This is a genomic window from Achromobacter sp. HNDS-1, assembly GCF_040084795.1.
GTDB classification, from domain to species: domain Bacteria; phylum Pseudomonadota; class Gammaproteobacteria; order Burkholderiales; family Burkholderiaceae_B; genus Achromobacter; species Achromobacter ruhlandii.
On record NZ_CP157584.1, the window covers coordinates 5,805,087 to 5,917,698 of the forward strand.

100 protein-coding genes and 1 pseudogene (2 of these 101 only partly in view) are annotated in these 112,612 nt (G+C 69.3%); 47 read left to right on the forward strand and 54 right to left on the reverse strand.

The genetic code is table 11. From position 1 onward, the window contains the following. From ABFG95_RS26830 to ABFG95_RS26860, 7 genes are all read left to right on the forward strand, one after another. Positions 1–184, forward strand: partial view of a type II toxin-antitoxin system RatA family toxin gene (locus ABFG95_RS26830; RefSeq protein WP_059270151.1) — the 3' portion only. 251 nt of this gene lie to the left of the window's left edge; only the last 184 of its 435 coding nucleotides appear in the window; its start codon lies off the left edge, out of view; its stop codon occupies positions 182–184. Beyond that, positions 174–521 carry an RnfH family protein gene (locus ABFG95_RS26835; RefSeq protein WP_049074214.1) on the forward strand — a complete coding sequence of 116 codons (348 nt, stop codon included), beginning with the start codon at positions 174–176 and terminating at the stop codon, positions 519–521. Before ABFG95_RS26830 ends, ABFG95_RS26835 begins: the two co-directional genes overlap by 11 nt. Positions 522–728: 207 nt before the next feature. Then, on the forward strand, positions 729–1,883 hold the full coding sequence (locus ABFG95_RS26840; protein WP_049074213.1) for an acyl-CoA dehydrogenase family protein: 1,155 nt from the start codon (positions 729–731) through the stop codon (positions 1,881–1,883). Continuing rightward, positions 1,880–3,055, forward strand: a complete 1,176-nt coding sequence (locus ABFG95_RS26845; RefSeq protein WP_049074207.1) for an enoyl-CoA hydratase/isomerase family protein — start codon at positions 1,880–1,882, stop codon at positions 3,053–3,055. The genes ABFG95_RS26840 and ABFG95_RS26845 overlap by 4 nt, the downstream gene beginning before the upstream one ends. Before the next feature lie 80 nt (positions 3,056–3,135). Then, positions 3,136–4,026, forward strand: coding sequence for a 3-hydroxyisobutyrate dehydrogenase (mmsB, locus tag ABFG95_RS26850; protein WP_049074205.1), 891 nt, complete (start codon positions 3,136–3,138; stop codon positions 4,024–4,026). 1 nt (position 4,027) lies between these two features. Next, the gene (locus ABFG95_RS26855; protein WP_049074202.1) at positions 4,028–4,465 is read left to right on the forward strand and encodes a PaaI family thioesterase; all 438 of its coding nucleotides are present in this window, start codon (positions 4,028–4,030) and stop codon (positions 4,463–4,465) included. 58 nt (positions 4,466–4,523) lie between these two features. Beyond that, entirely contained in the window at positions 4,524–5,213 is a 690-nt protein-coding gene (locus tag ABFG95_RS26860) for a VIT1/CCC1 transporter family protein (protein ID WP_054416184.1), read from the forward strand. 62 nt (positions 5,214–5,275) lie between these two features. Here ABFG95_RS26860 and ABFG95_RS26865 read toward each other — a convergent pair whose 3' ends face one another. Further along, positions 5,276–6,274: a folate-binding protein gene (locus ABFG95_RS26865; RefSeq protein ID WP_278992101.1), complete on the reverse strand. Its 999-nt coding sequence runs from the start codon at positions 6,272–6,274 to the stop codon at positions 5,276–5,278. 157 nt (positions 6,275–6,431) lie between these two features. Here ABFG95_RS26865 and mltG point away from each other — a divergent pair, with 157 nt between their 5' ends. From mltG to hutG, 10 genes are all read left to right on the forward strand, one after another. Then, entirely contained in the window at positions 6,432–7,577 is a 1,146-nt protein-coding gene (gene mltG, locus ABFG95_RS26870) for an endolytic transglycosylase MltG (RefSeq protein ID WP_059270157.1), read from the forward strand. Further along, complete coding sequence (gene tmk / locus ABFG95_RS26875) at positions 7,574–8,197, forward strand: dTMP kinase (protein WP_049074197.1); 624 nt, start codon at positions 7,574–7,576, stop codon at positions 8,195–8,197. The genes mltG and tmk overlap by 4 nt, the downstream gene beginning before the upstream one ends. Next, a complete protein-coding gene (gene holB, locus ABFG95_RS26880) occupies positions 8,194–9,243 on the forward strand; it encodes a DNA polymerase III subunit delta' (protein WP_059270159.1) in 1,050 nt (349 codons plus the stop codon). The genes tmk and holB overlap by 4 nt, the downstream gene beginning before the upstream one ends. A 72-nt stretch (positions 9,244–9,315) precedes the next feature. Continuing rightward, on the forward strand, positions 9,316–10,086 hold the full coding sequence (locus ABFG95_RS26885; RefSeq protein ID WP_348995106.1) for a TatD family hydrolase: 771 nt from the start codon (positions 9,316–9,318) through the stop codon (positions 10,084–10,086). 39 nt (positions 10,087–10,125) lie between these two features. Beyond that, positions 10,126–11,034 (forward strand): ankyrin repeat domain-containing protein, encoded by a 909-nt coding sequence (locus ABFG95_RS26890; RefSeq protein ID WP_313658891.1) that lies wholly within the window; start codon positions 10,126–10,128, stop codon positions 11,032–11,034. Between the two features lie 166 nt (positions 11,035–11,200). Next, positions 11,201–11,941: an IclR family transcriptional regulator gene (locus tag ABFG95_RS26895; protein WP_348995107.1), complete on the forward strand. Its 741-nt coding sequence runs from the start codon at positions 11,201–11,203 to the stop codon at positions 11,939–11,941. Positions 11,942–12,057: 116 nt separating this feature from the next. After that, positions 12,058–12,801 (forward strand): transporter substrate-binding domain-containing protein, encoded by a 744-nt coding sequence (locus tag ABFG95_RS26900; protein WP_049074185.1) that lies wholly within the window; start codon positions 12,058–12,060, stop codon positions 12,799–12,801. Beyond that, positions 12,798–13,466: an amino acid ABC transporter permease gene (locus ABFG95_RS26905; RefSeq protein WP_049074183.1), complete on the forward strand. Its 669-nt coding sequence runs from the start codon at positions 12,798–12,800 to the stop codon at positions 13,464–13,466. The genes ABFG95_RS26900 and ABFG95_RS26905 overlap by 4 nt, the downstream gene beginning before the upstream one ends. Then, positions 13,463–14,245: an amino acid ABC transporter ATP-binding protein gene (locus tag ABFG95_RS26910; protein ID WP_049074181.1), complete on the forward strand. Its 783-nt coding sequence runs from the start codon at positions 13,463–13,465 to the stop codon at positions 14,243–14,245. The genes ABFG95_RS26905 and ABFG95_RS26910 overlap by 4 nt, the downstream gene beginning before the upstream one ends. Then, positions 14,242–15,192: a formimidoylglutamase gene (gene hutG, locus ABFG95_RS26915; protein ID WP_059270165.1), complete on the forward strand. Its 951-nt coding sequence runs from the start codon at positions 14,242–14,244 to the stop codon at positions 15,190–15,192. The genes ABFG95_RS26910 and hutG overlap by 4 nt, the downstream gene beginning before the upstream one ends. An 81-nt stretch (positions 15,193–15,273) precedes the next feature. Here the strand turns inward: hutG and ABFG95_RS26920 are convergent, their stop codons facing one another. After that, on the reverse strand, positions 15,274–16,947 hold the full coding sequence (locus ABFG95_RS26920) for a BBE domain-containing protein (RefSeq protein WP_348995108.1): 1,674 nt from the start codon (positions 16,945–16,947) through the stop codon (positions 15,274–15,276). 482 nt (positions 16,948–17,429) lie between these two features. On the opposite strand from ABFG95_RS26920, the gene ABFG95_RS26925 reads away from it, so the two are divergent. Beyond that, positions 17,430–18,719: a Glu/Leu/Phe/Val dehydrogenase gene (locus ABFG95_RS26925; RefSeq protein WP_049074175.1), complete on the forward strand. Its 1,290-nt coding sequence runs from the start codon at positions 17,430–17,432 to the stop codon at positions 18,717–18,719. Positions 18,720–18,883: 164 nt separating this feature from the next. Here the strand turns inward: ABFG95_RS26925 and ABFG95_RS26930 are convergent, their stop codons facing one another. The 6 genes from ABFG95_RS26930 to ABFG95_RS26955 form a co-directional block, all read right to left on the reverse strand. Next, on the reverse strand, positions 18,884–19,702 hold the full coding sequence (locus ABFG95_RS26930) for an RsiV family protein (protein WP_059270173.1): 819 nt from the start codon (positions 19,700–19,702) through the stop codon (positions 18,884–18,886). A 66-nt stretch (positions 19,703–19,768) separates the two neighbouring features. Further along, positions 19,769–20,545, reverse strand: a complete 777-nt coding sequence (locus ABFG95_RS26935) for a biotin/lipoate A/B protein ligase family protein (RefSeq protein WP_049074166.1) — start codon at positions 20,543–20,545, stop codon at positions 19,769–19,771. Continuing rightward, the gene (locus ABFG95_RS26940) at positions 20,542–20,817 is read right to left on the reverse strand and encodes a lipoate protein ligase C-terminal domain-containing protein (RefSeq protein WP_006385315.1); all 276 of its coding nucleotides are present in this window, start codon (positions 20,815–20,817) and stop codon (positions 20,542–20,544) included. The genes ABFG95_RS26935 and ABFG95_RS26940 overlap by 4 nt, the downstream gene beginning before the upstream one ends. 41 nt (positions 20,818–20,858) lie before the next feature. Continuing rightward, positions 20,859–21,323: a GNAT family N-acetyltransferase gene (locus tag ABFG95_RS26945; RefSeq protein ID WP_054416173.1), complete on the reverse strand. Its 465-nt coding sequence runs from the start codon at positions 21,321–21,323 to the stop codon at positions 20,859–20,861. Between the two features lie 11 nt (positions 21,324–21,334). After that, complete coding sequence (locus tag ABFG95_RS26950; RefSeq protein ID WP_054504306.1) at positions 21,335–22,033, reverse strand: glutathione S-transferase N-terminal domain-containing protein; 699 nt, start codon at positions 22,031–22,033, stop codon at positions 21,335–21,337. A gap of 125 nt (positions 22,034–22,158) precedes the next feature. After that, positions 22,159–23,058 (reverse strand): DMT family transporter, encoded by a 900-nt coding sequence (locus tag ABFG95_RS26955; protein WP_054416171.1) that lies wholly within the window; start codon positions 23,056–23,058, stop codon positions 22,159–22,161. 122 nt (positions 23,059–23,180) lie between these two features. Here ABFG95_RS26955 and ABFG95_RS26960 point away from each other — a divergent pair, with 122 nt between their 5' ends. After that, a complete protein-coding gene (locus ABFG95_RS26960) occupies positions 23,181–23,648 on the forward strand; it encodes an Lrp/AsnC family transcriptional regulator (RefSeq protein ID WP_049074160.1) in 468 nt (155 codons plus the stop codon). A gap of 101 nt (positions 23,649–23,749) precedes the next feature. Here the strand turns inward: ABFG95_RS26960 and ABFG95_RS26965 are convergent, their stop codons facing one another. The 4 genes from ABFG95_RS26965 to ABFG95_RS26980 all read right to left on the reverse strand — a co-directional run bounded on the left by ABFG95_RS26965 (position 23,750) and on the right by ABFG95_RS26980 (position 28,418). Continuing rightward, entirely contained in the window at positions 23,750–24,244 is a 495-nt protein-coding gene (locus ABFG95_RS26965; protein ID WP_049074158.1) for a glutathione peroxidase, read from the reverse strand. 14 nt (positions 24,245–24,258) lie between these two features. Continuing rightward, entirely contained in the window at positions 24,259–25,461 is a 1,203-nt protein-coding gene (locus ABFG95_RS26970) for an MFS transporter (protein WP_059270179.1), read from the reverse strand. A 130-nt stretch (positions 25,462–25,591) separates the two neighbouring features. Continuing rightward, positions 25,592–26,794 (reverse strand): DUF1501 domain-containing protein, encoded by a 1,203-nt coding sequence (locus tag ABFG95_RS26975; RefSeq protein WP_348995109.1) that lies wholly within the window; start codon positions 26,792–26,794, stop codon positions 25,592–25,594. Between the two features lie 22 nt (positions 26,795–26,816). Then, the gene (locus ABFG95_RS26980; protein WP_348995110.1) at positions 26,817–28,418 is read right to left on the reverse strand and encodes a DUF1800 domain-containing protein; all 1,602 of its coding nucleotides are present in this window, start codon (positions 28,416–28,418) and stop codon (positions 26,817–26,819) included. A gap of 273 nt (positions 28,419–28,691) precedes the next feature. Between ABFG95_RS26980 and ABFG95_RS26985 the strand changes: the two genes are divergently transcribed. Beyond that, positions 28,692–29,024, forward strand: coding sequence for a hypothetical protein (locus tag ABFG95_RS26985; protein ID WP_080977441.1), 333 nt, complete (start codon positions 28,692–28,694; stop codon positions 29,022–29,024). Between the two features lie 24 nt (positions 29,025–29,048). Here ABFG95_RS26985 and ABFG95_RS26990 read toward each other — a convergent pair whose 3' ends face one another. After that, positions 29,049–29,921, reverse strand: a complete 873-nt coding sequence (locus ABFG95_RS26990) for a LysR substrate-binding domain-containing protein (RefSeq protein ID WP_054416168.1) — start codon at positions 29,919–29,921, stop codon at positions 29,049–29,051. A gap of 76 nt (positions 29,922–29,997) precedes the next feature. Between ABFG95_RS26990 and ABFG95_RS26995 the strand changes: the two genes are divergently transcribed. Genes ABFG95_RS26995 through ABFG95_RS27005 form a run of 3 tightly spaced genes read left to right on the forward strand, consistent with a single transcriptional unit; the run spans position 29,998 to position 32,862 of the window. Beyond that, a complete protein-coding gene (locus tag ABFG95_RS26995; RefSeq protein ID WP_175146781.1) occupies positions 29,998–31,143 on the forward strand; it encodes a four-carbon acid sugar kinase family protein in 1,146 nt (381 codons plus the stop codon). Next, positions 31,140–32,165: a 4-hydroxythreonine-4-phosphate dehydrogenase PdxA gene (gene pdxA / locus ABFG95_RS27000; protein WP_348995111.1), complete on the forward strand. Its 1,026-nt coding sequence runs from the start codon at positions 31,140–31,142 to the stop codon at positions 32,163–32,165. Before ABFG95_RS26995 ends, pdxA begins: the two co-directional genes overlap by 4 nt. Then, a complete protein-coding gene (locus ABFG95_RS27005; protein WP_100508905.1) occupies positions 32,149–32,862 on the forward strand; it encodes a 4-hydroxythreonine-4-phosphate dehydrogenase in 714 nt (237 codons plus the stop codon). Before pdxA ends, ABFG95_RS27005 begins: the two co-directional genes overlap by 17 nt. Before the next feature lie 49 nt (positions 32,863–32,911). Here the strand turns inward: ABFG95_RS27005 and ABFG95_RS27010 are convergent, their stop codons facing one another. Beyond that, entirely contained in the window at positions 32,912–34,597 is a 1,686-nt protein-coding gene (locus tag ABFG95_RS27010) for a methyl-accepting chemotaxis protein (RefSeq protein WP_348995112.1), read from the reverse strand. A 165-nt stretch (positions 34,598–34,762) separates the two neighbouring features. Next, entirely contained in the window at positions 34,763–36,181 is a 1,419-nt protein-coding gene (phrB, locus tag ABFG95_RS27015) for a deoxyribodipyrimidine photo-lyase (protein ID WP_063583566.1), read from the reverse strand. Between the two features lie 285 nt (positions 36,182–36,466). On the opposite strand from phrB, the gene ABFG95_RS27020 reads away from it, so the two are divergent. Next, the gene (locus ABFG95_RS27020) at positions 36,467–37,915 is read left to right on the forward strand and encodes a CoA transferase (protein WP_348995113.1); all 1,449 of its coding nucleotides are present in this window, start codon (positions 36,467–36,469) and stop codon (positions 37,913–37,915) included. 108 nt (positions 37,916–38,023) lie between these two features. Here the strand turns inward: ABFG95_RS27020 and ABFG95_RS27025 are convergent, their stop codons facing one another. The 6 genes from ABFG95_RS27025 to ABFG95_RS27050 all read right to left on the reverse strand — a co-directional run bounded on the left by ABFG95_RS27025 (position 38,024) and on the right by ABFG95_RS27050 (position 43,654). Further along, positions 38,024–38,563: a peroxiredoxin gene (locus tag ABFG95_RS27025; RefSeq protein ID WP_054416163.1), complete on the reverse strand. Its 540-nt coding sequence runs from the start codon at positions 38,561–38,563 to the stop codon at positions 38,024–38,026. A gap of 122 nt (positions 38,564–38,685) precedes the next feature. Continuing rightward, positions 38,686–40,095: an adenylate cyclase gene (locus ABFG95_RS27030; RefSeq protein WP_348995114.1), complete on the reverse strand. Its 1,410-nt coding sequence runs from the start codon at positions 40,093–40,095 to the stop codon at positions 38,686–38,688. 32 nt (positions 40,096–40,127) lie between these two features. Continuing rightward, entirely contained in the window at positions 40,128–40,286 is a 159-nt protein-coding gene (locus tag ABFG95_RS27035) for a hypothetical protein (protein WP_006385045.1), read from the reverse strand. 503 nt (positions 40,287–40,789) lie between these two features. Then, positions 40,790–41,197, reverse strand: coding sequence for a DoxX family protein (locus tag ABFG95_RS27040; protein WP_049074147.1), 408 nt, complete (start codon positions 41,195–41,197; stop codon positions 40,790–40,792). Positions 41,198–41,371: 174 nt separating this feature from the next. Then, positions 41,372–42,760, reverse strand: coding sequence for an ATP-dependent RNA helicase DbpA (gene dbpA, locus ABFG95_RS27045; protein WP_175146785.1), 1,389 nt, complete (start codon positions 42,758–42,760; stop codon positions 41,372–41,374). A gap of 135 nt (positions 42,761–42,895) precedes the next feature. Beyond that, the gene (locus tag ABFG95_RS27050) at positions 42,896–43,654 is read right to left on the reverse strand and encodes an IclR family transcriptional regulator (RefSeq protein ID WP_241060850.1); all 759 of its coding nucleotides are present in this window, start codon (positions 43,652–43,654) and stop codon (positions 42,896–42,898) included. A gap of 160 nt (positions 43,655–43,814) precedes the next feature. Here ABFG95_RS27050 and xsc point away from each other — a divergent pair, with 160 nt between their 5' ends. The 10 genes from xsc to ABFG95_RS27100 all read left to right on the forward strand — a co-directional run bounded on the left by xsc (position 43,815) and on the right by ABFG95_RS27100 (position 56,449). Beyond that, positions 43,815–45,626: a sulfoacetaldehyde acetyltransferase gene (xsc, locus tag ABFG95_RS27055; RefSeq protein ID WP_238909237.1), complete on the forward strand. Its 1,812-nt coding sequence runs from the start codon at positions 43,815–43,817 to the stop codon at positions 45,624–45,626. Positions 45,627–45,630: 4 nt separating this feature from the next. Then, a complete protein-coding gene (locus ABFG95_RS27060; RefSeq protein ID WP_348995115.1) occupies positions 45,631–46,560 on the forward strand; it encodes a bifunctional enoyl-CoA hydratase/phosphate acetyltransferase in 930 nt (309 codons plus the stop codon). A gap of 179 nt (positions 46,561–46,739) precedes the next feature. Continuing rightward, positions 46,740–48,278: an ABC transporter substrate-binding protein gene (locus ABFG95_RS27065; protein ID WP_348995116.1), complete on the forward strand. Its 1,539-nt coding sequence runs from the start codon at positions 46,740–46,742 to the stop codon at positions 48,276–48,278. A 10-nt stretch (positions 48,279–48,288) separates the two neighbouring features. Further along, positions 48,289–49,257 (forward strand): ABC transporter permease, encoded by a 969-nt coding sequence (locus ABFG95_RS27070; RefSeq protein ID WP_348995117.1) that lies wholly within the window; start codon positions 48,289–48,291, stop codon positions 49,255–49,257. Beyond that, the gene (locus ABFG95_RS27075) at positions 49,254–50,156 is read left to right on the forward strand and encodes an ABC transporter permease (RefSeq protein ID WP_263900305.1); all 903 of its coding nucleotides are present in this window, start codon (positions 49,254–49,256) and stop codon (positions 50,154–50,156) included. The genes ABFG95_RS27070 and ABFG95_RS27075 overlap by 4 nt, the downstream gene beginning before the upstream one ends. Further along, positions 50,156–51,787 (forward strand): ABC transporter ATP-binding protein, encoded by a 1,632-nt coding sequence (locus tag ABFG95_RS27080; protein WP_343718937.1) that lies wholly within the window; start codon positions 50,156–50,158, stop codon positions 51,785–51,787. Before ABFG95_RS27075 ends, ABFG95_RS27080 begins: the two co-directional genes overlap by 1 nt. Next, the gene (locus tag ABFG95_RS27085; RefSeq protein WP_348995118.1) at positions 51,780–53,456 is read left to right on the forward strand and encodes an amidohydrolase; all 1,677 of its coding nucleotides are present in this window, start codon (positions 51,780–51,782) and stop codon (positions 53,454–53,456) included. Before ABFG95_RS27080 ends, ABFG95_RS27085 begins: the two co-directional genes overlap by 8 nt. A gap of 1 nt (position 53,457) precedes the next feature. Beyond that, a complete protein-coding gene (locus ABFG95_RS27090) occupies positions 53,458–54,444 on the forward strand; it encodes a CobW family GTP-binding protein (RefSeq protein WP_348995119.1) in 987 nt (328 codons plus the stop codon). Positions 54,445–54,586: 142 nt separating this feature from the next. After that, positions 54,587–54,979 carry a nuclear transport factor 2 family protein gene (locus tag ABFG95_RS27095; RefSeq protein WP_059270213.1) on the forward strand — a complete coding sequence of 131 codons (393 nt, stop codon included), beginning with the start codon at positions 54,587–54,589 and terminating at the stop codon, positions 54,977–54,979. A 39-nt stretch (positions 54,980–55,018) separates the two neighbouring features. Beyond that, a complete protein-coding gene (locus ABFG95_RS27100) occupies positions 55,019–56,449 on the forward strand; it encodes an FAD-dependent oxidoreductase (protein WP_238909243.1) in 1,431 nt (476 codons plus the stop codon). A gap of 74 nt (positions 56,450–56,523) precedes the next feature. On the opposite strand, the gene ABFG95_RS27105 is transcribed toward ABFG95_RS27100, so the two are convergent. The 3 genes from ABFG95_RS27105 to ABFG95_RS27115 all read right to left on the reverse strand — a co-directional run bounded on the left by ABFG95_RS27105 (position 56,524) and on the right by ABFG95_RS27115 (position 65,419). Next, on the reverse strand, positions 56,524–62,274 hold the full coding sequence (locus ABFG95_RS27105; RefSeq protein ID WP_348995120.1) for a S6 family peptidase: 5,751 nt from the start codon (positions 62,272–62,274) through the stop codon (positions 56,524–56,526). 266 nt (positions 62,275–62,540) lie between these two features. Continuing rightward, positions 62,541–64,064 carry a PLP-dependent aminotransferase family protein gene (locus tag ABFG95_RS27110; protein ID WP_348995121.1) on the reverse strand — a complete coding sequence of 508 codons (1,524 nt, stop codon included), beginning with the start codon at positions 64,062–64,064 and terminating at the stop codon, positions 62,541–62,543. 281 nt (positions 64,065–64,345) lie between these two features. Then, positions 64,346–65,419 (reverse strand): extracellular solute-binding protein, encoded by a 1,074-nt coding sequence (locus tag ABFG95_RS27115; RefSeq protein WP_348995122.1) that lies wholly within the window; start codon positions 65,417–65,419, stop codon positions 64,346–64,348. A 289-nt stretch (positions 65,420–65,708) separates the two neighbouring features. On the opposite strand from ABFG95_RS27115, the gene ABFG95_RS27120 reads away from it, so the two are divergent. Continuing rightward, positions 65,709–68,312, forward strand: a complete 2,604-nt coding sequence (locus ABFG95_RS27120) for an autotransporter outer membrane beta-barrel domain-containing protein (RefSeq protein WP_348995123.1) — start codon at positions 65,709–65,711, stop codon at positions 68,310–68,312. A 35-nt stretch (positions 68,313–68,347) separates the two neighbouring features. On the opposite strand, the gene ABFG95_RS27125 is transcribed toward ABFG95_RS27120, so the two are convergent. The 6 genes from ABFG95_RS27125 to ABFG95_RS27150 form a co-directional block, all read right to left on the reverse strand. Then, entirely contained in the window at positions 68,348–69,175 is an 828-nt protein-coding gene (locus tag ABFG95_RS27125) for an ABC transporter permease subunit (RefSeq protein ID WP_348995124.1), read from the reverse strand. Beyond that, complete coding sequence (locus tag ABFG95_RS27130; protein ID WP_175146796.1) at positions 69,168–70,004, reverse strand: taurine ABC transporter ATP-binding protein; 837 nt, start codon at positions 70,002–70,004, stop codon at positions 69,168–69,170. Before ABFG95_RS27130 ends, ABFG95_RS27125 begins: the two co-directional genes overlap by 8 nt. An 89-nt stretch (positions 70,005–70,093) precedes the next feature. Continuing rightward, positions 70,094–71,122 carry a taurine ABC transporter substrate-binding protein gene (gene tauA, locus ABFG95_RS27135; protein ID WP_175146797.1) on the reverse strand — a complete coding sequence of 343 codons (1,029 nt, stop codon included), beginning with the start codon at positions 71,120–71,122 and terminating at the stop codon, positions 70,094–70,096. A 220-nt stretch (positions 71,123–71,342) separates the two neighbouring features. Next, positions 71,343–71,888 (reverse strand): GTP cyclohydrolase I FolE, encoded by a 546-nt coding sequence (folE, locus tag ABFG95_RS27140; RefSeq protein WP_049074114.1) that lies wholly within the window; start codon positions 71,886–71,888, stop codon positions 71,343–71,345. A 99-nt stretch (positions 71,889–71,987) separates the two neighbouring features. Next, positions 71,988–72,644, reverse strand: coding sequence for a response regulator transcription factor (locus ABFG95_RS27145; RefSeq protein ID WP_049074112.1), 657 nt, complete (start codon positions 72,642–72,644; stop codon positions 71,988–71,990). Next, positions 72,641–74,068 (reverse strand): cache domain-containing protein, encoded by a 1,428-nt coding sequence (locus tag ABFG95_RS27150; protein WP_348995125.1) that lies wholly within the window; start codon positions 74,066–74,068, stop codon positions 72,641–72,643. The genes ABFG95_RS27145 and ABFG95_RS27150 overlap by 4 nt, the downstream gene beginning before the upstream one ends. 316 nt (positions 74,069–74,384) lie before the next feature. Between ABFG95_RS27150 and ABFG95_RS27155 the strand changes: the two genes are divergently transcribed. Beyond that, positions 74,385–76,469, forward strand: a complete 2,085-nt coding sequence (locus ABFG95_RS27155) for a carbon starvation CstA family protein (RefSeq protein WP_348995126.1) — start codon at positions 74,385–74,387, stop codon at positions 76,467–76,469. A 17-nt stretch (positions 76,470–76,486) separates the two neighbouring features. Further along, entirely contained in the window at positions 76,487–76,699 is a 213-nt protein-coding gene (locus ABFG95_RS27160; RefSeq protein WP_100504858.1) for a YbdD/YjiX family protein, read from the forward strand. 70 nt (positions 76,700–76,769) lie between these two features. Here ABFG95_RS27160 and ABFG95_RS27165 read toward each other — a convergent pair whose 3' ends face one another. Further along, positions 76,770–77,633: a DMT family transporter gene (locus tag ABFG95_RS27165; RefSeq protein ID WP_348995127.1), complete on the reverse strand. Its 864-nt coding sequence runs from the start codon at positions 77,631–77,633 to the stop codon at positions 76,770–76,772. A gap of 151 nt (positions 77,634–77,784) precedes the next feature. Between ABFG95_RS27165 and ABFG95_RS27170 the strand changes: the two genes are divergently transcribed. Further along, positions 77,785–79,146 (forward strand): PLP-dependent aminotransferase family protein, encoded by a 1,362-nt coding sequence (locus ABFG95_RS27170; RefSeq protein WP_348996064.1) that lies wholly within the window; start codon positions 77,785–77,787, stop codon positions 79,144–79,146. Positions 79,147–79,171: 25 nt separating this feature from the next. On the opposite strand, the gene ABFG95_RS27175 is transcribed toward ABFG95_RS27170, so the two are convergent. Then, positions 79,172–80,362, reverse strand: coding sequence for an MFS transporter (locus tag ABFG95_RS27175; RefSeq protein WP_238909252.1), 1,191 nt, complete (start codon positions 80,360–80,362; stop codon positions 79,172–79,174). Positions 80,363–80,575: 213 nt separating this feature from the next. Next, on the reverse strand, positions 80,576–81,235 hold the full coding sequence (locus tag ABFG95_RS27180) for a hydrolase (protein WP_100504878.1): 660 nt from the start codon (positions 81,233–81,235) through the stop codon (positions 80,576–80,578). 169 nt (positions 81,236–81,404) lie between these two features. Here ABFG95_RS27180 and ABFG95_RS27185 point away from each other — a divergent pair, with 169 nt between their 5' ends. Further along, on the forward strand, positions 81,405–82,070 hold the full coding sequence (locus ABFG95_RS27185) for a TetR/AcrR family transcriptional regulator (RefSeq protein WP_054416899.1): 666 nt from the start codon (positions 81,405–81,407) through the stop codon (positions 82,068–82,070). Positions 82,071–82,227: 157 nt separating this feature from the next. After that, positions 82,228–82,779 (forward strand): DNA starvation/stationary phase protection protein, encoded by a 552-nt coding sequence (locus tag ABFG95_RS27190; protein ID WP_049074093.1) that lies wholly within the window; start codon positions 82,228–82,230, stop codon positions 82,777–82,779. An 84-nt stretch (positions 82,780–82,863) separates the two neighbouring features. On the opposite strand, the gene ABFG95_RS27195 is transcribed toward ABFG95_RS27190, so the two are convergent. From ABFG95_RS27195 to ABFG95_RS27225, 7 genes are all read right to left on the reverse strand, one after another. Next, positions 82,864–83,349: a hypothetical protein gene (locus tag ABFG95_RS27195; protein WP_336729649.1), complete on the reverse strand. Its 486-nt coding sequence runs from the start codon at positions 83,347–83,349 to the stop codon at positions 82,864–82,866. 214 nt (positions 83,350–83,563) lie between these two features. Continuing rightward, positions 83,564–86,371, reverse strand: coding sequence for an autotransporter domain-containing protein (locus ABFG95_RS27200; protein ID WP_348995128.1), 2,808 nt, complete (start codon positions 86,369–86,371; stop codon positions 83,564–83,566). 532 nt (positions 86,372–86,903) lie between these two features. Continuing rightward, positions 86,904–87,605, reverse strand: coding sequence for a peptide-methionine (S)-S-oxide reductase MsrA (gene msrA, locus ABFG95_RS27205; RefSeq protein WP_175147266.1), 702 nt, complete (start codon positions 87,603–87,605; stop codon positions 86,904–86,906). Between the two features lie 35 nt (positions 87,606–87,640). Then, positions 87,641–88,141 carry a peptide-methionine (R)-S-oxide reductase MsrB gene (gene msrB / locus ABFG95_RS27210; RefSeq protein ID WP_100508925.1) on the reverse strand — a complete coding sequence of 167 codons (501 nt, stop codon included), beginning with the start codon at positions 88,139–88,141 and terminating at the stop codon, positions 87,641–87,643. Positions 88,142–88,215: 74 nt separating this feature from the next. Beyond that, on the reverse strand, positions 88,216–88,545 hold the full coding sequence (locus ABFG95_RS27215; RefSeq protein ID WP_049074086.1) for a pentapeptide MXKDX repeat protein: 330 nt from the start codon (positions 88,543–88,545) through the stop codon (positions 88,216–88,218). Between the two features lie 47 nt (positions 88,546–88,592). Then, positions 88,593–89,384, reverse strand: coding sequence for a molybdopterin-dependent oxidoreductase (locus ABFG95_RS27220; RefSeq protein WP_059270250.1), 792 nt, complete (start codon positions 89,382–89,384; stop codon positions 88,593–88,595). A gap of 10 nt (positions 89,385–89,394) precedes the next feature. Continuing rightward, entirely contained in the window at positions 89,395–90,033 is a 639-nt protein-coding gene (locus ABFG95_RS27225; RefSeq protein WP_024068997.1) for a cytochrome b/b6 domain-containing protein, read from the reverse strand. Positions 90,034–90,244: 211 nt separating this feature from the next. Here ABFG95_RS27225 and ABFG95_RS27230 point away from each other — a divergent pair, with 211 nt between their 5' ends. Next, the gene (locus tag ABFG95_RS27230) at positions 90,245–90,976 is read left to right on the forward strand and encodes a response regulator transcription factor (RefSeq protein ID WP_175146943.1); all 732 of its coding nucleotides are present in this window, start codon (positions 90,245–90,247) and stop codon (positions 90,974–90,976) included. Continuing rightward, complete coding sequence (locus ABFG95_RS27235) at positions 90,973–92,445, forward strand: HAMP domain-containing sensor histidine kinase (RefSeq protein WP_068979860.1); 1,473 nt, start codon at positions 90,973–90,975, stop codon at positions 92,443–92,445. Before ABFG95_RS27230 ends, ABFG95_RS27235 begins: the two co-directional genes overlap by 4 nt. Before the next feature lie 52 nt (positions 92,446–92,497). On the opposite strand, the gene ABFG95_RS27240 is transcribed toward ABFG95_RS27235, so the two are convergent. From ABFG95_RS27240 to ABFG95_RS27255, 4 genes are all read right to left on the reverse strand, one after another. Then, positions 92,498–93,655, reverse strand: a complete 1,158-nt coding sequence (locus ABFG95_RS27240; RefSeq protein ID WP_348995129.1) for a nitronate monooxygenase family protein — start codon at positions 93,653–93,655, stop codon at positions 92,498–92,500. Between the two features lie 184 nt (positions 93,656–93,839). Next, positions 93,840–95,228 (reverse strand): tripartite tricarboxylate transporter permease, encoded by a 1,389-nt coding sequence (locus ABFG95_RS27245; protein ID WP_020927869.1) that lies wholly within the window; start codon positions 95,226–95,228, stop codon positions 93,840–93,842. Beyond that, positions 95,225–95,698 carry a hypothetical protein gene (locus ABFG95_RS27250; RefSeq protein ID WP_047990889.1) on the reverse strand — a complete coding sequence of 158 codons (474 nt, stop codon included), beginning with the start codon at positions 95,696–95,698 and terminating at the stop codon, positions 95,225–95,227. Before ABFG95_RS27250 ends, ABFG95_RS27245 begins: the two co-directional genes overlap by 4 nt. A gap of 94 nt (positions 95,699–95,792) precedes the next feature. Continuing rightward, positions 95,793–97,082 carry a hydroxymethylglutaryl-CoA reductase, degradative gene (locus ABFG95_RS27255; RefSeq protein WP_336729651.1) on the reverse strand — a complete coding sequence of 430 codons (1,290 nt, stop codon included), beginning with the start codon at positions 97,080–97,082 and terminating at the stop codon, positions 95,793–95,795. A 141-nt stretch (positions 97,083–97,223) separates the two neighbouring features. Here ABFG95_RS27255 and ABFG95_RS27260 point away from each other — a divergent pair, with 141 nt between their 5' ends. Then, positions 97,224–98,654 (forward strand): PLP-dependent aminotransferase family protein, encoded by a 1,431-nt coding sequence (locus ABFG95_RS27260; protein WP_348995130.1) that lies wholly within the window; start codon positions 97,224–97,226, stop codon positions 98,652–98,654. Here ABFG95_RS27260 and ABFG95_RS27265 read toward each other — a convergent pair. The 7 genes from ABFG95_RS27265 to ABFG95_RS27295 form a co-directional block, all read right to left on the reverse strand. Then, positions 98,645–99,436: an anaerobic ribonucleoside-triphosphate reductase activating protein gene (locus ABFG95_RS27265; RefSeq protein ID WP_348995131.1), complete on the reverse strand. Its 792-nt coding sequence runs from the start codon at positions 99,434–99,436 to the stop codon at positions 98,645–98,647. The genes ABFG95_RS27260 and ABFG95_RS27265 overlap by 10 nt on opposite strands. Then, positions 99,402–99,584 (reverse strand): anaerobic ribonucleoside-triphosphate reductase, encoded by a 183-nt coding sequence (gene nrdD, locus ABFG95_RS27270; RefSeq protein ID WP_049074065.1) that lies wholly within the window; start codon positions 99,582–99,584, stop codon positions 99,402–99,404. Before nrdD ends, ABFG95_RS27265 begins: the two co-directional genes overlap by 35 nt. A 64-nt stretch (positions 99,585–99,648) precedes the next feature. Next, the gene (locus ABFG95_RS27275) at positions 99,649–101,649 is read right to left on the reverse strand and encodes a ribonucleoside triphosphate reductase (protein ID WP_348995132.1); all 2,001 of its coding nucleotides are present in this window, start codon (positions 101,647–101,649) and stop codon (positions 99,649–99,651) included. A gap of 139 nt (positions 101,650–101,788) precedes the next feature. Continuing rightward, positions 101,789–102,139 (reverse strand): DUF3325 domain-containing protein, encoded by a 351-nt coding sequence (locus ABFG95_RS27280; protein ID WP_049074062.1) that lies wholly within the window; start codon positions 102,137–102,139, stop codon positions 101,789–101,791. Continuing rightward, on the reverse strand, positions 102,136–103,749 hold the full coding sequence (locus ABFG95_RS27285) for a PepSY-associated TM helix domain-containing protein (protein ID WP_348995133.1): 1,614 nt from the start codon (positions 103,747–103,749) through the stop codon (positions 102,136–102,138). The genes ABFG95_RS27280 and ABFG95_RS27285 overlap by 4 nt, the downstream gene beginning before the upstream one ends. Positions 103,750–103,915: 166 nt before the next feature. Continuing rightward, positions 103,916–104,908, reverse strand: a complete 993-nt coding sequence (locus ABFG95_RS27290; protein WP_348995134.1) for a tripartite tricarboxylate transporter substrate binding protein — start codon at positions 104,906–104,908, stop codon at positions 103,916–103,918. Positions 104,909–104,920: 12 nt separating this feature from the next. Beyond that, entirely contained in the window at positions 104,921–106,345 is a 1,425-nt protein-coding gene (locus ABFG95_RS27295) for a M20 family metallopeptidase (RefSeq protein WP_348995135.1), read from the reverse strand. Between the two features lie 143 nt (positions 106,346–106,488). On the opposite strand from ABFG95_RS27295, the gene ABFG95_RS27300 reads away from it, so the two are divergent. Then, complete coding sequence (locus ABFG95_RS27300; protein WP_278993116.1) at positions 106,489–107,415, forward strand: LysR family transcriptional regulator; 927 nt, start codon at positions 106,489–106,491, stop codon at positions 107,413–107,415. A gap of 28 nt (positions 107,416–107,443) precedes the next feature. On the opposite strand, the pseudogene ABFG95_RS27305 reads toward ABFG95_RS27300, so the two are convergent. Together ABFG95_RS27305 and ABFG95_RS27310 are read right to left on the reverse strand one after the other, a co-directional pair. Beyond that, positions 107,444–107,737: pseudogene (locus tag ABFG95_RS27305) on the reverse strand (efflux RND transporter permease subunit); the annotation flags it as partial. Continuing rightward, positions 107,704–108,672: a LysR substrate-binding domain-containing protein gene (locus tag ABFG95_RS27310; protein ID WP_348995136.1), complete on the reverse strand. Its 969-nt coding sequence runs from the start codon at positions 108,670–108,672 to the stop codon at positions 107,704–107,706. The gene ABFG95_RS27310 and the pseudogene ABFG95_RS27305, both read right to left, overlap by 34 nt. A 128-nt stretch (positions 108,673–108,800) precedes the next feature. Here ABFG95_RS27310 and ABFG95_RS27315 point away from each other — a divergent pair, with 128 nt between their 5' ends. Further along, positions 108,801–109,955, forward strand: a complete 1,155-nt coding sequence (locus tag ABFG95_RS27315) for an FAD-dependent monooxygenase (RefSeq protein WP_348995137.1) — start codon at positions 108,801–108,803, stop codon at positions 109,953–109,955. Between the two features lie 70 nt (positions 109,956–110,025). After that, positions 110,026–110,841: a hypothetical protein gene (locus tag ABFG95_RS27320; protein ID WP_348995138.1), complete on the forward strand. Its 816-nt coding sequence runs from the start codon at positions 110,026–110,028 to the stop codon at positions 110,839–110,841. A gap of 23 nt (positions 110,842–110,864) precedes the next feature. Here the strand turns inward: ABFG95_RS27320 and ABFG95_RS27325 are convergent, their stop codons facing one another. Beyond that, positions 110,865–112,115 carry an NnrS family protein gene (locus ABFG95_RS27325; RefSeq protein WP_348995139.1) on the reverse strand — a complete coding sequence of 417 codons (1,251 nt, stop codon included), beginning with the start codon at positions 112,113–112,115 and terminating at the stop codon, positions 110,865–110,867. Between the two features lie 240 nt (positions 112,116–112,355). On the opposite strand from ABFG95_RS27325, the gene ABFG95_RS27330 reads away from it, so the two are divergent. Continuing rightward, on the forward strand, positions 112,356–112,612 hold the start of the coding sequence (locus ABFG95_RS27330; protein WP_054416918.1) for a nitrate/nitrite transporter. 1,003 nt of this gene lie beyond the right edge of the window; the window shows 257 of its 1,260 coding nt (coding positions 1–257); it begins with the start codon at positions 112,356–112,358; its stop codon lies beyond the right edge, outside the window.

Below are 112,612 nucleotides of genomic sequence, written 5' to 3' on the forward strand. Positions count from 1 at the left end.
CAGCCTGGTGGGGCACTGGGAGTTCCAGCCGTTGGCCGAGGACGCCTGCAAGGTGCTGTTCACCATGGAATACGCGTTTTCCAACCGGGCGCTGGAAATGGTGGTGGGGCCGGTGTTCAACCGCATCGCCACCAGCTTCATCGATTCCTTCACCAAGCGCGCGCAGGCCAAGTATGGGGAATGAGGCGCCCGCGGACGGGCGGATCGCCGTGTCGGTCTGCTATGCCTTGTCGGCCCAGGTCTGGTTGCGCGAGCTGCGGCTGCCGGCGGGCGCGACCGTGGCCGACGCCCTGCACGCCAGCGGCTTTGCCCAGGCTTTCCCGGTGGTCCAGCCCTGGGAGCGGGGCGTGGGCGTGTTCGGACGCGCGGTGGAGGCGGATACGCCGCTGCGCGACGGCGATCGCGTCGAGATCTACCGGGGCCTGAGTTTCGATCCCAAGGAGTCGCGCCGCCGCCGCGCCGAGCATCGGCGCGCCAAGACCGCCCGCAACGGGCGGGTGCGCCCGGCCGGGCTGCTCTAGCGGCTTGCCGCGGGGCGCGCTGCCCGGGCAGCGCGGCCAGCCCTCACATTGTCGTCATCGGGACAAATCGCGTCGCGTCTTCCGGCGTAACATTGACGGCGCCGTACCCTTACGTTTACGTCAACGTCATGTCAAAATGGCCTGGCTGGCGTTCACGAGACGGCAGCAACGCCAACAGACAATACCGATGACATCAGGAGACAGGCTGTGGACTTGGAACTGACCGACGAGCAGCGCGCGTTCGCGCAGGCCGCGCGCGACTATGCCGAGGGCGAACTGGCGCCCCATGCGGCGCGGTGGGATGCCGAGGGCATCTTTCCCAAGGAGGCGTTCGCGCGCGCCGGCGAGATGGGCTTCTGCGCCATCTATGCCAGCGAGGATATCGGCGGCCTGGGGCTGCCACGCCTGGACGCCACCCTGGTGTTCGAGGAAATGGCCGCCGTCGATCCGTCGACCACCGCGTTCCTGACGATCCACAACATGGCCACCTGGATGGTCGGCAAGTGGGGCCAGCCGGCCCTGCGCGAGGCCTGGGGGCCGCTGCTGGCCAGCGGCCAGAAGCTGGCCTCGTACTGCCTGACCGAACCGGGCGCCGGCTCCGACGCCGCCTCGCTGTCGACCCGGGCGCAGCGCCAGGGCGACCACTATGTGCTCAATGGCGCCAAGGCCTTCATCTCGGGCGGTGGCGACACCGACCTGCTGGTGGTGATGGCGCGCAGCGGCGGCGAGGGCGCGGGCGGCATCAGCGCCTTTGCCGTGCCCGCCGACAGCGAGGGCATCAGCTACGGCCGCAAGGAAGAGAAGATGGGCTGGAACAGCCAGTCCACCCGTCCGATTGTGTTCGAGAACGTGCGTGTGCCCGCCGGCAACCTGCTGGGCGAGGAGGGCGAGGGCTTCAAGATCGCCATGAAGGGCCTGGACGGCGGCCGCATCAACATCGGCACCTGCTCGGTGGGCGCGGCCCAGGGCGCGCTGGACGCGGCCCGCCGCTACATGGACGAGCGGCGCCAGTTCAACCGCCGCCTGGCGGAATTCCAGGCGCTGCAATTCAAGCTGGCGGACATGGCCACCCACCTGGTGGCGGCGCGTCAGATGGTGCGGCTGGCGGCCTGCAAGCTGGACGCCGGCGCGCCCGACGCCGCCACCTACTGCGCGATGGCCAAGCGCTTTGCCACCGACATGGGCTTCCAGATCTGCCTGGACGCCCAGCAGATCCACGGCGGCTATGGCTACTTGCGGGACTATCCCTTGGAGCGTCTGGTGCGCGATACTCGCGTACATCAGATTCTGGAGGGGACAAACGAGATCATGCGCGTGATCATCGCCCGCCAATTGTTGGAAAAAGGAGCCGACATAAGATGAATGCACCGGTGCTGTTCGAAGAAAGGGCCGCCGCCAATGGAATGCGCTTCGGGATCGCGACGCTGAATTCGCCGCAGACCCTGAACGGGCTGTCGCTGGAGATGGTCGACCTGCTGGCCGAGCGCCTGGACGCCTGGGCGCGCGATCCGGCGGTGGCGCTGGTGGTGCTTCAGGGCGCGGGCGAGAAGGCCTTCTGCGCCGGCGGCGACTTGCACGGCCTGTACCGCAGCATGACCGAGAACGCCGGCAAGGGCGCCTGGGGCAATGCCTACGCACGCCGTTTTTTCGAGCATGAATACCGCCTGGACTACCGCATCCACAGCTACCCCAAGCCGGTGCTGTGCTGGGGCCACGGCATCGTCATGGGCGGCGGCATCGGCCTGATGATGGGCGCCAGCCATCGCGTGGTCAGCGAGACCTCGCGCCTGGCGATGCCGGAAGTGTCCATCGGCCTGTTCCCGGATGTGGGCGGCAGCTGGCTGCTGAACCGCATGCCGGGCCGCATCGGGGTGTTCCTGGCGCTGACCGGCGCCCAGATCAATACCGCCGACGCGTTCTTCGCCGGCCTGGCGGATTTCCGCCTGAACCACGAAGACTGGCCCAAGCTGCTGGCTTCGCTGGAGGAGCAGCCCTGGGCCGGCCAGGCCGCCGGCGGCGCGGAGGATGCGATTCCGCCGCGCTCGATCAACGACGGCCTGTTGCGCCGGGCGCTGACGGCGCTCGAGCCGCAGACGCCGCTGGAGGGCGGTCACCTGCGCCAGCACTCGTTCATGATCAACAGCCTGTGCAGCGGCAACCGCCTGGACGAGATCTACGAGGAACTGGCCGGATTGAAGGACCATGCCGACCCGTGGCTGGCGCGCGCCGCCGCCACCATGTTGGCCGGTTCGCCCGGCTCGCTGCGGCTGTCGTTCGCGCTGCAACAGCGCATGCGGCTGCGGTCGCTGGACGATGTGTTCCGCGCGGAGTACATCGCCGCGCTGCATTGCACCGCGCATGGCGATTTCGCCGAAGGCATCCGCGCGCTGCTGATCGACAAGGACAAGACGCCGCGCTGGAACCCCGCGGTGCTGGACATGGCCACCGAGGCCTGGGTGCAGAAGTTCTTCGACGAGCCCTGGCCCGAGGGCCAGCCGCATCCGCTGGACGACCTGGGCAAGGAAGGCCGCTGACGTCCGCCGCGGAGCGGGCCGGCATCGCGTCGCAACACTGATTTCATACCTACAGCAATAGCAACAGGAGACAGGACATCATGAGCAGTATCGCGTTTATCGGTTTGGGCAACATGGGCTCGCCCATGGCATTGAATCTGGTCAAGGCCGGTCACAGCCTGACGGTGTTCGACCTGGTGCCGGCGGCGGTCAAGGTGCTGACCGATGCGGGCGCCAAGGCGGCGGCCTCGGCCGCCGAAGCGGTCAAGGGCGCCGAGGTGGTGATCTCGATGCTGCCGGCCAGCAAGCACGTCGAAGGCCTGTACCTGGACCAGGACCTGCTGGGCAAGATCCCGTCCAGCGCGCTCGTGATCGAGTGCAGCACCATCGCGCCGGACTCGGCCCGCAAGGTGGCGCAGGCCGCCGAGGTGCGCGGCATCGCCATGATCGACGCGCCGGTCTCGGGCGGCACCGGCGGCGCGGCCGCGGGCACGCTGACCTTCATCGTCGGCGGCCAGACCGCCGCGCTGGAGCGCGCCCGTCCGGTGCTGGAAAAGATGGGCAAGAACATCTTCCACGCCGGGCCCGCGGGCGCCGGCCAGGTCGCCAAGATCTGCAACAACATGCTGCTCGGCATCCTCATGGCCGGCACCTCCGAGGCGCTGGCGCTGGGCGTGGCCAACGGCCTCGATCCCAAGGTGCTGTCGGACATCATCGCCAAGAGCTCGGGCCGCAACTGGGCCACCGAGCTGTACAACCCGTGGCCCGGCGTGATGGAACACGCCCCGGCCTCCAAGGGCTACGCCGGCGGCTTCGGCGTCGACCTGATGCTCAAGGACCTGGGCCTGGCGGCCGAGGCGGCGCTGTCGGCGCGCGCCTCGATCCCGCTGGGCGAGCTGGCGCGCAACCTGTACTCGTTGCACAGCGCGGGCGGTTCGGGCCGGCTGGACTTCTCCAGCATCGTCAATCTGGTCAAGCGCGACCAGGACTGACATGGCCGCGCCCGCGACTTGCGTCGATCCGGCCGGGCGGGTCCAGGCGAGCTTCGAGCGGCAGAGCATCATGCGGCTGCTCGGCGCCAGCCTGGACGTGGTCGAGCCGGGCAGGGTGGACATCGCGCTGCCGTACCGCGCCGACCTGTGCCAGCAGAACGGCTTCCTGCACGCCGGCATCTCCACCACCATCGCCGATTCGGCCGGCGGCTATGCCGCCTTCAGCCTGTTCCAGCCTGGCGAGGACGTGCTGACCTCGGAGTTCAAGATGAACTTCCTGGCGCCCGCCAAGGGCGAGCGCTACGTGGCCAGCGGCCGCGTGGTCAAGCCGGGCAAGCGCCTGTCGATCTGCCAGGTCGAAGTGCATGCCTACGAGGGCGAACAGGCCACGCTTTGCGTGATAGGCTTGCTCACCGCGGTGCGCGTGACGCCGCGTTGAGCCGCTGGCGGCGGCCGTCCGCCGCCAGCCTTGTCGCGCCTTGAACGGGTCCACGGCAATGCCTTCCAAAGAACATCACCGGATATTCCGCAGCAACTGGCTGCGCGCGGCCGTGCTGGGCGCCAACGACGGCATCGTCTCGACCGCCAGCCTCATCACCGGCGTCGCCGCGGCCCAGGCCTCGCACGAGGCGGTGCTGACCTCGGGCCTGGCCGGCCTGGTGGCCGGGGCGCTGTCGATGGCGGCGGGTGAATACGTCTCGGTGCGGTCGCAATCCGATATCGAGGCCGCCGACCTGCGCATGGAGCAGCGTTCGCTCAAGCGCAATTCTGGCGAAGAGCTGGAAGAACTCATCGAGATCTATGTCGAGCGCGGCCTGTCGCGCGACCTGGCCGAGCAGGTGGCGCGGCAATTGACGCGCCATGACGCGCTCGACGCCCATGCGCGCGATGAGTTGGGCATTTCCCTGCACAATCGTGCCCGTCCGGTGCAGGCGGCGGTGGCGTCGGCGGCCTCGTTCGCCGGCGGCGCGGCTTTGCCGCTGGCCGTTGCCGCGGTTGCGCCGCTGCCGCATCTGATCAGCTGGGTGATCGTGGCGTCAGTCGCCTGTCTGGCCTGTCTGGGGGCCCTGGCGGCAGGCGCCGGGGGCGCGCCCAAGGGGCCGGCGGCATTGCGGGTGACCGTGCTGGGCGCGCTGGCGATGGCGGTGACGGCGGGCGTGGGCGCCATGTTCGGCGCCGTTGTCTGAGGGGCGCTGGCGGCGACGGCCGCGCGGATCGGGTCCGCGGGCCGGCAACCGGGCGGCGTGCGTCAGGGGGTGAGGGAGTACGGCAGCGGGGCGGCCGCGATGCGCGGGCCGTCCGCCGAGGCCAGCCGCAGATCGCCTTCCGGCAGGGCGGCCAGGGTGGTTTCGAACAGCACCGACACGGTGTCGTGCGCGCGCGAAGCATCGACGATGCGGCCGATGGGCTCGCCCGGCTGGGTGGCGTCGAATACGTCCTGGCCCGCCAGGCTTTCAGTGGAGAGGTCGGCGCCGGCAATGGTGCCAAAGGCCATGCGGCGCTTGACCGTGCCGCGGTAGTGGCTGCGCGCCACCACTTCCTGGCCCGGATAACAGCCCTTGGTGAAGCTGACACCCTGGATCAGGTCCAGGTTGACCGTTTGCGGAATGAAGACGTCCTGGGTGGCCGTGGTGATCCAGGGAATGCCGGCGGCCAGGTCGGCGGCGTGCCACTGGGCGGGCGGGACCTGGCCGAGCACGGGCGCCAGCGGCGCCGCGGCCTCCAGCTGGGCGTCGGAAGCGACCCACCACCAGCGCAACGTGGCGTCGGCCGAGGGCGCGGCGATCCAGGTGCCGGAGGGCAGTTCGGCGCGTTGCCACGGCGTGCGCGGCAGCGCGCCGGCGCCGGCTTCCAGCGCGGCCAGTTGCGCCGGCGCGGCCTGCACGCCGGTCACATGGAGGGAGGCGGCGGCCAGCTTGACCTTGGCGCGCAGCACGAACATGGACAGACGCTTGATCAGGGCCGCGGCCAGGTCCTGGCGCACCAGGCCGTACAGGCGCGGCGCGTCTTCGGCCGGATCGGCGCCGCGCCACATCACCAGCGTGGCCAGCAGGCGGCCCTTGGCGGTGCAGTAGCCGGCCAGGCGGGCGGCGTCGGCGGGCAGGCCGGTGACGTCCTGCGTCAGCTGGCCGTGCAGGAAGGTCAGCGCGTCGGCGCCGCTGGCGCTGAAAACGGCGAAATCATCCAGGGGAGCGCATTGCGCGCAACCTTCGGCGCGCGCCGGGATCGAAGAAAAGAAAGCATGCATGGCTGCGTGGGCCCGTGACTGATCATCAAAGGCTTGATGATAGCTGTGTTCTCCTCCTGGCAGGCCCATGCCCGCGCGGGGCAAAGGGGCGCGCGGCGCGCTCCGGCCCTCGTTTTGCCCCGCCAGGTTCGCGCGATCCATTAAACTTCCCGGACTTATGAAGAAGCGACTCCGTTTTTACGTCTTGTGGTCATTCCTGCTCATCGTGCTGGCCGCCGCCGCGGCTGCCGGCGCCGCCTGGCATTGGATGCACCGGCCTATCCACCTGTCGGCCGACAGGATCGATTTCGTGGTGGACCCGGGCAGTAGCCCGCGCACGGTCGCGCGCGCGCTCAATGCGGCCGGCGTGCCGGTGTGGGAGCCGGGCTTCGTATGGATGGCGCGCCTGTCCGAGCAGGACAAGCTGATCAAGGCGGGCGGCTACCAGGCCATCAACGGCGACACGCCCTGGCTGCTGCTGCAGCGCATGGCGCGCGGCGACATGACCCAGCGCCAGATCACCTTCCTGGAGGGCTGGACCTTCCGCCAGATCCGTCAGGCGCTGCGCGAGAATCCCGACGTCAAGCAGACGCTGGGGGACATCAGCGACGAGGCCCTGATGGAACGCCTGGGCTCGGACATCAAGCACCCGGAAGGCCTGTTCTTCCCCGACACCTACATCTTCACGCCGGGCAGCACCGACTTTGACCTGCTGCGCCGCGCCTATCAGGAAGGCCAGCGCATCCTGGACGACACCTGGGCCAAGCGCCAGTCCGACCTGCCGCTGTCCACGCCCTACGAGGCGCTGGTGCTGGCGTCCATCATCGAGAAGGAAACCGGTCATGGCCCGGACCGCCGCCGGGTCGCGGGCGTGTTCGCCAACCGCCTGAAGATCGGCATGCTGCTGCAGACCGATCCCACCGTCATCTATGGCATGGGCGACGCCTACCAGGGCCGCATCCGCAAGCGCGACCTGCAGACCGACACGCCCTGGAACACCTACACGCGCCCGGGCCTGCCGCCCACGCCGATCGCGGCCGCCGGCCGCGCGGCGCTGTTGGCGGCGGTGCAGCCCGAGCAGCACAAGTTCCTGTTTTTCGTGTCGCGCGGCAACGGCACCAGCGAGTTCTCGGTAAACCTGTCCGAGCACAACCGCAACGTTTCCCGCTACATCCTGGGCCAGACCCCGGCGGCCCGCCCGGCGCCGGCCGGCAGGCCGCCCGCGCCCGCCGCGCCCACCCCCGCCGGCGCACCGGCCCAGGAGGCGGCACCCACCCCCGCGCCGGACAGCGATCCGGCGCCAGCACAAGGACAAGAGCAATGACCTCACGCGGACGCTTCATCACGCTGGAGGGCGTGGACGGCGCCGGCAAGAGCACGCACACGCAATGGATCGCCGAATTCCTGCGCGGCCAGGGCCTGGAAGTGGTGTCGACGCGCGAACCCGGCGGCACGCCGCTGGGCGAAAAGCTGCGCGCGCTGGTGCTGACCGATCCGATGGGCCTGGATACCGAAACACTGTTGATGTTCGCGGCCCGCTGCGAGCACCTGCACCAGGTGATCGAGCCGGCGCTGGCGCGCGGCGCCTGGGTGGTGTGCGACCGCTACACCGACGCCACCTATGCCTATCAGGGCGGGGGCCGCGGGCTGGGCGCCGCGCGCGTGGCCGCGCTGGAAACCTGGATGCAGGCGGGCCGGCCCGATCGCACCTGGCTGTTTGACGTGCCGCTGGAAGTGGCGCGCGCCCGCCTGGCCGACGCCCGCGAGCCGGATCGCTTCGAGCGCGAAGGCGCCGCTTTCTTTGAACGTACCCGCGCGGCCTACCAGGCCCGCGCCGCGGCCGAACCCGACCGCATCCGCGTGATCGATTCGACCCGGGCGATTGCCGAGATCCGGCTGGAGCTCGAAGCCGGGCTGCGCGAGCTGGTGGCGGACCGTCCATGAGCGCGCCCCAGTTCCTGCCCTGGCAGATGGAAACGGCGCGGGCCTGGCTCGGCAATCGCGAGCGTTTCGCCCATGCCTGGCTGGTGCATGGCCTGGCCGGCATCGGCAAGCTCGATTTCGCGGTGGCGGCCGCCGCCAGCCTGCTGTGCGAGACGCCGCAGGACGGCCTGGCCTGCGGGCATTGCGCCGCCTGCGCCTGGTTCGCCAGCGGCAACCACCCCGATCTGCGCCGCATCCGGCCCGAGGCCGTGGCGGTCGAGGAGGGCGCCGACGCCGCCGAGTCCCCGGAAGACGCCGAGCCGGCCGCCGGCGCCGCCAAGAAGGCGCCGTCCAAGGAAATCCGCATCGACCAGATCCGTTCGCTGGAATCCTGGTTCAACACCGCCACCCATCGTGGCGGCTGGCGCGTGGCGCTGTTGTATCCGGCGCACGCGCTGAATGTGGTGTCGGCCAACGCCTTGCTCAAGGTGCTGGAAGAGCCGCCGCCGCACACGGTGTTCCTGCTGGTGGCGGACGCGCCCGATCGCCTGCTGCCGACGCTGGTGTCGCGCTGCCGGCGGTTGCCGTTGCCGGCGCCGGACCCCGATACCGCGCTGCAATGGCTGCGCGACCAGAACGTGGAGCCCGCGCGCGAATGGCTGGCCGCCGCCGGGGGCGCGCCGCTGGCGGCGCTGCGCCTGGCGCAGCATGCGGAAACCGCATGCCCGCCCTGGCTGACGCAGTTGGTCGGCCCCTTGGCCAAGGGCCAGACGCCTGACGTGGGCACCTTGGCCGAGGCCTTGGAAAAGGCCGCGCCCGCTGAGTGGATCGACGCCCTGCAGCGCCTGTACACCGACCTGATGCTGGCCGCTGCGGGCGCGCCGGTGCGTTATTTCCCGTCGCTGGCGGCGGCCGTGGCCGAGGTGGCCGGACGCATGAACACCGCGCGCGCCGCCGAAGCCGCGCGCTGGCTCACGCGTCAGCGCGCGCTGGCCACGCATCCCCTGAACGGCAAGCTTTTCGCCCACGCGACGTTGCAGCGCGTGGTGCTATCCTGCCAGGCATAACCCGCCGCGACGCCGTCGCCCGCCCGGCCTGTCCGGCGGCGGGGGCGTCGCGGCCTCCCTGATCCAAGCCTCATGTACGTCGATTCACACTGCCATTTGAACTTTCCCGAGCTGGCGGCCGACCTGCCCGCGATTCTCGAGCGGATGGCCGCCAACCAGGTGACCCACGCGCTGGTGGTCAGCGTCAACCTGCCCGAGTGGCCGGGCCTGATGTCGCTGGTCGAGCCGCAGGCCAACCTGTGGGCCTCGGTCGGGGTGCATCCCGACTACGAAGACACCCCCGATCCCGAATCCGAGGAATTGGCGCGCCTGTCGGCCCACCCAAAGGTCGTGGCGATCGGCGAGACCGGGCTGGACTATTACCGCCTGTCCGAGCCGCTGGACTGGCAGCGTGAACGTTTCCGCCGCCACATCCGCGCCGCGCGCGATACCGGGCTGCCGCTGATCGTGCACACGCGTTCGTCGGCCGAAGACACCGTGCGCATGCTGCGCGAGGAACGCGCGGCCGAGGTCGGCGGGGTGATGCACTGTTTCACCGAGACCTGGGAAGTGGCCCAGGCCGCGCTCGACCAGAATTTCCATATCTCGCTGTCCGGCATCGTGACGTTCAAGAACGCGCATGTGGTGCACGAGGTGGCCGCCAAGGTGCCGCTGGACCGCCTGCTGATCGAGACCGATTCGCCCTACCTGGCGCCGGTGCCGTACCGGGGCAAGCTCAATGATCCGTCCAAGGTGATCCACGTGGCCGAGAAGATCGCCGAACTGAAGGGGATCAGCGTGGCCGAGGTGGCACGGGCCTCCACGAATAATTTCTTTAATCTTTTCAGTAAGATAAAGAAATAATCTAAAGTCAAATATCTAAAGTAAATTATCAGGATTGCCATGGTTGCCAGCACTGTGTTCTCCCGCCGCCGACTCGCCTCGCACTGCCGTGGCGCGCTGCTGGCGCTGTGCGTCGCCGTGTCGGCGCCGGCCCTCGCCCAGGCGGCCAATCCGTCGGACTGGTGGGTCTATGTCGCCAACGACTACACCGACGAGATCAAGGACCTGCTGGCGCAGGGCGCCGACCCGAACGTGCGCTATCGCAACGGCCAGCCGGCCATCATGCGGGCGGTGGCGGACGGCGCGTGGAAGGTCTTCGACGTGTTGGCGGCTCATCCTCGCACGGACGTGAACATCGAGAATCCGGCCGGCGAAACGCCCTTGATGTACCTGGCCATCGCGGGCCAGGTGGAGCGCGCCCGCGCGCTCATGGCGCGCGGCGCACAGGTCAACCGCCTGGGATGGACACCGCTGCACTACGCGGCGTCGAAGGGGCAGTTGGCCATGGCGCAATTGCTGTTGCAGAACAAGGCGATGGTGAACGCGCCGGCCCCCAATGGCGAGACGCCGCTCATGATGGCGGCGCTGTCGGGCAACAAGCCGATGGTGGACCTGCTGCTCAAGGCGGGGGCCGACGTCACCACGCTCGACACCAAGGGCCAGGACGCGGCCGACTGGGCGACGACCGGCAAGTCCACCAAGCTGGCCGCCGAACTCAAGACCCTGATCGCACAGCAGGAAGCGGCCAAGCGGGCCCGCCGCGCGAGCGGGCCGGCCGAGCCGGAGCCTGACGCGGTCGACGCCGCGGCGGCGCCGCCAGCCGATGCGCCCGCGCCGCTGGACGCGCCGCCGCCCGCCGCGCCGCCGCCCCTGGCGCCGGCGCCGGAAGCCAGCCCCAAGTCTTCGTCCAGCGTCGGCGGGGTGTCCGGCGTGCGCCTGAACAACTACGACAAGCCTGCCACGCCCTGAGGCCCCTGCCTGGCTTGTCCCGAAACCCGCCTCGTGGCGGGTTTTTTATTGGCCGTTGCCGGCGGCGGGTTCGGGGTTTTCCCTGTGAATTCTCATTGGGTGGGAAAAATTTCAACGTTTAACACCATAAGTTGATAATCTGCGGCCATCAAACCTGGAGTGCTTGTTGATGGATCAGTCGGTAGGGGCGGGCGCGGACCGCGTGCTGTACGTGTTGGCCACGCTGGCCCGGCACGACGGTCCCCTGAGCATCGCCGCGTTGGCGGAAAAGACCGGCCTGGCCCAGAGCACGCTGTATCGCCAGGTCGCGCTGCTCAAGCGCTGGGGTTTCGTCGCCGAACATGAGGGTGAATACGGCCCCGGTCCGCTGTGCGTGCAACTGGCCTGGGGTTTCGACCAGTCTTCGTTCCTGATCCATGAGGCGCAGCCGGACATGGCGGCGCTGGCCGCCGCGTCGGGCGAGACCATCGGCTTGCTGGTGGCGGTCAAGGACCAGGCCGTGTGCCTGGACATGGTCGAGAGCCAGCACCCGTTGCGCTGTTCCTTCACCAAGGGGCGCGGCCTGCCGCTGGCGCGCGGCGCTTCCGCCAAATCGCTGCTGGCCTTCATGCCGGCGGCGCGCCTGCAGGCGGCGCTGGCCGTGCTGGCGCGCGAATCGGGCGTCGACCCGGCGCGCCTGGCCGACGAACTGGAAGCCATCCGTGCCCAGGGTTATGCCGTGACCGACAGTGAGGTCGATGCCGGCGTCTGGGGCGTGAGCGTGCCGATCTTCCAGCGCGCCAACCAGGCGGTGGCCTCGATCACCCTGATGGCGCCGTCGACCCGCGCGGCCCAGCGGCCCCAGGCCTTCATCGACTTGACCGTCGCCGCCGCCCGCCGCATCTCGGGCAAGTTGCAGGCGCACTGACCCCGCGCCTATCCGGATTCCTCGCTGTCCCCGCCATTGCCGCCTCATCTCTAGATCACCCGTTACGCCGCATCGATCGCCGTATCCGCATCCACCTTCTTCTTTCAGGATTTGCCATGACCACTCGCCGCACCCTGTTGACCGCCGCCCTGACCCTGGGCCTGGCCTGGAGCATGGGCACCGCCCACGCCCAGGAAACCATCCGCGCCGTGACCGACGCCACCTTCCCGCCCATGGAGTTCGTCAAGGACGGCAAGCGCACCGGCTTTGACATCGAACTGGTCGAGGCCCTGGCCGCCGCCATGGGCAAGAAGGTCGAATGGATCGACATCGACTTCAAGGGCCTGATTCCCGCCCTGCAGGCCGGCCGCGCCGACATCGCCGTGTCCGCCATCTACATCACGCCCGAGCGCAGCAAGGTGGTGGATTTCACCGACCCGTACTACGCCGGCGGCCTGGTCGTGCTGACCAAGAAGGACGGCCCGGTCAAGACCCTGAAGGACCTGGACGGCCGCAAGGTGTCGGTGCAGGTGGGCACCAAGTCGGTCAACTACCTGAAGGAACACTATCCGTCGGTACAGCGCGTCGAGGTCGAGAAGAACCAGGAGATGTTCAACCTGGTGCAGATCGGCCGCGCCGATGCCGCCGTGACCGGCAAGCCGGCCGCCAAGCTGTTCGCCCAGAGCACCACCGACCTGACCGTGCTGGCCGACCAGGTCACCACCGAGGACTACGGCATCGCCGTGCCCAAGAACAAGCCGGAACTGACCCGCGGCCTGAATGAAGCGCTGCAGAAGATCAAGGCCGATGGCAGCTACCAGGCCATCGTCAACAAGTGGTTCGAGGCGCCCGCGAAATGAACCTGGATTTTGCTCCCGTCTTCGCCGATTTCGACGCGTTGCTGCGCGGCGCGGTGGTCACCATCGAGGTGACCGCCGGCGCCTTGCTGCTGGGCTGTGTCATCGGCCTGCTGGTCGGCGTCGGCCGGCTCAACCCGCAGCGCAGCATCATCTACAACCTGTGCAGCGTCTACCTGCTGTTCTTTCGCGGCACGCCGCTGCTGGTGCAGTTGTTCATCTGGTTCTTCGGCCTGCCGCAGTTCGGCGTGACGCTGCCGGCGTTCGCCTGCGGCGTGCTGGGCCTGGGCATGTATTCCGGCGCCTACGTGTCGGAAATCGTGCGCGGCGCGATCCAGTCGGTCGACCGCGGCCAGACCGAGGCGGCCCGTTCGCTGGGCATGTCGTCGGGCCAGGCCATGCGCATCATCATCCTGCCGCAGGCGGTGGTGCGCATGATCCCGCCGCTGGGCAACGAGTTCATCGCGCTGATCAAGAATTCGGCGCTGGTGTCGCTGTTGACCATCCATGACCTGATGCACGAAGGGCAGAAGATCATCAGCGTGTCGTACCGCTCGCTGGAAACCTATCTGGTGGTGGCGCTGATCTATCTGGTCCTGACCACGGCCGCCATGTTGATACTGCGCAGGATCGAGCAACGCCTGCGCGCGGGGGGGATGGTGCAATGAACGCCGCGAATCCGAAAGAAATGATCCGCATCCGCGGCCTGCAGAAATCCTATGGCGACCACGCCGTGCTGCGCGGCATCGACTTCGATGTGCTGCCGTCGCAGGTGGTGGTGGTGATCGGCCCCAGCGGCTCGGGCAAGAGCACCTTGCTGCGTTGCTGCAACGGGCTGGAAGTGGCCCAGGGCGGCACCGTCGAGATCTGCGGCCAGATGCTGCAGAACGAGGGCGAGCAGTTGCCCGAGGCGGCGCTGAACCGCCTGCGCATGCAGGTCGGCATGGTGTTCCAGGGCTTCAACCTGTTCCCGCACCTGTCGGTGCTGGACAACGTCACCGTCGGGCCGCGCACGCTGCGCGGCATGGGCCGCGACGAGGCCAACGCGCTGGCCGAAGACCTGCTGCGCAAGGTCGGCCTGGCGCAGAAGATGGCGGCCATGCCGGCCAGCCTGTCGGGCGGCCAGAAGCAGCGCGTGGCGATCGCCCGCGCGCTGGCGATGCAGCCCAAGGTCATGCTGTTCGACGAACCGACCTCGGCGCTGGACCCGGAGCTGGTGGGCGAAGTGCTGCAGGTCATGAAGCTGCTGGCGCGCGAAGGCATGACCATGATGGTCGTGACCCACGAAATGGGCTTTGCCCGCGACGTGGCCGACGTGGTCGCGGTGATGGACGGCGGCGTGATCCTGGAATCGGGCGCGCCCGAGGTCATCTTCAGCCAGCCGCGCGAGGCCCGCACCCGCGAGTTCCTGCAGGCCGTGCTGAGCACGGGGCAGGGGGCGGCATGACGGCGGCGCAACTCGACCGGAGCCTGTGGACCGCGCGCGACGACAGCGCCGAGCGCGGCGACACGCGCCGCCTGGCGCACATCGTCGAGCCGGCCGCCGGCCAGGCGCCGGCGGCGGGCGAGCCGGTGCTGCTGGGATTCGCCTGCGATGCGGGCGTGGCTCGCAACCAGGGCCGCGTCGGCGCGGCCGCCGGCCCGGCCGGCATCCGCAAGTACATGGCCGGCCTGCCGGCGCATGGCCTGACGCGCCTGCTGGACGCGGGCGACGTGGCCTGCGAAGGCGACCAGCTGGAAGACGCGCAGGAGCGGCTGGGCCTGGCGGTGGCCGACCTGTTGCGCCAGGGCGCCCGCCCGGTGGTGCTGGGCGGCGGTCATGAGATCGCCTGGGGCAGCTTCCAGGGCCTGGCGCGCTGGCTGGCGGACCGCGGCGATGAGGGCCCGGTGCTGGTGCTGAACCTGGACGCGCATTTCGATCTGCGCACCGGCCGGCCGGGCAGTTCCGGCACGCCGTTCGACCAGATCGCGCATTACTGCGAGGCACAGGGGCTGGCGCTGCAATACGCCTGCCTGGGCGTGTCGCGGCTGGCCAATACGCCGGCGCTGTACGCGCGGGCGGCCGAAGTGGGCGCGGTGTGGGTCGAGGACCGCGACATGCAGGAACGCCACCTGGCGGCGCGCCTGGCGAACGTCGACGCCTTGCTGGCGCGGGCCCGCCACGTCTACCTGACCATCGACCTGGACGTGCTGCCGGCGGCGGTGATGCCGGGCGTGTCGGCGCCGGCGCCCTATGGCGTGCCGATGGCGGTGATCGAGGAGATCGTGCTGCGCGTCAAGGCCAGCGGCAAGCTGCGCCTGGCCGACATGGCCGAGTACAGTCCGCGCTTCGACATCGACGGCCATGGCGCCCGCGCGGCGGCGCGCCTGGCCTGGCAACTGCTGTCCGCCTGACACGGTCCGCGGCGCGAGATCCGCCGCGGACTTCCGGCCCGCCGTCATGGCCGCTCGCGCGGCGCATGGCGGCGGGCTTTTTCACGCCTGCGGCGCGGCCAGCGGGATCGACATCTCGTGGTGGAAGAGATTGTCGGGATCGACGCTGCGCTTGGTGGCGATCAGCGCGGCGGTCTTGTTGCCGTAGTACAGGTCGAGCCACTGCGGATCGACGTGGCTGTGGCTGGCGTCGGTGTACTTCATGTCGGTGTCGGGGTAATTGATGTAGCACCCCTCGAACGGCGAGCCCGGCTGGTTGCTGGGCTTGCCGCCGTACTGCGCGAAGTACTCGTCGTACAGGTCGGCGATCCACTTGATGTGGAAGGCGTCCTGGGCCGGATCGGTCCAGTACACCTGGAACTGCGACTTCAGCAGCGACGAGCGCTGGCATACGCTGGTCGGGTTGGTCGTCTCGTCGTTGCGGTTGATGCGGCCGCCGTACGAGTCGATCTGCACCAGCGCCTGATTCAGGCGCGGGTCGTCCGAGCCGTTCAGGTATTCCCAAAGGGCCATGATCTCGACGTCGCTGAAATTGGCCTTGTGATAGGCGGACTTGTACTTGCCGCGCTGGTTGCTGCCCGAGCCGTTGATGCTCTGCGTCAGCCACAGCCAGTCCATCTTCTGCGCATCGTTGACCGCATGGGCCAGCAGCCGCGGCGCCGGATGGACCACGCGGTGCGACGGGCCGTACCAATGCGTGGACAGGTTGACGGCGGGCGCGGCGCTGGCCGCCGCGTTCATGGTGGCGACGAAGTCCAGGAACGGCTGGTCGCGCGCGCCGCCGACCTTGCCGTCCTTGCCGGTGTACTGGATGCTCAGCACCACGTCGCCGGTCGAGCGGTGCTGCACCTTCAGCAACGTGAACAGGCCGCCGTTGGCCTTGGCCGGGTCGGGGCTGTTCCAGTCGGCGTCGTGGTCGGCGAACCACTGCCAGTAGGCGCGCATGAAGCGCGCGAAGTTGGCGCGGCCCGTGGCGCCGGCGCCGAAGCTGGCCCAGGGGTAGGACAGCGACAGCCAGTAGGCTTCCTGCGGCGCGGCGGGCAGGTCGGCGTAGTAGTAGGTCAGGATGATGCCGTAGTTGCCGCCGCCGCCGCCGCGGCAGGCGATGAAGAGGTCGCGGTCGGCGCCGGCGCTGTGCAGGTTGACGTGCTTGGCGACCAGCTTGCGCGAACCCGGGCCCTGCGGCACCAGGATGTCCACGCCCGAGAGCCAGTCCACCGTCAGCCCGTGCAGGCGCGACAGCAGGCCGTAGCCGCCGCCGACGATGTGCCCGCCCGAACCGACCGAATAGCACGAGCCGCCGGGCAGGGTGCGGTTGGCGGTCTTGTACAGGTCCAGGTAGCCGTCCCAGTTCTGGTTGCCGGACGCGGCCGCGAAGCGGTAGCGCGCGGCGGGGTTCCAGGGCGAGGGGATGTCGCCGGCCTCGCGGTAGCGCAGGCCGGTCATCAGGCTCAGGTCGATGATGGCCAGCGGCTGGCCGTGGTCCTCGGGCAGTTTGTTGGCCACGAAGCCCTCGTAGCAGTGGCCGCCGCTGCGTACCGTGATGCGGCAGCCCTGGGCCAGCGCGGCGTTGGCCGCGTCGAGCACGTCCTGCGGGGTCTTGCAGACGTAGATGGCGTTGGCGCCCTGGCCCGTGGCGGGGAAGCGCAGGTTGAAACCCTTTTGCAGGGTCGCGTAACGCGGGTCATTGCTGTCAATCAGGGAAAAATCCGACATGCGCACCTCTATGGTTGATTTTCATGAGTGCAGTGATGCAAGCGGGGGGCGCCCGCCGGCAACGCGGGATGACAAGCTTTGGAACGCCGCCGGTGCCGGGTACCGCTGAAACCGGGGCCGGTTGATTCTGGGTCAAGTGGATGACGGTTTCAAGCAAGGTGCGACAGCGTTCCGGCGGCGGCTGACACACGGATGCGATGGAGCGGCGGCGCGGGAAGGGGACGGGCGGGGCCAGGGCGTGTCGCAAGTCACGCGGCGGAAAGTTGTCCGGCCTGGTGGTCCCCCGGTGGATGTCGGCCGGGCCGTGCGGGCTGGACGCTGCTGGCGCGCGGGGCTAGGATAGGCGCAGCGTTTCGGCAGGCTCGGCAACGCTCGCGGTCTCCGTTTTCATATTGTGTCCCCAATTAATATTTTTTCATAAAATACGGGGACGCAATAAGGATATGGATAAAATGGCGCAACTTTGTCAGGAGAGCATGTCCATGTCTCAAACTCCCACCCATGCCTTGCCGTCTTATCTGAATGCCGACGATCTCGGCCCCTGGGGTAATTACCTGCAACAAGTCGACCGGGTCACCCCGTACCTCGGTTCGCTGGCGCGCTGGGTCGAGACCCTGAAGCGCCCGAAGCGCTCGCTGATCGTCGACGTGCCGATCGAGCTGGACAATGGCAGCGTGGCCCACTTCGAGGGCTACCGCGTGCAGCACAACACCTCGCGCGGCCCGGGCAAGGGCGGCGTGCGTTTCCACCAGGACGTGACCCTGTCGGAAGTGATGGCGCTGGCCGCCTGGATGTCGGTCAAGAACGCCGCGGTCAACCTGCCGTACGGCGGCGCCAAGGGCGGCATCCGCGTCGACCCGCGCAAGCTGTCGCAATCCGAACTCGAGCGCATGACGCGCCGCTACACCTCGGAAATCGGCGTCATCATCGGCCCGTCCAAGGACATTCCCGCCCCTGACGTGAACACCAACGCCCAGACCATGGCCTGGATGATGGACACGTACTCCATGAACGAAGGCTCGACCGCCACCGGCGTCGTGACCGGCAAGCCGATCGCGCTGGGCGGCAGCCTGGGCCGTGTCGAGGCCACCGGCCGCGGCGTGTTCGTGGTCGGTTGCGAAGCCGCGCGCGACCTGGGCATCGACGTGTCCAAGGCGCGCGTGGTGGTGCAGGGCTTCGGCAACGTGGGCGGCACCGCCGCCCGCCTGTTCCATGAAGCCGGCGCCAAGGTCATCGCGGCGCAGGACCACACCGGCACGGTGCACAACGCCGCCGGCCTGGACGTCCACAAGCTGCTGTCGCACGTGTCGCAGCATGGCGGCGTGGGCGGCTTCTCCGGCGGCCAGGCCCTGGACAAGAACGAGTTCTGGACGCTCGAAACCGAATTCCTGATCCCGGCGGCCCTGGAAAGCCAGATCACCGCCGACAACGCCGCCAAGGTGCGCGCCAAGATCGTGGTGGAAGGCGCCAACGGCCCGACCACGCCGGAAGCGGACGACATCCTGGCCGAGAACGGCGTGTACGTGGTGCCGGACGTGCTGGCCAACGCCGGCGGCGTGACGGTGTCGTACTTCGAATGGGTGCAGGACTTCTCCAGCTTCTTCTGGAGCGAGGACGAAATCAACCAGCGCCTGGAACGCATCATGCGCGAGGCCTACGCCTCGATCGCGCAGGTGGCCAGGGAGCACAAGGTGACGCTGCGCACCGCCGCCTTCATCGTGGCTTGCACGCGCATCCTGCAGGCCCGCCAGGTGCGCGGCCTGTACCCGTAAGTCCTGCTGGCGCCGGGCCAGGCCCGGCGCGCGGAGGAGCCAGAGGAAGACAGGAAAACCGCCCCGACAGGGGCGGTTTCCATTTTGGGCCGCGGAGTGGGCGGGGCGCGTCGCTTACGGCGGGATGGCGGCCACCGGCGCCGCCGGCCGGAACGCGCGGGTCCTCACGACTTGGGCAGCAGTTCCGGCTTGAGGATGCCGCGCAGGTCCGAGTACGGAATGCTCAGTTCCGGTTCGCCATGCGAGTAGGGGGCGATCGAGTAGGCGTCGTACTTGACCACGATGCCGTCGCGCGTGAGCGCGAAGTTGTCGCTTTCCTGGAACGGCCACATCTTGTTATAGGCCGCCGGGTCGCGCTTGGCGTCGCTGTTGCCGGCCAGCCACTTGGCGTGGGCCTGCCGCAACGCGGCGACGTATTCGGCGCGGCGCCCGGGAATCAGCGCTTCGTCCAGCGCCATGACGCGGCCGCGGCTGCGTTCCCAGTTCAGGTACTGGGTGGCGGGAATGCCGTGCGCGGCGCCGGTCAGGAACTGCTCGGTGTGCAGCTCGATCGAGACGATGTCGCCCACGGTGTCCTTGACGCTGGCCTTGAAGTAGGTGGCGTCGCGCGGCCGCGCGGTGGACCAGAAATATTGCGTGTATTCCGACAGCGTCTCGTACGGGCCGCGGCGATTGGCGTCGGTGCCGGTCATGTAGGCCAGTACGTGGTCGACCAGCGCGCTCAACTTGGGGATGCCGGGAAAGGCCACGCTGTCGATCTCGATGCGCGGGCAGTCGCCCTTGCAATCGGGCTTGTTGGACGCCCACTTGATGCGCTCGGTGGCCAGGTCGCCGATCTTCTCGGGCGTGGCCGTGCTGGCGGCCGCCGTCGGCGAGTCCAGGGTGATGTTGGCGGGGGGCGAACTGCCGCAGCCGGCCAGGGCCAGCAGGACGGCTCCCAAACCCGCGGCGGACAGGCCGCGCGGCTTGCGGGGAAGACGCATTGAACTACCTCCAGAAAACCCGGCCGCGCCCGCGGGCGCGACCGTCCGACTTAAACCCGTGGCGCCTCAGGGAACGACCGCGGTCCATTCGGGCGTGGAGAACTTTTCGGCGGCCTGGGCCTCGGCCTGGGCCAGCGTGGCCGCGCCCACTTGGCCCGGCGTCAGCCGGTGCAGGCTGGCGAAGGTGTCCACCATGCGCTGGATGATGACCTCGCGCGCCAGCCCGGTCTGGGTGCGCAGCGGGTCCACGCGCTTCTTGGCGCTGGTGGTGCCCTTGTCCGACAGTTTCTCGCGCCCGATGCGCAAGACTTCCACCATTTTATCGGCGTCGATGTCGTAGGACATAGTGACGTGGTGCAGCACGGCCCCTGCGCGGCGCGCCTGGGCGGCGCCGCCGATCTTGCCGATGTCCGAGGCGATGTCGTTGAGCGGCTGGTACCAGGCCTTGATGCCCAGGCCCTGCAGCGCCTGCAGTACCCAGGCGTCCAGGAAGGCATAGCTTTCCTGGAAACTCATGCCGTGCACCAGCGCCTGCGGCGCGCTCAGCGAATAGGTGATGCTGTTGCCGGGCTCGATGAACATGGCGCCGCCGCCGCTGACGCGGCGCACGACCTCGATGCCGTGGCGCCGGGCGCCCTCGGGGTCGACCTCGTTCTTGAGCGATTGGAAGCGGCCGATCACGACCGCGGGCGCCGACCATTCCCAGATGCGCAGCGTGGGCGGGCGGGTGCCGGCGCCGACTTCGTCGGTGATGACGGCATCCAGCGCCATGTGCAGCGCGGGGCGTTGCGGCGCTTCGTGGATCAGCTGCCAGTCGTAGTCGTTCCAGTCGGTGCGCGTCATGCCAGCGCCCTCCGCAGCACCACCGCCACGGCCTCGGCCGAGAAGCCGAACATTTCGGTGTCGGGCGGTAGCGCCGACTGCACGGCCAGCGCCAGTTCCAGTTCGCCGGCGTCGGCGGGCAGGCCGTTCAGGCCGCGGTTGATGGCTTCCAGCGCCTCGGGCGGTTCGAGGAAGAAATCACCGCTGATGCGGACATCGGCCAGGCGGCCGTCGCGGACTTCCAGGTCCGCGACCACCAGCTTGCCGCCGGGGACTTTGTATTCGCCGTGCATGGGCGCTCCTTTGTGTATCAGGCCTGGCGCCGGGGGCGGCGCTACAGGCTCAGTTTCATGCCGTCATGGCTGGCCACGAAGCCCAGGCTTTCGTAGAAGCGGCGGGCGTCGGGCCGGGCGCGGTCGGTGGTCAGCTGCACCATGGCGCATCCCTGCGCGCGGCACTGCTCGATGGCCCACTCGAACATGGCGCGTCCCAGGCCCTGGCCGCGCGCCGACGAGGCGATGCGCACGCTCTCGATCTGTCCGCGCCATTGGCCCAGCCGCGACAGGCCGGGTATGAACGATAACTGCAAACAGCCGATCAGGCGCGCGTCGCGCTCGACCACCGCGAAGAACTGGTTCGGGTCCTGCTCGATGGCGGCAAAAGCCGCAGTGTAGCGGGGGTTGAGCGGAACCGAGGGGTCTTCGCGCCTGGCGCCGAGTTCGTCGTCGGCCAGCATGGCGACGATGGCGGGCAGGTCGCCCGCGCGCGCGCGGCGGAACCGTAGCGGGGAATCGGTCATGGCGGCCTCGCTCAGCGCACGTTCTGGGCGGTCTGGCCGAACAGGATGCGGCGCGACTCGTCGTCGCTGACCGACGGCGCGGTGTTGACCTTGTCGGCCAGCGCGTAGGCGCGCTGCACGGCCGGACGCGCGGCGATGGCGTCGAACCAGCGCTTCAGGTGCGGGAAATCGTTCAGGTCCTGGCCCTGCTTGGCGTGCGGCACGATCCAGGGGTAGGACGCCATGTCGGCGATGGAGTAGTCGCCGGCGACGAACTCGCGGTCGGCCAGGCGCTTGTTCAGCACGCCGTAGAGGCGGTTGGTTTCCTTGACGTAGCGCTCGATGGCGTAGGGGATGCGCTCGGGCGCGTAACCCGAGAAGTGGTGGTTCTGGCCGGCCATGGGGCCCAGGCCGCCCATCTGCCAGAACAGCCATTGCGAGACCTCGGCGCGGCCGCGCAGGTCGGCGGGCAGGAAGCGGCCGGTCTTTTCGGCCAGGTACTGCAGGATGGCGCCGGACTCGAACAGCGACAGCGGCGCGCCGCCGTCGGCGGGCTGCTGGTCGACGATGGCCGGAATGCGGTTGTTGGGTGCGATGGCCAGGAATTCGGGCTTGAACTGGTCGCCCTTGCTGATGTTGACCGGGTGGATCTCGTACGGCAGTCCGGCTTCTTCCAGGAAAATCGTGATCTTGTGGCCGTTCGGGGTGGTCCAGTAATAGAGATCGATCATGGGGATTCCTCAGCGTCTTGGCGCCGCCGGCCACTGCCGGCGGATTGGAAGGTCCATGATAGCGGCGCCCCGGGCGGGCGGCCGAATACCCGGGGGCGCGGTGCGGGTTTGGCGCCCGGCCCCGTTCAGGCCGCGCCGGGCCGGGCGCCGCCGCGCAGGCGCCACTGCCAGTTCAGGCTGACGCCGGCGGCCGCCAGGAAGATCATGGCCACGCCCAGCACCTGGGTGGCGTCCATGCGGTGGCCGTACACCACCAGGTCCAGCAGGATCGCCACGGCCGGATAGATGAAGCTGAGCGCGGCGGTCGAGGTGGTCGGCAGCTTCTGGATCGCCGAATACATCAGGATGTACATCAGGCAGGTGTGGATCAGGCCCAGCGCCACCAGGTAGCCCCATTGCAGCGGGGCCGAGGGCAGCGCCTGGAAGTCGGCCATCGGCAGCAGCATCACCGCGCCCAGCGTCACCTGCACCAGCGCCAGCACCTGCGGCGGGATGCCCTTCAGGCGCTTGACGATGACGGCGGTGACGCCGTAGAGCGCCGCCGCGCCCAGCCCCAGCAGCAGGCCCGACAGATAGGCGTCGCCGCCGCTGTGGTCGGTGAGCTTGAGCACCAGCAGCAGGCCGGCGAAGGCGATCACCGACCAGGCCAGCTTGCCGCGCGTGGGCCGTTCGCCCAGGAACAGCGCGCCCAGGCCGATCAGGAAGAAGGGCTGCACGTTGTAGACGGCGGTGGCCAGCGAGATCGACGCCAGCCGGTAGGCCGAGAACAGCAGCACCCAGTTCAGCACCAGCGCGGCGCCCGCGGCCAGGGCCAGCGCCAGGGTGCGGGCCGTGAACAGGCCGGGCTTGAGCAGGCCGCGCGCCCAGCAATACAGGAACAGCGACAGGGCGCCGAAGACGCAGCGGAAGAACACCACGTTCCAGGCGCTCTGGCCGGATTCCAGGACGAACACGCCCAGGGTGCCGGACAGGGTCATGGCGGCGGCCATCTGGGCCAGGCCAACGCGATCGGATGAGGGGGACATGGAAGGCTCCAGGGGACCATGCGGTCCGTGATTCGATGGAGAAATTATCCCAGGCCGATCGGGCCGGTTATATGATGTTGCTGCGGCAGTTTTGTGTTTGAACCTTCGTTCGGGTGGAATTTATGCAGAATGACCTAAAGAATGAAAATCCAGTCCTGGACGGCATCGACCGCCGCCTGGTGGAGATGCTGACGGCCAATGCGCGCACCACCACCGCCGACCTGGCGCGCCAGGTCGGGATGTCCGCGCCGAGCGTGGCCGACCGCCTGCGGCGGCTGGAGGAATCGGGGGTGATCCGCGCCTACACGCTGGACGTCGATCCGGTGGCGCTGGGCTACACGCTGGAGGCCATCGTGCGCATCCGGCCGCTGCCCGGACAGTTGCGGCGCGTCGAGGGGCTGATCCAGGAAATTCCGGAATTCGTCGGATGCGACAAGGTCACGGGCGATGACTGCTTCATCGCGCGGGTGGTGCTGCGTTCGATCACGCATCTGGACGGCATCCTGGAACGCGTGACCGAGTTCGCCGAGACCAACACCGCTATCGTCAAGGCGCACACCGTGCGCCGCCGGCTGCCGCCGTTGCGTTGAACGGGCGCGGCGGAATCGGGCGCGTCGCCGGCGCGAGGGCCAGCGCGGCACGTCCTGCGGCGGCGCCAGGATCCGGGCGCGGCTGGCGGGCTTGGCAGCCGTCAGGCGGCCGGCGCGGCCAACGCGCGGACGATGTCGTCCTTCAGCCCGGCCGGCGTGTCGGTGGGGGCGTAGCGCTTGATCACCTGGCCGTCGCGGCCCACCAGGAACTTGGTGAAGTTCCACTTGATGCCCTCGGTGCCGAAGACGCCGGGCTTTTCGCCCTTGAGCCAGCGGTACAGCGGGTCGGCGTTGGCGCCGTTGACGTCGATCTTGGCGAACAGCGGGAAGGTGATGTCGTACTGCGTGGTGCAGAAGTCGAGGATCTCGGCCTCGTTGCCCGGCTCCTGGCGGCCGAACTGGTCGCAGGGAAAGCCCAGCACCGTCAGGCCGTCGTCGCGCAGGGCGCGGTACAGTTCTTCCAGGCCCGAATACTGCGGCGTGAAGCCGCATTTCGAGGCCACGTTCACCACCAGCAGCACCCGGCCGCGGTAGGCGGCCAGCGGCTGGTCGGCGCCGTGGATGTCGCGGGCCGAGAAATCGTAGATCGTGCTCATGCGGGCTCCTTGGGTCAGGCGTCGGAACGGGACGAGGCCAGCGCGCCGGTTTGCGGCGGCCGCGCCATCCCGGCGTGGCGCCCATAGTAGCGCGTGCCCCACAGGGTCAGCAGCAACACCGCCGCGGTGATGGCCGCCGACATCCACGGCAGGTCGGTCAGCGGCAGGCCGTGGCCCAGCGCCAGGCTGCCGAGCCAGGCGCCGCCGGCGTTGCCCAGGTTGAAGGCGCCCTGGTTCAGGGTCGAGGCCAGGTTGGGGGCCTCGGCCGCCTGGTCGACGATCAGGGTCTGCAGCAGCGGCACCACGGCAAAGCCGAGCGTGCCCCAGATGAAGGTCATCACCAGCATCGGCGCCAGCGCGTGGATGGCCTGGCTGAGCGCCAGGAACACCAGCAGCAGGCCCAGGAAGATGCGGCGCAGCGACACTTCCAGGTTGCGGTCGCCCAGCTTGCCGCCGAGCGTGCTGCCCACCGTGAGGGCCACGCCGAACAGCAGCAGCACGCCGGTCACGCCGCGTTCTGACACGCCGGTGATGTCGCGCAGGATCGGCGCGATGTAGGTCAGCACGCAGAACAGCGCGGCCGAGGCCAGCACGCTGGCGAGCAGCGGCCACAGCACGCGCACGTCGCGCAGCACGCGGAATTCACGCAGGATGTTGCCGGGCTGCATCGGGATGCGGCCGGGCAGCCACGCCGCCAGCGCCGCCACCGCGACCAGCCCGATGCCGCTGACCACCCAGAAGGTCGAGCGCCAGCCCGCCACCTGGCCCAGCGCGGTGCCCAGCGGCACGCCCAGCACGTTGGCCAGCGTCAGGCCGGTGAACATCAGCGCGATGGCGCTGGAGCGCTGGTGGCGCGGCACCAGGTCGGCCGCCACCACCGCGCCGATGCCGAAAAAGGCGCCGTGGCAGAAGGCGGTGAAGACGCGCGCGGCCATCAGCGTGCCGTAGCCGGGCGCGAGCGCACAGAGCAGGTTGCCCAGCACGAAGGTGCTGGCCAGGCCGATCAGCGTGGCCTTGCGCGGCAGACGCGCGGTGATGATGGCCATGATGGGCGCGCCGATCACCACGCCCATGGCGTAGCCCGTGATGAGCAGGCCGGCGATGTCGATGCTGACATCCAGGTCGGCGGCCACGTTGGGCAGCAGGCCCATGATGACGAATTCGCTGGTGCCGATGCCGAAGGCGGCGGCGGCCAGCGCGATGAGATGCAGGGGCATGGAAAACCGGGGAGAAAACCGGGCGCTGGGGGCCGCGGCGGCAGGGAAGGGAGCGTGGATTTTAGAGCAGCGGCCCGCGCGCGCCGGCGCAAATCCCTGATGCCGATACGGGTATACCCTTGGTCTGGATTCAGGCCAGTTTCAGGTCCAGCGGCGTGATGCCCGGGAACACCTGCGCCAGCCGCGCCGGACTCAGGCCGTACAGGCGCGAGAACAGGCCGGCGAATAACGCGCGGTATTCATTGAGCACCGGATAGTCGCGGTCCTGGAACAGGGTCTCGCGCCTGACCGCGACCTGGCGGCCGGCAATGCGGCCGCCGCGCACGTGGCCGCCCAGCACCCAGTAGACCGTGCCGTGGCCGTGGTCGGTGCCCTTGTTGCCGTTCTCGCGGAAGGTGCGGCCGAATTCGCTGATGACCACCACTGTGGTTTGCTGCCAGGCCGGGCCCATGGCATCGGCGTAGCCGGCCAGCGCCCGCCCCAGCTGGCCGAGCCGGTTGGCCAGCAAGCCGCTGGCGCCGCCCTGGCCGACGTGCGTATCCCAGCCGCCGACGTCGACGAAGCCGAGGTTGTAGCGGTCGCGCATGAAGCGGCCGATACGGCGCGCTTCCTGTTCCAGCCTGTCGGCCGATACGGCGTTGCCGCTGGCGGCCTCCATCTCGGCGTCGAGTTCGGCGCGCGTGGCGCCCATGATGCGCTGGCCCTCGGCGACCGAGGCGCCCAGGTCGGTGTGCTGGTACATGGCGGCGATGGCGCGGTTGTCGGCCTCGGACAGGCGCGACTTGCGGGCCGCGCCGCCCAGGTCGATGTTGGGCACGCGCTCGGCGCCGCGGAAGATCTGCGGCACTTCGGAGGTGAAAGCGGCCGCCTGTTCCTCCTTGCCGCCAAGCGTCGCGGCCAGGCGGTTCAGGAAGCCCGAGCGGAAGTCGCCATTCGTGTCGCGGGCCGCGCCTTGGCCGAGTTCGATGCGGTTCTGCGTCTCGAAGTGGCTGCGGCTGGTGTCGTCGGTGCCGGCGAACGGCACGAAGGCCAGCTGGCGCTTCTGGTAGAACGGCATCAGGCTGTCGGCCAGCGCCGGGTGCAGGGCCCAACCGTCGGCCAGGGGCAGCGCGGCGCCGGCGCCGCTGCCGGGCCTGGCGATGGCGATGCTCGGGCGCGACTCGTAATAGAAGTCGCTGCCGGCCGGCACCAGCAGGCTGGCGGCGTCGTAGGCGCCGCGCATGAAGACGACCAGCAGCTTGTTGCCGGCGGCGGCCGGCGCGGCGTACAGGCGGTTGGCGCCGAAGACGAGCGGCGCCGAGGCCAGGAGTTGCAGGATGCGGCGGCGGTCCATGATGGGTTTCTCCCGCGGCGCCTCAGCGCCGCATGAATTCGGGCGAGGCCAGCAGATAGGTGTTGGCGTCCCTGGGGTTCTGCGCCTGGGCGATGGCGTCGCGGGTGGCGGGCGACAGGCGCGCGAACAGGCCGTCGCCGGCGTTCTCGCGCACCAGCTCGGGCAGGCGCGGCAGTTCCACCGGCTCCTTGTCATCGCCTTCGCGATAGAAGGCCTGCGGCGCGGCGGCGATGGCGCGCGCCACTTCGAAGCGCGCGGTCATCTGGCCGGAGCCGGCCCAGTCCGACTGCGCCTGCGGGTAGCCGTCGGGCGTCAGGCGCTGGTTCAACGGCTGACCCAGTTGCCGCAGCATGGCCAGGCCCGGCCGCGGGTTGACGATGGGCGGCAGGTCGGCATAGGTCAGGCGCAGGGCCGAGTAGACGTAATGCACCGGGTCCTTGAACACGCCCGTCTTGAGCGACTGCGTGAATTCCGGCGAGCCATACAGCGTCTGCAAGGTGGCGGCGATGTCGCCGTCGCTGGCCTGGAAGGTCTTGGCCATCTTGTCGACCACGGAGGCCGGCGGCGCGTCGCCCATGAAGTAGGCGGCCAGCTTGGCGCTGATGAAGCGCGCGGTGGCGGGATGGCGCGCCAGCAGGTCCACGGCCTCGTCGACTTCCGCCAGCCCGGCGCCGCGGATGGTGTGCCCCAGGAAGCGCTTGTCGCCGTAGTCGTGGCGCGCCGGGTTGAACAGGAACAGGCCGTCCAGCACCACCTGGTCGCGCAGCGCCGGCCGGACCTTGGGCGGCCCGTCCTGGTTGTGGATGCCCAGGCCGGTGAGGATGCGCGCCAGTTCCTGCACGTCGGCCTGCGTGTAGCCGCCCTTGACGCCCAGCGTGTGCAGCTCCATCAGTTCGCGCGCGTAGTTTTCATTGATGTGTCCGGCGGCGTTCTGGGTGTTGTCCAGGTACGCCAGCATCGCCGGCGAACGCAGTGTGGCCGCCAGCAGGTCGCGGAACTTGCCAAGCGCGTGCGGGCGGATGGCGCGTTCCTCGTACTGGTCGATGTAGGTGCCGATGTCGTTCTTGGCCGCGTAGACGTTGAAGTGGTTCATCCAGAACCAGGTCATCTGTTCCTGCAACTGGTTGGGCGAGTACAGCGCGCGGTAGAACGCGCGGCTGGCGGTGTCGTCGGCGCGCTGGCGCGAGATGGCGCGGGCGTCGCGCTGGGCCTGCTGCTTCGGATCGGGGCCGGCATCCTTGGCGTCCTGGCGCAGGCGGCGCTGCTCGGCGTGCGCGTCCTCGGCGCTCTGGCGCGAGATCGACAGCGCGTCGATGCGCTGTTGCACCGCGGCGGGCAGGGGCGCCTTCGGATCGGGGTGCAGTTGCGCCTGCAGGTAGCGCTGCGGGCCCATTGCGCGCATGCGCGCCAATTCGGCCGGGGTCGCGCCCCAGGTGATGCGGTTGACCAGCGCGGCGTCGAGCGCCCGGGCTTCGGCTTCGTGGCCGGTGGCGGCGGGCTTGGGCGCGGCGGGCGGCGGGGCCGTGCCGGGGGGCGCGGCCAGCAGGGGCGCGGCGAGCGCCAGGGCCGCCAGCGGCGGCAGCCGGGGCGCCAGGCGGCGCAGGAAGAGGCGCATGTTCGGCATGAAGCGGGCACCTTGCGGGTTGACGGTTGCGGCCTGCCGTCAGCAGGCGGTCAGGGCTGGCCGGCGGCGGGGGACGCGGCAGGCCCTGAGCGTGTGACAGGATAGTCGCACCGCGATTCCCGTCGCGACGCCGCTTGAAACGCAAGGAAACCGATGCTTGTGCCATGCGCCGCCGCTTTCCCTGCGCGGCGCGGGGCCATTGCGGCCGACGCGGCGGCAGCGGCCTATCATGTGCCATCGCAGTCAGCGCAAGCGGCGCAAAGGAGGGCGGCCATGCGGGAAATGATCGATCGTCTGGAAACCATGTTGGCCAAGGGCACCGACAACATGTTGTTGCGATTCTCGCTGGGCAAGGCCTACGCCGAGCAGGAGTGCTACGGCGACGCCGAGACGCACCTGCGCGCCTCGCTGGTGTTCGATCCGGCCTACTCGGTGGCCTGGAAATGGCTGGGCAAGGCCTGCCTCGGCCGCGGCGACAAGGCCGGCGCCCGCGCCGCCTGGGAGTCGGGCCTGAAGGCTGCGCAGGCGCGCGGCGACAAACAGGTCGAAAAGGAATTGCTGGTGTTCATCAAGCGGCTCGACAAGGACGCCGCCGTGCCGCAATAACGGCGCCGGCAAACGTCCTTTTTTTCAGGCCTCGGCCGCCGCTTCGGCCAGCCACTGCTTCAACGCCGCCAGCGCCGGCGCCGCGCCCGCCGGGGCGCCGCGCGACTCGATCAATCCGTAGTGCGAGCCATCCGGGGCGAATCCGGCCGGCGCGACCAGGCGTCCGCTGCGCAGGTCGTCCAGCGCCAGCAGGCGCGGACTGAGCGCCACGCCCAGGCCGGCGGCGGCCGCTTCCACCATCAGGAAATGATGATCCAGGCTGCGCGTGGCGCGAGGGGCGGGAAGCCCCGCCTGGCGCAGCCAGTCGTCCCAGGCGCGCGGCCGGGTGCGCGAAGACAGCGCCACGTAGTCGCCGGCCTCGAACGCGGGCAGCAGCGACGGGGCCATCACCGGCCCCATGCGCTCCGCCATCAGCGGGGTGACGATCCAGTCGGGATGCACCGGAAAATCCAGCCGCCGCAGCGCCAGCGTGACCTGGTCGCGGGCGAAGTCCAGCGGCCCGCCGCCGACCGACAGATGCAGCTCGATGTCCGGGTGCCGGTCCTGGAACCGCGACAGGCGCGGAATCAGCCAGCGCATGGCGATCGACCGTTCACACGACAGCACCACGGGGCGCTGCGCGTCGCGCGCCTGCAAGGTGTCGATGGCGTCGTGGATCAACGCCAGCGCCCGGCCCATGGACGAGGCCAGCAAGCGGCCGCCGTCGGTGATGCGCAGACCGCGTCCGGCCGGTTCCACCAGCGTCAGGCCCAAGTCGTCGGCCAGCTTTGTCACGCGGCGGCTGACCGCCCCATGGGTCAGCGACAGTTCGTCGGCGGCGGCGCGCACGGAACCCAGGCGCGCCACCGCCTCGAAGGCGCGCAGGTCGTTCAACGAGGGGCGGCGGGTAGCGGGCATTGGTGATAATAGATCACGAATAAACGTCAGAAATGATGGATTTTCCTGGTGGGTGATCTGCATTTTAATCACCGGTATGGACACACCGGAATCGTTATCCCGACAAGTCGGCATCATTGCCGACGACCTGACCAGCGCCGCCGATGGCGCCGGCCCGTTCCTGCCCTGGGCCGGTTCGGCGCGGGTGCATCGGGGCGCCGCCGCGCCAGCCGGGGAGCGCGTGTTGTCGGTCGACACCGGCAGCCGCGGGCAGGCCGAAGCCGGCGCCGTGGACGCGGTGGAGCGGGCCGCCGCCGGGTTGGCCGGGCGCGGCGTTCTCTACAAGACCCTGGATTCGACGCTGCGCGGCCACGTCCGGGCGGAGCTGGCCACGGCCCTGCGCGCCAGCGGCCGGCGCCTGCTGGTGGTGGCGCCGGCCTTTCCCGCGGCTGGGCGGGTGACGCGCGGCGGGATCCAGTACGTGCACGGCGAGCGGGTCGACGCCAGTGTCTATGCCGCCGATCCGGTACATCCGGCGCGCACCGCGCGCCTGCTCGACCTGATCGATCCGGCCATCGGGCCGGCCCGGGTGGTGCCCGAGGACGCGGACGCGGCGCAATTGCGCGATGCCGCGCGGCAAGCCCGGACGCTGGTGCTGGACGCCACCACGCAGGCGGCGCTGGACGAACGGGTCGCGCAATTGTGGACGCACGGGTCCTGCCTGTGGGCCGGCTCTCCCGGCATGGCCCGGGCGCTGGCGGCGCGCTGCGGCGAGGCGGTCGCCGGTCCGGCGCGGCCGCCGCGCGCGTGCCGGGTGCTGGTGGTGATCGGCAGCGCCAACCCGGCCAGCCGGGCGCAAGGCGAGACCCTGCGGGCCGCTGGCGCGCAGGTGGCGCATCGTGCCGACGAGATCGCCGCGGACGCCGGGCTGGTCTGCCTGATGGCGCCCGGCTCGCCCCAGGCCGATCCGGCCGCGGTGCTGGCGGCGCTGGCGCGGCAGGCGACGCTGGCGCTGGCGCGGCACCGCTTCGACGGCCTGATCGCGACCGGCGGCGACACCCTGGCGGCGCTGCTCGACGCGCTGGCCATCGACACATTTACCTTGACCTGCGAACTGGCGCCCGGCTTTCCCGCCGGGACGGCCGCGTGCGCGGGTCGGCAACTGGCGATCGCCATGAAGGCGGGCGGCTTCGGCGGCCCAGAGGCCTTGCGCGACGCCGCCTGGAGACTGCTGTGCCGATGAATCCTTCGCGCGCGGTCGCCGACCTGCCCGCGCCCGCCTTGCCCCTGGCCATCACCCTGGGCGACCCCGCCGGCATCGGGCCGGAGATCGTCGCCAAGACGCTGCTGTTGCCGGGTTACGCCGAGCGCTGCGTGGCGGTGGGCGATCCCGCCGTCATGGCGCGCGCGCTGGCGCCGCTGGGCGCGGCCGAACGGCTGCGGGTGGTGGCCGACGTGGCCGACGCCGAGCTGCGGCCGGACCGCGTCTGCCTGGTGCCGTCGTCCGCGCTGCCGCTGCCGCCGCCGTTCGGCCGGGTCGACGCGGCCTGTGGCCGTGCGGCGTACCAGGCGATCTGCCTGGCCATCGACCTGGCGCGCCAGGGGCGGGTGGCCGGGATGGTCACCGCGCCGATCCACAAGGAAGCGCTGGCCGCGGCCGGCGTGCCGTATCCCGGCCATACCGAGATCCTGGCCGAGCGCGGCGGCGCGCGGCGCGTGGCGATGATGCTGGCCAACGACGCCATCGCCACGGTGCTGGTCACCATTCATTGTTCGCTGCGCCAGGCCATCGAGCGCGCCGACTTCGAGGCGCAGTTGTCGGCGATCCGGCTGGCCCACCAGGGCGGCCGCGCGCGCGGCGCGCCGGCGCCGCGCGTGGCGGTGGCCGGCCTGAATCCGCATGCCGGCGAGGGCGGCCTGTTCGGCGACGAGGAACAGCGCATCATCCGGCCGGCGATCGAGGCCGCGCGCCGCGAGGGCATCGACGCCAGCGGCTCGTGGCCCGGCGACACGGTCTTCATGCAGGCGCGCCAGGGACGCTTCGACGTGGTGGTGGCGCAGTACCACGACCAGGGCCTGATCCCGGTGAAGTACCTGGGCCTGGAGCAGGGCGTGAACATCACCCTGGGGCTGCCGTTCGTGCGCACCAGCCCCGATCACGGCACCGCGTTCGACATCGCCGGGCAGGGCATCGCCGATCCCGCCAGCCTGCGGACCGCCATCGACCACGCCTTCCGGCTCGCCGCCCATGCGGCATCCCTTTGAACCTCCTATCATCCTGGACATCATGCCCGCCGACTTCATCTTCATGCTGACCCGCAACGACCGCACCGTGGCGGACGCCGACGCCCACCTGGACACGGCGCTCGCGTGCGGGGTGCGCCATATCGGTTTCAAGGACATCGGCCAGCCGCCAGCGGTCCTGCGGCGGCTCAACGCCACCATCCGCGCGGCGGGCGCACGCAGCTACCTGGAAGTGGTGTCGCAGGACCGGGACAGCGAGTTGGCGTCGGTGCGCGCCGCGCGCGAACTGGAGGTCGACTGTCTGCTGGGCGGCACGCACGCGGCCGACGCGCTGCCGCTGCTGGCCGGCTCGCCCATCCGCTATTACCCGTTTCCCGGCCGGGTCCATGGGCATCCCAGCATCCTCGGCGGCACGCGCGAGGAGATCGCGCGCAGCGCCGCGCAACTGGCCGGCCTGCCCGGCGTGCATGGGCTGGACCTGCTGGCCTACCGCGCCGACGTCGATGTGCCGGCGCTGATGGCGCAGGTATGCGCGGCGGGCGCGCCGGTGATCGTGGCCGGCTCGCTCGACACGCCCGAGCGCATCCGGGCGGCGTGCCGCGCCGGGGCGGCGGGGTTCACGGTGGGCACGGCGGCGCTGGATGGCCGCTTTTCCGCCGCGCGCGCCGGACTGGCGGGCCAGTTGGCGGCGATCCAGGCGGCCGCGGCCGGCGCCTGAACCGGGGGCCGATCCGGCGCCTGCGCCCGGATCCGCGTCGCCGCGGGCGTCACGAGGCGCGCTGTTCCAGCAACGGCTGCCCCTGGCGCGGCGCGGGTATCAACGCCGCCGGCGCCGCGGCGCGCTTGGGCAGCACGGTCTGGGCGCCGGCGATGCGGAACACTTCGATGGCGTGGCGCAGTTGCGCGCCGCGGGTGCGCAGGTTGTCCACCGCGCGGCTGGCCTGCTCCACGCGCGCGGCGTTGCTCTGCGCGGCGCTGTCGGTTTCCGAGATGGTGCGGCTGACGTTGTCGATGCCGGTGTGCTGCTCGTTGGACGTGGCGGCGATCTCGTTGACGATCTCGGTCACCTGCCGCACCGACCCGACGATGTCGAGCATGGCCTCGCCGGCGCGCTCGACATGACGCACGCCGTCCTCGACCTTGTGGTTCGACGCCTCGATCAGTTCCTTGATCTCGCGCGCCGCCGTGGCGCTTTTCTGCGCCAGGGCGCGCACTTCGGCGGCCACCACCGCGAAACCCTTGCCGGCCTCGCCAGCGCGGGCCGCTTCCACCGCGGCGTTGAGCGCCAGGATATTGGTCTGGAACGCGATGCCGTCGATGATGCCGACGATCTCGCTGATGCGCGCGGTGCTCTGCACGATGCCCTGCATCGCCCGCACCGCGTCATCGACCACCTGGCCGCCGCGCCGCGCCACGTCCGAGGCCTGATTGGCCATCTGGTCGGCGCCGTGCGCGTTGGTGGCGGTCTGTTTCACGGTGGAGGCCAGCTGTTCCATGCTGGCCGCGGCTTCCTCCAGCGAGGCCGCCTGGCGCTGCGTGTGGGCCGACAGGTCGGCGTTGCCGTCGGCGATCTCGGCGGCTGATGTCAGCGCGCTTTCGATGCCGTTGTGCACGTCGCGGGTGATGCTGACCAGGCTCTTGCGCATCACTTCCAGCGAGAACTTCAGCGCGCCGATCTCGTCGCGGATGCTGGCCGGCGGCAGGGGCGTGCTGAGGTTGCCGGCGGCGATCTGGCGGGTGAAGTCGGTGGCGGTGACGAGCAGGCCGGTGATCGAGCGGGCGAAGCCCCAGCCCGAGGCGAAGATCAGGATCACGCCCGCGGCCAGCATGGCGGCCGCCAGCGCGATTTCCTCGGCGCTCATGCGGTCGAGCATGCCGTACAGCGCCACGCCGGCCGCGCCCAGGAACAGGCTGGACGCCAGCATGGCCCAGGCCAGCATGCGCGAGCGCACGCCGGTCAGGCGCCACAGTTTCAGGCGCGCCAGCACGCCGCGCAGCCCGGTGGGCTGGACCTGGCCGCGGCTGAGCCTGAAGCCGCGCGCGCGGCCTTCGCGCAGGCGGCGGTAGGCGGCGTCGGCGGCCTCGATCTGGGCGCGGGTCGGCTTGACCCGCACCGAGGCATAACAGACGGTCTCGCCGCGTTCGATGATGGGCGTGACGTTGGCCAGCACCCAATAATAGCCGCCGTCCTTGCGGCGGTTCTTGACCACGCCGGTCCAGGACTCGCCGCGTTGAATGGTGTGCCACAGGTCCTCGAACGCCTCTTGCGGCATATCGGGATGGCGCACGATGTTGTGGGCCGCGCCCACCAGTTCCTCGCGGGTGAAGCCGCTGACCTCCACGAACGCCGGGTTGGCGTAGATGATGCGACCGCGGGCGTCGGTGCGGGAGATCAGGTACTGCTCGTCGTGCAGCGTGTATTCCTTGTCGTAGACCGGCTGGTTGTTGCGCATGCGTCTTTCGTCCTGTGATGGGCGGCGGGGGCGTGTTGCTGCCGGATCATCGGGGACGCGCGGTATCGCCGGGTTGATCTACGTCAAAACATTCTGAAACCATACGAAACATAAACGGCCGCGATCAGGCGCGGCCGTGATGTGATGGACGATTTTGGTCGGCGTTCAGGCCTTGGGCAGGTTGCCGAAGGCCTCCAGCGCGCGCAGCCGGCTTTGCGGCAGGTCGACGATGGGCGCGGGGTAACCGGCCGCCGCCCGTTCCATCGGGCTGGGATCGTGGATGGCGCTGTCGTCCAGATGCGCCAGCTCGGGCAGCCATTCACGCAGGAACACGCCGCGCGGATCGAACTTGCGCGATTGCGACAGCGGATTGAAGACGCGGAAGTAGGGCACCGAGTCGGCGCCGGTGGAGGCGCTCCATTGCCAGCCGCCGTTGTTGGCGGCCAGGTCGCCGTCCACCAGGTGCGCCATGAACCAGGCTTCGCCCAGGCGCCAGTCGATCAGCAGGTTCTTGCTCAGGAACATGGCGGTGACCATGCGCAGCCGGTTGTGCATCCAGCCCAGCGCCAGGAGCTGGCGCATGGCGGCGTCGACGATGGGGATGCCGGTGCGGCCTTCCTGCCAGGCGCGCAGGTCATCAGGCGCATCGCGCCAGGGCACCGCGGCGGTCTCGGGTTTCATCGGCTGGTGCATCGACAGTGCCGGGCAGGCGGCCAGCAGGTGCTGGTAGAACTCGCGCCACAGCAGTTCATTGATCCATGTGGCCGCGCCGGCGTTGCCGCTTTCCAGCTCGCCGTGGTTGGCCGCCTGCGCCGCGCGCAGGGCCTGGCCGGGCGAGAGCACGCCGGCCGCCAGGTAGGGCGACAGGCAGCTGGTGGCCGGCAGGCTGGGGAAGTCGCGTTCGTCGCGGTAGGCGTCGATGACCCCGTCGGCAAAGGCGTCGAGCCGGTCGCCGGCCGCGGCCTCGCCGGCCGGCCATAGGGCGCGGATGGCATCGCTGGCGGGCGCGTAGCCGTCGAAGGCGGGCGGCAGCGGATCGGCCTGCCAGGCGGGCGCCGCCTGCGGCTTGGGCGCGGCGATCGCGCGCGGCGGCGCGCTGCGCAGGCGCTCGCGGCAGGCGCGCGCATACGGCGTGTAGACGCGGTAGCAGTCGCCCTTGCCGGTCACCACCGTGCCCGGGCGCAGCAGCGAGGCGCCGTGGTGCAGCGTCCAGTCGATGCCGGCCTCGGCCAGGCGGCAGGCCACCGCATCGTCGCGGCGCCGTTCGTTGACGGCCCATTCGGTGTTGGCGTGGACCGCCGCGATGTCGTGCTCGCGGCAAAAGCGCAGCAGGGCGTCGGGGACCTGCTTCCAGGTTTCGACGGTCAACAGTTTCAGCGGAATGCCGAGCTGGCCCAGGTCGCGCGACAGTGTGTGCAGGTTGCGCAACCAGAAGTCCACCTTGGCGGGCGCATCGCCATGCCGCCGCCATTGTCCGGGCGCGGCGATGAACAGCGCGGTGACGGTGCCGTCCGCGGCCGCGGCCGCCAGGGCGGGGTTGTCGTGCAGGCGCAGGTCGGTGCGCAGCCAGATCAGGGTGTGCATTGGGGTAAATCCGGTGGAATAGGGCGGGACGCGCGGCAAGGCTGGCATTCTAGCGTGCGGCCCCGGGGGCGCGGCCGCGCCGCGCACACCTTGTAAAAACTACGAGTAGATGTGACGGATCGTGGCGCGGCCGGCGGGCCGACGGACGGGGCGCGCCACAGCCAAAGGCCCCCTGGCCGGCCGCGCCACGCCGTCAAACCATGAAACACGCTGGCGCTTTCCCTGTATTGACGCGGCCCTCGCCGCCGCCATGTAATTCATTCAACAGATAAAGAAGACGACGATATGGGACACCTGATGGATCTGCGCCCGTCCTTTCTCAAAGGACGCACACCCGCCGCCAAGACGTCGCGCGACGTCCTGCAACAACTGTGGCGCTCGTTCGATCTGCCCGACGAGGCGCTCGAGCATCTGGTGTTGACCGGCGCGGATCCGGTGTTGCCGTCCTCGTTCGCGGTGGGCACCGCTGCCCAGGCCAGCATGGCGGCCGCGGCGCTGGCGGCGGCGGAAATCTGGCACCTGCGCGGCGGCGAACGCCAGCAGGTCGGTGTCGACCTGCGGCACGCCGCGCAGGAATGCCGCAGCCATTTCACCATCAACGGTGTCGCGCCCGATCCGCGCGATCCGATCACCGGCGCCTATCGCTGCGGCGATGGCGGCTGGGTCCGCATCCACGCCAATTTCCCGCACCATCGCGACGGCGCCCTGGCGCTGTTGGGCTGTCCCACCGGGGACGGCGCCACCCGCGAGGCGGTGGGGCAGGCGCTGGGGCGTTGGCGCGCGCTGGATTTCGAACAGGTGGCGGCCGATGCCGGCATGGTGGTGGCCGCCATGCGCAGTTTCGACGAATGGGACCGCCACCCGCAGGGCCAGGCAATCGCGGCGCAGCCGCTGCTGACGATCGAGCGCATCGGCGAGGCCGATCCGCGGCCGCTGCCCAAGTACGGCCACGATGCGCGTCCCCTCAAGGACATCCGCGTGCTCGACCTGACCCGCATCATTGCCGGCCCGGTCTGCGGCCGCGCGCTGGCGGCCTACGGCGCCGACGTGATGCTGGTCAATTCCCCGCATCTGCCGAACATCGCCAACCTCATCGACACCAGCCGCGGCAAGCTGTCGGTTCATGCCGACCTGGATACCGCCGACGGCCGCATCGCGCTGGCCAATCTGTTGCGCAGCGCGCATGTGTTCGTGCAGGGCTACCGGCCGGGCGGCATGGCGGCGCTGGGCTTCGGGCCGGAGGACGCGGCCCGGCTGCGGCCCGGCATCGTGTATGTGTCGTTGTCGGCCTACGGCGCCACCGGCCCCTGGGCCACCCGCCGCGGCTTCGATTCGCTGGTGCAGACCGCCGCCGGTTTCAACCATGCCGAAGCGGCCGCCGCCGGGCAGGACGCGCCCAAGCCGTTGCCGATGCAGATCCTGGACCACGCCTCGGGCTACCTGATGGCGTTCGGCGCGCAGGTGGCGCTGGCGCGGCAGGCCACCGAGGGCGGCAGTTGGCACGTGCGCGTATCGCTGGCGCAGACCGCGCATTGGCTGCGCACGCTGGGCCGCGTCGACGGCGGCCTGGCCTGTCCGACGCCGGGCTTCGCGGGGCTGCTGGAAACGGAGCCCTCGGGCTTCGGCGAACTGACGGCGGTGCGCCACGCGGCGCAGTTCTCGCTGACGCCGGCGCGCTGGACGCGGCCGTCGAGCCCGCCGGGCACGCATCCGACGGTGTGGCCGTTCAACTAGCGGATCGCGCCACGCCCTGACGCCAAGGGGGGCTCGTCACGCGGATGGATCCCGACGGCTTAGCGCGCCCGCCGATCAAGCCGCGTTTCCACGTCCGGCCGCCACGGCCTATTTCTGGCCGGCCTTCCAGTCGCGCAGCGCGCGCATGGTGTTGCTGACGTGGGCCTCGGGATTCATGTTGGTGTATTCGTACAGGATCTTGCCATCGGGCGTGATCACGTAAGACACGCGTTGCGCGCGCTCGGGGCGCGCGTCCAGCACCGCGTCGTAGGCCTTCATGATCTTGCCGTCGCCATCGGCGGCCACCGCGAACTTGCTGCGGCATGCACTGACCGAGAATTTGTTCAGGGTATCAATGTCGTCGGCCGAGACGCCGATGACGGTGGCGCCCAGCGACTTGTATTCGTCGGTGGCCTCGGCGAAATCATGGGCCTCGATGGTGCAGCCCGCCGTGAACGCGGCGGGGTAGAAATACAGGACCACCGGACCCTTCTTGAGCGCCTCGGCCAGCTTGAAGGTGAACACGTTGCCGCCGAGCGAGGCCTGGGCGCTGAAGTCGGGCGCGGGCGCGCCGACGTTGAGGGCGGCCTGCGCGGCGGGGCCGGCCAGCAGGCCGCAGGCGAGGAACAGGGGGGCAAGGCGCTTCATAGGGGTCTCCGCGAATCGGGGGGCCGTGGGCCGCGTGGACATCGACGGGGCCGGGCCTGACCACTGTAGCCGCGTCGTCCGCAGGAATCCAGCCCGGTGGACAACGCGGCCGCGCTGCGAGGTCAGTCGCGGCCGCCCCGTTCATGCGGCGCGCCGCGCTCGCCGCCACCGCCGCGTTGCGGTTCCTGGCCGCCGGATGGCCGCCCGCCGCCGTGCTGCGGATTGCCCTGCGGCCGGGCCTCGGGACGGTTGGCGGGGGCCGCGTGCGACTCGCGCGGCGCGCGGGGCGCCAGGTTGTCCGGGGCCGGGCCGGGGCGCGGCCCTTGCTGCGGCCGCGCCTGGGGCTGGGCTTGCGGCGGTCGAGCTTGCGGCTGATTCTGCGGCTGGGCTTGCGGCGGTCGCGATTGGGCTTGACTGGGCGGCTGGGCCTGTGGCGGCCGCGATTGCAATGGACTCGGCGGTTGGGCCTGTGGCGCGTTTTGCGGCTGCCGCGCTTGCGGCTGGCCGGGCGTCTGTGCTTGCGGCGGCCGGGCCTGCTGCCCCGGCGTCTGTGCCGCCGGCGGGCCGCCCGCACCGCCACGGTTGAAATCCGGGCGCGGGCCGCCGGGCGCTGCGGTGCCCGGTCCACGGTCCGGGCCATTGCCCGGTCGATTCTGCGCGCCGCTTCCCGGTCCGTTTCCTGGCCCATTGCCTGGTCCGTTGCCTGGTCCATTTCCCGGCCCGTTGCCAGGGCCCGCGCCGGGGCGCATCCCCGCGGCCGGGCCGCCGCGGCCCGGCGCATGGTCCACGAACGCCTGCGGCGGACGGCCCTGGTTGTGGTCGAAGAACTGGGCGCGGTTGCCGCCGGCGTCGCGCACGAAGGCGCGTTGCACGTCGGTGGGTGGATGATGCGGTTCGTTGCGCGCGGCGACTTCGCGCGGATCGGCCCGGCGCTGGATACCGGCGGGACCGCCGTTGTAGCTGATGCGGCGGTTGTCGATGTTGTTGACCACTACCGTGTGGTTGTAGACGTTGGTGACGCGGGTGACGTTCACGTTGGTCACGGCGCGGTTGTAGAAGAAGCGGTCGTGATCCCAGTAACCGCCGACGTAGCCGATGCCGATGTAGCCGAAGCCATAGTTGATGCCGCCATAGAAGCCGATGTGCGGCCCCCAGTAGCCGGCGTGCCACAGATAGACGCCGTCGACGAAGCCCCAGTAGCCGGGGGTCCACAACGCGCCGGTATAAGGCGCCAGCACCCAGGCGCCCGGGACCCAGAAGAAGCCGTAGCGGTTCAGGCTCCAGTATCCAGGCACCCACATGTAGCCGTCGCCGGGCGCGGGCGGCTGGGTGTAGACGGGCAGGGGCGGCGGCGGTTGCGGGCTGCGGTCGACCGGCGCCAGGTTGGCGTTGGCCGGATCGCCATTGTCATAGGCGGGCGCGGCCGGGGCTGGCGGCGGCGCGTACGTCTGCGCCAGGGCGCCGGCGCAGACCGTCATCAATGCAGCGGCGGCCAGGGGGCGCAGGCGGGGAACCGAAGCGAGGGCGTTCATGGCGTTTCCTTTGCGCGGCGGGGGCGCGCGGATCAATAGCCGTGGTAGTAGCCACCGTGATAGTAATAGTGCGGCGCGGGGTAGTAGTAATAAGCGGGCGCCGGCCGGTAATAAGCCGGGCGCGCCGGCACCACCACACAGCCGGTCAGGGCGCTGGCCATCGCCAGCATCAGCAATATCGTCTTCTTCATGGTCAATCTCCTGCCGAGCGCCTGGCGCGTATCGCGCCGTTTCCTGGCTCGTAGGGATTAGGCCATGGCCAGGGGGCCGAGTTCGAGGCCTGTAATGGTTCCGAAACAGCTTTCAGGTGACGGATGTTTGCGCCGGCGTGACCGTTGATGTCGTTCGTAGCAATTGTTCGGGTCAGAAGGGCCGCTTTCCTCTTGAGGCGGCTCGGCGAGGAAAAAGGGCCCCCCACGCCGCGCCTTCGGCTTGCTGCCCCCCAAGGGGGCGCTTTCCTCTTGAGGCGGCTCGGCGAGGAAAGGGCCCCCCACGCCGCGCCTTCGGCTTGCTGCCCCCCCAAGGGGGGCGCTTTCCTCTTGAGGCGGCTCGGCGAGGAAAGGGCCCCCACGCCGCGCCTTCGGCTTGCTGCCCCCCAAGGGGGGCGCTTTCCTCTTGAGGCGGCTCGGCGAGGAAAAAGAAAAGGCCGCCTCGCGGCGGCCTGGGTGCAGGGGTACAGGAGCTCCCGGCGGGATCAGTTCCAGCGGCCGCCGTTGCCGGCCAGGCTGAAGCGGCCGGCGCCCATGAAGGCGATGGCCAGGGCCGTGAACAGGAACATGCCTTGCAGTTCCAGCGCCCAGCCGCCGTTGTTGGTCAGGCTGCCGATCTGGCCGGTATGGGCCAGCAGGATCGCGACCACCATGTTGATGGCGATGATCAGGCCGCCCAGGCGGGTGTAGACGCCGATGATCAGCAGCACCGGCGCGATGATTTCGCCGATGTACACGCCATACGCCAGGAAGCCGGGCAGGCCGTGCGAGGACAGCATGCCGGCGATGCCGCCGACGCCGCCGCCGGTGATCTTGAACAGGCCATGGAGCAGAATCAGAATGCCGAGGGTCAGGCGCAGGATCAGCTTGCCGGTGTCGTCGGATTTGATCATGGTGGATTTCTCTTTATGGTGGTTAAGGGGGATGCGATGCGCCGGTTTGAGCGCACGCCGAGCCTTTGGTTCCCGCTCCCGCGCCGGCCGGCGCGGGGTGGGCCATTATTACAAATCCGGAATGTGACCAGCAAGCGTCTTGCCGCGCGCCGGCGGGCCGGCGCTGACGAATGCTTACAGTTCCTCGAGGTAACGCATGCGGAAGCGTCGGCCCTTGATATTGCTGTTGGACAGGCGCGAGAAGGCCTGCTTGGCGATCTTGCGGTCCAGCGCCACGTAGGCGTTGAACTCGGTGATGTTGATCTTGCCGACCTGCTCGAAGGCCAGGCCGCCGTCGCCGGTCAGGGCGCCCAGCAGGTCACCGGGGCGCAGCTTGTCCTTCTTGCCGCCCTGGATGCACAGGGTCACCATGGGCGCGCGAAGCGGCCGGTCGGCCTTGGGGCGCAGCGATTTCAGGTCGCCCCAGGTCAGCGGCGCGCCCTGGTATTGCTCGATCAGGTTGGCCCAGCGCATTTCGTCGGGCGAGCACAGGCTCAGGGCCAGGCCCTTCTGCTCGCCGCGGCCGCTGCGGCCGATGCGGTGCACGTGGACCTCGGTGTCCTTGGTGACGTCGACGTTGATGACCGCGCCCAGGTTCTGGATGTCCAGGCCGCGCGCGGCCACGTCGGTGGCCACCAGCACGGCGCAGCTCTGGTTGGCGAACTGGATCAGGATCTCGTCGCGCTCGCGCTGTTCCAGGTCGCCGTTCAGCGCCAGGGCGCTGATGCCGTCGGCCTGCAAGCGTTCGACCAGATCGTGGCTGCGGATCTTGGTGTTGCAGAAGGCCAGCGTCGAGACCGGGCGGAAATGTGCCAGCAGCCTGGCCACGGCGTCCAGGCGCTCGTCGGGGTCGATCTCGTAGAAGATCTGTTCGATGCGGCTGGCGTCGTGCTGGGCCTCGACCTTGACCTCGGCCGGGTTGCGCAGGAAGCGCGCGCTCAGCTTGCGGATGTTGTCGGGGTAGGTGGCCGAGAACAGCAGGGTCTGGCGCTTGGCGGGGCAATGCGAGGCGATCGCCACGATATCGTCGTAGAAGCCCATGTCGACCATGCGGTCGGCCTCGTCCAGCACCAGCGTGGTCAGGCCGGACAGGTCCAGGCTGCCGCGTTCCAGGTGGTCCTGGATGCGGCCGGGCGTGCCCACCACGATGTGGGTGCCGCGCGCCAGCGATTCGGCTTGCGGGCGGGCCGCGGCGCCGCCGCACAGCGTCAGGATCTTGACGTTGGCGATCTGGCGCGCCAGCCGGCGCAGTTCCTGCGCCACCTGGTCGGCCAGCTCGCGGGTCGGACAGAGCAGCAGCGCCTGCGGCGTCAGGCGGGTGGGATCGAGCTTTTGCAGCACGCCCAGGCCAAAGGCCGCGGTCTTGCCGCTGCCGGTCTTGGCCTGCGCGATCAGGTCGCGGCCTTCCAGGATCAGCGGCAGGCTTTGCGCCTGGATCGGCGTCATCTGCTCGAACCCCAGGCTTTGCAGGTTATCGAGCAGGGCGGGCAAAAGGGGCAGGGAAGTAAAGGGCGTCTGGGTCACGGCAGGGGCTCTCGCAGGAACTGCGATAAATACGGATTCGGCCGACAGTGTAAGGCCTGCGGGTTCCCCGGGGCGCGGGGACTGGCGCGCGCCCCGGCCGCCGGGCGCGCGCCAATTCGGGGGCGCGTGGCGCAATCAGGCCGACGGTTCGTAGGTGCCCGCCAGCGCTCGCGCCGCTTCCTGCATGCGCGGCAGCCAGGCGCGCGCGCCGTCGATCGACAGCCGCGCCATCGGCGCGTGCAGCGCCACCGCGGCGATGGCGCGGCGCCCGCGCATGATCGGCACCGCCATGCAGACAATGCCGAGCAGGAATTCCTCGCGGTCGAAACTGGCGCCTTCCTTGCGGATCGCCAGTAGCTCGCGTTCCAGCGCCGCCGCGTCGCACAGCGTGTTGGGCGTGTAGCGCGGCAGCGGCGCCGCCGCCAGCAGCCGCGCGCGCGCCTCGCGCCGCATGTGCGCCAGGAACAGCTTGCCGCTGGCGCTGCAATGCAGCGGCACGCGCGAGCCGGGCTGCAGGTTGACGCGCAGCGGCCAGGCGGTCTCGACCCGGTCCAGATAGATGACCTCGTCGCCGTCCAGCATGGTGCAGTTGCAGGTTTCGCCGATCTCGTCGACCAGGCTGTCGAGGATGCGGTGGCGCTCGGCCCGCAGGGGCGAATTGAGCAGGGTGTCGCGCGCCAGCAGCGCCAGCCGCGGGCCGGTGATGTAGCGCTTGCCGGCCGGCTCGCGCAGCAGCATGCCGGCGTCCACCAGCCGCGACAGGATGCGCAGCACTGACGGCTTGGGCAGGCCGGTGGCCTCGGTCAGCGCCGCCAGCGATACCGGCGCCTCGGAACCGGCGACCTGTTCCAGCAGGGTCAGCGCGCGCAGCGCCGCGGAGGATTCGTCTTTCATCTTTCAATATTTGAAGATTTGGCGAAAGGCCGCCAGGTTGGTGCGGATTCTGCAGAAAATGGAACGCCGCAGGGTGGGAAATGCGGGAGTTCTGCTGCAGTATCGGTTCACCCCGGCCAATATGCAATCCAAGCCGCGCCGGTCCGCCAGGAGAGAGACCATGAGCAGCAAACAACACATGACCCCCAGCGAAGCGTTCGTCGAGACGCTGGTGGCGCAGGGCGTCAAGGACGTATTCGGCATCGTCGGTTCGGCCTTCATGGACGCGCTGGACCTGTTCCCGGCCGCCGGCATCCGCTTCGTGCCGACGGTGCACGAGCAGGGCGCCGCCCACATGGCCGACGGCTATTCGCGCGTCACCGGCCGCCACGGCGTCTGCATCGCGCAGAACGGCCCGGGCATCACCAACTTCGTCACCGGCGTGGCCGCGGCCTACTGGGCTCACAGCCCGGTGGTGGCGATCACGCCCGAGACCGGCACTTCCGGCATGGGCCTGGGCGGCTTCCAGGAAACCGAGCAGCTGCCGATCTTCTCGCGCATCACCAAGTACCAGGCGCACGTCAACCGCCCCGACCGCATGGCCGAATTCACCGCCAAGGCCTTCGACAACGCGCTGGCCGAGCGCGGCCCGACCCAGCTGAACATCCCGCGCGATTATTTCTATGGCGAGATCGACGTGGCCATTCCGGAGCCGCGCCGCATCCGCCGCGGCCCGGGGTCCGAAGAAGACCTGGAAGCGGCCGCGCGTCTTTTGGCCAGCGCCAGATTCCCGGTGATCGTCGCCGGCGGCGGCGTGCTGTTCTCGGCCGGCCAGGCCGAATGCGTGGCGCTGGCCGAGCTGTTGGGCGCGCCGGTGGTCACCAGCTACCTGCACAACGACGCCTTCCCGGCCAGCCATCCGCTGTGGTGCGGGCCGCTGGGCTACCAGGGCTCCAAGGCCGGCATGAAGCTGCTGTCGCAGGCCGACGTGGTGCTGGCGCTGGGCACGCGCCTGGGACCCTTCGGCACCTTGCCGCAGCACGGGCTGGACTACTGGCCGCAGAACGCGCGCATCATCCAGGTCGACGCCGACCACCGCATGCTGGGCCTGGTGCGGCCGGTGTCGGTGGGCATCTGCGGCGACGCCAAGCCGGCGGCGGCGGCGCTGGCCGCGAAATTGCGCGATCGCGAGGTCGCCTGCGTGGCCACCAAGGCGGCGCGCGGCGAAGAGATCGCGGCGCAGAAAAGCGCCTGGGAAAAGGAACTGGACGGCTGGTCGCACGAGCGCGACGACTGGAGCCTGGACATCATCGAGCACGGCGGCGGCCGCATGCATCCGCGCCGCATGCTGCGCGAGCTGGAGCGCGCCATGCCCAGGCACGTGATGGTGTCCACCGACATCGGCAACATCTGCTCGGTGTCCAACAGCTACCTGCGCTTCGACGAGCCGGATTCGATGCTGGCGGCCATGAGCTTCGGCAACTGCGGCTACGCGCTGCCCGCGCTGATCGGCGCCAAGCTTGGGCGCCCGGACCGGCCGGCGGTGGCCTACGTTGGCGATGGCGCCTGGTGCATGAGCTTCCAGGAATTGCTGACCTGCGTGCGCGAGCGCATCCCGGTCACGGCGGTGGTGTTCCACAACGGCCAGTGGGGCGCGGAAAAGAAGAACCAGGTGGACTTCTACGGCCGCCGCTTCGTCGGCAGCAACCTGCAGAATCCCAACTTCGCGGAACTGGCGCGGGCCATGGGCGCCGAGGGCATCCGGGTCGAGCATGCCGACCAGGTCGGCGCGGCGCTGCAGGCCGCGTGCAAGGCGCAGTCCGAGGGCAAGACCACGGTGCTGGAGATGATGGTGAGCCAGGAGCTGGGCGATCCGTTCCGCCGCGATGCGCTCAAGCAGCCGCTGCGCCTGCTGGACAAGTACAAGCGCTACGTCAACCAGCCGTTCCAGCCGGGCGAGGTGCCGCTGCCGATCGACCCGGTGCGCGGCTGACGCCATGGCCAGCGACCGCTTGTTCGAGCCGCTGCGGGCCGCGGCGCTGTCGGCCGGGCGGGTGCGCACGGCGGTGGCCTATCCACTGTGCGCGTCCAGCCTGGGGGCGGCGGTGCAGGCGCGCGAGGCCGGCTACATCGAGCCGCTGCTGGTCGGGCCGGCGGCCCGGTTGGCCGGCTTGATGGCCGAGCTGGGCCTGCGCGCCGGCTCGCTGGAGATCGTCGACACGCCCGATGACGAGGCGCTGGCCGCGCGCGCCGCCGCCGGCCTGGCGCGCGACGGCGCCGTCGGCATGCTGATGAAGGGCAGCCTGCACACCGACCATTTCATGTCGGCGGTGGTGGCGCGCGAATCGGGCCTGCGCACCGGCCGGCGCATCAGCCATGCCTTCGTGATGGCGGTGGCCGCGTATCCCAAGCTGTTCATCCTGACGGACGCCGCCGTCAACATCGCCCCGACCCTGCAGGAGAAGGCCGACATCGCGCAGAACGCCATCGACCTGGCGCGCGCGCTGGGCGTGGCGCGGCCCAAGGTGGCGGTGCTGTGCGCCACCGAATCGGTCAACCCGGCGATGCCGGCCACGCTGGATGCGGCGGCCCTGTCGAAGATGGCCGACCGCCAGCAGATCCGCGGCGGCCAGATCGACGGTCCGCTGGCATTCGACAACGCCATCTCGCGCCAGGCGGCCGAGCAGAAGGGCATCGTCTCGCCGGTGGCGGGCGACGCGGACATCCTGCTGGTGCCCGACATCGAGGCCGGCAACATGCTCTACAAGGAGCTGACCTGGCTGGCCGGCGCGGCCACCGCCGGGCTGGTGCTGGGCACGCGCGTGCCGGTGCTGCTGACCAGCCGTTCGGACGCGGTGCAGGCGCGGGTCGACAGCTGCGCGGTGGCGGCGCTGTATGCGCGGGCCCTGGCGGCCGGCGCGCGTTGAAGCGGGGCGCGCGCCGGCCTGGCACCATCAAGTCCGGCGGTTTGGTACTAAGCGGGGGCCCCCGGGTTGACTAGGCTAGCGTCATAGCCATCGTGTGAATGGCTCATGCCAACAATGCCAAGGGGTGGATGATGCGCAGCGCGACACGCGGCTTTGCCGCAATACTGACAGCATGGGCAATGGCGGCCGGTGCGCCGGCTGCGCGGGCCGCCGATGCGCCCAAGCCGGGCGGCACGCTGGTGATCGGCTCGACCCAGGTGCCGCGGCACCTGAATGGCGCGGTGCAATCGGGCATTGCCACGGCGCTGCCCAGCGCCCAGCTGTTCGCCAGCCCGCTGCGCTACGACGCCAACTGGAAGCCGCAGCCCTACCTGGCGCAATCGTGGGAGCTGGCGCCCGACGCCAAATCGCTGACCCTGCACCTGCGCCACGACGCGCTGTTTCACGACGGCCAGCCGGTCACGTCCGAGGACGTGGCGTTCTCGGTGATGGCGGTCAAGCAGAATCATCCGTTCCAAAGCATGCTGGCGCCCGTCGAACGCGTCGACACGCCCGATCCCTACACCGCCGTGCTGCGCATGAGCAAGCCGCACCCGGCGATCCTGCTGGCGCTGTCGCCGGCGCTGATGCCGGTGCTGCCCAAGCACATCTATGGCGACGGCCAGGACCTGAAGAACCATCCGCGCAATTCCGCCAACGTGGTCGGCTCGGGCCCGTTCACGCTCAAGGACTTCAAGCCGGGCCAGGAGATCGTGCTGGAGCGCTTCGACAAGTTCTTCGAAAAGGGCAAGCCCTACCTGGACCGGGTGGTGGTGAAGATCAATCCCGACGCCACCAACCTGCTGATCGGGCTGGAGCGCGGCGACATCGGCGTGCTGCCGTACATGACCGAGCCGACCATCCTGCGCCGCGCCAAGGACAACCCGCAGATCGTCATGACCGATCGTGGCTACGAGGGCATCGGCGCGCTTGGCTGGCTGGCGTTCAATACCGCGCGCAAGCCGCTGGACGACGTGCGCGTGCGGCAGGCCATCGCCTACGCCACCGACAAGGGGTTCATCACCAAGGCGCTGAACGCCGGCTTCGCCAAGCCGGCGGACGGGCCGATCGTGGCCTCCAGTCCCTACGCGACCCAGGACCTGAAAAAGTATCCGCTGGACCTGAAGAAGGCCGAGCAGCTGCTGGATGAAGCCGGCTTCAAGAAGGACGGCAAGGGCGAGCGCATGGCGCTGACGGTCGACTACATGCCGGGCAGCGACGTGCAGGGCAAGAACGTCGCCGAATACCTGCGCAGCCAGCTGAAGAAGATCGGCATCGCGGTGCAGGTGCGCGCCTCGCCCGATTTTCCGACCTGGGCCAAGCGCATCGCCAGCCATGACTTCGACATGACCACCGACATCGTGTTCAATTGGGGCGATCCGGTGATCGGCGTGCACCGCACCTATCTGTCGAGCAATATCCGCGACATCATCTGGACCAACACGCAGTCCTACAGGAATCCCAAGGTCGACGAACTGCTGGCGCAGGCCGGCACCGAAACCGACGATGCCCGGCGCCGCGCGCTGTATGCGCAGTTCCAGCAGATCGTGACCGAGGACCTGCCGATCGATTTCCTGACCATCATTCCGTACCACACGCTGTCCTCCAGGAAGGTGCATGGCCTGCCCGATGGCATCTGGGGCCTGCTGTCGCCGCTGGACGACACCTGGCTGCAATAGGAGAGCGGCCATGTTGCGCTATCTCGCGCGTCGCATCGGCTACGCCGTGGTGCTGCTGCTGGCGGTGGTGACGCTGAACTTCCTGTTGATCCACATCTCGCCGGGCGATCCGGTCGAGACCATCGCCGGCTCCATGGGCGGCATCAGCGAGGAACTGCGGGCCCAGCTGCGCACCCAGTACGGGCTGGACCGGCCGTTCCTGGTTCAACTGGGGCTGTATCTGTCGCAGGTGGCGCGCGGCGACCTGGGCTATTCCTACTTCTTCAACCTGCCGGTGGCGCAACTGATCTGGGAGCGGGTGCCGGCCACGCTGCTGCTGGTGCTGACGTCGGTGTCCAGCGCCTTCCTGGCGGGCACCGCGCTGGGGGCGCTGGCGGCGCGCAAGCCCAACGGGCCGCTGTCGCAGGGCATCACGCTGCTGTCGATGGTGGGCTATTCCGCGCCGGTGTTCTGGACCGGCATCATCCTGATCATCCTGTTCGCGTCGCTGCTGCCGTGGTTCCCGGTGTCGGACATGCGCTCGGCGGGCGGGCCCGAGGGCGGCTGGGCCGGCGCGCTGGACGTGCTGCACCACCTGGTGCTGCCGGCCTTCACGCTGGCGTTCGTGTACCTGGCGCAGTACAGCCGGCTGGCGCGCGCCAGCGTCATGGACGCGTTGGCGGCCGACTACATCCGCACCGCCCGCGCCAAGGGCCTGCCCGAGCGCACCGTGCTGTACCGGCACGCGCTGCGCAACGGCGTGCTGCCGGTGGTGACCATGCTCGGCCTGCAATTCGGCAACGTGCTGGCCGGCGCCATCCTGGTGGAAACGGTCTTCAACTGGCCGGGGCTGGGCCGGCTGGCGTTCGATTCCGTGCTGCGGCGCGACTATCCGACCCTGCTCGGCATCCTGCTGTTCGCGTCCCTGCTGGTGGTGGTGATGAACCAGCTTACCGACCTGGCCTACCGGCTGATCGATCCCAGGATAAAGACCTCATGAGCCACGTTCCTCCCGCCTTGTCCGGCGCGCCCGCGCCGGCGGCCGCCCGTGCGGCGCGGCCATCGTACGAAGCGCTGCGCGCGTTCGCCCGCAATCCGGGCGCGCTGATCGGCTTGCTGTTGCTGGCCGCCATCCTGGCGGTGGTGCTGATCGGCCCCCTGGTGATGCCGGCCGATCCCTTCGAGATCGCCAGCGCGCCGATGGAGCCGCCCGGCGGCGAGCTGCTGCTGGGCTCGGACTATATGGGCCGGGACGTGCTGACCGGCATCATCCATGGCGGCCGCGCCACCTTGCTGGTCGGCGTGGTGGCGGCGGTGCTGTCGATGGCCATCGGCATCACCGTGGGCGCGCTGGCCGGCTACTACGGCGGCTGGGTCGATGAAACGCTGATGCGCATCACCGAGTTCTTCCAGGTGCTGCCGGCGCTGTTGTTCGCCATGGTGCTGGTGACGCTGTTCTCGCCGTCGCTCGTCACCATCGCCGTGGCCATCGGCGTGGTCAGCTGGACCGCCACCGCGCGCCTGGCGCGCGGAGAATTCCTGAGCCTGAAGCGGCGCGAATACGTGCTGGCCGAAAGAGTGATCGGTTCCAGCAACGCGCGCATCATCTGGCGGGTGATCCTGCCCAACGCGCTGGCGCCGCTGATCGTCTCGGCCACGCTGGCCATCGGCACCGCCATCCTGTTCGAGGCGGGCCTGTCGTTCCTGGGGCTGGGCGATCCCAACGTGATGAGCTGGGGCCTGATGATCGGCAGCAACCGGCCCTACATCCTGACCGCCTGGTGGGCGGTGACGTTGCCGGGCGCGGCCATCTTCCTGACGGTTCTCGCGGTCAGCCTGATCGGCGACGGCCTGAACGATGCCCTCAATCCCAAGCTGGCCAGCAAACGGAGAAGCTGATGAGCGCCTTGCTTGAAGTCCGCGATCTCGGCGTGTCCGCCGCCCACGGCGGCCCGGCGGTGGTGCGCGGCGTGTCCTACACCGTCAACCGCAACGAAATCCTGTGCGTGGTGGGGGAGTCGGGATCGGGCAAGTCGGTCACCGCGCAGGCCATCATGGGGCTGCTGCCGCCGGATCAGTTGCGCGTGACCCAGGGCCGTATCCTGTACGACGGGCGTGACCTGGTGGGCCTGTCGGCGGCCGAATGGCAGGGGCTGCGCGGCCGCAGGTTCGGCATGGTGTTCCAGGAGCCCATGACGGCGCTCAATCCCGTCATGCGCGTGGGCCGGCAGGTGGAGGAGGTGCTGGCCTGGCACACGGACATGGACGCCGACGCGCGCAGGCAGCGGGTGCTGGAGCTGTTCGGTCAGGTGCTGCTGCCCGATCCCCGCGCCATGTACGCGGCCTTTCCGTTCCAGCTGTCCGGCGGTCAGCGCCAGCGCGTGGTGATCGCGATGGCGCTGGCGCTGGAGCCGGACGTGTTGATCGCCGATGAGCCCACCACCGCGCTGGACGTGACCACGCAGGCGCAGATCCTGGCGCTTATCAAGGACATCCAGCGGCGCATGGGGATCGGCGTCATTTTCATTACCCACGATTTTGGCGTGGTGGCCGACATTGCCGACCGCATCGTGGTGATGCGCCACGGGGCGGTGGTGGAGGCGGGCGCGGCCGCCGAGATCCTGAACCGGCCGCAGCATCCCTACACCCGTCAATTGATCGCGGCGGTGCCGCACAAGCCCGAGGGCAAGGAGGAGGCCGCCGCCACGCCGCCGCTGATGACGGTGGCCAAGCTGTGCAAGACCTACGTCACCGGCGGCCGCCGGGTCGAGGCATTGCGGGATATTTCGCTGGAGATCCGCCAGGGCGAGACCCTGGGACTGGTGGGCGAATCGGGCTCGGGCAAGTCCACGCTGGGCAGCGCGCTGATCGGCCTGGTGGCGCCAGACAGCGGCAGTGTGCGCCTGGACGGCCGCGAACTGGTCGGCATGACGCCAAGGGATTTCCGGCCCTACCGGCGTCAGATCCAGATGGTGTTCCAGGACCCTTACGCTTCGCTCAACCCGCGCCAGCGCGTGGTCGATTCGGTTGCGCAGGGGCCGATCGGTTTCGGCGAAAGCCGCCAGACCGCGCTGCGCGAGGCGCGCGAACTGCTGGCCCTGGTGGGGCTGGGCGGCGACGCGGGCGAGCGCTATCCGCACCAGTTCTCGGGCGGCCAGCGCCAGCGGGTCGGCATCGCCCGCGCGCTGGCGCTCAAGCCGCGGCTGCTGGTGGCCGACGAGGCGGTCTCGGCGCTGGATGTGTCGATCCAGGCGCAGGTGCTGGACCTGCTCAAGACCATCAGCGGCCAGTTCGATCTGTCGGTGCTGTTCATCACGCACGACCTGCGCGTCGCGGCGCAGATCTGCGACCGCATTGCCGTGATGCGACACGGGCAACTGGTGGAGCTGGACCGCGCCGCCACGATTTTCTATCACCCGCGACACGAATACACGCGCCGCCTGATCGATTCGGTGCCGGGCAAGGCCTGGAACAAGCCCGACCTTCAGGCGCTGGCGGACATCACGAACAGGAGCAAGCAGCATGCATGACGCCCCGCATCCGGGACCGGCCCAAGCCGCCCGCACCACCATTTTCGCCGCCCGCGCCATCCTGACGATGAACCCGGCCCAGCCGCGTGCCACGCACGTGGCGGTGCGCGACGGCCGCATCCTGGGCGTGGGCAGCCGCGAAGACCTGGCCGGCTGGGGACCGGCCGAGCTGGACGAGCGCTACGCCGACCACGTCTTGATGCCGGGGCTGGTGGAGGGGCACTGCCATCTGCCGGAAGGGGGCATGTGGCAGTTCGCCTACGTCGGCTACTACGACCGCCGTGGGCCCGACGGCCGCGTGTGGCCAGGCCTGAAAAGCTTCGCGGCGGTGGCCGCGCGTCTGCGGGAATTCGCCGCCGGCCTCGCGCCGGAACAGACACTGATCGGCTGGGGCTTCGATCCCATTTTCTTCGGTGGACAGCGCATGAGCGTGCGCGACCTGGACGCGGTGTCGGCCGAGCGGCCCGTGGTAGTGATGCATGCCAGCATGCATCTCATGAATGTGAACACGCCGATGCTGGCCCGCGCCGGCATCGACCGCGATACGGATATCGAAGGCATCAGCCGCTTCGCCGACGGCCAGCCCAGCGGCGAGCTGTGCGAATTCGCCGCCATGTTCCCGGTGATGCGGCTGATCGGCAATCCGTTCCGCACCGTGGGCCTGTCGGAAAACGGCCTGCGCATGTTCGGCAAGGTGGCGCAGTGGGCTGGCGTCACCACCGCCACGGATCTCGTCAACGAACTGGGCGATGAGGGCCTGGCGACGCTGGCGCGGGTCACGGCCGAGCCCGACTACCCGGTGCGTATCGTGCCGGCGGCGTCGGCGCTGACCTACGCCGGCGACCCGGCCGCCTGCCTGGCGAAGCTGCGCGAGGCGGGCCGGCTCAATCATGGCAAGCTGCGCCTGGGCATGGTCAAGCTGGTGGTGGACGGCTCCATCCAGGGCTTCACCGCCAGGGTGCGCTGGCCGGGCTATTACAACGGCGCGCCCAACGGCATCTGGGTGATCGCGCCGGGCGAACTGGACGGGCTGGTGCAGGCCTATCACGAGGCCGGCGCGCAGCTGCACATCCACACCAATGGCGACGAGGCCACCGAGCTGGCGATCGACGCCATCGACCGCGCCTTGCGCCGCAGCCCGCGGCGCGATCACCGCCATACGCTGCAGCATTGCCAGATGGCCGATGCCGCCCAGTTCCGCCGCATGGCCAGCCTGGGCATGTGCGTGAACCTGTTCGCCAACCATATCTTCTATTGGGGCGACGCCCACCATGCCCTGACCATGGGGCCGGACCGCGCCAATCGCATGGACGCCTGCGCCTCGGCCGCGCGGGCAGGGGTGCCGTTCGCGATTCATTCGGACGCGCCGATCACGCCGCTGGGGCCGCTGTTCACCGCCTGGTGCGCCGTCAACCGCCAGACCGCCTCGGGGCGGGTACTGGGCGAGTCCGAGCGCATCAGCGTCGAGGCGGCGTTGCATGCCATCACCCTGGGCGCGGCCTACACGCTGCACATGGACCACCTGGTCGGCTCGATCGAGGTCGGCAAGCACGCCGATTTCTGCGTGCTGCGCGACGATCCGCTGGACGTGCCGCGGTCACGGCTCAAGGACATCGAGGTGCTGGGCACGGTCATCGGCGGCCGGCCGCTGGCGCTCCAGGCAGCCTGACATGGCGCGCATCCCGCTGACGGTGGTGGGCGGTTTCCTCGGCGCCGGCAAGACCACCTTGCTGAACCACGTGCTGGCGGCCGGCCGCCGCCGCGCCGCGGTGCTGGTCAACGATTTCGGGCCGGTGGATATCGACGCCGGCCTCTTGGCGCAGCGCGCGGACAAGGTGATCCGGCTGGCCAACGGCTGCGTCTGCTGCTCGATGGCCGGCGGCCTGGACGACGCGCTGGCGCGGGTGCTGGCATTGGACCCCGCGCCCGAATGGATCGTGATCGAGGCCAGCGGCGTGTCCGACCCCGGGCGCATCGCGCAGGTGGGCCTGTCGGATCCGCTGCTGCAACTGGAGGCGGTGGTGGTGCTGGTGGACGCCAGCGGCATCCGCGACACGCTGGCCGATCCCCTGCTGGCCGATACCGCGCAACGCCAGCTGCGCGCGGCCGACCTGCTGGTGCTGAACAAAACCGACCTGCTGCCGGCGGCCGGCCTGCCGGCGCTGCGCGACTGGCTGCGGCTGCAGTCGGGCGGCGCGCCGATCGTGGCGACGCGGGAGGCGCGGGTGGAACTGGCGATGCTGGCCGGCGGCCCGCCCGAGAGCCATGCGTCCTGCGGCCCACATTGCGGCCACGCGGCGCACGGGCCGGCGGCGGGCTTGCCGATGGATGCCGCCGGCGCGGCGCGGGCGCCGCGGGGCGACGATCCCCGGCATCCCTTCCAAAGCTGGCTGTGGCCGGCGCCGGCCCTGTTGCACGCCGACCGCCTGGCCGACGCCCTGCGGCAACTGCCGCGCCATTGGTTGCGGGCCAAGGGCTGGGTGCGCACGGAACGCCACGGATGGGTGCTGGTGCAACTGGCCGGGCGGCGGGTGCGTTTCGACACGCGCGCGGCGCGTCCGGCCCAGGTGCAGTCGCCGGGGCTGGTCTTCATCGGCATGCGCGGCCTGACGCGGGGCGAAGAGGTCGCGGCGCGGCTGGCGCCGGCGGCGGCTTGAGTCGCGGCGCCATCGTCCGCGCGGACGGCCGGCTGGTGCAAGCGATTTGCCGCGTCTGGTTCTAGACCCTGCCCGACCCCCCGCGTACCTTGGGTCCAGAGCCTGGGCGCATGTCGCGTCCGGCGATCGAGGAGGGTAGGCAATGCAAAAGACCGTCACCGTGGACATGCTGGCCGAGTTCGCGGCCGCGTGGAACCGCCACGATATCGACGCCCTGATGTCCTTCATGAGCGAGGACTGCGTCTTCGAAACGGTGGGCGGGCCCGAGCGCTGGGGCGCCCGGCACAGCGGCCGCGAGGCGGTGCGCGCGGCCTTCGCGGCGGCCTGGAAGAACTTTCCCGATGCGCAATGGAACAACGGCCGCCACTGGGTGGCGGGCGAGCGCGGCGTGTCGGAAAGCACCTTCACCGGCACGGCCGCGGACGGCTCGCGGGTCGAAGCCGACATGGTCGATGTGTTCACCTTCCAGGACGGCAAGATCCGCGTCAAGAACGCTTTCCGCAAGCAACGCCCGGCGCTGCCGGCCCGCGCTTGAGCCGACGCCGCCACCGGACCCCGCCCCATGGATGCCGCTATGTCCTCCGATCTGTCGAATACCGCCGGCACGTTCGTCGATCCCACCAGCGCGCCGGCCGCCAGCCCGGCCGCCAGCGCCTACAACCCGACCTATGACCCGCTGGTGTCGCCTCCCGGACGCGGGCAGGAATACGCGCCCACCTACTGGGTCGCCACGGCCGGACCGCCGCCGGCGGACGATGGGCCGATCCAGGGCGACATCGAGGCCGACGTGGTCATCGTCGGCTCGGGCTTCACCGGCCTGTCGGCGGCGTTGGCGCTGGCGCGCGACTATGGCGTGCGGGCGGTGGTGCTGGAGGCCAACCGCGCCGTGTGGGGCTGCACCAGCCGCAACGGCGGGCAGGGCCAGAACGCCTCGGGGCGTCTGTATCGCTCGCAATGGATCGAGCGCTGGGGGCTGGAGACCGCCCGGCGCCTGGACGCCGAGATCCACGAGGGTTTCGACTACTGGAAGAGCCTGGTGGCGCAGATCGATTGCGATGCGCAGCCGGGCGGCCATCTCTACACTGCGCACCGCGAGAAAAAGATGGATTTCCTGCGCAACGAGGCGCGGGTGATGCGCGAGCAGTTCGGTTACGACACCCGCATGCTGACCCGCGACGAGCTGCGCGAGCGCTACGTCGATGACCACGAGGCGATGGGCGCCTTGCTCGAACCCGACGGCATCGGCGTGCATCCGTTGAAGCTGGCCTATGGTTATATGCGGCAGGCTCGCGCGCTGGGAGTGCGGCTGCATCCGGGCAGCCCGGTGCTGGGCTGGACCGAAGAGGGCGGCGGCTATCGCCTGCAGACCCCGGGCGGCACCGTGCGGGCCAGGCGGGTGGCGTTCGCCACCGGCGGCTACACCGCGCAGGGGGTGAACCGGCTGCTGGACAACCGCATCATGCCGATCCTGTCCAACTCGATGGTGACGCGGGTGCTGACGCCCGACGAGCGAGCGCAGGCCGGCCTGAAGAGCACGGTGTTCATCACCGACACCCGCACCTTGCGGTTCTACTATCGGCTGTTGCCCGATGGCCGCATGCAGATCGGCAGCCGCAGCGCGCTGCGCGGCGCCGATGCGCAGCACCCCCGCCACCTGGCGCTGCTGCGTGACGGGCTGGCGCGCAAGTTCCCGGCGTTGCGGGGCATCGACGTGGACTACGCATGGACGGGCTGGGTCGACGTCAGCCATGACATGATGCCGCGCATCACGCAGCCCGATCCGGCGCGCCAGGTGTTCTACGCCTTCGGTTACGGCGGCAATGGCGTGGCGTTCTCGGCGCATGCGGGCCGCCGCCTGGCGCAGCGCATGATGGGGCAGGACGGGGTGAACTGGAGTTTGCCGATTTACAACACGCCGTTGCCCGGCCATCTGTTCGCGCCGTTCCGCCGCATCGGCCAGGCGCTGCTCTACCGCTGGTATTACCTGCGCGACGAGGTGCTGTAGCGGTGACGGCGGCGGTTCGTGTCGACGCGCGCGCGGCTACCGACGGTGACGGTAGCCGCGCGCGCCCGCTTCGCTCAGAACTGATAGCGCACACCGACCTGGCCGCTGTAATCGTGTTTCAGTTTGCCGGCGAAGCTGCTTTCGATCTGGCTGTATAGACGCCAGTTGGCGGACAGTCTGGCATTGAGCGACAGGTTGACCAGATAGCGGCTGTCGTCCGCGATCGGCTGGCTCAGCCGATCCCCCGCAACGCTGTTGTTCAGGATCTCGACGCTGCCCGCGCGCCGCAGGTTCTGCAGCCGGAACAGCCCGGCGGACAGGCTCAGCGCATGTTGGTCATCCGACTGCAGGATCACCCCGGCAGCGGCGCCGATCTTGGCATAGATCGGCGTGCTGGCATTGATCCGCACATCGACGCCGCTTTTATCGCCATGCAGCGTGTAGGCGCTGGTGCGGCCGGTGACCACTTCGATGGAGGGTTCGATGAAGGCGCGGTCATTGAACAGGTTTTTCCGCCATCCCGCCTGCACGCTGGCCAGCAAGGTCGTGGATCGCGCACCCTGTCCGTCAATGTTCAGGTTGGCCGGAAGATGATAGGTCTGGTTGGTTCTCAAGTATTTGGCGACGACGTCGATGAAGGGGCCGTCCTCGCTGATCCAGGCGTAGTAGAGGCCGATACCGCCCGTGGTGTGTTTCTCCGACAGGCTGCCTTCGCCCTGACCGGAGCCTTGGGTGTAGCTTCCCATGACGCCGTACAACTGCTTGCCAAGCTTGCGGTCAAGACCCAGCTGCAGCGTGGTGTGTTTCAGGTGGAGTTGCTCATAGTCGGCCTGTCCGTGGCTGGTCTTGAACCACAGTCCGGCCTGTTCATTCAATTGGCGCACATCTCCCAACCGTTTGTTGAACTGATTGGTTTCAAGCACGAAAGCGACCCTCGGCAGGCTGGCCAGCACGCCGGTGCGGAGGATCTGCCGCCGTACCGCGGTAATCTGCTTGACGGTGTCGTCGTCCGCGGTGATGCCGGACTGCTGCAAGCGGTCGATGATGCTTTCGCGCGATTGCAGGGCGTCCAACTCGGACAGCCTCAAGGAAAATGGCGTGAATGGCGACAGGGCGCCCGAGCCGTGCCCGGCGGCGCCGGTGTCCGGCGTGGCGCCGGACGCGGAATCCTGCGCCGGATCCTTTTCGGCGTGGGCCTCGGCGGGGCCGGTGGAGCCCGAGTCCGCCGATGGCGTGTCGGTGGGGGCGGTGGAGCCCGAGTCGGCCGACGGCGCGTCGGTGGGGGCGGTGGAGCCCGAGTCGGCCGATGGCGTGTCGGTGGGGGCGGTGGAGCCCGAGTCGGCCGATGGCGTGTCGGTGGGGCCGGTGGAGCCCGAGTCGGCCGATGGCGTGTCGGTGGGGGCGGTGGAGCCCGAGTCGGCCGATGGCGTGTCGGTGGGGGCGGAGGAACCCGAGTCCGCCGATGGCGTGTCGGTGGGGGCGGAGGAACCCGAGTCCGCCGATGGCGTGTCGGTGGGGGCGGAGGAACCCGAGTCCGCCGATGGCGTGTCGGTGGGGGCGGAGGAACCCGAGTCGGCCGATGGCGTGTCGGTGGGGGCGGTGGAGCCCGAGTCGGCCGACGGCGTGTCGGTGGGGGCGGAGGAACCCGAGTCGGCCGATGGCGTGTCGGTGGGGGCGGTGGAGCCCGAGTCGGCCGACGGCGTGTCGGTGGGGGCGGTGGAGCCCGAGTCGGCCGATGGCGTGTCGGCAGGGCCGGAGGAACCCGGGTCTGCGGCGCTGTCCGGCTTGGCTGGGGAGCCGGTATCGGGCGGCGGCGCGGGCTTGACGCCGGAATCGGCATCATCTGGCGATGGCGGCGCCGGCGTATCTCCGGGCGCCGCGGTCTCGCCCGGCGGCAACGCCTCCGGGGGCCTCTTGTATGCCAATTGCCAGTTTTTCTGCGTGGCCGTGCTGACGATTTCGAGGTTGGGCGCGTAGATCGTGAGCCCTTGCGTCACAGAACCGGGTTTGAAATAGCCGTCCGCGGTCGTTACGGGCGCGGTCGCCAACAGCAGGGCGCCGCTGCTGCTGGCCGGCGCGGGATCGTGAACCAGGAGCGTGAGATCCAGGTGGTTGTCGCCGCCCTGGGCCAGGGTGGTGATGACGATACTGTCGCTTTCCCCGCCTTCAGGTCGCGCGTTCAGGGCGAAGTGCACGCCGCTGGCGTTCATGGTGTCGGTTTGCAGGGTGTGCGGCGTCCAGTCCGCCCCAGACTGGGACAGTTCCACGCGGCCCGCTGTCGGCAACTGCAGCGAATCGAACTGCCGGTCTTGCGTCAACCGCCAGGGGGCATCCTGGCGCATGCTGATGAGCCACCATTGGCGTTGGTCCGCGTCATGGCTCACCGCGAGGCCGCCCAACCATGGATTGTCGCGCGCGGACGCATCGGCGGGGTCGGGTTTTTCGAAAGCCTGCTCCAACGTGAACAGATCGGCCCGCGTGGACCGCGGGGCGCTGAGCAACAGGGTTTCCCTGGCTTGCACGGCGGCGCTGGCTGGAGGGACGCCGAAGTCAGTCACGCGCAAACGGTTGCCGTTGCCGTTCAACTCAGTGGCGACCGTCAACTGGTCATGCTCACCGCTATACGGGTCGACACGAAAGGCAAAGACGCTATCGGACGCGGCAACGGTGCCGGCCGTCAATGTGTAGGAGGATGTCTTCGTTGTCGCCGCCAGCGGCCGGCTCGATGCCAGCGGCGAGCCGGGATTGGCCCGCGCCACGAAGGCTCGTCGCGTCAGGTCATTGTCGTCGAAGTTCAGGATCGCATTGCTGGCGCGTAGCGATTTCAGCGTCGAGTCGCCCGTAATGATCCAGCGGGAATTGTCGTTCGCCTGCAGGTTCGCCTCGGCGGCGGTCACCGCGCCGGCGTACACGGTTTGGGGCGCCCCGGCCGCGGCCGGGGCGCCCAGCGTGATGTCGCTGGCGGTCAGGCTGGAGACATCGCTGAACGAATGGCTGCCGGGCGCCATGTGCACGCTGGCATCGCTGCCCAGCAGATTGATGCCGCGGGTGAAGTAATAAGCCGTGTGGATTTCGGTCGAGGACGGGCTCGTGGCGCTGCCGGCCAGCGTGAGCGCCGCGCCATTGGCCACCGCGATGGTGCCGTCGCCATACCAGCCGGCAGCCCCCCGCAGGTGCGCGCCGGGGTGCAGCGTCAAAGCGCTGGCGGTGAAGCGGCTGGATTCCGTCAGCGCGGCCTGGTCGGAGAAGACATTGATGATGCTGTCGCTGGCATCGACGGCGCCCGCGAATTTCTCGTGGATGTCCAGTGTTGAATGTTCGCTCAGGGAAACCCTGCCCTGGTAACGGCTCTTGTCGGCGTCCGTATTGGCGATGGCGGTGCCTTTCACCGGTTCCTGGGCCAATGAGCCGCCATCGTTCTTGTTCAGGTACAACTGCGGGCTGCCCAGGATGATCTGCGCGCGTTGCGCGTCAATGTCGCCCAGCAGGGTGGCGTTGCGTGACAAGCGGAAGGTGGTGTCTGTCAGCGCCAGTTTCCCGACGGCGAACTCGCGCGTTTCCCAATCCGGCTGGTCAAACGACACGGATTGCGTCCGGACGGAGTCATCCCCGAGATCGAGCAGCTTGCGCGCATCATCCGGGGTGTTGATCGCATGGATCACCGGGTGGCCCTGGAAGACCAGTTCGCCTTGCCGCTGCGTGAACGAGTTTTCGCCGAGGTCCATGCCGCCGTCGGCGATGAACACCGTTTTCGACGGGTTGGCGATGCTGACGTCGATATTGCCTTGCAGGGTTCCCGGGAAGAGGAATTCCGTCTGTCCGGGGAAGTATTCCCGCTTGCGCTCATTGGCCTTCGCCAGCGCGAGTATTTTCGAGGTCCCCGCGTATTCCCAGTAGTCGTCGCTGGCCTGGGTGCCGTAGACCGGGACGGCGCCGAAATTGTTCTGCTTCAGGACGAAGTAGCTGAGCCCTTGTTTGTAGAGATCGCCCCGCTCTCCGGTGCCCGCCCTGACCGGCATCAGAATGTAGTCGCTTACCTCGGGCGGAGTCACGGGCGTGAGGTTGATCGTTGCGGTCGCTGTTTTCGTCGCGGTGTTGGTGATCGTGGCGCCATGGTCTTTTGCGTTGGCGTGCAGTTGATTGAACGTGATGTCGTTGCCATTGAGGTTCAGCACGCCGCCCCGGGCTCCCCATGCGATATGGTCGGGGTCGACCTGCCGGCCGTCGCCAAGCACGACTTCCGCGCGACCGCTGGACAGGGTGATGCCGTCGAACGCCTGAACGTTGTCGCTCTCGTCGGGCCGCTGCGACAGAATCACCTTGCCATCGCCGATTTTCAGGCCGCCCGGGTTGACGCCCTTGCCTGCAATGGTCAGGGTGCCGCGGCCGATCTTGTGCAGGTTGTCGCCGGCCACGCCGTTGACGCGCCAGACCACGGTGGCGTTTTCCTTCACGTCGATGCCGCCGCCCATCCAGGTCTGATCCGTCTCCGGGGAAACGATATAGCTGTCATGGAAGGTCAGCGAGCCGGCTCCCTGGTTGATGGGGTCGTGCAATGTGATTTCGCCGTGATCTGCGCCGCTTTCGGTGCGGAAGGCCAGGTTCTTGCCCGCGTCGAGCCCTTCGAAGTCGAGCGCGCTGTTGCCGTCCGCGTAGCTCAGGCCTGGCGTCTTCTTGTAGCCATGCATCAGGAACTGGCGGCCCTGCTGGGCCAGGCTGCCTGCGCCCCGGGCGCTATCGAATGACCAAAGCAACGGCCCCTTGCCATCCGCGTAGGCGACTTCCGGATCGTTATCCCTGGCGTAAACGCTATTGAGAAAGTCCATTGGCGGATGCGACCAATAGACATAGCCCGCCTCGCCGGCGGGCAATTCGATTTCTGCCGCCACGCCCGCAAGTACCCACTGCTTATGCTCGGCATCCCAGGCAAACAGGGGCGAACCGCTGTCTCCGTGTTGCACGAATGCGGGCAACAGACCATTGTCTCCCCGCGCGATCACAAAGGTGTCGTTGGACCACATCGGGGTGACGATGCCGCCTGTCGCCCATTTGTACGCGTAGCCGATCTCGTGCAGGCCGGGCGCGAGCTTGCCCGTCAAGGGATTGTGACCATTTTCGGGATGGTCGCCGACGAACTGGATGCCCATTCCGACCCGATAGAACACGGGGAATTTCTTTTTTTCTTCCTCAGTCCAGAGATCGGGGTCGCCCAGGGAGAGCAGCGGTGTCGATGTTCGCGATACCGGAAACATGGCGATCGGCGCCGCGTCGGTCACCAGCTTGCCCAGGCGGTTGAGATCGAAATCCCACTCCTGGGTCCAGTCCCTCTCGCGGTGGTAATCCGGGTGTATGTCTCTGCGGATCTGGGAGTAGGTCACGCCGGTAAAGCGGGTGCTGTCATGTCTGCCGTTGTGCGCTACGCCGGCGACATATTGCGGCGCGATCAGCGTTGCGATTCCGTTGTCGTCGCTGACGCTGGAAAAATCAATGAACGGGATGTCGCCGCTCAATCGGCCGCGCAGGGCGCCAGACTTGTCATGGATGGGAACGCTCAGGGCGCCGGGCTGGAACGCGCCCTTGTTTTCGGCGAAATCCCGGTAGGTCTGGTAGGGAATGTCGATGCTTACGTAACTGGCGCCGGCGATGCCCGGTAACAGGCCGGCGAACAACAGCGGCAGGGCGGCCTTTATCTTGCCGAGCGGCGTTCTTTTTCCCGTCGGCCGGGGGGGGCCGGTTGTCGAGCCGCGCTGGCGTCCGCCGCATAACTCGGATACCGCGATCAGTTGGTGCCGATGATTGTATTTGAGCGAGTAGATCTTGTTCATGGTGGTGGGGCGCGCACCCATTGGAACGAGGGGCTGCCATAGCGGTTTTCGAGCGATCGGGTGTCGACGCGGCCCGTGGCCGGGGCGCCATCGCGATCTCGATCGGCGGGACGGGTCGAAGCGCGCTTGGAAGCCCCCGCTTTTTCGACATCGCTGCAAAAGGAGCGGCCGGCGTACGCCGGCCGCTCGTTCAGATTGAACTTGAGTTTGGGGAGTCTCGCGTTGAATCAGCCGATAAATCGGACTGCTTCCATTTCAACGCCGCATCAGGCCGCCGCCCGCAGACGGAAGCGGCGCACCACCTGCGCCAGCTTCTCGATACCCGGCCCGATATGCTCGGCGCGGATCGAGGTGAAGCCGACCCGCAGGAAGTTGCGGGGCGCGCGGGCGGCTTCCATGAAGAACACCTGGCCCGGCTCCACCACCACGCCCTCGGCCTGCGCCGCCTGCGCCAGCTCTGTGGCATCCAGCCATTCGGGACCCTTGAGCCAGCACGATGACGAGCCGGTGATGGGCACGGCGGTGAAGTCGGGCAGCCAGCGCGCCAGCGCATCGGCCAGTTCCGCGCCGCGTTTCTGGTACGCCTGCGACTGGCGCCGCAGCAGCGAATGGTGGTGCCCCAGCGAGATGAACAGCGAGAACGCGCGCTGGATATAGGCGGACGGGTGGCGCAGCATCAGGCGGCGCAGCGCGCGCAGTTCGGCGGTGAGCTCGCGCGGCGCGACGATGTAGCCGATGCGCAGTCCCGGCGCGAATGACTTGGCCAGGCTGCCGACATAGATCACGCGGCCGTCGCGGTCCAGACTCTTGAGCGCCGGGATGGCGCCGTCGCCCCAGCGGCTTTCGCTTTCGAAGTCGTCTTCGATGATCAGGCTGTCGGCCTGGCGCGCCAGTGTCAGCAGTTCCTCACGTCGCGTCGGTGACAGGGTCACGGTGGTTGGGCACTGGTGGCCGGGCGTGACGAACACGTAGTCGCAGCCCAACAGGTGGGTGCCGGTGCGCAGGCCCTGGTCGTCCACCGGCAGCGGCAGCAGGTGGCGGGTATGGCTGGCGAAGATGTTGCGCGCGTCGGGGTAGCCGGGGTCCTCCATGCCGACCACGGTGTCCTCGTTGACCAGCAGGTCGGCCAGCAGGTAGAGCGCGTGCTGGGCGCCGACGGTGATGACGATCTCCTCGGCATCGGCCCACATGCCGCGGCGCGGCAGCACCTGGGTGCGGATCTGTTCGATCAGCGCGGGATCGTCATGGGTGATGAGGTCGGGCGCCCAACTGCGGATGTCCAGCACCGACAGCGCCTTGATGCAGCATTCGCGCCAGTCGGCGGTGGGGAACAGGTCCTGGTCGAACTGGCCGTAGACGAAGGGGTAGGGCTGCTTTTGCCAGTCGCGCGGCTTGACGATGTTGCGCTGGCGGCTGGGACGAAAGCGCAGCCGCTCGTCCCAGCGAACGTGGTCGACCGACGAGGCGGGTCCGCCGTCCATGCTGGGAGGCGCGGCGCGCCCCTCGAGTACGCCGTCGTGGACGAAATGACCGCTGCGTTCGCGCGATTCGAGGTAGCCTTCGCTGACCAGTTGCTGATAGGCGAACACCACGGTGTTGCGGGCAATGCGCAACTGGTCGGCCAGATAGCGGCTGGATGGCACCGGCGCGCCGGGCGGCAGGTGGCCGCTGAGGATCGCCGACACCAGCATCTGCCGCACGCGGCCTTGCAGGCTGAGGTTGGGGGCGCTTTCCCGTTCGAACAGGCGTTCCCACAACACAGGCTTGAGCATCGAGGCCTGGCTGGACATGGCGGCTCCTTGAAGTGGCGGCGCGCCCTGACCGCCGCGGCGTCGGGCGGGAGCAGGGACGGAACCCCAGGATAGAGGAGCGGCGTGGGCAAAAGGAATGGGGGATTGCCCTGCCGGCGGTTCCGGCTTGAACACACTGGCGGAAAAATGGAACGGGAGCCATCCGATAATCCGGGTCGGATGCGTGATTTTCCCGGGGCCTCTGGCGCGGGTCCCGCGCCGGCTCTATGGCCGCGCGCCGGCACTGGCGAGTTGCCCCGGCGGGCTCATGCAGCGGGATGTTACCGCGCCGTTCGCATGATGCGGGTCTGCCAGGCGGCCAACATCGCGCCAAGCTGTTCGGGGGAGAATCCGATCCAGTCCACCGGGATCACGGACGCGGCGACGTTGGGGGACAGCAGCGGAATACGGGCCCGCATGGCGTCGCTGACCTGGGTCTTCTGATTCGACGGCGCATAGAACATGGCTTGCGCGAAGGCCTGCTGCGCCTGCGGGCTCAGCGAGTAATTAATGAAAGCCTGCGCGGCTTCGCTGTTGGGGCGGTCCGTCACCTGGGCGATCATGAGCGTCACGACGACGGTGCCTTCCCTGGGCACTGTCGTGGCATAACCTTCCAGGGCGGCCTTGTGGGTTTCGCTGCGGGAATTCCAGCCCACCGCCAGCAGTGCCTGATGGTGGGCGACCAGCCAGTACTGGCTGGGACGGGGCGTCCAGGTCCGGACATTGGGTCCGAGCTTTTCCAGGTAGGCGAAGCCGGGTTCGAAACTGCCGGCGTTGTCTGGCATGCCCGAAAGGCGGTTCGCCAGCAGTGTCAGCGCGATCATGCTGCCGTCGAGCCCGGCGTTGGCCGCGATGGTGAGTTTGCCGCGGTACTTCGGGTCCCACATCTCGCGCCAACTGGCGGGAGGGCTTGAAAATGCCGACTCGGCGTAGACGAGGTTCATGGTGTCGTGCATGGCGGGCAACGCCCACATACCGAGTTCCCGGCCCAGCGGGCCCAGGTCCGCCGCATTGGGAACCTGCCGCGGATCCATGGGCGTAATGAGGCCCTCGCGCTGGGCCTGACGGGCATGGGCGGGGTCGAGGATAACGACGTCGATCCGTGGTCCCATTCTTTGCGAACGCAGTACCGACATGGCATTGCGCGAATCGCGCACGGGGTAGTAGTTCACCTGAATGTCGGGATGCTGCGCCTCGAACGGGCGGATCACCGCGCGCGTGTACTTTTCGTCGAAGGAGTCCACCCCGGAGGCCATGACGGTGATCTTTACTGGGGAGGCAGCCCGCGCGGGGCGCGCCGGCGAGGCGGCCGCCGCGCTTGCGACGAAAAACGCCAAAAACAGGCGGCGGCTCATGACACGATCCATTCGAGAGACTCCCTGGGCGCGCTGACTCACGGTCCTCGGATGGGCTGCGATCGAGCGCCGCAATGCTATTGCGTGCGACAGGATGGGCGCGCATGGCACAAACAATCGGAGTTTAGGAAATGTCTGATATTGCCGACAAGCGGTTTCTTGGAACATGGCACCTTGAACAACGTATGACTCCATTGCGGGCACTCTCGATACTCTGTTAAGCCAATCCAGCTTGAATGATGGCGTGGCAAGGGGGCGGCCTGGCCGCGGGAGCCCGGAACCTATCGTCATGTCATCCCGCTCCATTCCGTTCTTGCTGACCGCACTCGGCGCCGCCCTGTTCGCGCTATCCCCCCGGGTGCATGCCGCGCCCTTGAAAATCACGGAAAAATCCGTCATCCAACAATTGACGCTGCTGCCGGCAGTGCCGATCAATTACAGCGGACCCGGCGCCGCGCTCGAAGTGTCGAGCCCGACCGGCGTGATGACGGTCGACGCCAACGTGATCAATGCGGGCGCCCCGGCCACGACCACCATGGGAGCATTGGTCACGAAGGGCTCGATGATCATGCGGGATGCCGAGATTGTCACGCAGGGACAGGCCAGTCACGGTTTGAAGGTCGCCGCGGATCGGGGTGGCCCCGCCAGCCTCAGCGCAACGCGCACGCGCATCGAAACGTTCGGCGACCAGGCCTTTGGCGCGCTGGTGGAAAACGCGGGCGGACGCCTCGACCTGACCGACGTTTCGATTGTCACGCACGGTGGCGCGACGACCGGCCTGTTCGTGGGGGGGGCGGGGGCGCTGCTGACGGCTACCGGCGGCAGCGTCACCACGAGCGGCAACGGCGCCGAGGTCATGGACAACGGAAGCCTGCGCCTGGATGCGACCCGGCTCGATGTCGCCGGCCCCAATGCCTGGGGCATCGCCAGCTATGCTTCCGCGCCGGGTACTCGCAATACCATTTCGCTGTCCGCGGGCAGCCGCATCGAAATGCAGGAAGGCGCCGGCCTCATGACGGCTGGGGGCGACCATCAGTTCACTCTGGATTCGGCGACGATCACGGGACGCGCCGGTGGCGCGAGCGATGGCGGCCTCCTGCTGCATTCGCAGTCGACCGAGCAGGCGCGGGTGCGCGTTCCAGCCGGCACGACGACGCCCAGAGATATCGCCACGGGCAGGGTCGGATTGAACGCGACGGCCTCGCAACTGACCGGTGACGTACTCATGGAGAGCGGCACCGCCGATATCGCGCTCGCGGGTGGATCGACGCTGACCGGCGCGCTGGTCGAGCGCAAGGGGGCGCGTGTGGCCCGGCTGGCGCTGGATGCGTCCAGCACCTGGCGGGTGCGCGGTGATTCCTCCTTGGCGACGCTGGACAACGCCGGTACCGTTGCCTTCGTTGCTCCCGGCGCCTCAGGCGACTTCAAGACCGTGACGGTCGACCATTACGTGGGAGGCGGCCTGCTGGTGCTGAACACGCGCATGGGCGACGATGCATCGCCCACGGACCGACTGGTCATCAACGGCGGCAGTACGACGGGCGATACCGCGCTGCGGATCGTCAATGCGGGAGGCAGCGGCGGCCAGACCCGCCAGGGCATACGGCTGGTGCAGACCGTGAATGGCGGCACCACGACGGCCAATGCGTTTCACCTGGACGCGGGCTCGACCGGATTTCGCGCCAGTTCGGGCACGCTGGCCCTGAACGGCTATGAATACAGCCTGGCGCGCGGAGGCAATGGAGGCGTTTCTGCCGACTGGTATCTGACGTCGGCATACGGGACGCCGCAGGAATCCAAACAAGCCTTGGCGCCTTCAGGCGCGGACGCCCAAGCCAGCGCCACGCGAACCGACGCCAAGCAGCCGGCAGCCGGCCAAGCTGTCGCCAATGCCGAGGCCGTGGCGGCGCCCGCGAACAGCCGGATCAGGAACATCTCTCCCGAGAGCGGTGCATACGTCGGCAACCAGATTGCCAGCCAGCAGTTCTTCATGCATGGCGTCCAGGATCGGGCGACGGCCGCTGCGGGGGATGGCCCGGGAACCTGGGCGCGGGTATTGGCGCGGCGGGACAATGGCATGCGCATGCGGGACGGCGACGATGACATCGCCATCGATAGCTCGGTGTTGCAGATGGGCGGCGACCTGCTGCACGCCTTTTTGGGTGAAAAGGCTGCGATCCATGTGGGCGTGATGGGTGGCTATGGCGAGGCGCGTGTGCGCTCGCTCGCGACGATTCTGCCGGCGGGCGCATCTCAGCCGGTTCGGATACGCGCGCGTGGCAAGGTGTCCGGCTATTCAGCGGGCGCCTATGCCACCGTCTACCAGGATGACCTGACCCGCCTGGGGGCCTATGCCGATGTTTCGTTGCAGTATGGCCGCTACACCAACCAGCTTGGCAGTGAACTGGGATCGGCGCGCTATCGCGCCGACACGTGGACCTCGGCGTTCGAGATGGGGTACGCGCTTCATCCGTTTGCCGCCGGCTCGGCATTGGACAGCCTGGTGGTGCAACCGAAGGTGCAGGTGGCATACAGTCACTATGACGCGCAGGCTGCCTCTTTGCCGGGCTCGCGTATTGCTGGCGTCACGGAAAACACCTGGATTGCGCGTAGCGGGGTGCGCCTCTATTCCGAGGTCGCATCCGGCGGCGGCCGTTCGGCCGTGCAACCCTACCTGGAGGTCGATTGGCTGCACCGCGGCGATGGACCTTCGGTGCGGATGGGGCCGAACGAGTTCGAAGCCGCGCCCATGCGGGACGCGATGGAGCTGGCCGCGGGTGTGCACGGTGGTCTGGGCAAAGCGGTCACGCTGTCCGCGCAACTGGCGGGCGAGGTGGGAAGCCAGCACCGGCATGGTTATGGCGGTGAGATCGATATCGGCTATCACTGGTAGGGCGCGGCATCGCGCCGCGTCCGGTAAACCAGCGTTCAAATCCGTCCCTTCCACGGAATCGCGAATTTCTCCAGATACCGCACCAGCAGATCGAACGCGAAGGCGAACACGCCGATCACGATGATGCCCATGATGACCGTGTCGCTGGCCAGGAACTGCGCGGCGTTCAGCACCATGAAGCCCAGCCCGCGATCGGCCGCCACCATCTCGGCGGCCACCAGCGTGGTCCAGCCGACGCCGATGCCGATGCGCATGCCGGTGAAGATCTCGGGCATGGCGGCCTTCAGGATCACGTGCCAGACGATCTGCATGCGGCTGCCGCCCATGGCGTAGGCGGCGTGGATCTGCTCGATCGAGACCGAGCGCACGCCGGCGCGCGCGGCGATCGCCATGGGCGCGAAGATGGCCAGGTAAATCAGCAGGATCTTGGGGAACTCGCCAATGCCGAACCAGATGATGATGAGCGGCAGGTAGGCCAGCGGCGGCAGCGGACGGTAGAACTCGATCGGCGGATCGAAGATGCCGCGGGCGTAGCGGTTTACCCCCATCAGGATGCCGACCGGAATGGCGGTGGCGCAGGCCAGGAAGAAGGCCGAGAACACCCGCGTCAGGCTGGCCAGGGCGTGCTCGGCCAGGGTCGAGTTGGCCACGCCGTCGGTCATGGCGGACACGAACTTGCCGTATACCGCCTGCGGCGACGGCAGGAACAGCGGCTTGACCCAGCCGGCGTTGGTGGCCAGGAACCACAGCGCCAGCAGCGCGATGCTGGTCAGCAGGCTGATGTGGCCGCTGTAGCCGGCCCCGGGCGCGCCGTACACCTTGCCGGGCGCGGCGGGCCGGCGGCCGCCCAGCCCGCTAGGCATGGACGGCCTGCGCGTCGGCGGCGGCAAGTTCGTCGCCGTAGATGATGCCGAGGACTTGTTCGCGCATGGCGATGAAGTCGGGACTTGATTTGATGCCGCGGCCATCGCGCGTCTCCAGGTAGCGCCGGTTGAAGTCCGGCTGGAAGGTGTGGGTGATGCGTCCGGGGCGCGGCGACATGACGATCAGCCGCGAACCCAGGAACAGCGCCTCTTCCACGCTATGGGTGATGAAGAAGAACATCTTGCCGGTCTGGCGCCAGATATCCAGCAGCAGCTCCTGGATGGTCTCGCGCGTGAGCGCGTCGAGCGCCGCCATCGGCTCGTCCATCAGCAGCATGGCCGGGTCGCAGGTCAGGGCGCGGGCGATGCCCACGCGCTGCTGCATGCCGCCCGACAACTGGTAGATCATGTGACGGTGGAAGTCCTTCAGGCCCACCAGCTCCAGGTTGCGGCGCGCGCGGGCGCGGCGCGTCTCCTTGTCCACGCCCTGCAGCTTGAGGCCGAATTCGGTGTTTTCCAGCACGTTCAGCCAGGGCAGCAATGCGTGCTTCTGGAACACCACGCCGCGGTCGGCGCCGGGGCCGGTAATGGGGCGTCCGCCCAGCGTGATCTCGCCGTCGGTGGGCGACAGGAAACCGGCCAGGAGGCTCAGCAGCGTGGTCTTGCCGCAGCCGGAGGCGCCCAGCGCGACGACGAATTCGCCGGGTTCGATGGTCAGGTTGACGTCCTGCAATGCGATCACCGGTCCGCTGTCGTGCAGGCCGGGGTAGGTGACGCTGACGTGGTCCGCGCGCAGGGCCTGCGCGGCGGACGTGGCGGGTGCAGTCATGCGGGGTCCCCTTGCATGGTGCGACGCCCGCGGCCAGGCGGGCGCCGGGACCGGGCGCGGCTTGCGGCGCGCCCGGCGTCTCGCCGCGGCTATTTGGCGGCCGCTTTGGCGTACTGGTCGGTGACGTGGGCGCTGTAGTCGTCCAGCGCCTTGTCGATCTGCTTCTGGTCCTTGAGGAATTTGGCGCTGGCGGCGAAGGCGCGCGCGGCGCCCGATTCCTTGCCGCCGCCCAGCCATTCGGGCGAGGCCTGTTCCTGGGCGGTGGGGAAGGTCAGCAGCGTGAGCGCGGTGGCGACGTCGTCGGGCTTGCCGCCGATCAGCTTGACGATGCTCTTGACCTGCGCCGAATCGGCGGTCCAGGCGGCCGGGTTGGCGCGATAGGCGGCGTACGACTTGGCCAGCACGGTGGTGAAAGCCGCCATGAACTTGGGGTTCTTGGCGGCCCAGGCGCGATCGACCACCAGGCCGTCGAAGGTCGGCACGCTGGCGCGGCCGATGGCTTCGGAGTCGGCGATGACCTTGCCCGTCTTCTCGATCTCGGTCAGGGCGGGCGGCCAGACGTAGGCGGCGTCGATGTCGCCGCGCTGCCAGGCGGCCACGATCTGCGGCGGCTGCATGTTCAGGATGCGCACGTCGCGCGGGTTGATCTTCCAGACCTGTTCCAGCCCCACCAGCAGGTGAAAGTGCGAGGTCGATACGAACGGCGTGGCGACGCGCTTGCCCTTCAGGTCGGCGGTGCCGTTGATGCCCGAGCCGTTGCGCGCCACCAGCGCTTCCGACTTGCCGATGTTGTCCAGGATCCAGAACAGTTGCAGGTCGACGCCGCGGGTGGCGGCCGAGGTGATGCCGGTCGAGCCGAGCACGCCGACCGGCACGTTGCCCGAGGCCAGGGCGGTGGAAATGTCGCCGCCCGAGGTGAACTGGCGCCAGTCGACCTGGTAGCCGGCGTCTTTCAGGGCGGCATCGAAGCTGCCGTCGGCGATGGCGGTGAGGAAGGGGCCGACGATGAGCTGGTAGCCCACGGTCAGGCGGGTCTGGGCATGGGCGGGCGCGGCCAGCAGGGTGGCGGCCAGGCCGGCCAGGATGCCGCGGCGGATGAGGCGGTACAACGCGTTCATGGTGATCTCCCGTAGAGAATGGGCCGCGCCCCGACGCGACCGGCTTGTGCCGGTGCGGCCTGTGGTGCCAGTTTGCCCGGATGGGGCCGCAGCGCTAGGGCCAGATGCCGTATTCGATAGGAGCCAAGCCCCGCGCCCCGCGCCTTTTGGCGCAGGGCGCGGGCGAAAAAAAGCCGGCCCCATCGGGGGCCGGCCGTTTCGCGCGATGGGCGCACGCGTTTCAGCGGATCAGGCTGAGGAACTCGGCGCGGGTCGACGGGTTGTCGTGGAATTCGCCCAGCATCACCGAGGTGACCATGGACGAATTCTGTTTTTCGACGCCGCGCATCATCATGCACATGTGCTGGGCCTCGATGACCACCGCCACGCCGGCGGCGCCGGTGACGGACTGCACCGCCTCGGCCACCTGGCGGCTGAGGTTTTCCTGGATCTGCAGGCGGCGGGCGTACATCTCGACGATGCGCGCCACCTTCGACAGGCCCAGCACCTTGCCGTTGGGCAGATAGGCCACATGCGCCTTGCCGATGAAGGGCAGCATGTGGTGCTCACAGAGCGAATACAGCTCGATGTTCTTGACCAGCACGATCTCGCGAGTATCGGAGGTGAACAGGGCGCCGTTGACGATTTCTTCCAGATTCTGGTTATAGCCCCGGCACAGGTGGCGCATGGCCTTGGCCGCGCGCGCCGGCGTGTCGACCAGGCCTTCGCGGGACGGATCTTCCCCCAGGGCTTCGAGAATGGCGGTGTAGTGATTTTCCAATGACATGGGAACTCCTGGGGGCTGCGCGCCGGCGATGGCGATGAACACGCAAGTCTACTCCAGCGCGGGCCCGCTTCGCAGCCGGAAACCTGACGGATGGAGGGGTTATACGCCGCGGTTCTCCACCGCGTATTTGATCAGTTCGGCCTGGCCGTCGATGCCCAGCTTGCGCTTGATGTTCAGGCGGTGGGTTTCGACGGTGCGCACCGACAGGCCCAGCGCCTGGGCGATCTGCTTGTTGGCGTGGCCGCTGGCGATGTGGCGCAGCACGTCGCGCTCGCGCTGGGTCAGCAGGGTGGCGGGGGCGCTGGCTTGCGACAGGCGCAGCGACACGGCGGCGCTGAAGTAGTTGCGGCCGGTCATGACGCTATCGATGGCCGCCAGGATCTCCTGGGCCGGCTCGTCCTTGAGCAGGTAGCCGCGGGCGCCGGCGCGCACCGCCTGCAGCATGTATTCAGGGTTGTCGTGCATCGACAGCACCAGCACCGCGATCTGCGGATAGCGTTCATGCAGCTGCGCGGTCAGTTCCAGGCCGCCCACGCCCGGCATGTTCAGGTCCATCAGCACCAGTTGCGGCAGGGTGCCGCCCTGGGGGTCTTCGGCCAGGCAGGCCTGCAGGAAGGCCAGGGCGGCGGCGGCGTTGCCCGCTTCGCCCACCACCTGCAGGTGGGGCACGGTCTCAAGGCGCAGGCGCAGGCCGTCGCGCACCAGCGGGTGGTCGTCGATCAGCAGCAGTCGGATGGGGGAGCCAGGGTCGGTCATGCGGGTCGGGAAGCGTCGGAGGCGTCGGAGAAGGGCGGCGGCAAGGGCAGCCAGGCCTGCAGGGTGGTGCCCTGGTCGGTGGTATGAAAACTGAGGCTGCCGGACAGCGCGGTCATGCGTTCGCGCATGTTGCGCAGGCCGATGCCGCGGCGCGGATCCTGCTGCACCTCGGCGTAGTCGAAGCCGCGGCCGTCGTCATGGATGGTCAGGCGCAGGTCGCGTTCGGTGTAGGCCAGCGTCAGGTCGGCGCGGCGGGCGCCGGCATGGCGCACCACGTTGGTCAGGGCCTCCTGGGTGACGCGGAACAGGGCGGTGGCGTAGGCATCGGGCAGCTTCACCGGCCGGCCCTGGGTCGACAGGCGCACGGTCAGCGGCGCGGCGCCGTGCTGGCTGGCGCCGGCGAATTCGCGGCCCAGGTGTTCCAGCGCGGCCGGCAGGCCCAGGTCGTCCAGCAGGGTGGGGCGCAGGTTGTGCGAGATGCGGCGCACCTCGCCCACGGCGGTATTGAGACGGTCGAGCGCGCCGCCCAGCGGCGTGTCGATGTGCGCCAGCGCGCGCGGCTCGGCGCCGAGGGCCTGGCGCAAACGTTCGCGCGCGGCCTCCAGCGCCAGCTTGATCGACACCAGCACCTGGCTGATGCCGTCGTGCAGCTCGCGCGACAGGCGCGCGCGTTCGTCTTCCTGCGAGCGCACCAGCTGCTGCGCCATCAGCCGCAGCTTGGCGTCGGACTGGCGGTGGTCGCTGATATTGAGCGCCAGGCCGCAGGCCGCCACGCCCAGGATCGAGACCGCGGCGATGCCGGCAACCCAGGCGAACATGTTGCGGATGTTGGACTGGGCGGCGGCGTCGATGTGCGCCAGGGTCTGCTCGACGTCGTCCAGGTAGATGCCGGTGCCCAGCATCCAGCCCCAGCGTTCCAGCACCACCACGTAGCCGAGCTTTTCCACCATCTGGTGGGTCGAGGGCTTTTCCCACTGGTAGTGCACCGCTTCGCCCTGGCTGCCGCCGCGGCGGGCCGCCGTCAGCAGGTTCTGGATCACTGGCTGGCCGCGGGTGTCGCGCAGGTTCCAGAGATCCTGGCCGACCAGTTCGGGCTGGCGCGGGTGCATCAGGTTCCGCCCTTGCAGGTCGTAGACGAAGAAATAACCGTCGTGGCCGAATTCCATCTGCGCCAGCAGCGCCAGCGCGCGCTCGCGGGCGGCGTCGCCGTCGCTGGCGTCCTGCAGCGGGGCAATTGCGCTGTAGGCCAGGCTGACGTAATGGCGCAGCTCGCTTTCCTTGCTGCCGAGCCAGGCGCTTTCCACCACTTCCTTTTCGCGCTGGGCCAGTTGCAGGCCCTGCACGTAGACGGCCACGGCGATGGCCGCCAGCGCCACCAGCAGGGGGACGGCGGCCAACAGCAGGATTTTCAGGCGCAGCTTCATCAGGGGATTTGTATCAGCGCCGAATGCGCGTGTTGCGGTGCATCAAGGGAAAAGGCCCATGCCGGACAGGAGTCCGCGCCGCCGATTTTACGATCCCGGCGGCGAATATGCTGCGGCGCATTCCGTAGTACCACGTAGGGGGCTTGCGTAGTTCCGCGCTTGTTGCGCCCCGGGCAAACCGAAATACTAACGCCCGCGTCGACCGGACGCCGTGCGGACGTTCGCGCCCGCCACCCTACAACAATGAGTCTGCCTACCCGCGGGACGAAAAAAGCGTTTCACGCCAAAAGCATGGCGGGAGGCAAGAGGAGCACTTATGCAAACCAGCAGTAAGGGACTGGGTCAGCACCTGGTCTGGCTGGCGGTTGCGGTCCTGGGCGCGTTCGCGCTGGGCACCGTGGCGCTGGCCAGAGGGGAGACCATCAACGCGCTATGGGTGGTGATTGCCGCCGTCTGCGTGTACTTGATCGCATACCGCTATTACAGCCGCTTCATCGCCAACAAGGTGTTCCGCCTTGATCCGACGCGCATGACGCCGGCCTGGAAGTACAACGACGGCCTGGACTACGTCCCGACCAACAAGCATGTGCTGTTCGGCCACCACTTCGCCGCCATCGCCGGCGCCGGCCCGCTGGTCGGCCCCGTGCTGGCCGCGCAGATGGGCTACCTGCCCGGCATGCTGTGGATCCTGGCCGGCGTGGTGTTCGCCGGCGCCGTGCAGGACTTCACCATCCTGTTCATCTCGACCCGCCGCGACGGCCGCTCGCTGGGCGACCTGGTCAAGTCCGAGCTGGGCAAGATCCCGGGCGTGATCGCGCTGTTCGGCGCCTTCATGATCATGGTCATCATCCTGGCGGTGCTGGCGCTGATCGTGGTCAAGGCGCTGACGCACTCGCCGTGGGGCACCTTCACGGTGGCCGCCACCATTCCCATCGCGCTGTTCATGGGCGTCTACCTGCGCTACATCCGGCCGGGCAAGATCGGCGAAGTGTCCATCATCGGCTTCGTCGGCCTGATGGCCGCCATCACCTTCGGCCAGGACGTGGCCGCGCATCCGGTCATCGGCCCGATGTTCGACTTCGACGGCAAGGGCCTGACCTGGATCCTGATCGTCTACGGCTTCATCGCCTCGGTGCTGCCCGTGTGGCTGCTGCTGGCCCCGCGCGACTACCTGTCGACCTTCCTGAAGATCGGCACCATCGTCGGCCTGGCCATCGGCATCGTGGTGGTCGCGCCCGAGCTGAAAATGCCGGCGCTGACGCAGTTCGTGGACGGCTCCGGTCCGGTGTGGTCGGGCAACCTGTTCCCGTTCCTGTTCATCACCATCGCCTGCGGCGCGGTGTCGGGCTTCCATGCCCTGATCTCGTCGGGCACCACGCCCAAGCTGATCGAGAACGAAACCCAGGCCCGCTACATCGGTTACGGCGGCATGCTGATGGAATCGTTCGTCGCCATCATGGCGCTGGTGGCCGCTTGCGTCATCGAGCCGGGCATCTACTACGCCATGAACAGCCCGGCCGCCGTCATCGGCACCACGCCCGACCAGGTCGCCCAGGTGGTGTCCAGTTGGGGCTTCGTGATCACCCCGGCCGACCTGGTGCAGACCGCCAAGGACGTCGGCGAAAGCACCATCATCTCGCGCGCCGGCGGCGCGCCGACGCTGGCCGTGGGCATGGCGCACATCCTGCACCAGGCCATCGGCGGCCCCAGCATGATGGCCTTCTGGTACCACTTCGCCATCCTGTTCGAGGCGCTGTTCATCCTGACGGCGGTGGACGCCGGCACCCGCGCGGGCCGCTTCATGCTGCAGGACCTGCTGGGCACCTTCGCGCCGTCGCTCAAGCGCACCGAGTCGCTGCCGGCCAACCTGATCGCCACCGGCCTGTGCGTGGCGGCGTGGGGCTACTTCCTGTACCAGGGCGTGGTCGATCCGCTGGGCGGCATCAACACGCTGTGGCCGCTGTTCGGCATCGCCAACCAGATGCTGGCCGCGATCGCGCTGACGCTGGGCACCGTGGTGCTGTTCAAGATGAAGCGCGACCGCTACGCCTGGGTCACCGTGCTGCCCACGCTGTGGCTGCTGGCATGCACGCTGACCGCCGGCTGGCAGAAGCTGTTCCATGCCGACCCGAAGGTCAGCTTCCTGTCGCACGCGGCCAAGTACAACGCCGCCATCGCCGAAGGCAAGGTGCTGGCCCCGGCCAAGTCGCTGGCGGAAATGTCGCGCGTGGTGCTGAACGACTACATCAACGCCGGCCTGTGCGCGATCTTCATGTTCGTGGTGGTCAGCATCGTGGTGTTCGGCATTCGTTCGGTGATGCGCGCCCGCGCCGAGAACCAGCCGACCGCGCGCGAGACGCCTTACGAAGCGCTGCCGGCCGTGGCCGCCGGCGCGGACTGACGCAAGGAGGCGCCGCCATGCTGTTTTCCAACATGACCTCGGCGGCCGGCGCCGCCGGCCGCTACCTCGGGCAGACCCTGCGGTTGATGGTCGGCGTGCCCGACTACGAGAACTACGTCGAGCACATGCGGCGCACTCATCCTGACCAGGAGCCCATGAGCTACGAGGACTTCTTCCGCGAGCGGCAGGACGCCCGCTACGGCGGCAAGAAACGCATCGGCTGCTGCTGACGGGACCCGAGGGTCTGTTGACCGCAATGCAAAAGGCGCCGGCTTTGTCCGGCGCCTTTTTTCGCTGGCATCAGCGCGCGTGTTTCTTGGCCCCGGCCACGCAGATCACCGCCGCCAGTGTCACCAGCAGCATGGTCCAACTGACCTGCTCGTGCAGCAGCAGCGCCGCCAGGCCCAGGCCCATGAAGGGCTGGAACAGCTGCAACTGGCCCACCGCCGCGATGCCGCCCTGGGCCAGGCCGCGATACCAGAACACGAAGCCGATCAGCATGCTGAACAGCGACACATAGGCCAGGCCGATCCAGCCGGCCGGGGTGACCTGCGCGAACGAAGGCGGCCAGGTGAGCAGCGTCAGCGGCAGCATCACCGGCAGCGACAGCACCAGCGCCCAGCTGATGACCTGCCAGCCGCCCAGCGTGCGCGACAGCCTGGCGCCTTCGGCGTAGCCCATGCCGCAGACCACGATGGCCGCCAGCATCAGCAGGTCGCCCTTGAGCGACACGTCCAAGCCGCCCGTCAGCGCGTAGCCCGCCACGAAGGCCGCGCCCGCCACCGAGAACAGCCAGAAGGCCGGCTTCGGCCGTTCGCCGCCGCGCAGCACCGCGAAGATGGCGGTGGACAGCGGCAGCAGGCCGAGGAACACGATCGAGTGCGCCGAGGTGACGTGCCGCAGCGCCAGCGCGGTCAGCAGCGGAAAGCCCAGCACCACGCCGATGGCCGTCAGCGTCAGGGCGGGCAGCTCCGCGCGGCGCGGCCGCGGCTGGCGCAGCAGCCACAGCAGGGCCCAGCCCAGCAGGGCGGCGATGGTGGCGCGGGCGCCGGTCAGGAAGATGGGATCGAGTTGCGCCACCGCCACCCGGGTCGCCGGCAGGGAGCCGGCGAAGATCGCCACGCCGATGAAACCGTTGATCCAGCCGCTTGTTGCCTTGTCCATGCACCGCTCCGATGAAAACGCCAGTGGAGCATTTCCGGTGCGCCTGCCCCAGAGACAGTCCAGTACAATTAAAAATAACTGTTATGCAATACAGTCCAGTACGGCCAGGGAGGCAACGGTGAAGCAGGGCGGCACGCGAATCGAGGCGGTGATGGCGCAGGTGCGGTCGCGCATTGCGTCGCGCGCCTATTCGCCGGGCACCAGGCTGCCTTCGGTGCGGGCGCAGGCGGCCGCCATGGGGGTGTCGGTGTCGACCGTGGTCGAGGCCTATGAACGCCTGGCCGCCGAAGGCAGCATCACGTCGCGGCCGGGGTCTGGCTTCTACGTCGCCGGCCCGGTGGCGCCGCTGGCGCTGACCGAGATCGGCCCCAGGCTGGACCGCGAGATCGATCCGCTGTGGGTCTCGCGCCAGTCGCTGGAGGCCGCGCCCGACGCGCTGCGGCCCGGTTGCGGCTGGCTGCCGGCCGACTGGATGTACGAGCTGGGTATCCGCCGCGCCTTGCGCGCGCTGGCCAAGGCCGCTTCGCTGGAATTGACCGAATACGCCACGCCGCTCGGCCATCCCGGGCTGCGCCAGGTGCTGTCGCGGCGCCTGGCCGCCGCCGGCATCGACACCGCGCCCGAGCAGCTCATGCTGACCGAGTCCGGCACCCAGGCGATCGACCTGATCTGCCGCTTCCTGCTGGAGCCGGGCGATACCGTGCTGGTGGACGATCCCTGCTATTTCAATTTCCATGCCTTGCTCAAGGCGCACCGCGCCCGCGTGGTCAGCGTGCCGTACACGCCGAACGGGCCCGACGTGGCGCGTTTCGAGGCGGCGCTGCGCGAGCACGCGCCGCGCCTGTACATCACCAATTCGGGCATCCACAACCCCACCGGCGCGACGCTGTCGTCCCTGGCGGCGCACCGGCTGCTCAAGGCCGCCGACGGCGCGGGGCTGGTGATCGTGGAAGACGACATCTTTGCCGACTTCGAGCACACGCCGGCGCCGCGGCTGGCCGCGTTCGACGGCCTGTCGCGCGTGATCCAGATCGGCAGCTTTTCCAAGACCATCTCGGCCTCGCTGCGCTGCGGCTTCATCGCGGCGCGGGCCGACTGGATCGACAGCCTGGCCGACCTGAAGATCGCCACCACGTTCGGCGGCGGGCGGCTGGCGGCCGACGTGGTGTTCCGGACGCTGACCGACAGCGGCTACCGCAAGCACATGGAGTGGGTGCGGCAGCGGCTGGGCGAGGAGCGCGACCGCGCCAGCGCGCGGCTGCGGGCGCTCGGCATCGTGCCGTGGCTGCAGCCGAAGGCGGGTATGTTTCTGTGGTGCCGCCTGCCGGCCGGCATTGACGCGGCAACCGTGGCGCGCGCCTGCCTGCGCGACGGCGTGGTGCTGGCGCCAGGCAACGCCTTCAGCGTGTCGTTGAGCGCGGGCGACTGCCTGCGCTTCAACGTCGCCCAGTCCACCGATGCGCGCGTTTTCGACACCCTGGCGCGGGCGTTGGCCACGGCGCGCAAGGCGTGAGCGGTCCCGCGGAAGGTTCCGCGCGCTAGGGGCTGTTGGCCGGCGCGTCGCGGCGGGCCCGTTTCTCGGCGGCCAGCACCAGCGGAATGGCGCTGGCCGCGCACAGCGCCATCACCAGGAAGCCGCCCGGCGCGTAACCGCGATACAGCGCGCCGCCCAGCTGGATGCTGCCGAACATGAACACCCCGCCCGACAGCAGCGCATACAGCGCGATGGCCGACGTCTTGCAGGCCGCCGGCACGCGGCGCGCGATGTACCACATGATGGCGGCATTGTTGCCGGCCAGCGTGAAGCATTGCAGCACCTGCAGCGCCGCGATCCAGCCCGGGTCGGCGGTGGCCGACAGGCCGGCCCAGCGCAGCGCCGTCATGGCGGCCGAAACCAGGATCAGCCATTGGGCGCCGAGCCGCGCCAGCACCTTGGGCGCCAGGAAGAAGAACAGCACCTCGCTGGCCACGCCCACCGCCCACAGCGTCGAGATCAGCGCCGTCGACAGGCCACGGTCGGTCCAGTAGAGCGTGGAATACGAATACAGGAAACCGTTGCTGGCCTGCACCAGCGAGGCGGCGGCGATGCACAGCAGCAGCGGCCGGTCGCGCAGGATCTCGCGCATCGGCAGCCGCGCGCGCTCGGCCGGCGCCTCGTCGGCGCTCGGGCGCGCGGCCCGCGGCAACAGGCGCACGCAGGCCAGGCAGGCGAGGATCAGCAGGATCGACAGCCACATTACCCAATCGGCGTCGAAGGTCTTGATGAGGTAGCCGCCGGCCACCGTGACCACGGCGAAGCCGAGCGAGCCGCAGGCGCGGATGATGGTGTAGGAATTGCCCTGCCCACGGCCGCTGGCGATGGCCATGCGGTCGAGCAGCGGCAGCACCGCCGGGAACACCGCGTTCAGCAGCAGGGTGACGGCGAACAGCCAGGCCGGCGCCGCGCTGAACGGGTAGCAGATGAACAGCAGCAGCGAAGCGGCCAGCGCGGCGAAGATCAGCCCATGCGCGCCGCCGCGCTGGTCGGCCACGTGCGCCACCACCGGCGTCGACAGGATCTTGGGCAGGAACGAGGTCGCCACGATCAGGCCGATCAGCGCCGGGTCGAGGCCGCGGCTGGCGAACCAGAGGGGAAGAAACGGGATGCTGACGCCCTGCAAGCCGTAGTACAGGAAGTAGAACCCATGCAGTGCGATAGCGCCTTGCCGGGCGTCGGGGTTGCCGCGCATAGCGATGTGACGGGAGTGTGGCCGGTGTGAAGCGCCGTAGCATACTCCTTCCGCCCGCCCGCCCGCCCGCCCGCCCGGCCGGCTCCGCGCCGCCGCGCGCCGCGCGCCGCGCGCAGGCCGGCGGCCGTGCCGGTCTTGCCCGGGCAGCGGCCGTGCCGGCCTCACCAGGGCGGCGGCCGTGCCAGCCTTACCATCGCAGCGGCCGTGCCCGCCTTACCAGGGCAGCGGCGCGGCTTCGCCGTTGGCGTGTTCGCCGTAGTAGATCGACGGCAGCAAGCGCGACAGGTAGGTGAACTCGGTATAGCAATGGCGCAGCAGGTTCAGCCCCAGCACGTCGGGCACGTCCTGTTGCGGCCGTGGGCTCGACAGGCCCAGGTAGAAGCGGCTGCGCAGCACGCAGCCGAACGGTGTGTCGCGCGCCAGGTGGATCATCTGGCCATCCCTCGGATCGCCATCGGCGTCGAGTTGGATGTGGTCGCCGAAGCCGATGCGGGCGTAGATGGCCGCCGACACGTCCTGGTTGCCGTGCGCGGCGCGCAGGCGCGCGGCGTCGAAGGCCTCCTGCGGGGCGTGGAATTTCAGCCTGGCGGCCACTGGCGGCAGGTCGGCCAGCGACTCCACCGCGTGGATCGAGGCGCCGATATAGCTTTCGCCGCGCCGCCAGGCGCTGTCCCAGCCACGATGCTCGACATGGTCGTGCGGATGCCACCACTTGATGTGCTGGGTGGTCTGGAAGAACTTGAACCACCAGTCAATCATGCGGCCCTTGCAGCCGTGCAGGTCGGTGCGCGTGGCCACCACCAGGCCGCCGCCGGGCAGGCGGGCAATGCCGGTCTCCAGCGGCAGCGGCGCGGGATCGAGCAGGCTGTCCATGTCGGCGGCGATGTGCGCCGCATCGGGGTGCGGGGTGGTCATGCGAGGTCTCCGGGATAAGGGAAAGCCATAAGGGAAAGCCGATTCTACATTAAAGAAACGCAGTTCGTTTCCAAAATAAGCGGACCGTGTAAGATCGCCCACTCGACATCAGGAGAACCAATCGCCCATGGCGTCCCTTGCCTCATCCGCCGCGCCGCGCCCGCGCGGCCGTCCCGCCCGACCCGACGCCGAACTGCGCGCCGCGATCCTCGACGCCGCCACCTGGCTGCTGCTGAACGAAGGCTATGGCGGCGCGACGCTGGAAGCGGTGGCCCGTCGCGCCGGCATGGCCAAGAAAACCGTGTACCGCTTCGCCGCCAATCGCGAGGACCTGGTGGCGCAGGTGGTGCGCGGCTGGACCGACAGCTTCGAGCCGGCGCTGGCGCAGGAGGTCGCCAGCGCCGCCGAGGTGCTGCCGGCGCTGGCGCGGGTGCTGCAGACGATCGCCGACCGCGCCCTGTCGGCCGACGCCGTCGGCATGTTCCGTTTGTTGACGGCAGATTTTCCGGCGCGCAACGCGCTGCTGGCGGTGTATCAGGAAAACGGCATCGAGCGCGGCACCGCGATGTTGGCGGGGTGGTTCGAGAAACTGGCCGCGCGCGGTTTGATCCGCATCAAGCAACCGCGTCAGACCGCCGGCCTGCTGTTGGCCATGACCATCGCCGAACCGCTGCGGCAGATGGCGTTGGGCCTGGTCGAGCCGCTGCCGCGGGGCTCCATCGCGGAGCGCATCCAGGCTTGCGTGGCGCTGTTCTCCGGGCAGGGGAAGGTATTCGAGGTCCTGCCGGACTAGTGATGGCGTCATGCCCGCGCGGGCATATCGATTCAGCTTGGCGCCAGCCGCGCGCGGCCATTGGCAAAGCGCGCATACGGAATTACCCTGGGACGTCGCGGCGCGACCGATCGCGCCGCGCGCGTGTTTTCCGAATCATTTCCAGGAGCTGCGATTCATGGCCAAGAAACTGAATGCGAAGACCACCAAGGCGGCGAAGACGCTGCGCAAGCGTCCGCTGGCAACCCCCACCGATCTGGCCGCCGCCGCCACCCGCGATATCTCCGCGGTGTTGAACCAGGTGCTGGCCGACGTGTTCGCGCTGTACCTGAAGACCAAGAACTTCCACTGGCATGTCAGCGGGCCGCATTTTCGCGATTACCACCTGCTGCTGGACGAGCAGGGCGACCAGTTGTTCGCGATGACCGATCCCATCGCCGAGCGCATCCGCAAGATCGGCGGCACCACGCTGCGTTCCATCGGCCATATCGCGCGCACCCAGCGCATCGCCGACAACGATGCCGACTACGTCCAGCCGCTGGACATGCTGGCCGAGCTGCGCGAAGACAACAAGACCCTGGCGGCCACGCTGCGCGAGGCCCATAACGTGACCGACGAGCATCGCGACATCGCCAGCTCCAGCCTCATCGAGAACTGGATCGACGAGACCGAGCGGCGCACCTGGTTCCTGTTCGAGGCCAGCCGCCAGGGCGACAGCACCGGCCATTGAACGGCGTAGGCGGCCGTTTCCCGGCCCTTGTATCGGGGGACGGGAGCGGGCGGGGCGAAGGGCGGTCCGCCGGTTGCCGGTGCGTCAGCCCTCGCGCCCGAATCCGCCGCGGGCCCATTCCGAGGCCCGTTGCACGCTCAGCTTGTAGGTGGGCGCCACGTGGATTTCGGCCAGTTGTTCGCCCGATTCGTCGTAGGCGCTGAGCAAGGCATAGGGCTCGTCCTCGTCGGGCACGATATCCAGCTTGACGGTGACGCGGCCGGCGGCCGCATCGATCTTCACGCTCTTGTGCAGCGTCGCGTGCAATTGCTGTTCGTGACGGCGCAGGACTTCGTTGGCGGTCTTGACCAGGGTGTGGAAGGCGGGGGTGTCGAGGGGCTTGGGGTTCTTCTTGTCGCGGCCCATGGTCCACGGACCCACCAGGGCCGGTTCGGCCTGCCCGTCCAGGGTCATCTCGACGGCCCAGCCGTCGTCGTCTTCGTTCTTGATGATGCGGGCGGTCCAGCCATCGTCGCGCCACAGCGTGGCGCCCTGTTCCCTGCGGTCTTGGAAGTCGCCGTCGTCCGGCATGTGGGTGTCGTTCACTACTGTGCTTTTCCTGGGGGCATGGGTTCGCGGCCTCGCGGGCGGGGTTGCCGCGCCAGGCCGAAGAGATCATGGATGCGCAGGGAGGATATCCGGATGGCCGGATTCCGCCTGCCCCCGCACTGTAGCGCAATGCGCGCGGGCGTTCCCGGCGCGGCGGGCGCCGCCATCGCGACGCCCGCCGTTTCGCGGCGTTGCCCTAGAAGCGCACGGCCAGCTTGAGCAGGCCCGACTGCTGGCGGTTGCCGCCGCCGAACTGCGCGTCATAGGCGACGCCGGCGGTGGTGTTGCGGGCGAGCGCGATTTCGGCGCCCAGCCCGACCACCGCGGCGTTCCTGGCGATCGGCACGCCGCGCACCGAGAACGTGCCGCCGCCGTCGAAGGCCAGTTGCTGGCTGGGCGTGACGTCGCCCATGGCGTGGCGCCAGCCCAGCGAGGCGGTCAGGCGGCCCGGCGCGCCGCTGGATTCGAACTGCCAGGCCCCGCGCACGCCCAGCGTGCTGCTGGTCACGTCGTCGGTGCGGCCCTTGCCGCGCAGCGCGGCCGATCCGCCCGATTCCTCGAAATCCCGCGTGCGCAGCTGGTTCCAGGCCAGCCCGGCATAGGGTTCGATGCTGTAGGCATCGCTCAGCGGCAGGTGGTAGCCGAGTTCGCTGAACAGCTGCGTCGACGAGGCGCGGTAGGACGACTCCAGGCGCTGGTTCAGGCTGCCGGCCGCGACGTCGCGCTTGGTGTTGATGTCGTGCCAGGTGTAGGCGGCGCCGGCCATGAAGCGCAGGTGGCCGGGACCGGCCTGGAAATTGCGGCCGCCGAAGATCGTGGCGGTGTAGCTGTCGACGTCGGTGCGCGAGGCGGAATCGGCCAGCGAGCTGTGGCTGCCGGTGTAGCCGACCGCGCCGCCCAGGCGCCAGCCGCCGCCGACCGCGCCATCGCCGCCGACGAACAGGCCGCCGGACGATTGGCTGACGCTCGAGGCGTTGCCGTCGCCAGCGAAGGTGCTCCAGTTGCCGAAGGCCTGCGCCCAGACCGGCGAGGCGCCGCTTTGCGGCAGCGCGTCGGCCGACGGCGCGCCCAGTTGGGCGGTCGGCTGTCCGGCGCGCACCAGCGCGTCGAGGTTGCCGCGCAGGTGATCCAGCGGCAGCGCGCGCACGCTGTCGGCCTGGCTCTGCAGCACGGTGGCGGTGCTGGCGTAGGCCTCGCCGGACAACTGCTTCAGGGCCGAACGCGCTTCATTGGGCGTCATTGTCAGCACGGCCGTGGTCACCTGGCGGGCGCCGGTGCCGGCGGCCGCAGTGGTGCCGCTGCCGACCACGGACGAGCCGTTGCCGGTGGCCGTCGCGCCATTGCCGCTGGAAGCCGAACCATTGCCGCCGGAGGTCGAACCGTTGCCGCTCGCGGGCGGATCTTCCTGGTCCAGCGCGCCGCCGACGCTGGCTTCGTTGCCGGTGCCGCCGATGCTGCCGATCGGCACGTCGTTGCGCGTGAGCGTCATGAAGGCATTCTTGGCGTCGTAGCTGAGCGTGGGCGTCAGGAAGGCGTAGGCGCTGGAGGCGCCGGTGAAGCGGCCCTGGATGCCGCCGTCGGCGGTGAGGATGTTGTAGGTGGTGCGCGGCGCATAGTTGCCGGCCGGGCCGACGTGCGCCACGGTGCCATCCAGCGTGGCGACGCCGGTGACGTGGATGCGGTCGCTGGCGCTGCTGGCCGGATCGGCGTGCACGCGATAGACGGTATCGGCGCCGAAGGCGAGGTTGCCGTTGACCGTCAACGTGCCGATGGGCGAGCCGTCGTTGCCCGGGGAGATCACGGCGGTGGGGTAGAGCGTGGTGGTGCCGACCTGGCCGACGCCCGCCAGCACGACCTCGCGGCCGATGTCCAGGGGGCCGTTCAGCTTGCCGTCGATCTCCAGGGCGCCGTCGGCGATCAGGATGGGGCCGCTCAGGCCGCTGCTGTCGGCCGTCAGGATCAGGGAGCCCGGGCCGGTCTTGACGAAGCCCTGGGTGCCTTGCAGCGGGTTGTGGATGGTGTCGACGAACTGGCCCGAGGCATAGGTGCCGTCGCCGACCACCAGGGCCGGCGGGTTGCCGCCGCTGCCCACCAGGGTGATGGGCGCGCCCTGCACGGTATAGCGGTCGGTCGCGAACTGGATGCCCGACACGCGCACCGGGCCGGCGCCGCCATCGACCGTGACCGTGCCCGCCGCGCCGGTGAAGATGGCGTAGCCGCCGTCGGGCAGGGCGCCCGTGGCGTTGGTGGGGCTGTTCCAGTTGCCGCTGGCGGCGCTCCAGGTGCCATTGCCGCCGCCGGCGCGGGTGGCGGATGCCGCGCCGTTGCCGTTCCACAGATTGGTGGTGCTGGGGCCCAGGATCAGGTTGATCTGTTTGTCGCCGGTCAGCGACTGGACGGTCGCCGCGGGCTGCGAGTCGCCGGTCACGCTGCCCAGCGTCAGGCCGTTGCCGTTCAGGGTGCCGCCGTATGACAGGATGCGGTAGTAGCCGGCGTTGGTGCCCAGCGTGTTGACCGACACGTTCAACGTGGTGTTGTTCAGGGTGGCGTTGCCGGCGACCGTGATGTTGTCGCCGGTGCCGGGCTGCGTGATCGGCAGGCCCGCGTAGCCGGTCTCGAAGTCGAACACGGCGTTGTTCATCGACAGGTCGCCCCTGACGACGAGGTTGCCGTTGGACACGCCGGTGGGCGTGCCCACCGGGTAGCCGGGGGCGACGCGCGCGCCGTTCACGTTGAGGTTGCCGTTGATCGCGCCGAAGCCCGAGACGGTGCCGTTGGCGGCCGCGTTGACGTTGCCGGTGAGGGTGACGCCGGCGCCGCCGCCGTTGCCGCCGATCACCAGGGTGCCGCCGTTGACGTCAACGCCGCCGGGGAAGGCGGCCGAGCCGTCGAACACCTGCGTGTTGCCGGACGCCACCGTCAGGTCGGCCGCCATGGCGGCGGCGCAGCAGGTGGTGCTCAATGCGACCGTGGCCGTCAGCCACTTGTTCGTGCCGTATATCAAGACTGGAATCCTTTTTGTCTCGGCCCGAGGTCCCGATGCCATACGCAATTGCCCACGGAAATCGTGTTTCCGGTGGCTGAAATACTTTGTATGGAATGGACGGGCCGGTGGAAAAAGGACGCAATTTATACCTGCTTTTTTGCAGATTTAAAAACTGCCTGAAAGATACCATCCAAGGCCGCGATTTTCGGCCGCTTGGATACCAACCAATTGTTTTTATTGGTGTTTTGGATACCGTCCGTATTATCAATATGGCGGGAATTGATACATTCTATATTATCTGTCAGGCACGATAGGTGCTGATTTTCGATTTTAAGAATCGGCGCGGTTTTTATTATTTATCTTGCTTATCGAGGCGCCGCGAAAATGGTCAGGACGCGCGCTTTACGGCCATCGCGGCAGCGCCTTCCCGGCTGCACGGCGCGCGACGGCAGCGACGGCCGCGCGTGGCGCGGCCGCCGGCGCGGCAAGCCCCGCCGGCGGCCGCCAATGACAGCCCTGTCCGCCAGCCGCCCGCGGATTCAGCCGCTGGCTACGGATTCACCAGCACCGGCTTGTCGCGATACGCCGCCGGGAAGGTCTTGGCCAGGTTCTCCACCTTCGGCACGTCGTTCACCATGATGTACATGCTGTACGGGTGCCGCACCAGGTAGTCCTGGTGGTAGCCCTCGGCGGGGTAGAAGGCCTTGAGCGGTTCCACCGTGGTGGCCAGCGCCTTGGGGTAGACGCCGGATTTGTTCAGCTGGGCGATGTAGGCCTCGGCCACCTTGCGCTGGTCGTCGTTGGCCGGGAACACCGTGGAGCGGTACTGGGTGCCGCTGTCCGGGCCCTGGCGGTTGAGCTGGGTCGGGTCGTGCGCCACCGAGAAATAGATCTGCAGCAGCTGGCCGTAGCTGACTTGCTTCGGGTCGTAGGTGATTTCCACCGATTCGGCGTGGCCGCTGCGCCCGCCGCTGACGGTGTCGTAGTCGGCGGTGGATGCCTGGCCGCCGGCGTAGCCGGAGACCGCCGAGGTGACGCCCTTGACGTGCTGGAACACCGCCTGCACGCCCCAGAAGCAGCCGCCGGCGATCACGGCTTTTTCCTGGGCCGCGCCGGCCGCCGAGGCGTCGAGCGCGGGCGGCGGAATGATGAAGGCAGTCTCGGCGGCGCTGGCCGTGCCGAAGGCGAACAGGGTGCCGGCGGCGGCGGCCAGCGCGGCCTGGCGGGCGCGGGAGAAGGGACGAAGGAACATGATGCGCAATCCTCGAAAAATGACGCCGGCCGCGATCAGGCCTGCGGGGTGAAGCTCATGGCCACGCCGTTCATGCAGTAGCGCAGTCCGGTCGGGCGCGGGCCGTCGTCGAAGACGTGACCCAGGTGGCCGCCGCAATTGCCGCAATTGACGGCGGTGCGGGTCATGCCGAAGCTGCGGTCTTCCAGCGTGTCGACGGCGTGTTCCAGCGGCTGCCAGAAGCTGGGCCAGCCGGTGCCGCTGTCGAACTTGGTGGCCGACGAAAACAGCTTCTGGGCGCAGCCGGCGCAGGCGAAGGTGCCGGCGCGATGCTCGTCATTGAGCGGGCTGGTGTAGGGCCGTTCGGTGCCCTCGCGGCGCAGCACGTCGTACTGCGCCTGGGTCAGTCTGGCGCGCCATTCGGCGTCGGTCAGGGTATAGGGGTAGGCGCGGGGCTGCGCGGCGCGCGCGGCGCGCCCGGCCAGCAGGGGCGCCAGGCCGGCGGCGGCCGCGAAGGCGCCGCCCGCGCCCAGGAAATGCCTGCGTGTCAGTCTCATGGGGGCTCCTTGGGAAAGCGGGCCCGCGCGCGGCGCGGCCGGGGCGGCGCCCGCGGGGCGGTTGGCGGGCGGGCTTACTTGCCCATGCTGTCCTTGCTCATGGAGCCGCCCTTGGACATGCCGTCCTTGGACATCCCATCCTTCGACATGCCATCTTTCGACATGCCATCCTTGGCCATGCCGTCCTTCTTCATGCCGTCGTGCGACATGCCGTCCTTGGACATGGAGTTCTTCGACATGCCGTCCTTGGACATGCCGTCTTTCGCCATGCCATCCTTGGACATGCCATCCTTCGACATGCCGCTCTTGGCCATGCCGTCCTTGGACATGTCGTCGGCCGCGTGCGCGGTGACCGCGCCAAAGGCCAGGCACAGCGAGAATGCGGCGGTGGTGAGTGTCTTCATGATGCGTTCCTCTGGTGTGTCGTGGTGGGAAAAAAAGTGAAAACCACCTAGCTGCCGCCGAACCAGTTGTAGCCCTGGTCCTCCCAGTAACCGCCCGGGTAGGTGTTGGTGACGAAAATCGCCTGGATGTGCTTGGGGTTCTTGTAGCCAAGCTTGGTGGGCATCCGCAGCTTCATCGGGAAGCCGTACTCCGGCGGCAGGGTCTTGCCGTCGTAGGTCAGCGCCAGGATCGTCTGCGGATGCAACGCGGTCGGCATGTCGATGCTGGTGTAGTAGTCATCGGCACACTTGAATCCCACATATTTCGCGGTCAGGTCGGCGCCCACGCGCTTCAGGAAGGTCGAGAACGGTACGCCGCCCCATTTGCCGATGGCGCTCCAGCCCTCGACGCAGATGTGGCGCGTGACCTGGTCGATCTGCGCCATGGCGCGCAGCTCTTCCAGCCGCCAGCGGCGCTTGTCCGCCACCATGCCGGTGACTTCCAGCCGGAAGCTCTCTTCCTCGACCTGCCGCACCTCGTCGATGCCGTAATAGGCATTGAACGGGAACGGGCGGGTGATCATGGATTCCGGATAGGTGGGGGCCAGCTTGTTCGGGTCGAAGATCCAGCCTTGCACGCGGTCGTTGAAGCGCGACACGGCGGTCAGCGCCTTTTCCACGTTTTCATCGTCGGACAGCGTGCAGCCGGACAGCATCGCCAGCCCGCCCAGCGTCAGGCCGCGGCGCAGGAAGGCGCGGCGCGAGGGCGCTTCGACCCGCTTGTCCAGGATCTTCACGGCTTCCTTCAGGATGGCGGGGCCGTCCAGGCCCAGCAGCGCCAGGCGTCGTTTTGCGCTCACGTTGGGCTCCTTATTTGCCGCGGATCATGGCGATCAGGCTGCGCGGCACCAGCGCCACCATGACCAGGTGGACCGCCACGAACGCCACCAGCAGCGCCATGGCGAAGAAATGGATGCGGCGCGCGAATTCGTAGCCGCCCAGCAGCGTGCGCAGCGTGTCGAACTGCACCGACTTCCACAGCACCAGGCCGGACAGGACCAGCACCGTGATATCCGCGATGACGAACAGGTAGGCCAGCCGCTGCACCTGGTTATAGTGGCGCGGGTCGGCATGCGACAGCTTGCCGCGCAGGGCGGCGGCCAGGTCGCGGGCGACGCCGCGCGGGCCGACCGGGAAGAACTTGCGCCACAGGCGGCCGGTGGTCAGGTTCAGGCCCAGGTAGAGCAGGCCGTTGACCAGCAGCAGCCACATGCCGGCGAAGTGCCATTGCAGCGCGCCGCCCAGCCAGCCGCCCAGGGTGGCGCCGTTGGGAAAGGTGAAGTCGAAGAACGGCGCGGCGTTGTAAATGCGCCAGCCGCTGGTCACCATGATGACCACGGCCAGCGCATTGAGCCAATGCACGATGCGCAGCCAGCCGGGATGGACCGGGCCGCGGCTGTCGGGCGCCGGGGCGGCGGGGGCGTCTGGGGTGGCGGGCGTGGCCATCATGGCGGGGCTCCTCGGGGAGGCGGTTGTTGTCGTTGGAGCCATTCTTCCCCGGCGCCGGTATCGAAGTCCTCACGCAAACTTAAAATAAATGTGATAACTCGCCGGCCACGGATTGGCGACAATAGCGCTGCCGGGGGCGGATCGCCCGCGCCCGGCGTTGCCGGCCGCTGCCGGGCGGCTTACCCTGATTTCCACCCCTGACCGAGCCCCTATGGATACGCCCCGCCGCGTCCTGATCGTCGAAGACGACGCCCACATCGCCGAATTGCTGCGCCTGCACCTGCGTGACGAGGGCTACGCGGTCGAGCACGCGGCCGACGGCAACGAAGGCATGCGCCGGCTGGAGGAGGGCGGCTGGGACGCCCTGGTGCTGGACCTGATGCTGCCCGGCATCGACGGCCTGGAGATCTGCAAGCGCGCCCGCGCCATGACGCGCTACACCCCCATCATCATCACCAGCGCCCGCTCCAGCGAGGTGCACCGCATCCTCGGCCTGGAACTGGGCGCCGACGACTACCTGGCCAAGCCGTTCTCGATGCTGGAACTGGTGGCGCGGGTGCGCGCGCTGCTGCGCCGCACCGAGGCGCTGGAGCGCAATGCCCGCATCGACGCCGGCAGCCTGCGCCAGCACGGCGTGGCCATCGACCCCATTGCTCGCACCGCTTCGGTCGACGAGCGCCGGCTGGAACTGACGCCGCGCGAATTCGACCTGCTGCATTTCTTCGCCCGCAACCCGGACAAGGTGTTCTCGCGGCTGGACCTGCTGAACCAGGTCTGGGGCTACCAGCACGAAGGCTACGAGCACACCGTCAACACCCACATCAACCGGCTGCGCACCAAGATCGAGGCCGATCCGTCCAATCCGCAGCGCATCCTGACGGTCTGGGGGCGCGGCTACAAGTTCGCGGCCGCGCCCGGCACGCCGGCGGAGTCCGCGTCATGAAGCGCCTGACCCTGACCCAGCGCCTGTCGGCCGTGTTCGCGCTGTTGCTGCTGGCGTGTTGCGGCGCGTCGGCCTGGCTGCAGATCTCGGCCAACGTGCGTTACGAGCAGGAAGTGGTGCAGCGCCTGTCCAGCGGGCTGGCGCAGCATATCGCCGGCACCAACGAACTGATGGACGCCAACGGCTGGAAGCCGGACGCGGTGCGTTCGCTGTTCTCGATGCTGATGATGGTGAATCCGGCGGTCGAGGTCTACCTGCTGGACAACGACGGCCGCATCGTGGGCGATGCGGCGCCGCCCGGCCAGATCAAGCGCGACCGGGTCGACCTGGCGCCGGTGCGCCGTTTCCTGGCGGGCGGGGCGCTGCCGATCGAGGGCGACGATCCGCGCCACCTGGATACGGCCAAGGTATTTTCGGCCGCGCCGGTGCGGGTGGCGGGGCGCGACGAGGGCTATGTCTATGTGGTGCTGCAAGGCCAGGCGCATGACGCGCTGGCAATGGCCGCGTCGCGTAGCGCGGTGCTGCGCACCACCCTGTGGTCGATTGCGCTGGTGGCTTTGTTGGGCCTGGTGGCGGGCCTGGCGGCGTTCGGCCTGATCACGCGGCCGCTGCGCGGGCTGACGCGCGCGGTGCGGGCCTTTGGCGACGACGACGGCCGCGCGTTGGCGGCGCTGGAAAAGCCGGCCGACGCCACCGATGCCAGCGGCGACGAGATCTCGGTGCTGCGCCGCAGCTTCGTGCAGATGGGCCGCCGCATCACCGAGCAATGGCGCGAGCTGACGCGCCAGGACCAGCAACGGCGCGACCTGGTGGCGAACATTTCGCACGACCTGCGCACGCCGCTGACCTCGCTGCACGGCTACCTGGAAACCCTGCGGCTCAAGGACGAAACGCTGGACGCGGCCGAGCGCCGCCGTTACCTGGACATCGCCCTGGCGCAGAGCCGCAAGGTCGGCCGGCTGGCGCAGGAGCTGTTCGAGCTGGCGCGGCTGGAATCCGGGCTGGTGCGGCTGGAACCCGAGACCTTCTCGCTGCCCGAGCTGGCGCAGGACGTGATCCAGAAATTCGAATTGGCCGCCGAGGCGCGCCAGCAGCGGCTGACCACGGCGATTGACCAGGAGCTGCCGCCGGTGCGCGCCGACCTGGGCATGATCGAGCGGGTGCTCACCAATCTGCTGGACAACGCCATCCGCCATACGGCGCCGGGCGGATGCATCGAGCTACGCCTGCGGCAGGCGCGCGACGGCGTGCAGGTGCGGGTCAGCGACAATGGCGCCGGCATTCCCGACGCCTTGCGCGCCGGCCTGTTCACCCGCGCCTCGGTGCTGGCGGACGGCCCGCGCGATGGCGGCGGGTTGGGGCTGGTGATCGTGCACCGCATCCTGAAGCTGCATCACAGCGATATCCGGCTGGTGCAACGGCCGGAGCCGGGCGCGGTGTTCGAATTCGACCTGCCGGCGGCGCGCTGACGCGGCGTCAGCCGCCCGCGCGCCGCCGGGGCCTGGCGCTGGCGTGCCGCCGTCAGGCGGCCGCCGGCATCCTGCCGTTCAGCAGATAGTCCATCAGCTCGCGCACGCTGCGCATGGCGTCGCCGAACGGCAGCTTCGACGCGCCGCGGAAGAACAGGCCGCGGCTGACTTCGCCGCGCATGGCGGCGGCCAGCTTCAGGTCGATGCAGAACTGGCCGAAGCGCGCGATGCCGTCGCGCAGGCCGCACTGCGTCAGGCAGTCCATGCGCTGGCTGCAACGGCGCGCGTCGCAGCGGGTGCTGTCCTGCAGGGTCTTTTCCTGGCGCAGGTAGCGCGTCAGCCACGGCGTCGGCACGGCGCGCGCCGGCAGGCCGGCCACGCTGGTGAATTCGGCCAGCTTGTCGGGGTCGGCTTCCATCAGCACGCGCTTGAAGTTCTCGTGCGCGTCGCCTTCCTGGGTCACGGCGAAGGCCGTGCCCACCTGCACGCCGTCGGCGCCGTGGCCGAGCCAATGGCGCACCTGTTCATGGCTGCCGACGCCGCCGGCCACGATCAGGCGCGGGGCGTCGCGGCCCAGTTGCAGGTCCTGGAACAGCTGGCGGCATTCGGCCAGCACGCGCTTGAAGTCGAAACGCTCGTCGTGGATGTCGTCCAGGCGCGCGGCGCCCAGGTGGCCGCCGGCGTAGCCGGGGTGTTCGATGACCACGGCGTCGGCCATGCGGCCTTTCTTCATCCACTTCTTCAGCACGGCGGCCACGCCGCGCGCTTCCGACAGGATGGGGACCAGGGCGACCTTGGGGTAGTCGGCGGTCATGTCGGGCAGGTCCAGCGGCAGGCCGGCGCCCATGACGATGGCCTGGGCGCCGCTTTCGCAGGCCTGGCGCACCAGGGCGGGATGGTCGCGCACCGCCTTCATGACGTTCACCGCGACCACGCCGCGGCCCTGCGCGGTGTCGAGCGCGGCGCGCACTTCGCGGTCCAGGGCGACGCGGTTGGCGCTGTCGATCTGTTCACGGTCGCGGCAGTCCTCGGTCTGCTCGATCAGGTCGGGATGGTGATGGCGCAAGTCCACACTGGCGATGGTGCCGACCGCGTTCTGGCTGGCGACCGCGCCGGCCAGGCGATGGGCGGAAACGCCGACGCCCATGCCGCCCTGGACAATGGGCAGCAATTCGCGGCCGGCGAGAGTGAGGGATTTGAACCACGTCATGAAATGGGAGCCTTTATTGGGAACAGTGGCTCCGAGGCTAGAGCAAGGCATGACGCGCCGCCTTGCGCGGAATCAAGCAGGCGGGTGAAAGCGGGGAGAGGGAACGCGGCAGGGGCGTGGCCCGGCCGGGCAGACAAAAAAAAGGGGCGGAGCCGGCGGGCTCCGCCCCTGACCAATGGTGGCCTTACGCCACCAGCTTGACCAGCGCCGGCACCGTCAGCACGGCGGTGTAGTAGCCCATGAACTGCACGCCGGTATTGAACCCGAACAGGCGCGACAGCAGGCCGCCGAACAGGCCCATGGTCAGGATCACCAGCAGGCCCAGGAACTGGCCTTCCCACACGCTGATCACGATGATCAGGCCGACGAAGGTGGCGATGATGGCCTCGTGGCTGACCTTGCGCGACACGAACAGCGCGGCGCGGCGCGCGAAGTTCATGGCGAACGGATACGACACGATCGCCGCCAGCAGCACCGCCAGCATGCCGTAGCCGAGGAACTCCCAGTGGTTCAGCAGGTTGTGCAGGTTGTGCGTTTGGCCGCTGGCCGCGTCCACCGTGAAGCGCGGCGGCGCGTTGAACAGCGGCGCGGCCGGCCCGGCGGCCACCGGGCTGAGCGGCAGGCCGAAAGCGATCAGCGGGATCAGGGCCTCGGCGATGTAGGTCGCCTCGGTGACGCCGTTGCGCGCGCTCAGCACCGTGGTCAGGCGGTGATAGGCGTGCTTGACGCGCGAGCCCACCAGTTCGCCCAGCACCACCGTCATCGCCACCGGGCTGAACACGAAGGTGGCGCTGGAGATGGTGGCGGTGGCCAGGGTCCAGCGGGTCTGGATGCGGTCCATCACCTTGAGCGGGTTGGGGAAGTAACCCGACCAGCCCTTGACGTCCGGCGCCAGCGAGAACGTGCGCACCTTGTCGCGCATCATTTTGGCGCGGCCCTGCGGCGCGATCACGGTGAACAGGTCGGCGATCAGCGGGCCGATGGCGATGCCCAGGAAGTAGCTGATGCTGAGCTTGACGCCGTACTTGGCGGTCAGGCTCTGCAGCGCCACGATCACCACCACGAACGGCACCAGCAGCGCCACCGCGGCCCAGCGGCCGGCCGAGAAATAGGCGATCAGCACCGCCGCGGCCAGGAAGATCCACGGCGCCGACTTGGTGATGGCGCCGCCGAACGGCGCCAGCAGCACGGCGAACAGCACCGCCAGCGGCACCGCCACGAAAGCGGCGACGATGGCGCCCGACACCATCTTGCGCAGCGCGATGTGCGGCACGCCCAGCTTGCGCAGCATGTTGGCGTCCTGCAGCAGCGGCGTGGCGAGCGTGTCGCCGGGGATGCCCAGCAGCGCCGTCGGCACCGCGTGGGTCATGTGTTTGGCGACCGCGCCGGCCAGGAAGAAGGTGAAGACGCCGGCGGGCGGCACGCCCAGCAGCACCACCAGCAGCGTCAGCGGCGCCAGCGTGGTGGTCTCGTCGGTGCCGGACACCAGGCCGATGGCGGCGAACACCACCGCGCCCAGGAGGCCCATGCCGGCGGCCACCATGATCTGTTCAAGCAACACGGGATCGCTCATGCCGGCACCTCTTCACGCACGTTGCGCGGCTGGGCCTGCGGCGCCGGCGCCGCGGCGGGCGCGGCGAACAGCTCGTACAGGTCCAGTTCCTTCAGTTCCTTGACCACCGCCGGTGGCAGGTCCGCCAGCGTGCCCAGGCCGCCCGGTTGCGCGGCCAGTTCGGCCAGCACCTCGGCGCGCCAGGCCGGATCGTGCGAGGCGCTGTGCTCGACCACTTCGCGCTTGGGCGGGAACAGGCGGGCGCAGATCACGCCCGCCAGCACGCAGCCGGCCAGGCCGGCCAGCATGGCGTAGGCGTGCGCCAGCTCGGGCGAGGCGACCTTGTCGCGCAGCCAGCCGCTGGCGGCGTAGAAGCCCGCCACGCTGACGGCGATGCCGATGGCGATGGCCCACGCCAGGTGGCGCAGGTCGACCGTGTCGTTCCATACTTCGGCCAGGCGTCCGGCGGACGCCTTACTGTCTCTTTCCATGTCTGTCTCCTTGATGGACGGGCGGCGCGGGAGGTTCCCGGCGCCGCCTCTGTTCTTGTGCGGCCGGCGTGCGTGCGCCGGCCGTGCCGCGCCGTCAGGCCGGTTTCCGCAGTTCCTCCAGCAGCGCCAGCGCGCGGTCGGCGCGCACGTCCTTTTCCTCGGCCATGCGTTTGGCCAATTGGTCGACCTCGGCGCCCACCGCGCCCACGGTCAGCGCGATGTTGCGCGCGTGCAGCGCCATGTGGCCGCGCTGGATGCCTTCGGTGGCCAGCGCCCGCAGCGCGCCCAGGTTCTGCGCCAGGCCCACGGCCACGGCGATCTCGCCCAGCTCCTGGGCCGAGCGCACCGCCATGATCTTGAGCGCCAGCCGCGCCAGCGGATGGGTCTTGGTGGCGCCGCCCACCAGGCCCACCGGCATCGGCATTTCCAGCGTGCCGACCAGGGCGCCGCTGGCGTCCTTTTCCCAATGGGTCAGCGAGGTGTAGCGGCCGTCGCGGCAGGCGTAGGCATGGGCGCCGGCCTCGACCGCGCGCCAGTCGTTGCCGGTGGCGACGATGACCGGGTCGATGCCGTTCATGATGCCCTTGTTGTGGGTGGCGGCGCGGTACGGGTCGGTGGCGGCGAACACGTAGGCATCCAGCACGCCCTCGATGATCTCGGCGCCGCTGCGGTCCTTGGTGTCGAGGGTCTGCGGCGTCAGGCGCACGCGGGCCCGCGACAGGCGCAGGTCGGCCAGGTTCGACAGGATGCGCAGCCGCACCGTGCCACCGGTGATCTCCTCGACCAGCGGCGCCACGGCCTCGGCCATGGTGTTGACGGTGTTGGCGCCCATGGCGTCGCGCACGTCGACGATCAGGTGCAGCACCAGCATCGGGCCGCGCGGCGTGTCGGCGAACACGTGCGCCTCGATGTCCTGGCAGCCGCCGCCCAGGCCGATCAGCACCTGGTCGCGGCTGTTGGCCAGCTTGACGATGCGCTCGCGCTCGCGCAGCAGGGCGACGCGCGCGCCGTGCGGATCGGTCAGGCCCAGCACCTGCACCTGGGCGCGCATCAGCGGCCGGGTGCTGGAGGTCTCGAAGCCGCCGTTCTCGCGCGCCAGCTTGGCCATGAACGAGGCCGCGGCCACCACCGACGGTTCTTCCACCGCCATCGGCACCAGCACGTCGCGGCCATTGACCTGGAAGTTGCCGGCCACGCCCAGCGGCAGCTCGAAGGCGCCGATGACGTTCTCGATCATGCCGTCGGCGCGCTCCAGGCCGAGCGCGCCCGGTTCGGCCAGTTGCTGGCGTTCCTCGGGCGTCAGGCTGGCCGCGTCGGCGATGGCGGCGAGGCGTTGGGCGGGGGTGAGGGCGCGGAAGTTGGGCAGGCGTGAATCGGCCACCATGGCATGTGTCTCCATCTGGAAATCTAGGAATTGGGTGACCGGATTCTAGGTAAACTGTACCGGCATTCAGAGGTACAGTTTGGACGAACAGTACCATCGCACTGCACCAATTTTCGACTTTTTCCCGCTGGAAACCACGCCGTGGACGCCGACAACTCCCCGGGCCGCGCCCCGCGCGCCGCGCCCATCGCCGAAAGCCTGGCGCGCCTGATCGGGCGCCAGATCGCCGAGGGCGTCTACCGCCCGGGCGATAAATTGCCGTCGCTGCGCGAGCTGGCGCAATTGCATCGCTACGCCAAGAACACCGTGGTGGTGGCGTTCGAGATGCTGGTGGCGCGCGGGCTGGTGGAGCCGCGTCGCGGCTCGGGCTTCTACGTGCTCGACACCGGGCCGGCGCGGCGCGCCGCCGATGAAGAGCCGGGCCAGTTGAGCCGCGCCATGGACATCGTCTGGCTGATGCGCGAGCAACTCAAGACGCAGCCCGACGCCATTGCCGCCGGCGACGGTTTCCCGCCGGTGGAATGGCTGGCCGACATGCGCATGGACCGCTATCACCAGAAGGTGGTGCGCACCGGCCTGGGCACGCTGTTCCGCTATGGCAGCCGCTTCGGCTACGCGCCGCTGCGCGAGAGCCTGGTGCGCAAGCTGGGCGACGTCGGCATCAGCGCGGCGCCGTCGCAGCTGGTGCTGACGCACGGCGCCAACGAGGCGATGGACCTGGTGATCCGCTACTTCCTGCCGCCGGGCGCGGCGGCGCTGGTGGACGATCCGGGCTACTACCCGCTGTTCGGCAAGCTCAAGCTGGCGGGCGTGCGCATGCTGGGCGTGCCGCGCCTGTCGGACGGCCCGGATCTGGCGGCGCTGGAGGCGTTGCTGCAGCGCGAGAAGCCGCGCCTATTTTTTACGCAGTCGCTGGCGCACAATCCCACCGGTTCCGACATTTCGCCGGCCAAGGCCTACAAACTGCTGCAACTGGCCGAGCGCCACAACCTGATCGTGGTCGAGAACGATCCGCTGGCCGACTTCAAGCCGACCTCGGCGGTGCGGCTGTCGGCGCTGGACCAGCTGGAGCGCACGGTCTACATCGGCAGTTTCTCGAAGTCGTTCTCGGCGGCGCTGCGGGTCGGCTTCATCGCCTGCGGCGCGGGCCTGGCCAGCGACCTGGCGGACCTGAAGGCGCTGGTGCACGTCAGCAGTTCGGAATACTGCGAACGCATGGTCGACGTGATGCTGCGCGACGGCCACTACGAACGCCATCTGGTGCGCCTGCGCCAGCGCCTGGAAGCGGCCACCGGCGACGCGCTGCGGGTGCTGGATTCGCTGGGCGCGACGGTCTACACGCGGCCCACCCGCTCGCTCTATCTGTGGGCGGCGTTTCCCGGCATCGACAATTCGCTGGCGCTGGCCGAGGACCTGATGCCGGAGAGGGTCATCATGGCGCCGGGCCGCGTGTTCAGCGTCGACCCGACGGCGGCCTCGCCCTGGTCGCGCTGCAATGTGGGCGCGGTGGCGTCGCCGCGCTTTCACGCCGCGCTGGCGGCGCGCCTGGGGCGCGGCGGCGCTCAGCGGTAGGCGAATTCCTCGAACCAGCCGCGCAGCAGGGCCTGCGCCTGCGCGCCCAGCAGCCGCGCCGGCGGGGTGCTGGGGCAACTGCGCGCGCCTTGCACCGCGAAGCGCTTGACGCCGCGCCGCGCCAGTTCGCGCGCCAGGCCCAGCAGCCGGGTCTCGTCGAGCCAGTCGGGATGCCAGGTGATGCGGCATTCGAAATCCACGCCCGCCGTCAGCAACTGCGTCAGGCAGGCCTGCGCCGACCGGTGCGAATCGCGCCGGCCCGTGATGTCGTCATAGCCCTGCGCGTCGGCCTTGATGTCCAGGCCGACCCAGTCCAGGTGGCGCAGCACGTCGGCCAGGCGCAGCGGGTAGATGCCGGCGGTGTGCAGGCCGATGCGGTATCCCATGCGCCGCGCCTCGCGGATCATCGACGGCAGGCGCGGCTCGCTGAGCGGTTCGCCGCCCGAGAACACCACCGCGTCGAGCAGGCCCTGGCGGTTGTCCAGGAACGCGCGCACGTCGCGCCAGTCGTAGCGCGCGTTGCGTGTCTGCAATTCGGGGTTGTGGCAGTAGTGGCAGCGCCAGGGACAGCCGGCGATGAAGACGACGGCGGCCAGCGTGCCCGGCCAGTCCACGGTGGAGAAGGGCGTCAGGCCGCCCACCGCCGGCGAATGGCGCGGCAGCGGCTGGGCCGCCGGCCGGGGCGGCGCGGCGTGGGCCAGGCGCGGCGGGTGGCGGGCTGCGGCGGCCTTGCGGCCGCCGGCCGCTTCAGGCACGTTGTTCGACGAAGAAGCGGCGTTCATTGAATTCGCCTTGTTTGCCGGTGTTGAAGGAAGACACGGGGCGGTGATAGCCCATGACGCGGGTCCAGACTTCGCAGCGCACGCGCTGGCTGTCGTCCAGATGCGCGGCCTGCGGGGCGATGGCTTGCGGGGTGATCACGGTTTGCATGATGGCTCCTGGGGGAAAGACCGGGCGGGGATCGCCCGGGGAAAAAACGCGGTGACCGGCGATGTCAGGCCGGCGCGCAGCAAGACGCCTGCTTGGCCAGCAATTCGGCGTCGCACTTCGGGCAGAACTCGTGGTGCCCGGCCAGATAGCCGTGGTTCGGGCAGATCGAGAACGTCGGCGTGACGGTGATGTAGGGCAGGCGGAAGTTCGACAGCGCGCGCCGCACCAGTTCCTTGCAGGCGCTGGCCGACGACACGGCCTCGTTCATGTACAGGTGCAGCACGGTGCCGCCGGTGTACTTGCCCTGCAGCGCTTCCTGCAGCGCCAGCGCCTCGAACGGATCGTCGGTGTGGCCCACCGGCAGCTGGCTGGAGTTGGTGTAGTAGGGCTGGGCCTCGGTGCCGGCCTGCAGGATGCCGGGATAGCGCTTGCGGTCCTCGCGAGCGAAGCGGTAGGTGGTGCCTTCGGCCGGCGTGGCCTCCAGGTTGTAGAGATGGCCGGTCTCTTCCTGGAACTCGGTCATGCGCGCCCGCACCCGGTCCAGCAGCCGCACCGCCAGCGCGTGGCCGGCCGGCGTGGTGACGTCGTCGGCGTCGTCGCTGAAGTTGCGGATCATCTCGTTGATGCCGTTCACGCCCAGCGTGCTGAAGTGGTTGCGCAGCGTGCCCAGGTAGCGCCGGGTGTACGGGTACAGGCCCTGGTCGATATAGCGCTGCACCACCTTGCGCTTGGTCTCCAGCACGTCGCGCCCGAGGCCCAGCAGGTGGTCCAGGCGCGCCATCAGCGCCGCCTCGTCGCCGCGGCAGGTATGGCCCAGGCGGGCGCAATTGATCGTCACCACGCCCACCGAGCCGGTCTGCTCGGCCGAGCCGAACAGGCCGTTGCCGCGCTTGAGCAGCTCGCGCAGGTCCAGTTGCAGGCGGCAGCACATGGAGCGCACCATGTGCGGCTCCAGATCGGAATTGAGGAAGTTCTGGAAGTACGGCAGGCCGTAGCGCGCGGTCATCTCGAACAGGCGCTCGGTGTTGGGATGGTCCCAGTCGAAGTCGGACGTGATGTTGTAGGTGGGAATCGGGAACGTGAACACGCGCCCCTTGGCGTCGCCGGCCATCATCACTTCGATGTAGGCGCGGTTGATCATGTCCATCTCGGCCTGCAGGTCGCCATAGGCGAACGGCATTTCCTCGCCGCCGACGTAGGGGATCTGCTCCTTCAGGTCGGCCGGGCAGGTCCAGTCGAAGGTCAGGTTGGTGAACGGCGTCTGCGTGCCCCAGCGGCTCGGCACGTTCAGGTTGTAGATCAGCTCCTGCATGCTTTGCTTGACCTCGGCGTAGGTCATCGCGTCGCGGCGGATGAAGGGCGCCATGTAGGTGTCGAACGAGCTGAAGGCCTGCGCGCCGGCCCATTCGTTCTGCAGCGTGCCCAGGAAGTTGACGATCTGGCCGATGGCCGCCGACATGTGGCGCGGCGGCGTGGCCTCGATCTTGCCGGGGATGCCGTTGAAGCCCTCGGTCAGCAGCTGGCGCAGCGACCAGCCGGCGCAATAGCCGCTGAGCATGTCCAGGTCGTGAATGTGGATGTCGCCGTCGCGGTGGGCCTGGCCGGCTTCGGGCGTGAAGACGTTGGACAGCCAGTAGTTGGCGGTGACCTTGCCGGCCACGTTCAGGATCAGGCCGCCCAGGCTGTAGCCCTGGTTGGCGTTGGCGTTGACGCGCCAGTCGCGCTGTTCCAGGTATTCCTCCATGGCGCTTTCCACGTCCACCAGGGTATGGCGCAGCGCGCGCAGGCGGGCGTGCTGTTCGCGGTAGACGATGTAGGCGCGGGCGGTGCGCCAGTAGCCGGCCTTGACCAGCGTTTCCTCGACCTGGTTCTGGATGGTTTCCACGCCGGGGCAGACGTTGCCTTCGGCGGCCAGCGCCTCGATCACCGCGCCGGTCAGCGCCTGGGCCACGTCGGCGTCCAGTTCTCCGGTGCCGCGGCCGGCGGCGGCGATGGCCGCCGCGATCTTGGCGCGGTCGAATGCGACGACCCGGCCGTCGCGCTTGAGGATGTGTTGGAGTTGCATCGCTGACACCATATGTTGTGGGGTGGAAAAACTCTACCACCACCTATGGTGTCAAAGACCGGGCCACCGAGGCGTTTGTCACGCCGGCTTGATGCCGGTCAAACGGCCCCGGCCGGGCCGGGGCGGGCGCAATGCGGCCCTAGAAGCCGAAGCCGACCCCGGCGATCGAGATGACCACCGCCAGCGCGGCGGTGCGCATCGCCGGGCGCGGCGACCACGACAGCATGCCGACCCACAGCAGGGCGCCGGCCGACAGCCAGCCGAGCCAGGCCACCACGCCCACGGTGTTGCCCCACAGGCCGACGCACGGCAGCAGCGCCAGCAGCAACAGCAGGATGCCGGCGGCGCGTAGCACGCGCGAATGGCCGGCGGACGGATCGCGGCCCCAGACCTGATCGTAGTGGCGCGGCATCGCCAGGCTCAGGCAGGCCATGCCGGAATAGGTCAGCAGCAGCGCCATGGCGATGCCGTATGCGTCGTTCAGATTCATGCCGTGGCTTCCTGGGGCGGGCGGGCGTTGCGCGGCGGCGGCGCCGACAACGGTTTCTTGCGCAATCGTAGCGCGGCCCAGCCGGCCGCCAGGCCGGTGGCCACGGCCGTCAGTTCGACGCCGGCGCTTTCCCAGTCGCCGCGCGCGATCTGCGCCAGCGGATGGTCGCCGATCGTCGCCAGCGACAGCAGCGGCAGCAGCAGGCACAGCGCCGACAGCGCGGCCAATTGCCCGATCCACGCGCGCCGCGGCGCGCACAGCCAGGCGTGGGCCAGCGTCAGCGCCCAGACGATGAAGAAAGCGCGCAGCTCCCAGCCGGCGCGCTGCGGCAGCGCCACCGGCAGCAGGCGGTTGGCCCACAGGTAGGCGACGCAGGCGATCGCCAGGCCGGCCAGCGCGGCCACGTTCAGGCCTTCGATCAGGCGGTAGACGCGCGCGGTGGCGGCGCCGAACTCGTTGCCCATCTTGTGGCGGCGCTTGACCATGAACAGCACCGCGCCCGTGCCCATCATCGCGGCGCCGGCCAGGCCGCACAGGAAATACAGCCATTTCATGGCCAGGCCGCCGAACTTGACCATGTGCAGGTCGGCCATCACCTGGCGCGTGAGCGGCGCGGCGCCGCCTTCAACGCCGCCGGGCGCGCGCAGGCGCAGCAGTTCGCCGCTGGCGGCGGAGAATTCGGCCATGCCAGTGGTGGTGCTGATGAGGACCTGCTGGTCGGCGGCCTCGTTCCAGCCATAGACCGCGATCCGCATCGAGCCGTCTTCGGGGTTGTTGACGACGATGGCGCGGGCGGTCTGCCCGATCAGTTGTTCGGCGCGGGCCACCAGCGGTTCCAGCGGCGGCACCGCCAGCGCGGCGCCGGTCGGCGTCGGCCGGTCTTCGCGGGAGAGTTCGGCCAGGTACTGGCGCGCGGCCTCGGCGCCGCCGCCATAGGCCGCCGTGATCGGCGCGGGCATCAGCGTCAGGGCCGAGATCACGATGCCGGTGTAGGCGATCATGAACTGGAACGGCAGCGTCAGCACCGCCGTGGCGTTGTGCGCGTCCAGCCACGAGCGCTGGCCTTTTTTCGCGCGGAAGGTGAAGAAGTCCTTGAAGATGCGCTTGTGCGTCACCACGCCCGACACCATCGCCACCAGCATCGCCATGGCCGCGAAGGCCACGATCCAGACGCCCAGCGGCTGGGCATGCAGGTTGTAGTGGAAGTCGACGAAGTGATTGCCGCCGAGCGTGGCGCGGCCGGCCGCGTGGGGCGCTTGCCCTGGCAGTTCCTGGCCGGTCTCGGGATCGAGTTCGGCGTCGGCGTATTCGCCGTTATGGTCCAACCAGTACGCCACCAGGCCGTTGTCGTGAAAGCGGTCCACCGGCCAGATCTCCCACATGCCGGCGCCGGGGTGATGCTGTGCCATGTACCGCACGGCCAGGTCGAGCCGGCGCGCGCGATCCACCTTGACGGGCTCGCGCGCCGCCGCATCGGCCTCGGCCGCGTGATGCTCGGGCGTCATCCAATGGGTGATGGGTTCGGCGAATACCGCCAGGGTGCCGGTCAGGAAGACGGCGAACAGCAGCCAGGAAAACCACAGGCCGACCCAGGTGTGGAGCCAGGCCATGGATAGACGGAAAGTGGGTTTCAGAACGCGCCTCGTTATTTTTCGACGCGGCCGCGGACCGGCGTCCTTTATTGAGAATGGTTCTGATTCTAATCGAAATGGGGCCAGAGTAGGACGGAATCCCTACGCGCTGGCCCCGCGGCGCAACGCAGGGCGCCCGCCGGCCTCAATCCAGTTTGATGTTGGCGCGCCGGCCCACTTCGCCGAAGGTCTGCAACTCTTGCCGCATGCGCGCCGTGAAGGCCGCGCCGTCCAGGTAGACCGGTTCCAGCGCCAGATCCGTGACGGCGCGTTGCATCTGCGGATCGGCCATGATCTCGGCCACCGCGCGGTTCAGCGTGTCCAGCACGGGCTGCGGCGTGCGGGCTGGCGCCACCAGGCCGTACCAGCCCACCATCGACACGCCGGGCAGGCCGCTTTCGATGAAGGTCGGCACGTCCGGCAGTTGCGGCACGCGGTGTTCGCCGGTGACGGCCAGCGCGCGCACCTTGCCGGCCTTGACCTGCGGCGCGGCCGACGACACCGTGTCCACGCCCAGCGCGATCTCGCCGCCGATCAGGGCGGTGATGAACTGCGCGCTGCCCTTGTAGGGCACCGGCGTCATTTTGGCGCCGGCGGCTTCGGCGAACATTTCGCCCACCAGGTGCGGCGCCGATCCCGGGCCGAAGGTGCCGTACATCAGGCCGCCGCTGGCGGTCTTGTCGCGCGCCAGATCGGCGGCCTGTTGCGCGGTCTTTGCCGGCACGCTGTTCTGCGCCAGCAGCACCACCGGCGCCAGGGCCACGATGGCGATGTGCTCGAAGCTGCGGCGCGGATCGTAGGGCAGGTCGCGCTTGAGCGCCGGCAGCACGGTGTAGGTGGTGCTGCCCGACAGCATCAGCGTGTAGCCGTCGGGCTGCGCCTGCGCCACGGCGTTGGCGCCGATGACGGTCGAGGCGCCGGGCCGGTTCTCGACGATCACGGCCTGGCCCAGCTTGCCCGACAGCCGGTTGGCCAGCAGGCGGGCCACCGCGTCGGTGGCGCCGCCGGGCGTGAACGGCACCACCAGCTTGATGGCCTGTTCGGGATAGGCGGCGTGGGCGGCGGGCGCGCCCACGGCGGCTTGGAGGGCAAGGGCCGAAAGGCAGGCCAGCGCGGCGGCGCGGATTCTGGCGATCATGGTCGGGTCCGGTCAGGGTTGGGCAATGGTAACGGGGTTGCGGGCGGCCTGGCGCAACGCGGCGCCCTGGTCGCCCAGGTCCCAGAACAGGCCGGCCATGATGGCCAGGCCTTCGCGCGCCACGCTGCCCAGCAGATGTTCGTTGGGGGCGTGCTGGGCGCAGGCGGGGTAGGAATGCGGCACCCACAGCGTGGGCAGGCCGAGCAGGTCGGCGAAGATGTCGTTGGGCAGCGAGCCGCCCAGGTTGGGCAGCAGCGCCGGCCGCAGGCCCGTGCTGCGCTCGATCGAGGCGGCGGCCCAGCGCGCCCACGGGTTGTCGGGCGACAGCCGGGTGGCGCCGGCCTGCATGCCGACGCGCACCTGCACGTCGCCGAAGCCGGCCTCATCGAGGTGGGCGCGCACGTGGCGTTCCAGCGCCTTCCAGTCGGTGCCGACCACGAAGCGCAACTGGCACCAGGCCGAGGCGGCCGGCGGAATGGCGTTGACCGGCTTGGCCGGATCGCCGGCGCCGAAGGTCAGCACGTCCAGGCTGTTCCAGCCGAACACCTGCTCCGCGGGCGACAGCCCCGGTTCGCCCCAGTCATTGTCGATCGCGGGATCGTCGGGACCGCCGCCGACCTCCAGGTCGGCCAGCGCCGCGGCCACCGCGGCCGGGATGGGGGGCGGGCGCAGGCCCGGCACCTGGATGCGGCCGCGCGCGTCCACCAGCGTGGCGATGGCGTGCGACAGGATGATGGCGGGGTTGGCCAGCAGGCCGCCCCAGTTGCCCGAGTGATAGCCGCGCTCGCGGGCGCGCAGCGACAGTTCGAAGTTGACCGCGCCGCGCGAGCCCATGAACAGCGTGGGGCGGGCAGCGGCCAGGCGCGGGCCGTCGCTGGCGATGAAGACGTCGGCGGCGAGAGTCTCGCGCTGCGCCTCGCAGAACGCCGCCAGGCCCGGCGAGCCGGCTTCCTCGCCGGTCTCGATCAGCCAGGTGGCGTTGAATCCCAGCTTGCCGTCGCGCGCCCGCAGGACTTCGCGCAGCGCCGCCAGGTTGATGGTGTGCTGGCCCTTGTTGTCGGCGGTGCCGCGGCCGTACCAGCGGTCGCCCTCGATCCGCAGGCGCCAGGGATCGCGGCCGGCGTCCCATTTGGCCGCGTTGCCGCGCACCACGTCGCCGTGGCCGTACAGCAGCACCGTCGGCAGCGCGGCGTCCTCGATGCGCCGCGCCACCAGGATCGGCAGGTCCACGCCGGCCGGGTTGGGATGCACCTGACAGGTGAAACCCAGCGCCCGCAGCGGCGGCGCCAGTTCGTCGTTCAGATAGGCGTGCTGGCTGGGCGCCTGGCCCGGCTCCTCGCTCTCTGTCGGGTAGGCCACGCGGCGGGCCAGCTCGGCCTGCAGGGTGCCGTCGTCGTAGGCGTTGGTGGCGTGAAGAATGGCTTGTTCGCGGATCACAGCGGTCTCGGAGGCGAAGAAGGCACAAAGTTATTACGCTTGTTCACATGCCACAATTAGATAATTCGCATTTGATCATTGCCATTTTGGCAATGGTTGGCGTGACCATTGCGAGACGGTCGGAATGACCTGGGGAGCGTGTCGTGATTTCGCTGGGTTTGAGGTATTTCCTGGAGGTGGCGCGCTGCGGCTCGATCGCCGGCGCGGCGGCCGCGCAGCACGTGGCGGCCTCGGCCGTCAGCCGCCAGATCGCCAAGCTGGAGGACGAGCTGGGCGTCGCGCTGTTCGAGCGCCAGGCGCGCGGCATGGCGCTGAGCGAGGCCGGGCGCCAGCTGGCGGCCTACGCCAGCGCCGCCGCGCTGGAGGCCGAGCGCATCGCCACTGGCATCCGCCAGCGCAGCGCGCTGGGCGACGTGACCGTGCGACTGGCTTGTACCGAGGGCTTCGCGCACCGCTTCCTGCCGCAGTGCATGGCCGATTTCAAGCGCCTGCATCCCGAGGCGCGCTTCCATCTGCTGGTGGAGCGGCCGGAGGAGGTCAACCGGCTGATCCTGGAGGGCCTGTCGCAGCTGGCGCTGCGCTACACGGTGGCGCCCGACGAGCGTCTCAAGACCGAGCTGCTGTGCCGCGCGCCGGTCTACGCCATCATGTGCCGGCATCATCCGCTGGCCGCGCGCCGCAGCGTCGGCGTGCGCGATCTGGCGCAGGCGCCGCTGTCGCTGGGCGATCCGGGCACCACGGTGCGCGACCTGTTCGACACGGCCTGCGCCAATGCCGGCGTGCACATCGAGCCGGCCTATGTGTCCAACCATTCGGCGGCCTTCCTGCCGATGCTGCCGGGCAGCCAGATCGTGGCGTTGACGGGCTACCTGACGGTGATCGGCCTGCTCGACAGCGCCGGCCTGGTGGCGGTGCCGTTCAGCAATCCCGAAATGCGCCAGCGCAGCATCCAGGTCGTGACCTTGCGCGGCGTCCACCTGCCGCCGCTGGCGCGGGCCTTCCTGGCGCTGCTGGCCGAACGCCTGAGCGTGGCGCCGCGCGCCCCGGAAGTGGAACGGGGCGCGGGCTGAGGCGTCGGGTGCGGCGCGGACGGGCGGATCAGGCGCGCCGCGCGCGCCACCCGGCCACCTTCAGCCGCAGCCGCTCCAGCGCCAGGTACACGATCGGCGTGGTGTACCGCGTCAGGAACTGGCTGATCATCAGCCCGCCGACGATGGTCACCCCCAGCGGCCGGCGCGGTTCCGAGCCTTCGCCCATGCCCAGCACCAGCGGCAGCGCGCCCAGCAGGCCGGCCACGTTGGTCATGACGATGGGGCGCAGGCGCAGCATGGCGGCGCGATGGATGGCCTGTTCCGGCGTCAGGCCCTCGCGCCGCTCCTGGCCGAGCGCGAAGGGCGGCCAGCGCCAGCCGCCGGCGTGCCCAGGCCGGCCTCGGCCAGCCGCGTCTGGATCAGTTCAAGCAGCGCCCGGGCCCGCGCGCTGACCGAGTGGCGGTGGCTGTAGACCCCGAGCAACTGCAGGGGCGCCGGTTGCAGGTCCAGCGGCACTTCGCACAGGCGGCCGGCGGCCAGGTCCTCCTGGCATGAGGCGGCCGCCAGGATCGCGAAGCCGATGCCCTGGCGCGCGCCCATCAGCGCCAGTTCGCCGCTGTTGACGCGGTAGCGGCTGCGCACCGGCACCTTGACGATGTCTCCGGCCGCGTCCACGAATTGCCAGGGCATGCCCTTGAGCGCGCTCAGGGTGGTGATGCAGGGCAGCGCCTTGAGCTGGCGCGCCTGGCGCGGCACGCCGACGCGGCTCAGCAGCGCGGGCGAGGCAACCACGATGCTGGGCAATATCGCCAGTTCGCGTGTGATGAGGCTGCTGTCGTCCTGGCGGCCGCGATGGAACACGATCGACAGATCGACATCCTCGCGCAACGCGTCGATGCCATCGAGGCGGGTGTCGCAGGCCAGGTCGATGCCGGGGTGACGATCGCAGAACTCCGCCAGGATCGGCGCCAGCAGCCGTGGCGCTTCGCCCGGCATGCACAGGTGCAGCGGTCCGCGCAGTTCCTGCCTGGCCGCGCCCAGTTCCTCTTCCGTGGCGGCCAGGCTGTCCAGCAACGGCTTGGCCCGCTGGTACAGCAGTTGGCCGGCTTCGGTCATGCGCAGATGGCGGGTGCTGCGTTCCAGCAGCCGCACGCCCAGCCGCCGTTCCAGTCCCGCGACATGGCGGCTGACGTTCGACGACGGCATGGCCAGGCGCCGCGCCGCGCCCGCGAAACTCTGTTCATCCACCACCGCCGCATAGACGCGAACGCTGTTCAGATCCAGGGCCTGACCCATGATTATCCCGTTTGCGATATGAAAGGAACCCATTTTTCCATACTAGTTCTCGCATCCGGCGGAATCTACGATGCGGATCCTGTGTGCGGCGTCGGGCCGGCACGCGGAATTTGAAGCAAGGATTCAGCATGGATATCGGAATACTGGGCGGCGGGATCGCCGGCCTGAGCGTGGCGCTCGCCCTGCATCGCTCGGGACACCAGCCGCGGGTCTACGAACGCGGCGCCGCGCCGGCCACGATGGGGGCCGGCGTGACGCTATGGCCCAATGCGGGTTGCGTGCTTGACCGGCTCGGGCTGCTGCCGGACGTCGCGGCGCTGGGCGGAAAGCCGGTGGCGATGCGCCGTTACGACCCTGCGGGCAATGCCCTGGGGGGACTCGACATCACCGCGCTGGATCGCCTGATGGGTTACCCGACCCATGCGATCCTGCGCCGCGACCTGCTGGCCGTGCTGCTGGCGCACACGGTGCGCGCCGGCATCACGGTCGAGTACGGCCATCGCGCGGTGGCGATCGAGCCGGGCGATGATGGCCGCGCCACGGCGCGGTTTGACAATGGCGCCGCCATCCGGCCGGACCTGCTCATCGGCGCGGATGGCCGCATGGAATCGGTGGCGCGCCGCTTCGTCACGGGTGACAACAAGCCGGTCTACCAAGGGTTCGTGAACTGGATCGGCGTCGCGTCGGCGCCAGGCCTGGCCGATGACATCGCCATCCAGGACTATTGGGGCGTCGGCGAGCGTTTCGGCTGCGTCGCGGTGCGGCGGGATCTGGTCTATTGGGCCGGGGCCCAGGTCCGGCCGCTGTCCGCCGCCGGGGAGGGGGCGGATCCGCGCGCGGAGGTTGCCGGCCTTTTCGCCGATTGGGCCGAACCGGTCGCGCGCCTCATCCAGGCGACGCCCGCCGACGCCGTGCGCCTGATCGCCGTGCATGACCTGGACACGCCGGCGGTCTGGCATCGGGACAATGTGCTGCTGGTGGGCGATGCCGCGCACGCGCCGTTGCCGACCTCGGGCCAGGGCGCCTGTCAGGCGCTGGAGGATGCCTGGCACCTGGGCCAATGCCTGGCGGCCGGGCCGCGCGACCTGGAGGCGGCGCTGGCCGCCTTCACCGCGATCCGCCAGCCCAAGACCGCCGGCTTGACCGAGCTGGCCCGCGTCCATGCGCGCGGCCTGTTCGAGCGCGATCCGGAGATCTGCCGCCTGCGCGACCAGCAGGCCAGGGCGGCCGACCCGGCGGCGGCGCTGCGAGGTTTGGCCAGCGCCTGGGGCGAAGGGCTGTGAACGGGGATAATACGGTTTTCCAGCCAGTTTCCGCCCCGGCGTGCGCCGGGCCGCTCATAGGGTTTCATCCATGCAAGAAAATACCTCCGCCGCCGCGCTGATCGACGCGCTGCGCACCGACCGCGCCGCGTTGCAGCTGTGGCAAACCGTGGCGCGCGAATACCAGGGCAAGCATGCCGAGGTGCTGGCGCCGCTGGAGGTCACCGAGATCGAGCTCAAGGCCAGGCTGGTGTTCTGCTTCGACCATGCCGCCAGGCAGAAGGAGCTGACCAAGGCGGAACGCCAGCTGGTGTCCGAGATCGCCGCGCAATTGGGGCAGGAAACGCTGTTCTCGATCCTGCTGGATGGCACGCCGGCCGAATGCGACGTCGAGCGCCTGAAGGCGGTCTACCGCAAGCACAGCGGTTCCGACATCGACGCCGAAGTGGCCGAGGAACGCGAGGCCGAGGCGGCCGAGATGGCCGAGATGGCCGCCTCCGCGCAGGCCCAGGCAGACGCGCCCGCCATCGCCGCGACGTTCGCGCCCGACGCGCTGGCGCAGGCCGAGGCTTTGCTGGCGCTGGGGCCGGACGGGCTGGACGGCGTGGCCGAAGACAAGCTGGCGCTGGCCATTCCCGTGCTGCGGGAGCAACTGGCGGCCGTGAACCGCGAGCTGGCCGCGTTCGAACGCGACTTCAAGGCCGAATACCGCTTCGATCCGGAGCAGCCGATCGACCCGGCCGACCTGATGGAAGACCTGGACGCGGAAATCGCCGATGTGCGGGACTACATCGGCGAGCTGGAGTTCGAGCTGTCGCAGTTCGTCGACATGCAGCAGCTCAAGGCCTGGCTCAAGGCCATGAAGAAGCAGCTGGAAGCGACCCGCCGGCGCGAAGCGCGCGGCTGAGAAACGGGGCGGCCGTCCGCGCTTCAAGGCGCCCGGCGCGGCCCGGCGGGCACGATCTTCATCATCGACGCCGCCGGCTTGGCGACGGCGTCCGCGCGCGGCCGGATCATCCACGGCCAGAAGCGCCACAGGTACAAGCCGAACCCCAGCGCCCAGGCGCCGGCCGACGCATGCAGCAAGCCCAGCGTGGCGCCGGTCGGCACCAGGGCGGCCAGGCGCAGCAGCGCCGCCAGGATCACCAGCGCATAGCTCAGCACCATGCTGCGGTCGGCGCGCAGCGGCCGGCCCAGGTGGCCCATCGCCGTGCGCGTGGCCATGCCGATGATCAGCACCGAGAAACCGGCCACGCCGATGACGTGCACCGGCCAGGCCGGCCGCGCCACGTAGCCGGCCAGTTGCGCCGCGCCCGCCAGCAGGCCGAGGCCCAGGCCCAGATAGCCCACGTACAGGACCCAAAGCAGCGGCACGCGGCGCGCTGCCCACGGCTTCCAGGCCAGCCACTGCGCCAGCGCCAGGACGCCGGTGACCGCGAGCAGCAGCGCGGCGGCACGCGGCGCCCCGGCCAGCAGGCCGGCAATCGCCAGCACGCCGGCGCCCAGCTGCCAATGGCCGCTGCGGGTGTGGGGCGGAATTTCCAGGCCGGCGACGGCGCGCTTGGCGAAGAACGGCAGCACGCGGCGGGCGATCAGCAGCGTCAGCACCGCCATCACCAAAAGGCCGGTGTTGAAGTAGCGCATCAGCACCAGGTAATCGCCCGCCAGCGCGGCGCGCAGATACAGCGCGTGGGCCGCCGCCAGCGCCAGCAGCAGCAATGGCACGCCGTAGTTGCGGCGATTGCGCGTGATCCAGACGGCGCGCGCCAGGGCAATGGCGGCCCACAGGAAGAACAGCAGGTCGGCCACGGCGGCCACGGTGAAGGCCGTCATGCCGGGCGCCAGGTAGGCGCCGCGCGCCACCAGCCAGAGCGCGCACAGCGCCGCCAGCGGCGCGCCGCGCAGCGGGTTGCGGCCGGTCCAGTTGGCGCCGGCCGTCAGCAGGAAGCCGACCGCGATGGTGGCCACGAAGCCCCACAGCATCTCGTGCGCGTGCCAGGGCATGGCGGTCAGCACGCCGGCCAGCCGGGCCGGGGCGAACACCCATAGCAGCACCGACAGCAGCGCCCAGGCGCAGCCAGCCAGGTAAAGCGGGCGAAAGCCCATTTCGGTGAAGGCGCGCCAATTCGGCCGCGCGGCGCCGTCGGCGGCGGGTTCTTCCAGGGTGAGCAGGGTGGACATGATGACCTTTGACCAGTAGCCGGCGGGGTGATTTTGAATGTGTATTTTAAATACATATTAACGCCGAAGGAGGCTTTCGGCCCATCGCGCGGATTTGATCCCGCGCAAACGCGGCGGCTTTTCCGGGGTGACTAGTCACATCGGCGCCGCCGATATGGTCGGCCGGCGAATGGTGGCGGCAGGCGCGGATGCCTAGGCTTGGGGCTGTCGTATTCCGTGTGCAAAAAAGCGAGAACCACCATGGCATCAACCCACCCCTCGGCCAGCGCGCCCATGCGGGTCCTGGTATCCAGCACCTTCGCCTTCACCATCTGCTTCGCGGTATGGATGATCTTCGCGGTGCTGGGCATTCCCATCAAGACACAGCTCGGCCTGTCCGAGACCGAATTCGGCCTGCTGGCCGCCATGCCGGTGCTGACCGGCTCCCTGGTGCGCGTGCCGCTGGGCATCTGGACCGACCGCTACGGCGGCCGCCCGGTGTTCTTCGTGCTGATGCT

Bases quoted from the DNA above. Each gene is read 5' to 3' on its own strand.
- ABFG95_RS26835 (WP_049074214.1), top strand. From the start codon at position 174: ATGGGGAATGAGGCGCCCGCGGACGGGCGGATCGCCGTGTCGGTCTGC.
- ABFG95_RS26845 (WP_049074207.1), top strand. From the start codon at position 1,880: ATGAATGCACCGGTGCTGTTCGAAGAAAGGGCCGCCGCCAATGGAATG.
- mmsB (WP_049074205.1), top strand. From the start codon at position 3,136: ATGAGCAGTATCGCGTTTATCGGTTTGGGCAACATGGGCTCGCCCATG.
- ABFG95_RS26855 (WP_049074202.1), top strand. From the start codon at position 4,028: ATGGCCGCGCCCGCGACTTGCGTCGATCCGGCCGGGCGGGTCCAGGCG.
- ABFG95_RS26860 (WP_054416184.1), top strand. From the start codon at position 4,524: ATGCCTTCCAAAGAACATCACCGGATATTCCGCAGCAACTGGCTGCGC.
- ABFG95_RS26865 (WP_278992101.1), bottom strand. From the start codon at position 6,274: ATGCATGCTTTCTTTTCTTCGATCCCGGCGCGCGCCGAAGGTTGCGCG.
- mltG (WP_059270157.1), top strand. From the start codon at position 6,432: ATGAAGAAGCGACTCCGTTTTTACGTCTTGTGGTCATTCCTGCTCATC.
- tmk (WP_049074197.1), top strand. From the start codon at position 7,574: ATGACCTCACGCGGACGCTTCATCACGCTGGAGGGCGTGGACGGCGCC.
- holB (WP_059270159.1), top strand. From the start codon at position 8,194: ATGAGCGCGCCCCAGTTCCTGCCCTGGCAGATGGAAACGGCGCGGGCC.
- ABFG95_RS26885 (WP_348995106.1), top strand. From the start codon at position 9,316: ATGTACGTCGATTCACACTGCCATTTGAACTTTCCCGAGCTGGCGGCC.
- ABFG95_RS26890 (WP_313658891.1), top strand. From the start codon at position 10,126: ATGGTTGCCAGCACTGTGTTCTCCCGCCGCCGACTCGCCTCGCACTGC.
- ABFG95_RS26900 (WP_049074185.1), top strand. From the start codon at position 12,058: ATGACCACTCGCCGCACCCTGTTGACCGCCGCCCTGACCCTGGGCCTG.
- ABFG95_RS26905 (WP_049074183.1), top strand. From the start codon at position 12,798: ATGAACCTGGATTTTGCTCCCGTCTTCGCCGATTTCGACGCGTTGCTG.
- ABFG95_RS26910 (WP_049074181.1), top strand. From the start codon at position 13,463: ATGAACGCCGCGAATCCGAAAGAAATGATCCGCATCCGCGGCCTGCAG.
- hutG (WP_059270165.1), top strand. From the start codon at position 14,242: ATGACGGCGGCGCAACTCGACCGGAGCCTGTGGACCGCGCGCGACGAC.
- ABFG95_RS26920 (WP_348995108.1), bottom strand. From the start codon at position 16,947: ATGTCGGATTTTTCCCTGATTGACAGCAATGACCCGCGTTACGCGACC.
- ABFG95_RS26925 (WP_049074175.1), top strand. From the start codon at position 17,430: ATGTCTCAAACTCCCACCCATGCCTTGCCGTCTTATCTGAATGCCGAC.
- ABFG95_RS26930 (WP_059270173.1), bottom strand. From the start codon at position 19,702: ATGCGTCTTCCCCGCAAGCCGCGCGGCCTGTCCGCCGCGGGTTTGGGA.
- ABFG95_RS26935 (WP_049074166.1), bottom strand. From the start codon at position 20,545: ATGACGCGCACCGACTGGAACGACTACGACTGGCAGCTGATCCACGAA.
- ABFG95_RS26940 (WP_006385315.1), bottom strand. From the start codon at position 20,817: ATGCACGGCGAATACAAAGTCCCCGGCGGCAAGCTGGTGGTCGCGGAC.
- ABFG95_RS26945 (WP_054416173.1), bottom strand. From the start codon at position 21,323: ATGACCGATTCCCCGCTACGGTTCCGCCGCGCGCGCGCGGGCGACCTG.
- ABFG95_RS26950 (WP_054504306.1), bottom strand. From the start codon at position 22,033: ATGATCGATCTCTATTACTGGACCACCCCGAACGGCCACAAGATCACG.
- ABFG95_RS26955 (WP_054416171.1), bottom strand. From the start codon at position 23,058: ATGTCCCCCTCATCCGATCGCGTTGGCCTGGCCCAGATGGCCGCCGCC.
- ABFG95_RS26960 (WP_049074160.1), top strand. From the start codon at position 23,181: ATGCAGAATGACCTAAAGAATGAAAATCCAGTCCTGGACGGCATCGAC.
- ABFG95_RS26965 (WP_049074158.1), bottom strand. From the start codon at position 24,244: ATGAGCACGATCTACGATTTCTCGGCCCGCGACATCCACGGCGCCGAC.
- ABFG95_RS26970 (WP_059270179.1), bottom strand. From the start codon at position 25,461: ATGCCCCTGCATCTCATCGCGCTGGCCGCCGCCGCCTTCGGCATCGGC.
- ABFG95_RS26975 (WP_348995109.1), bottom strand. From the start codon at position 26,794: ATGGACCGCCGCCGCATCCTGCAACTCCTGGCCTCGGCGCCGCTCGTC.
- ABFG95_RS26980 (WP_348995110.1), bottom strand. From the start codon at position 28,418: ATGCCGAACATGCGCCTCTTCCTGCGCCGCCTGGCGCCCCGGCTGCCG.
- ABFG95_RS26985 (WP_080977441.1), top strand. From the start codon at position 28,692: ATGCGGGAAATGATCGATCGTCTGGAAACCATGTTGGCCAAGGGCACC.
- ABFG95_RS26990 (WP_054416168.1), bottom strand. From the start codon at position 29,921: ATGCCCGCTACCCGCCGCCCCTCGTTGAACGACCTGCGCGCCTTCGAG.
- ABFG95_RS26995 (WP_175146781.1), top strand. From the start codon at position 29,998: ATGGACACACCGGAATCGTTATCCCGACAAGTCGGCATCATTGCCGAC.
- pdxA (WP_348995111.1), top strand. From the start codon at position 31,140: ATGAATCCTTCGCGCGCGGTCGCCGACCTGCCCGCGCCCGCCTTGCCC.
- ABFG95_RS27005 (WP_100508905.1), top strand. From the start codon at position 32,149: ATGCGGCATCCCTTTGAACCTCCTATCATCCTGGACATCATGCCCGCC.
- ABFG95_RS27010 (WP_348995112.1), bottom strand. From the start codon at position 34,597: ATGCGCAACAACCAGCCGGTCTACGACAAGGAATACACGCTGCACGAC.
- phrB (WP_063583566.1), bottom strand. From the start codon at position 36,181: ATGCACACCCTGATCTGGCTGCGCACCGACCTGCGCCTGCACGACAAC.
- ABFG95_RS27020 (WP_348995113.1), top strand. From the start codon at position 36,467: ATGGGACACCTGATGGATCTGCGCCCGTCCTTTCTCAAAGGACGCACA.
- ABFG95_RS27025 (WP_054416163.1), bottom strand. From the start codon at position 38,563: ATGAAGCGCCTTGCCCCCCTGTTCCTCGCCTGCGGCCTGCTGGCCGGC.
- ABFG95_RS27030 (WP_348995114.1), bottom strand. From the start codon at position 40,095: ATGAACGCCCTCGCTTCGGTTCCCCGCCTGCGCCCCCTGGCCGCCGCT.
- ABFG95_RS27035 (WP_006385045.1), bottom strand. From the start codon at position 40,286: ATGAAGAAGACGATATTGCTGATGCTGGCGATGGCCAGCGCCCTGACC.
- ABFG95_RS27040 (WP_049074147.1), bottom strand. From the start codon at position 41,197: ATGATCAAATCCGACGACACCGGCAAGCTGATCCTGCGCCTGACCCTC.
- ABFG95_RS27050 (WP_241060850.1), bottom strand. From the start codon at position 43,654: ATGAAAGACGAATCCTCCGCGGCGCTGCGCGCGCTGACCCTGCTGGAA.
- xsc (WP_238909237.1), top strand. From the start codon at position 43,815: ATGAGCAGCAAACAACACATGACCCCCAGCGAAGCGTTCGTCGAGACG.
- ABFG95_RS27060 (WP_348995115.1), top strand. From the start codon at position 45,631: ATGGCCAGCGACCGCTTGTTCGAGCCGCTGCGGGCCGCGGCGCTGTCG.
- ABFG95_RS27065 (WP_348995116.1), top strand. From the start codon at position 46,740: ATGGCGGCCGGTGCGCCGGCTGCGCGGGCCGCCGATGCGCCCAAGCCG.
- ABFG95_RS27070 (WP_348995117.1), top strand. From the start codon at position 48,289: ATGTTGCGCTATCTCGCGCGTCGCATCGGCTACGCCGTGGTGCTGCTG.
- ABFG95_RS27075 (WP_263900305.1), top strand. From the start codon at position 49,254: ATGAGCCACGTTCCTCCCGCCTTGTCCGGCGCGCCCGCGCCGGCGGCC.
- ABFG95_RS27080 (WP_343718937.1), top strand. From the start codon at position 50,156: ATGAGCGCCTTGCTTGAAGTCCGCGATCTCGGCGTGTCCGCCGCCCAC.
- ABFG95_RS27085 (WP_348995118.1), top strand. From the start codon at position 51,780: ATGCATGACGCCCCGCATCCGGGACCGGCCCAAGCCGCCCGCACCACC.
- ABFG95_RS27090 (WP_348995119.1), top strand. From the start codon at position 53,458: ATGGCGCGCATCCCGCTGACGGTGGTGGGCGGTTTCCTCGGCGCCGGC.
- ABFG95_RS27095 (WP_059270213.1), top strand. From the start codon at position 54,587: ATGCAAAAGACCGTCACCGTGGACATGCTGGCCGAGTTCGCGGCCGCG.
- ABFG95_RS27100 (WP_238909243.1), top strand. From the start codon at position 55,019: ATGTCCTCCGATCTGTCGAATACCGCCGGCACGTTCGTCGATCCCACC.
- ABFG95_RS27105 (WP_348995120.1), bottom strand. From the start codon at position 62,274: ATGAACAAGATCTACTCGCTCAAATACAATCATCGGCACCAACTGATC.
- ABFG95_RS27110 (WP_348995121.1), bottom strand. From the start codon at position 64,064: ATGTCCAGCCAGGCCTCGATGCTCAAGCCTGTGTTGTGGGAACGCCTG.
- ABFG95_RS27115 (WP_348995122.1), bottom strand. From the start codon at position 65,419: ATGAGCCGCCGCCTGTTTTTGGCGTTTTTCGTCGCAAGCGCGGCGGCC.
- ABFG95_RS27120 (WP_348995123.1), top strand. From the start codon at position 65,709: ATGTCATCCCGCTCCATTCCGTTCTTGCTGACCGCACTCGGCGCCGCC.
- ABFG95_RS27125 (WP_348995124.1), bottom strand. From the start codon at position 69,175: ATGCCTAGCGGGCTGGGCGGCCGCCGGCCCGCCGCGCCCGGCAAGGTG.
- ABFG95_RS27130 (WP_175146796.1), bottom strand. From the start codon at position 70,004: ATGACTGCACCCGCCACGTCCGCCGCGCAGGCCCTGCGCGCGGACCAC.
- tauA (WP_175146797.1), bottom strand. From the start codon at position 71,122: ATGAACGCGTTGTACCGCCTCATCCGCCGCGGCATCCTGGCCGGCCTG.
- folE (WP_049074114.1), bottom strand. From the start codon at position 71,888: ATGTCATTGGAAAATCACTACACCGCCATTCTCGAAGCCCTGGGGGAA.
- ABFG95_RS27145 (WP_049074112.1), bottom strand. From the start codon at position 72,644: ATGACCGACCCTGGCTCCCCCATCCGACTGCTGCTGATCGACGACCAC.
- ABFG95_RS27150 (WP_348995125.1), bottom strand. From the start codon at position 74,068: ATGAAGCTGCGCCTGAAAATCCTGCTGTTGGCCGCCGTCCCCCTGCTG.
- ABFG95_RS27155 (WP_348995126.1), top strand. From the start codon at position 74,385: ATGCAAACCAGCAGTAAGGGACTGGGTCAGCACCTGGTCTGGCTGGCG.
- ABFG95_RS27160 (WP_100504858.1), top strand. From the start codon at position 76,487: ATGCTGTTTTCCAACATGACCTCGGCGGCCGGCGCCGCCGGCCGCTAC.
- ABFG95_RS27165 (WP_348995127.1), bottom strand. From the start codon at position 77,633: ATGGACAAGGCAACAAGCGGCTGGATCAACGGTTTCATCGGCGTGGCG.
- ABFG95_RS27170 (WP_348996064.1), top strand. From the start codon at position 77,785: ATGGCGCAGGTGCGGTCGCGCATTGCGTCGCGCGCCTATTCGCCGGGC.
- ABFG95_RS27175 (WP_238909252.1), bottom strand. From the start codon at position 80,362: ATGCGCGGCAACCCCGACGCCCGGCAAGGCGCTATCGCACTGCATGGG.
- ABFG95_RS27180 (WP_100504878.1), bottom strand. From the start codon at position 81,235: ATGGACAGCCTGCTCGATCCCGCGCCGCTGCCGCTGGAGACCGGCATT.
- ABFG95_RS27185 (WP_054416899.1), top strand. From the start codon at position 81,405: ATGGCGTCCCTTGCCTCATCCGCCGCGCCGCGCCCGCGCGGCCGTCCC.
- ABFG95_RS27190 (WP_049074093.1), top strand. From the start codon at position 82,228: ATGGCCAAGAAACTGAATGCGAAGACCACCAAGGCGGCGAAGACGCTG.
- ABFG95_RS27195 (WP_336729649.1), bottom strand. From the start codon at position 83,349: ATGCCGGACGACGGCGACTTCCAAGACCGCAGGGAACAGGGCGCCACG.
- msrA (WP_175147266.1), bottom strand. From the start codon at position 87,605: ATGTTCCTTCGTCCCTTCTCCCGCGCCCGCCAGGCCGCGCTGGCCGCC.
- msrB (WP_100508925.1), bottom strand. From the start codon at position 88,141: ATGAGACTGACACGCAGGCATTTCCTGGGCGCGGGCGGCGCCTTCGCG.
- ABFG95_RS27215 (WP_049074086.1), bottom strand. From the start codon at position 88,545: ATGAAGACACTCACCACCGCCGCATTCTCGCTGTGCCTGGCCTTTGGC.
- ABFG95_RS27225 (WP_024068997.1), bottom strand. From the start codon at position 90,033: ATGATGGCCACGCCCGCCACCCCAGACGCCCCCGCCGCCCCGGCGCCC.
- ABFG95_RS27230 (WP_175146943.1), top strand. From the start codon at position 90,245: ATGGATACGCCCCGCCGCGTCCTGATCGTCGAAGACGACGCCCACATC.
- ABFG95_RS27235 (WP_068979860.1), top strand. From the start codon at position 90,973: ATGAAGCGCCTGACCCTGACCCAGCGCCTGTCGGCCGTGTTCGCGCTG.
- ABFG95_RS27240 (WP_348995129.1), bottom strand. From the start codon at position 93,655: ATGACGTGGTTCAAATCCCTCACTCTCGCCGGCCGCGAATTGCTGCCC.
- ABFG95_RS27245 (WP_020927869.1), bottom strand. From the start codon at position 95,228: ATGAGCGATCCCGTGTTGCTTGAACAGATCATGGTGGCCGCCGGCATG.
- ABFG95_RS27250 (WP_047990889.1), bottom strand. From the start codon at position 95,698: ATGGAAAGAGACAGTAAGGCGTCCGCCGGACGCCTGGCCGAAGTATGG.
- ABFG95_RS27255 (WP_336729651.1), bottom strand. From the start codon at position 97,082: ATGGTGGCCGATTCACGCCTGCCCAACTTCCGCGCCCTCACCCCCGCC.
- ABFG95_RS27265 (WP_348995131.1), bottom strand. From the start codon at position 99,436: ATGAACGCCGCTTCTTCGTCGAACAACGTGCCTGAAGCGGCCGGCGGC.
- nrdD (WP_049074065.1), bottom strand. From the start codon at position 99,584: ATGCAAACCGTGATCACCCCGCAAGCCATCGCCCCGCAGGCCGCGCAT.
- ABFG95_RS27275 (WP_348995132.1), bottom strand. From the start codon at position 101,649: ATGCAACTCCAACACATCCTCAAGCGCGACGGCCGGGTCGTCGCATTC.
- ABFG95_RS27280 (WP_049074062.1), bottom strand. From the start codon at position 102,139: ATGAATCTGAACGACGCATACGGCATCGCCATGGCGCTGCTGCTGACC.
- ABFG95_RS27285 (WP_348995133.1), bottom strand. From the start codon at position 103,749: ATGGCCTGGCTCCACACCTGGGTCGGCCTGTGGTTTTCCTGGCTGCTG.
- ABFG95_RS27290 (WP_348995134.1), bottom strand. From the start codon at position 104,908: ATGATCGCCAGAATCCGCGCCGCCGCGCTGGCCTGCCTTTCGGCCCTT.
- ABFG95_RS27310 (WP_348995136.1), bottom strand. From the start codon at position 108,672: ATGGGTCAGGCCCTGGATCTGAACAGCGTTCGCGTCTATGCGGCGGTG.
- ABFG95_RS27315 (WP_348995137.1), top strand. From the start codon at position 108,801: ATGGATATCGGAATACTGGGCGGCGGGATCGCCGGCCTGAGCGTGGCG.
- ABFG95_RS27320 (WP_348995138.1), top strand. From the start codon at position 110,026: ATGCAAGAAAATACCTCCGCCGCCGCGCTGATCGACGCGCTGCGCACC.
- ABFG95_RS27325 (WP_348995139.1), bottom strand. From the start codon at position 112,115: ATGTCCACCCTGCTCACCCTGGAAGAACCCGCCGCCGACGGCGCCGCG.